At 50.1% G+C, this 115,343-nt stretch carries 104 protein-coding genes, 2 tRNA genes, 1 pseudogene and 1 riboswitch (2 of these 108 running past the window's edge); of the genes and pseudogenes, 52 read left to right on the top strand and 55 right to left on the bottom strand.

Annotation, left to right across the window (positions count from 1 at the left end; translation table 11 throughout):
• The 3 genes in view from ACZ50P_RS06500 to ACZ50P_RS06490 are tightly spaced (at most 32 nt apart) and all read right to left on the bottom strand, a layout consistent with a single transcriptional unit that may run on beyond the window.
• Window positions 1-65: the start of a PilZ domain-containing protein gene (locus tag ACZ50P_RS06500; protein WP_464117370.1), read on the bottom strand. The gene continues 313 nt to the left of window position 1, outside the view; 65 of the gene's 378 nt are visible here — the first part of the coding sequence; its start codon is at window positions 63-65; its stop codon lies beyond the left edge, outside the window.
• Window positions 66-97: 32 nt separating this feature from the next.
• Window positions 98-1,111: a DNA polymerase III subunit delta gene (gene holA, locus ACZ50P_RS06495; protein ID WP_464117372.1), complete on the bottom strand. Its 1,014-nt coding sequence runs from the start codon at window positions 1,109-1,111 to the stop codon at window positions 98-100.
• A gap of 27 nt (window positions 1,112-1,138) precedes the next feature.
• Entirely contained in the window at window positions 1,139-1,720 is a 582-nt protein-coding gene (locus ACZ50P_RS06490) for an LptE family protein (RefSeq protein WP_464117374.1), read from the bottom strand.
• 44 nt (window positions 1,721-1,764) lie between these two features.
• Here ACZ50P_RS06490 and ACZ50P_RS06485 point away from each other — a divergent pair, with 44 nt between their 5' ends.
• From ACZ50P_RS06485 to ACZ50P_RS06460, 6 genes are all read left to right on the top strand, one after another.
• The gene (locus tag ACZ50P_RS06485) at window positions 1,765-2,931 is read left to right on the top strand and encodes a pyridoxal-phosphate-dependent aminotransferase family protein (RefSeq protein WP_464134430.1); all 1,167 of its coding nucleotides are present in this window, start codon (window positions 1,765-1,767) and stop codon (window positions 2,929-2,931) included.
• Window positions 2,928-3,914: a D-2-hydroxyacid dehydrogenase gene (locus tag ACZ50P_RS06480; protein WP_464134429.1), complete on the top strand. Its 987-nt coding sequence runs from the start codon at window positions 2,928-2,930 to the stop codon at window positions 3,912-3,914. The genes ACZ50P_RS06485 and ACZ50P_RS06480 overlap by 4 nt, the downstream gene beginning before the upstream one ends.
• A 61-nt stretch (window positions 3,915-3,975) precedes the next feature.
• Window positions 3,976-5,274: an adenylosuccinate synthase gene (locus ACZ50P_RS06475; RefSeq protein WP_464134426.1), complete on the top strand. Its 1,299-nt coding sequence runs from the start codon at window positions 3,976-3,978 to the stop codon at window positions 5,272-5,274.
• 153 nt (window positions 5,275-5,427) lie between these two features.
• Window positions 5,428-5,503, top strand: a tRNA-Lys gene (locus ACZ50P_RS06470).
• 27 nt (window positions 5,504-5,530) lie between these two features.
• Window positions 5,531-5,606: transfer RNA gene (locus ACZ50P_RS06465), tRNA-Glu, on the top strand.
• Between the two features lie 475 nt (window positions 5,607-6,081).
• Window positions 6,082-7,272, top strand: coding sequence for a sensor histidine kinase (locus tag ACZ50P_RS06460; protein WP_464134424.1), 1,191 nt, complete (start codon window positions 6,082-6,084; stop codon window positions 7,270-7,272).
• Window positions 7,273-7,287: 15 nt separating this feature from the next.
• Here ACZ50P_RS06460 and ACZ50P_RS06455 read toward each other — a convergent pair whose 3' ends face one another.
• Both ACZ50P_RS06455 and ftsH read right to left on the bottom strand, forming a co-directional pair.
• Window positions 7,288-7,851: a hypothetical protein gene (locus ACZ50P_RS06455; RefSeq protein WP_464117511.1), complete on the bottom strand. Its 564-nt coding sequence runs from the start codon at window positions 7,849-7,851 to the stop codon at window positions 7,288-7,290.
• Window positions 7,848-9,692 (bottom strand): ATP-dependent zinc metalloprotease FtsH, encoded by a 1,845-nt coding sequence (gene ftsH, locus ACZ50P_RS06450; protein WP_464134422.1) that lies wholly within the window; start codon window positions 9,690-9,692, stop codon window positions 7,848-7,850. The genes ACZ50P_RS06455 and ftsH overlap by 4 nt, the downstream gene beginning before the upstream one ends.
• 289 nt (window positions 9,693-9,981) lie before the next feature.
• Here ftsH and ACZ50P_RS06445 point away from each other — a divergent pair, with 289 nt between their 5' ends.
• Complete coding sequence (locus tag ACZ50P_RS06445) at window positions 9,982-17,652, top strand: Calx-beta domain-containing protein (RefSeq protein WP_464134420.1); 7,671 nt, start codon at window positions 9,982-9,984, stop codon at window positions 17,650-17,652.
• Between the two features lie 302 nt (window positions 17,653-17,954).
• On the top strand, window positions 17,955-20,885 hold the full coding sequence (locus ACZ50P_RS06440) for an NHL repeat-containing protein (protein ID WP_464134418.1): 2,931 nt from the start codon (window positions 17,955-17,957) through the stop codon (window positions 20,883-20,885).
• Window positions 20,886-20,893: 8 nt separating this feature from the next.
• On the opposite strand, the gene ACZ50P_RS06435 is transcribed toward ACZ50P_RS06440, so the two are convergent.
• Together ACZ50P_RS06435 and ACZ50P_RS06430 are read right to left on the bottom strand one after the other, a co-directional pair.
• The gene (locus ACZ50P_RS06435) at window positions 20,894-21,562 is read right to left on the bottom strand and encodes a hypothetical protein (protein ID WP_464134417.1); all 669 of its coding nucleotides are present in this window, start codon (window positions 21,560-21,562) and stop codon (window positions 20,894-20,896) included.
• 152 nt (window positions 21,563-21,714) lie between these two features.
• On the bottom strand, window positions 21,715-22,167 hold the full coding sequence (locus ACZ50P_RS06430; protein WP_464134415.1) for a MarR family winged helix-turn-helix transcriptional regulator: 453 nt from the start codon (window positions 22,165-22,167) through the stop codon (window positions 21,715-21,717).
• A 61-nt stretch (window positions 22,168-22,228) separates the two neighbouring features.
• On the opposite strand from ACZ50P_RS06430, the gene ACZ50P_RS06425 reads away from it, so the two are divergent.
• From ACZ50P_RS06425 to ACZ50P_RS06395, 7 genes are all read left to right on the top strand, one after another.
• Complete coding sequence (locus ACZ50P_RS06425; protein ID WP_464134413.1) at window positions 22,229-23,092, top strand: alpha/beta fold hydrolase; 864 nt, start codon at window positions 22,229-22,231, stop codon at window positions 23,090-23,092.
• A gap of 170 nt (window positions 23,093-23,262) precedes the next feature.
• On the top strand, window positions 23,263-26,421 hold the full coding sequence (locus ACZ50P_RS06420) for a S8 family serine peptidase (RefSeq protein ID WP_464134411.1): 3,159 nt from the start codon (window positions 23,263-23,265) through the stop codon (window positions 26,419-26,421).
• Window positions 26,422-26,568: 147 nt separating this feature from the next.
• Window positions 26,569-26,883, top strand: coding sequence for a hypothetical protein (locus ACZ50P_RS06415; RefSeq protein ID WP_464134408.1), 315 nt, complete (start codon window positions 26,569-26,571; stop codon window positions 26,881-26,883).
• Window positions 26,884-27,221: 338 nt separating this feature from the next.
• Window positions 27,222-28,031, top strand: a complete 810-nt coding sequence (locus ACZ50P_RS06410; protein ID WP_464134407.1) for a hypothetical protein — start codon at window positions 27,222-27,224, stop codon at window positions 28,029-28,031.
• 141 nt (window positions 28,032-28,172) lie between these two features.
• On the top strand, window positions 28,173-28,379 hold the full coding sequence (locus ACZ50P_RS06405) for a hypothetical protein (RefSeq protein WP_464134406.1): 207 nt from the start codon (window positions 28,173-28,175) through the stop codon (window positions 28,377-28,379).
• Window positions 28,372-28,548: a DUF1328 domain-containing protein gene (locus tag ACZ50P_RS06400; RefSeq protein ID WP_262552510.1), complete on the top strand. Its 177-nt coding sequence runs from the start codon at window positions 28,372-28,374 to the stop codon at window positions 28,546-28,548. The genes ACZ50P_RS06405 and ACZ50P_RS06400 overlap by 8 nt, the downstream gene beginning before the upstream one ends.
• Window positions 28,549-28,576: 28 nt before the next feature.
• Window positions 28,577-29,029 carry an OsmC family protein gene (locus ACZ50P_RS06395; protein ID WP_464134403.1) on the top strand — a complete coding sequence of 151 codons (453 nt, stop codon included), beginning with the start codon at window positions 28,577-28,579 and terminating at the stop codon, window positions 29,027-29,029.
• Window positions 29,030-29,050: 21 nt separating this feature from the next.
• On the opposite strand, the gene ACZ50P_RS06390 is transcribed toward ACZ50P_RS06395, so the two are convergent.
• Entirely contained in the window at window positions 29,051-30,619 is a 1,569-nt protein-coding gene (locus tag ACZ50P_RS06390; protein ID WP_464134400.1) for an FAD-dependent oxidoreductase, read from the bottom strand.
• 259 nt (window positions 30,620-30,878) lie between these two features.
• On the opposite strand from ACZ50P_RS06390, the gene ACZ50P_RS06385 reads away from it, so the two are divergent.
• The 7 genes from ACZ50P_RS06385 to ACZ50P_RS06355 all read left to right on the top strand — a co-directional run bounded on the left by ACZ50P_RS06385 (window position 30,879) and on the right by ACZ50P_RS06355 (window position 36,159).
• Entirely contained in the window at window positions 30,879-31,988 is a 1,110-nt protein-coding gene (locus ACZ50P_RS06385) for a GGDEF domain-containing protein (protein WP_464134397.1), read from the top strand.
• A gap of 220 nt (window positions 31,989-32,208) precedes the next feature.
• Window positions 32,209-33,075 (top strand): S8 family peptidase, encoded by an 867-nt coding sequence (locus ACZ50P_RS06380; RefSeq protein ID WP_464134396.1) that lies wholly within the window; start codon window positions 32,209-32,211, stop codon window positions 33,073-33,075.
• A gap of 50 nt (window positions 33,076-33,125) precedes the next feature.
• The gene (locus tag ACZ50P_RS06375) at window positions 33,126-33,647 is read left to right on the top strand and encodes a thermonuclease family protein (protein ID WP_464117526.1); all 522 of its coding nucleotides are present in this window, start codon (window positions 33,126-33,128) and stop codon (window positions 33,645-33,647) included.
• Between the two features lie 68 nt (window positions 33,648-33,715).
• Window positions 33,716-34,048, top strand: a complete 333-nt coding sequence (locus tag ACZ50P_RS06370) for a VOC family protein (RefSeq protein WP_464117527.1) — start codon at window positions 33,716-33,718, stop codon at window positions 34,046-34,048.
• 104 nt (window positions 34,049-34,152) lie between these two features.
• Window positions 34,153-34,650: a hypothetical protein gene (locus ACZ50P_RS06365; protein WP_464134395.1), complete on the top strand. Its 498-nt coding sequence runs from the start codon at window positions 34,153-34,155 to the stop codon at window positions 34,648-34,650.
• Window positions 34,651-34,675: 25 nt separating this feature from the next.
• Window positions 34,676-35,506, top strand: coding sequence for a C1 family peptidase (locus tag ACZ50P_RS06360; RefSeq protein ID WP_464134392.1), 831 nt, complete (start codon window positions 34,676-34,678; stop codon window positions 35,504-35,506).
• Between the two features lie 14 nt (window positions 35,507-35,520).
• The gene (locus ACZ50P_RS06355) at window positions 35,521-36,159 is read left to right on the top strand and encodes an HD domain-containing protein (RefSeq protein ID WP_464134391.1); all 639 of its coding nucleotides are present in this window, start codon (window positions 35,521-35,523) and stop codon (window positions 36,157-36,159) included.
• Window positions 36,160-36,163: 4 nt separating this feature from the next.
• Here ACZ50P_RS06355 and ACZ50P_RS06350 read toward each other — a convergent pair whose 3' ends face one another.
• The 7 genes from ACZ50P_RS06350 to ACZ50P_RS06320 form a co-directional block, all read right to left on the bottom strand.
• Window positions 36,164-36,655: a MarR family winged helix-turn-helix transcriptional regulator gene (locus ACZ50P_RS06350; RefSeq protein ID WP_464134389.1), complete on the bottom strand. Its 492-nt coding sequence runs from the start codon at window positions 36,653-36,655 to the stop codon at window positions 36,164-36,166.
• An 86-nt stretch (window positions 36,656-36,741) separates the two neighbouring features.
• The gene (locus ACZ50P_RS06345) at window positions 36,742-37,419 is read right to left on the bottom strand and encodes an RluA family pseudouridine synthase (protein ID WP_464134387.1); all 678 of its coding nucleotides are present in this window, start codon (window positions 37,417-37,419) and stop codon (window positions 36,742-36,744) included.
• Window positions 37,416-38,006 (bottom strand): RlmE family RNA methyltransferase, encoded by a 591-nt coding sequence (locus ACZ50P_RS06340; protein ID WP_464117533.1) that lies wholly within the window; start codon window positions 38,004-38,006, stop codon window positions 37,416-37,418. Before ACZ50P_RS06340 ends, ACZ50P_RS06345 begins: the two co-directional genes overlap by 4 nt.
• Before the next feature lie 80 nt (window positions 38,007-38,086).
• On the bottom strand, window positions 38,087-39,343 hold the full coding sequence (locus ACZ50P_RS06335) for an MFS transporter (RefSeq protein WP_464134385.1): 1,257 nt from the start codon (window positions 39,341-39,343) through the stop codon (window positions 38,087-38,089).
• The gene (locus ACZ50P_RS06330; protein WP_464134382.1) at window positions 39,312-40,154 is read right to left on the bottom strand and encodes an ABC transporter permease; all 843 of its coding nucleotides are present in this window, start codon (window positions 40,152-40,154) and stop codon (window positions 39,312-39,314) included. The genes ACZ50P_RS06335 and ACZ50P_RS06330 overlap by 32 nt, the downstream gene beginning before the upstream one ends.
• Window positions 40,144-40,974: an ABC transporter permease gene (locus ACZ50P_RS06325; protein WP_464134381.1), complete on the bottom strand. Its 831-nt coding sequence runs from the start codon at window positions 40,972-40,974 to the stop codon at window positions 40,144-40,146. The genes ACZ50P_RS06330 and ACZ50P_RS06325 overlap by 11 nt, the downstream gene beginning before the upstream one ends.
• Window positions 40,971-41,849, bottom strand: coding sequence for an ABC transporter ATP-binding protein (locus ACZ50P_RS06320; protein ID WP_464134379.1), 879 nt, complete (start codon window positions 41,847-41,849; stop codon window positions 40,971-40,973). Before ACZ50P_RS06320 ends, ACZ50P_RS06325 begins: the two co-directional genes overlap by 4 nt.
• Window positions 41,850-41,878: 29 nt before the next feature.
• On the opposite strand from ACZ50P_RS06320, the gene ACZ50P_RS06315 reads away from it, so the two are divergent.
• The gene (locus ACZ50P_RS06315; RefSeq protein ID WP_464134377.1) at window positions 41,879-42,925 is read left to right on the top strand and encodes a polyamine ABC transporter substrate-binding protein; all 1,047 of its coding nucleotides are present in this window, start codon (window positions 41,879-41,881) and stop codon (window positions 42,923-42,925) included.
• Here the strand turns inward: ACZ50P_RS06315 and ACZ50P_RS06310 are convergent, their stop codons facing one another.
• The 3 genes from ACZ50P_RS06310 to ACZ50P_RS06300 all read right to left on the bottom strand — a co-directional run bounded on the left by ACZ50P_RS06310 (window position 42,926) and on the right by ACZ50P_RS06300 (window position 45,759).
• The gene (locus ACZ50P_RS06310) at window positions 42,926-43,204 is read right to left on the bottom strand and encodes a hypothetical protein (protein WP_464117539.1); all 279 of its coding nucleotides are present in this window, start codon (window positions 43,202-43,204) and stop codon (window positions 42,926-42,928) included.
• A gap of 120 nt (window positions 43,205-43,324) precedes the next feature.
• The gene (locus ACZ50P_RS06305) at window positions 43,325-44,128 is read right to left on the bottom strand and encodes an alpha/beta hydrolase (protein ID WP_464134375.1); all 804 of its coding nucleotides are present in this window, start codon (window positions 44,126-44,128) and stop codon (window positions 43,325-43,327) included.
• Window positions 44,128-45,759 (bottom strand): ABC-F family ATP-binding cassette domain-containing protein, encoded by a 1,632-nt coding sequence (locus ACZ50P_RS06300; RefSeq protein WP_464134372.1) that lies wholly within the window; start codon window positions 45,757-45,759, stop codon window positions 44,128-44,130. Before ACZ50P_RS06300 ends, ACZ50P_RS06305 begins: the two co-directional genes overlap by 1 nt.
• A gap of 212 nt (window positions 45,760-45,971) precedes the next feature.
• On the opposite strand from ACZ50P_RS06300, the gene ACZ50P_RS06295 reads away from it, so the two are divergent.
• From ACZ50P_RS06295 to ACZ50P_RS06285, 3 genes are all read left to right on the top strand, one after another.
• The gene (locus ACZ50P_RS06295) at window positions 45,972-46,784 is read left to right on the top strand and encodes a hypothetical protein (protein WP_464117542.1); all 813 of its coding nucleotides are present in this window, start codon (window positions 45,972-45,974) and stop codon (window positions 46,782-46,784) included.
• Between the two features lie 166 nt (window positions 46,785-46,950).
• Window positions 46,951-48,738 (top strand): DEAD/DEAH box helicase, encoded by a 1,788-nt coding sequence (locus tag ACZ50P_RS06290; RefSeq protein WP_464134370.1) that lies wholly within the window; start codon window positions 46,951-46,953, stop codon window positions 48,736-48,738.
• A 142-nt stretch (window positions 48,739-48,880) separates the two neighbouring features.
• Complete coding sequence (locus tag ACZ50P_RS06285; RefSeq protein WP_464117544.1) at window positions 48,881-49,621, top strand: hypothetical protein; 741 nt, start codon at window positions 48,881-48,883, stop codon at window positions 49,619-49,621.
• Between the two features lie 51 nt (window positions 49,622-49,672).
• Here the strand turns inward: ACZ50P_RS06285 and ACZ50P_RS06280 are convergent, their stop codons facing one another.
• Window positions 49,673-50,317, bottom strand: a complete 645-nt coding sequence (locus tag ACZ50P_RS06280; protein ID WP_464117545.1) for a cytochrome b/b6 domain-containing protein — start codon at window positions 50,315-50,317, stop codon at window positions 49,673-49,675.
• Between the two features lie 17 nt (window positions 50,318-50,334).
• On the bottom strand, window positions 50,335-50,700 hold the full coding sequence (locus ACZ50P_RS06275; RefSeq protein ID WP_464117546.1) for an STAS domain-containing protein: 366 nt from the start codon (window positions 50,698-50,700) through the stop codon (window positions 50,335-50,337).
• A gap of 254 nt (window positions 50,701-50,954) precedes the next feature.
• Here ACZ50P_RS06275 and ACZ50P_RS06270 point away from each other — a divergent pair, with 254 nt between their 5' ends.
• Window positions 50,955-52,295, top strand: a complete 1,341-nt coding sequence (locus ACZ50P_RS06270) for a TolC family protein (RefSeq protein WP_464134368.1) — start codon at window positions 50,955-50,957, stop codon at window positions 52,293-52,295.
• A gap of 50 nt (window positions 52,296-52,345) precedes the next feature.
• Here ACZ50P_RS06270 and ACZ50P_RS06265 read toward each other — a convergent pair whose 3' ends face one another.
• Complete coding sequence (locus ACZ50P_RS06265; RefSeq protein ID WP_464134366.1) at window positions 52,346-52,711, bottom strand: VOC family protein; 366 nt, start codon at window positions 52,709-52,711, stop codon at window positions 52,346-52,348.
• A 542-nt stretch (window positions 52,712-53,253) separates the two neighbouring features.
• Between ACZ50P_RS06265 and ACZ50P_RS06260 the strand changes: the two genes are divergently transcribed.
• Window positions 53,254-54,006: a murein L,D-transpeptidase catalytic domain family protein gene (locus ACZ50P_RS06260; protein ID WP_464134364.1), complete on the top strand. Its 753-nt coding sequence runs from the start codon at window positions 53,254-53,256 to the stop codon at window positions 54,004-54,006.
• Between the two features lie 180 nt (window positions 54,007-54,186).
• Window positions 54,187-54,735, top strand: coding sequence for a hypothetical protein (locus tag ACZ50P_RS06255; protein WP_464117551.1), 549 nt, complete (start codon window positions 54,187-54,189; stop codon window positions 54,733-54,735).
• Here the strand turns inward: ACZ50P_RS06255 and ACZ50P_RS06250 are convergent.
• The 3 genes from ACZ50P_RS06250 to ACZ50P_RS06240 all read right to left on the bottom strand — a co-directional run bounded on the left by ACZ50P_RS06250 (window position 54,729) and on the right by ACZ50P_RS06240 (window position 57,032).
• Window positions 54,729-55,289 (bottom strand): hypothetical protein, encoded by a 561-nt coding sequence (locus ACZ50P_RS06250; RefSeq protein WP_464117552.1) that lies wholly within the window; start codon window positions 55,287-55,289, stop codon window positions 54,729-54,731. The genes ACZ50P_RS06255 and ACZ50P_RS06250 overlap by 7 nt on opposite strands.
• 259 nt (window positions 55,290-55,548) lie before the next feature.
• Window positions 55,549-55,893, bottom strand: coding sequence for an RNA recognition motif domain-containing protein (locus tag ACZ50P_RS06245; RefSeq protein ID WP_262552546.1), 345 nt, complete (start codon window positions 55,891-55,893; stop codon window positions 55,549-55,551).
• Window positions 55,894-56,192: 299 nt separating this feature from the next.
• Complete coding sequence (locus tag ACZ50P_RS06240; protein WP_464134361.1) at window positions 56,193-57,032, bottom strand: CvfB family protein; 840 nt, start codon at window positions 57,030-57,032, stop codon at window positions 56,193-56,195.
• Window positions 57,033-57,153: 121 nt separating this feature from the next.
• Here ACZ50P_RS06240 and dbpA point away from each other — a divergent pair, with 121 nt between their 5' ends.
• Window positions 57,154-58,542 carry an ATP-dependent RNA helicase DbpA gene (gene dbpA, locus ACZ50P_RS06235; RefSeq protein ID WP_464134360.1) on the top strand — a complete coding sequence of 463 codons (1,389 nt, stop codon included), beginning with the start codon at window positions 57,154-57,156 and terminating at the stop codon, window positions 58,540-58,542.
• Here the strand turns inward: dbpA and ACZ50P_RS06230 are convergent, their stop codons facing one another.
• Window positions 58,543-59,601 (bottom strand): class I SAM-dependent methyltransferase, encoded by a 1,059-nt coding sequence (locus tag ACZ50P_RS06230; RefSeq protein ID WP_464134357.1) that lies wholly within the window; start codon window positions 59,599-59,601, stop codon window positions 58,543-58,545.
• 123 nt (window positions 59,602-59,724) lie between these two features.
• A riboswitch (TPP riboswitch) is annotated at window positions 59,725-59,824 on the top strand.
• Between the two features lie 39 nt (window positions 59,825-59,863).
• Here ACZ50P_RS06230 and ACZ50P_RS06225 point away from each other — a divergent pair.
• Window positions 59,864-61,942: a TonB-dependent siderophore receptor gene (locus tag ACZ50P_RS06225; RefSeq protein ID WP_464134355.1), complete on the top strand. Its 2,079-nt coding sequence runs from the start codon at window positions 59,864-59,866 to the stop codon at window positions 61,940-61,942.
• On the opposite strand, the gene ACZ50P_RS06220 is transcribed toward ACZ50P_RS06225, so the two are convergent.
• The 3 genes from ACZ50P_RS06220 to ACZ50P_RS06210 all read right to left on the bottom strand — a co-directional run bounded on the left by ACZ50P_RS06220 (window position 61,939) and on the right by ACZ50P_RS06210 (window position 64,916).
• Window positions 61,939-62,784 (bottom strand): S1 family peptidase, encoded by an 846-nt coding sequence (locus tag ACZ50P_RS06220; RefSeq protein ID WP_464134353.1) that lies wholly within the window; start codon window positions 62,782-62,784, stop codon window positions 61,939-61,941. The genes ACZ50P_RS06225 and ACZ50P_RS06220 overlap by 4 nt on opposite strands.
• A gap of 116 nt (window positions 62,785-62,900) precedes the next feature.
• The gene (locus ACZ50P_RS06215) at window positions 62,901-64,181 is read right to left on the bottom strand and encodes a trans-sulfuration enzyme family protein (protein ID WP_464134350.1); all 1,281 of its coding nucleotides are present in this window, start codon (window positions 64,179-64,181) and stop codon (window positions 62,901-62,903) included.
• A gap of 57 nt (window positions 64,182-64,238) precedes the next feature.
• Entirely contained in the window at window positions 64,239-64,916 is a 678-nt protein-coding gene (locus ACZ50P_RS06210; RefSeq protein ID WP_464134349.1) for a glycerophosphodiester phosphodiesterase, read from the bottom strand.
• Window positions 64,917-64,996: 80 nt separating this feature from the next.
• Here ACZ50P_RS06210 and ACZ50P_RS06205 point away from each other — a divergent pair, with 80 nt between their 5' ends.
• The 3 genes from ACZ50P_RS06205 (at window position 64,997) to ACZ50P_RS06195 (ending at window position 68,801) form a co-directional block, all read left to right on the top strand.
• Window positions 64,997-65,713, top strand: a complete 717-nt coding sequence (locus ACZ50P_RS06205; protein WP_464134346.1) for a pseudouridine synthase — start codon at window positions 64,997-64,999, stop codon at window positions 65,711-65,713.
• A 33-nt stretch (window positions 65,714-65,746) separates the two neighbouring features.
• Entirely contained in the window at window positions 65,747-67,873 is a 2,127-nt protein-coding gene (locus ACZ50P_RS06200) for a response regulator (protein ID WP_464134343.1), read from the top strand.
• Window positions 67,874-67,946: 73 nt separating this feature from the next.
• On the top strand, window positions 67,947-68,801 hold the full coding sequence (locus ACZ50P_RS06195; RefSeq protein ID WP_464134341.1) for a hypothetical protein: 855 nt from the start codon (window positions 67,947-67,949) through the stop codon (window positions 68,799-68,801).
• A gap of 38 nt (window positions 68,802-68,839) precedes the next feature.
• On the opposite strand, the gene ACZ50P_RS06190 is transcribed toward ACZ50P_RS06195, so the two are convergent.
• The 10 genes from ACZ50P_RS06190 to ACZ50P_RS06145 form a co-directional block, all read right to left on the bottom strand.
• Window positions 68,840-70,045, bottom strand: coding sequence for a DUF7453 family protein (locus ACZ50P_RS06190; protein ID WP_464134339.1), 1,206 nt, complete (start codon window positions 70,043-70,045; stop codon window positions 68,840-68,842).
• Window positions 70,046-70,206: 161 nt separating this feature from the next.
• A complete protein-coding gene (locus tag ACZ50P_RS06185) occupies window positions 70,207-71,022 on the bottom strand; it encodes a hypothetical protein (protein WP_464134336.1) in 816 nt (271 codons plus the stop codon).
• Between the two features lie 143 nt (window positions 71,023-71,165).
• Window positions 71,166-71,837 (bottom strand): Fic family protein, encoded by a 672-nt coding sequence (locus ACZ50P_RS06180; RefSeq protein ID WP_464117567.1) that lies wholly within the window; start codon window positions 71,835-71,837, stop codon window positions 71,166-71,168.
• A gap of 2 nt (window positions 71,838-71,839) precedes the next feature.
• Window positions 71,840-72,427, bottom strand: coding sequence for a hypothetical protein (locus ACZ50P_RS06175; RefSeq protein ID WP_464117569.1), 588 nt, complete (start codon window positions 72,425-72,427; stop codon window positions 71,840-71,842).
• Window positions 72,428-72,608: 181 nt separating this feature from the next.
• Window positions 72,609-73,886, bottom strand: a complete 1,278-nt coding sequence (locus ACZ50P_RS06170; RefSeq protein ID WP_464134333.1) for a M24 family metallopeptidase — start codon at window positions 73,884-73,886, stop codon at window positions 72,609-72,611.
• A 72-nt stretch (window positions 73,887-73,958) separates the two neighbouring features.
• Window positions 73,959-75,572, bottom strand: a complete 1,614-nt coding sequence (locus tag ACZ50P_RS06165; protein WP_464134330.1) for a hypothetical protein — start codon at window positions 75,570-75,572, stop codon at window positions 73,959-73,961.
• Window positions 75,573-75,699: 127 nt separating this feature from the next.
• Window positions 75,700-76,551, bottom strand: a complete 852-nt coding sequence (locus ACZ50P_RS06160; RefSeq protein WP_464134328.1) for a CE1 family esterase — start codon at window positions 76,549-76,551, stop codon at window positions 75,700-75,702.
• A complete protein-coding gene (locus ACZ50P_RS06155; RefSeq protein ID WP_464117575.1) occupies window positions 76,551-77,138 on the bottom strand; it encodes a hypothetical protein in 588 nt (195 codons plus the stop codon). The genes ACZ50P_RS06160 and ACZ50P_RS06155 overlap by 1 nt, the downstream gene beginning before the upstream one ends.
• Before the next feature lie 159 nt (window positions 77,139-77,297).
• Window positions 77,298-77,918, bottom strand: a complete 621-nt coding sequence (locus ACZ50P_RS06150) for a hypothetical protein (protein WP_464134325.1) — start codon at window positions 77,916-77,918, stop codon at window positions 77,298-77,300.
• Window positions 77,919-77,994: 76 nt separating this feature from the next.
• Window positions 77,995-78,294 (bottom strand): hypothetical protein, encoded by a 300-nt coding sequence (locus ACZ50P_RS06145; RefSeq protein WP_464134323.1) that lies wholly within the window; start codon window positions 78,292-78,294, stop codon window positions 77,995-77,997.
• Between the two features lie 123 nt (window positions 78,295-78,417).
• Between ACZ50P_RS06145 and ACZ50P_RS06140 the strand changes: the two genes are divergently transcribed.
• The 3 genes from ACZ50P_RS06140 (at window position 78,418) to ACZ50P_RS06130 (ending at window position 80,610) form a co-directional block, all read left to right on the top strand.
• On the top strand, window positions 78,418-78,912 hold the full coding sequence (locus tag ACZ50P_RS06140) for a hypothetical protein (protein ID WP_464134321.1): 495 nt from the start codon (window positions 78,418-78,420) through the stop codon (window positions 78,910-78,912).
• 87 nt (window positions 78,913-78,999) lie between these two features.
• Window positions 79,000-80,298 (top strand): hypothetical protein, encoded by a 1,299-nt coding sequence (locus ACZ50P_RS06135; RefSeq protein WP_464134318.1) that lies wholly within the window; start codon window positions 79,000-79,002, stop codon window positions 80,296-80,298.
• A gap of 81 nt (window positions 80,299-80,379) precedes the next feature.
• Complete coding sequence (locus tag ACZ50P_RS06130) at window positions 80,380-80,610, top strand: ferredoxin (RefSeq protein WP_464134317.1); 231 nt, start codon at window positions 80,380-80,382, stop codon at window positions 80,608-80,610.
• Between the two features lie 70 nt (window positions 80,611-80,680).
• Here the strand turns inward: ACZ50P_RS06130 and ACZ50P_RS06125 are convergent, their stop codons facing one another.
• Together ACZ50P_RS06125 and ACZ50P_RS06120 are read right to left on the bottom strand one after the other, a co-directional pair.
• Window positions 80,681-81,904: a hypothetical protein gene (locus ACZ50P_RS06125; RefSeq protein ID WP_464134314.1), complete on the bottom strand. Its 1,224-nt coding sequence runs from the start codon at window positions 81,902-81,904 to the stop codon at window positions 80,681-80,683.
• Between the two features lie 153 nt (window positions 81,905-82,057).
• The gene (locus tag ACZ50P_RS06120) at window positions 82,058-83,704 is read right to left on the bottom strand and encodes a sigma-54-dependent Fis family transcriptional regulator (protein ID WP_464134312.1); all 1,647 of its coding nucleotides are present in this window, start codon (window positions 83,702-83,704) and stop codon (window positions 82,058-82,060) included.
• Window positions 83,705-83,763: 59 nt separating this feature from the next.
• Between ACZ50P_RS06120 and ACZ50P_RS06115 the strand changes: the two genes are divergently transcribed.
• Together ACZ50P_RS06115 and ACZ50P_RS06110 are read left to right on the top strand one after the other, a co-directional pair.
• Complete coding sequence (locus ACZ50P_RS06115; protein WP_464134310.1) at window positions 83,764-83,946, top strand: hypothetical protein; 183 nt, start codon at window positions 83,764-83,766, stop codon at window positions 83,944-83,946.
• 83 nt (window positions 83,947-84,029) lie between these two features.
• Complete coding sequence (locus ACZ50P_RS06110) at window positions 84,030-85,109, top strand: serine hydrolase domain-containing protein (protein ID WP_464134307.1); 1,080 nt, start codon at window positions 84,030-84,032, stop codon at window positions 85,107-85,109.
• Window positions 85,110-85,113: 4 nt separating this feature from the next.
• On the opposite strand, the gene ACZ50P_RS06105 is transcribed toward ACZ50P_RS06110, so the two are convergent.
• On the bottom strand, window positions 85,114-85,650 hold the full coding sequence (locus ACZ50P_RS06105) for an SRPBCC family protein (RefSeq protein ID WP_464134305.1): 537 nt from the start codon (window positions 85,648-85,650) through the stop codon (window positions 85,114-85,116).
• Window positions 85,651-85,896: 246 nt separating this feature from the next.
• On the opposite strand from ACZ50P_RS06105, the gene ACZ50P_RS06100 reads away from it, so the two are divergent.
• Window positions 85,897-87,636, top strand: a complete 1,740-nt coding sequence (locus ACZ50P_RS06100) for a tetratricopeptide repeat protein (RefSeq protein ID WP_464134303.1) — start codon at window positions 85,897-85,899, stop codon at window positions 87,634-87,636.
• Between the two features lie 56 nt (window positions 87,637-87,692).
• Here the strand turns inward: ACZ50P_RS06100 and ACZ50P_RS06095 are convergent, their stop codons facing one another.
• On the bottom strand, window positions 87,693-87,950 hold the full coding sequence (locus tag ACZ50P_RS06095; protein ID WP_464134300.1) for a hypothetical protein: 258 nt from the start codon (window positions 87,948-87,950) through the stop codon (window positions 87,693-87,695).
• Window positions 87,951-88,092: 142 nt separating this feature from the next.
• Entirely contained in the window at window positions 88,093-88,620 is a 528-nt protein-coding gene (msrB, locus tag ACZ50P_RS06090; RefSeq protein ID WP_464134298.1) for a peptide-methionine (R)-S-oxide reductase MsrB, read from the bottom strand.
• Window positions 88,621-88,828: 208 nt separating this feature from the next.
• On the opposite strand from msrB, the gene ACZ50P_RS06085 reads away from it, so the two are divergent.
• Genes ACZ50P_RS06085 through ACZ50P_RS06075 form a run of 3 tightly spaced genes read left to right on the top strand, consistent with a single transcriptional unit; the run spans window position 88,829 to window position 97,187 of the window.
• A complete protein-coding gene (locus ACZ50P_RS06085) occupies window positions 88,829-89,098 on the top strand; it encodes a hypothetical protein (RefSeq protein ID WP_464134295.1) in 270 nt (89 codons plus the stop codon).
• Window positions 89,091-93,044 (top strand): tail fiber domain-containing protein, encoded by a 3,954-nt coding sequence (locus ACZ50P_RS06080; protein ID WP_464134294.1) that lies wholly within the window; start codon window positions 89,091-89,093, stop codon window positions 93,042-93,044. Before ACZ50P_RS06085 ends, ACZ50P_RS06080 begins: the two co-directional genes overlap by 8 nt.
• A 15-nt stretch (window positions 93,045-93,059) precedes the next feature.
• Entirely contained in the window at window positions 93,060-97,187 is a 4,128-nt protein-coding gene (locus ACZ50P_RS06075) for an LVIVD repeat-containing protein (RefSeq protein WP_464134293.1), read from the top strand.
• Here the strand turns inward: ACZ50P_RS06075 and ACZ50P_RS06070 are convergent.
• The 4 genes from ACZ50P_RS06070 to ACZ50P_RS06055 all read right to left on the bottom strand — a co-directional run bounded on the left by ACZ50P_RS06070 (window position 97,177) and on the right by ACZ50P_RS06055 (window position 99,653).
• Window positions 97,177-97,668 carry a hypothetical protein gene (locus ACZ50P_RS06070; RefSeq protein ID WP_464134290.1) on the bottom strand — a complete coding sequence of 164 codons (492 nt, stop codon included), beginning with the start codon at window positions 97,666-97,668 and terminating at the stop codon, window positions 97,177-97,179. The two genes, ACZ50P_RS06075 and ACZ50P_RS06070, sit on opposite strands and share 11 nt — an antisense overlap.
• A gap of 128 nt (window positions 97,669-97,796) precedes the next feature.
• Window positions 97,797-98,219 (bottom strand): DUF4288 domain-containing protein, encoded by a 423-nt coding sequence (locus ACZ50P_RS06065; RefSeq protein ID WP_464134288.1) that lies wholly within the window; start codon window positions 98,217-98,219, stop codon window positions 97,797-97,799.
• 103 nt (window positions 98,220-98,322) lie between these two features.
• On the bottom strand, window positions 98,323-98,793 hold the full coding sequence (locus tag ACZ50P_RS06060) for a c-type cytochrome (protein WP_464134285.1): 471 nt from the start codon (window positions 98,791-98,793) through the stop codon (window positions 98,323-98,325).
• A gap of 14 nt (window positions 98,794-98,807) precedes the next feature.
• On the bottom strand, window positions 98,808-99,653 hold the full coding sequence (locus tag ACZ50P_RS06055; protein ID WP_464134283.1) for an SDR family oxidoreductase: 846 nt from the start codon (window positions 99,651-99,653) through the stop codon (window positions 98,808-98,810).
• 101 nt (window positions 99,654-99,754) lie between these two features.
• On the opposite strand from ACZ50P_RS06055, the gene ACZ50P_RS06050 reads away from it, so the two are divergent.
• The 3 genes from ACZ50P_RS06050 (at window position 99,755) to ACZ50P_RS06040 (ending at window position 102,472) form a co-directional block, all read left to right on the top strand.
• Entirely contained in the window at window positions 99,755-100,210 is a 456-nt protein-coding gene (locus ACZ50P_RS06050; protein WP_464134280.1) for a pyridoxamine 5'-phosphate oxidase family protein, read from the top strand.
• On the top strand, window positions 100,210-101,547 hold the full coding sequence (locus ACZ50P_RS06045; RefSeq protein WP_464134278.1) for a GAF domain-containing protein: 1,338 nt from the start codon (window positions 100,210-100,212) through the stop codon (window positions 101,545-101,547). The genes ACZ50P_RS06050 and ACZ50P_RS06045 overlap by 1 nt, the downstream gene beginning before the upstream one ends.
• A gap of 184 nt (window positions 101,548-101,731) precedes the next feature.
• Window positions 101,732-102,472, top strand: a complete 741-nt coding sequence (locus ACZ50P_RS06040; RefSeq protein ID WP_464134275.1) for a c-type cytochrome domain-containing protein — start codon at window positions 101,732-101,734, stop codon at window positions 102,470-102,472.
• 5 nt (window positions 102,473-102,477) lie between these two features.
• On the opposite strand, the gene ACZ50P_RS06035 is transcribed toward ACZ50P_RS06040, so the two are convergent.
• The 4 genes and pseudogenes from ACZ50P_RS06035 to ACZ50P_RS06020 form a co-directional block, all read right to left on the bottom strand.
• Window positions 102,478-103,092, bottom strand: coding sequence for a hypothetical protein (locus ACZ50P_RS06035; protein ID WP_464134274.1), 615 nt, complete (start codon window positions 103,090-103,092; stop codon window positions 102,478-102,480).
• 432 nt (window positions 103,093-103,524) lie between these two features.
• On the bottom strand, window positions 103,525-103,881 hold the full coding sequence (locus ACZ50P_RS06030; protein WP_464117588.1) for a hypothetical protein: 357 nt from the start codon (window positions 103,879-103,881) through the stop codon (window positions 103,525-103,527).
• A 271-nt stretch (window positions 103,882-104,152) separates the two neighbouring features.
• Window positions 104,153-106,606 (bottom strand): annotated as a pseudogene (gene ppsA, locus ACZ50P_RS06025) (phosphoenolpyruvate synthase).
• Window positions 106,607-106,619: 13 nt separating this feature from the next.
• The gene (locus ACZ50P_RS06020) at window positions 106,620-107,483 is read right to left on the bottom strand and encodes a CBS domain-containing protein (protein WP_464134271.1); all 864 of its coding nucleotides are present in this window, start codon (window positions 107,481-107,483) and stop codon (window positions 106,620-106,622) included.
• A gap of 236 nt (window positions 107,484-107,719) precedes the next feature.
• Between ACZ50P_RS06020 and ACZ50P_RS06015 the strand changes: the two genes are divergently transcribed.
• Complete coding sequence (locus ACZ50P_RS06015; RefSeq protein ID WP_464134268.1) at window positions 107,720-108,685, top strand: hypothetical protein; 966 nt, start codon at window positions 107,720-107,722, stop codon at window positions 108,683-108,685.
• A 173-nt stretch (window positions 108,686-108,858) separates the two neighbouring features.
• Window positions 108,859-109,422: a flavodoxin domain-containing protein gene (locus tag ACZ50P_RS06010; RefSeq protein ID WP_464134265.1), complete on the top strand. Its 564-nt coding sequence runs from the start codon at window positions 108,859-108,861 to the stop codon at window positions 109,420-109,422.
• Between the two features lie 26 nt (window positions 109,423-109,448).
• On the opposite strand, the gene ACZ50P_RS06005 is transcribed toward ACZ50P_RS06010, so the two are convergent.
• The gene (locus ACZ50P_RS06005) at window positions 109,449-110,165 is read right to left on the bottom strand and encodes a hypothetical protein (protein WP_464117592.1); all 717 of its coding nucleotides are present in this window, start codon (window positions 110,163-110,165) and stop codon (window positions 109,449-109,451) included.
• A 187-nt stretch (window positions 110,166-110,352) separates the two neighbouring features.
• On the opposite strand from ACZ50P_RS06005, the gene ACZ50P_RS06000 reads away from it, so the two are divergent.
• From ACZ50P_RS06000 to ACZ50P_RS05990, 3 genes are all read left to right on the top strand, one after another.
• Window positions 110,353-110,712: a DUF1428 domain-containing protein gene (locus tag ACZ50P_RS06000; protein WP_464134264.1), complete on the top strand. Its 360-nt coding sequence runs from the start codon at window positions 110,353-110,355 to the stop codon at window positions 110,710-110,712.
• Window positions 110,713-110,982: 270 nt separating this feature from the next.
• Window positions 110,983-111,126 carry a hypothetical protein gene (locus ACZ50P_RS05995; protein ID WP_464117594.1) on the top strand — a complete coding sequence of 48 codons (144 nt, stop codon included), beginning with the start codon at window positions 110,983-110,985 and terminating at the stop codon, window positions 111,124-111,126.
• Window positions 111,127-111,138: 12 nt separating this feature from the next.
• Entirely contained in the window at window positions 111,139-112,173 is a 1,035-nt protein-coding gene (locus tag ACZ50P_RS05990; protein WP_464134262.1) for a hypothetical protein, read from the top strand.
• Window positions 112,174-112,275: 102 nt separating this feature from the next.
• On the opposite strand, the gene ACZ50P_RS05985 is transcribed toward ACZ50P_RS05990, so the two are convergent.
• The gene (locus ACZ50P_RS05985; protein WP_464134260.1) at window positions 112,276-112,776 is read right to left on the bottom strand and encodes a Mut7-C RNAse domain-containing protein; all 501 of its coding nucleotides are present in this window, start codon (window positions 112,774-112,776) and stop codon (window positions 112,276-112,278) included.
• 119 nt (window positions 112,777-112,895) lie between these two features.
• On the bottom strand, window positions 112,896-113,786 hold the full coding sequence (locus tag ACZ50P_RS05980) for a DUF6635 family protein (protein WP_464134258.1): 891 nt from the start codon (window positions 113,784-113,786) through the stop codon (window positions 112,896-112,898).
• A 326-nt stretch (window positions 113,787-114,112) separates the two neighbouring features.
• On the opposite strand from ACZ50P_RS05980, the gene ACZ50P_RS05975 reads away from it, so the two are divergent.
• On the top strand, window positions 114,113-114,583 hold the full coding sequence (locus ACZ50P_RS05975; protein WP_464134255.1) for a hypothetical protein: 471 nt from the start codon (window positions 114,113-114,115) through the stop codon (window positions 114,581-114,583).
• Between the two features lie 64 nt (window positions 114,584-114,647).
• Here the strand turns inward: ACZ50P_RS05975 and ACZ50P_RS05970 are convergent, their stop codons facing one another.
• Window positions 114,648-115,343, bottom strand: partial view of a hypothetical protein gene (locus tag ACZ50P_RS05970; RefSeq protein ID WP_464134254.1) — the final stretch only. 879 nt of this gene lie beyond the right edge of the window; only the last 696 of its 1,575 coding nucleotides appear in the window; the start codon falls outside the window, past its right edge; it ends in the stop codon at window positions 114,648-114,650.

The raw sequence follows: 115,343 nt of genomic DNA, 5'->3' as shown, positions 1-115,343 counted from the left end.
CGCGGATACTGGCGACGGAAATAGCCTTTATCTTCAAATGGAGAATTCGTGACAGCCTTGTTCATCAAGGCACTTATCGGTCTTTTTGGGGGACTTCTTAAATCGCAGCGTATTGGTTGCCACAGGTCTTCAGCACCAGGTTTTCCAACCAGATGTGACTGGACAATGGTGAGGACTTCAAAGCCTTGTCCGTATCAGCCAAAACCACCAGGGTTTGTTCTAGCTTCTTGGCAGTCCAAAGTCGGGCCTGATCCAGATAGCTTTCCAAGAAATAAGGTGGCACCTGGGCATAGTGAGCCAGCTTCGCCCCGTGCAGACCTTCTTCCATGCCTCTTTTCAGAGTCAGCAAAATACGCACGTGACGGGCCACCAAAGACACGATCCCGATCTCGTTCTGCCCCTGATCCAGCAAATGAACCAAAAGCTCCAACGCCTTCACACGGTCGTTTTCGCCAATGGCTTTGGTGAAATCAAAAACGTTTTCTTCCTTGGACCGGGACACGGCCTGGGCCACATCTGCCATCTCGATACGGCGTTCACCGACGTATTCACCGAGCTTTTTCAGCTCGCCTTCAATTTCGGTCAGATGATGCCCCACGAGCTTATGCAAAAGTAAAATAGCATCATTGCTGATCGTCAGTCCCAGGGACTGAGCGATGTAGTTGATCCAGGATGGAATCTGATTTTCGTAAGGTTTTTTGAACTCTACACAGTCAGCTTTATCCAAAAGCAGGCGGATCTGTTTTTTACGCTTATCCACGCGCGAAGCCAGAATCACAAAGACGGTGCTATCCACCGGGGATTCAAAGAGCGGCTCCAGCTCGGCCCATTCTTTGTCGGTCAGTTCTTGCGCTTCTTTTAAGATCACCAGACGGCGCGCTGCCATCATCGGCAGAGTTTCAACAGCATCCCGCACCGCCACCACGTCGGCATCACTGGCATAGAAAAGGCTGTAATTGAAATCCACAGCGCCTTCGGTAAGAACGGCGTACTTGAAGCGTTCAACGGATTGATTCAACAGATAAGGTTCTTCACCGAAAAGAAAATACAAGGGCGCAGTCTGACCTTTTTCAAGATCACGATAGAATTTCTGCGCATCGATGAGTGCCACTGTTGTCCCTTTTTAAGCTATACCGATTTAAAAATTCTCGGTGATACGATCATGGGCTTCAGCCATGATGTCGAATGCCATGAGGTCAATGTTTTGCCTCCGCGCAGAAAGATTGTAAAGAGGATTCACAGAGTTAACACCGGCCAGCGTTACTTGCGGAGCTGCGTATGTTCTTTCTCCGCTAAAGGACCCACTCCACAATTCTGTGCCATCTGCCTGACGCACAACTTTAACAGTCACCGTCAACAAAATGCGGTATTCTGAGGCAATAACAGTTCCATTAGGAAGATAAGGCGCCGAAGAGTCCCCGGCCACACGTTTGGCCCCCGGCAGATACTGGACAGTGTCGATTTGGCCAATCACCGCCACTTCGGAAAGAGAATTGTCCACAATTCGGGCAATGCGGGAACGCTGAAACTCTTGAATCAGGGAATTGGTGAAGGCCACTTCGATCCCCGTCTCTTGTGTTTTGTTCTTAAAAATCGGCACCGAAATCTGCTTGTAACCCCCCGGAATACTGCGTGTGCCAGAGCCCAAACGATAGGCACATCCTGAGAGAAACAGCGACAAGATCAGAGTGATGCGAAAAGCTTTAAATATTGCGTCCACGGGCCCAGTTGAGTATAAAATTAGCAAGGAATCAAGGAAGAAAAATGACAACTTCTCATGACGATTACAGTTTGTTAGCTCCGGGGCCTGTGAATATTCATCCTGAGGTGCGCAAAGCTCTGGCACTTCCCATGATCCACCACCGCACGCCGGAATTCGATAAGATCCTGAAAAAAGTTTTAGCAGACATCAAGGTTGTTTTTCAGACGGATCAAGATGTCTTTCTTCTGACCTCCACTGGCTCTGGCGGGATGGAGGCTTTATTGGTAAACACACTTTCGCCGGGTGACAAGGTCATCGCCGTCGTTTCAGGCAAATTCGGCGAGCGCTGGGCCGATATGGCTCAATACTTCGGTGCCAACGTCATCATTCACAACGTCGCGTGGGGCGAGGCCGTCAAAGTTTCGGACATCGAAGATCTATTAAAACAAAATCCCGACACTCGCGCTGTTCTTTGCCAGGCCTGCGAAACCAGCACCGGTGTTGCCCATCCGATTGAGGCCCTTGCGGCACTGACAAAAAACTACCCCGACACATTGCTTTTGGTCGATGCGATCACTGCCTTGGGGGCGTACCCCCTTCCGATGGATGCCTGGGGTATCGACGGCCTTGTCGCGGGCTCACAAAAAGCGTTTATGCTGCCCACGGGAATGGCGTTTGTGTCCTTCTCGAAAAAAGCCTGGAAGTTTATCCCCGACGCCAAATGTTCAAGATATTACTTCGATATCCGTAAAGAGAAAAAAGCCAACTCCAACGGAGAAACCTTCTTTTCCTCCAACGTGGCGATCATCCGCGCGCTGGACGTGGTGCTGTCCTTGATTACTAAACAAGGGTTGGAAAAACTTTTCCACGACATTCATCGCAGAGCTGAATTCACCCGTCACTTCACGCAGAAGCTGGGTTTCACTTTGTACGCCCATTCCCCGAGCGATTCTGTTACGGCTTTGACGGTGCCACCGCAAATGGACGGACAGAAAATCCGCCTGCACCTGGAAGAAATCCACAACATCACCGTCATGGGTGGCCAGGATCAGGCCAAAGGAAAAATCATTCGCGTCGGCCACATGGGCTACATCCAGGACTTCGAGATGGTGCGCCTGATTGAATGTCTGGGGCATACATTGCGCCACTTTGATCCCGACTTTATGTCACTGGAGCATATCTCCAACATCGCGACAGAAGCTAAGAACTGGCTGGAGCAAAATCCATGAAGAAAAAGATTCTGATCACGGACCGATTTGCACACGACAGTTACTTGTACTTGCAGCAGCACAGTCACTTTGAAGTGGTCCGCAGCGACAACCCTCAACATCTTCCACTGGAGCATTTGGTCAGCGCTCATGCCCTGATCATCCGCAGTCGCACGAAAATCAATGAAGAACTGCTGCAAAAAGCACGGCAGTTGCAATTGATCGTCACTTGCACCAGTGGCTTTGATCACATTGATTTGGATGCGACCCAAAAGTGGGGCGTCACTGTGATGCACACCCCAACCGCAAATATTGAATCCGCGGCCCAGTTGACGTGGGGGCTGGTTCTCAGTTGTGTGAACAACATTGCTCAGGCCAGTAAGATGGTCAAAGCCGGCGACTGGAACCGCGATCTGATCACAGGTATGGAACTGACCGGACGCACTTATGGCATCGTCGGATTGGGCCGCATTGGCTCCCGCGTGGCGGAGCTGGCACAGGCCTTCGGCATGAATGTGGTGGCTTACGATCCGTACCAAGAAGACGAAGTCTTTGAACGCCTGCATATTCCGCGCTTAAGCTATGAAGAGGTTCTAAAGACTGCCGATGTTCTGAGCTTCCATGTGCCAAAAACTCTGGAAACAGAGCATATGCTCAACCGCTCGCAGTTTGAATACATCCACCGCGGTATTGTTCTGATCAACACCTCGCGCGGTTCTGTGATCAATGAAAACGACCTGTGCGAGGCCTTGGAAAAAGGCTGGCTGCGCTCTGTGGGCCTGGATGTGTTTGAAAAAGAACCCCTGCATAGAAACTCAAATTTGTTGAAATACCCGAATGTGGTTTTGACTCCGCACATTGGAGCCAATACTGAAGACGCGTTCTTTAAAGCGTCCCAGATCGCAGCTAATAAGCTTATGGCGTTTTTTGTGGACGGCTCGACCTCTGACACCCTCCCGCCAAGAGCACCATGGTATGGAGCGGCTCCGTTTAAAGGCGAATAAACTTGCCTGAATCCCCCTGTTTGAGAGACATTTTTAGGGTCTGTTTTAAGGGGTACGTTATATGTCAGGCGTTGTAGTTGTCGGAGCTCAGTGGGGCGATGAAGGTAAAGGTAAACTGATCGATGTGTTCGCAGAAAAGGCGGACATGGTTGTGCGCTATCAAGGTGGCGCCAACGCTGGTCACACACTGGTGGTCAACGGTCAAAAGACTGTTCTGCATCTGGTTCCCAGCGGAATCCTGCGCCCGGAAACAACATGCGTGATCGCTTCCGGCGTGGTGATTGACGTCTTCTCAATCCGCGATGAAATCAGAAAACTGAAAGACACAGGCTTTCTGCAAAATCCAAAACAACTTTTAATCTCTGATACGGCGACATTGATTTTGCCTTATCATAAGGCGCTGGATGCCGCTCGCGAAGCGGCCTTGAGCGATGGCAAGATCGGCACTACAGGCAAAGGCATCGGCCCTGCCTACGAAGACCGCGCTTCTCGTCGTGCGATTTTGTTCGGCGATCTTTTCGACAAAGAAACTTTGAAAAAGAAACTGGAACTGGCCCTGACGGAAAAGAACTTCATGCTGGAGAACTACTATAAGAGCTCCACCTTCAAGTCTGAAGAACTGATGAAGGATCTCTTGGCTGTGGCTGAAGAACTGGCTCCGTACCGCACGAAAGACACTTCTTTGTTCATCAGCAAAAACCTGAAGGCCGGCAAACGCGTTTTGTTTGAAGGCGCACAAGGCACGATGCTGGATATTCTGCATGGAACTTATCCGTTTGTGACAAGCTCCTCCACTCTGGCGTCAAATGCGTGTGCTAGTGCGGGCATTGGACCTGCCAGCGTACAAAAAGTGATTGGCGTCTTTAAGGCCTACACCACTCGCGTGGGCAGCGGTCCGTTCCCGACAGAGCTGAATGATGACATCGGCAAGAAACTGCAAATGGATGGGCACGAGTTCGGCTCCACCACAGGACGCGCGCGTCGTTGCGGCTGGTTGGATCTGGTGGCGTTGAAATATGCGATTCGTGTGAATGGCATTACGAATCTTGCGATGATGAAGTTGGATGTCCTGACAGGCCATGATCGTATTGGTGTCTGCACAGCGTACAAATTAAATGGCGAAGTGATCACAGACCTTCCAACCTCCCCTTACGAGCTGGAAAAAGTGGAGCCCGTGATCGAATGGATCCCGGGTTGGACACAAGATTTGTCGAAAGTAAAAACACTCTCGGATCTTCCACGCCCGACAACGAACTACATTGACTACTTGGGCTCTCAATTGGGCACTCCGATTGACGTCATTTCTGTCGGACCGGGCCGAGAACAGACACTGTGGGTCAAGCCTTTGTTCAACAATTAAGCATATTTAGCAGTTTTTACGGGGCCTTTGCTTAGAGCTTGAGCAAAGGCCTTTTTTTTATCAAAAAATCGCAAAAATTTTTAAAAAACTGCAAGAAAGTGTATTGACTTTAAACCCCTCTTACTACAAATTAGCACTTCCTCAACGGACAGTGGTTCGCTAGCTCAGCTGGTAGAGCACTTCACTTTTAATGAAGGGGTCGATGGTTCGAATCCATCGCGAGCCACCATTTTTTAGTTCGTTGAAATCTCTAAACGTTCCCATCGTCTAGGGGCCTAGGACACCTCCCTTTCACGGAGGATACAGGGGTTCAAATCCCCTTGGGAACGCCAATTTTTGAAAATAACAAAGCCCGATCGCAAGATCGGGCTTTTTTATTTTCAACATCTGACTTTCCAACAGGATTCGAATTTAGAGCGCCGGCGCAAACAATATCTGCGAAGCTTGTCTATTACAAAGCCGCCGGCACAGGGGTTGTTTCGGGCTCCTGCCCTCATCCCCTTCGGGGCTTACGCGCAAAAATAGCATCCTGCTATTTTTGTCCTCGCCCTCGCAGGACGCGAGCGCGAGGGTGCGCGAAAGCGCAGGGCAAAGCCCCGAGGAGCGTGATGCGACGAGCCCCAATCGTCGCAAAACCAAGAGCCAACAAGCGAGCTTCAAGCAAAGCGAGAAGCAAGCCAAACAATGCCATTTGCCACCCTAGTCCATTTATTTTATCGGTTCCAAACAACTTTGTTTAAAAAAACACTCCCCCCGTCTGATAATAAAGGCGATCCACACCACCATACTAGCGCCTGGGGGTTGCCAATGGAGAAGAGTCTCTTTCCAAAAGAACACAGTGAAGAGCACCACACATCCAACATCTATAAAGCTGCCGCCCAACAGATAAAAAGAGACAAGAGCAAGCTAAAGGCAGCGTGGGAAATGAAAGTACGCAATAAAATTCCCGCCGCTGAAGGCCAGACATCCCCGGCTCTGCTCAACTCGATGGAAGTCTTTTTAGACGAGCTTTGTGATTCTCTTGAAAAATCCACTCTGAACTCCAACTTCCGCTTGGGGGAACAGGGAATGTCGCGACTGCATGGGGAACAGAGGGCTCACCTTACAGGTTACTTTCTTCCACAACTTTTTCAGGAATTTAGCATTCTCAGAGCTGTGATCATGGAAGACCTCCATAAAACGGGTTTACTCAGTTACGAAGTGGATGCGATTATCAACGAGGCCGTGGATGCAGCCATCTCATTGGCCGCCACAGAATTTGCGGATGTTCATCAAACACGCCTTAAGCGGGCCCTGGAAAAAGCAGAAGCCAGCAATCTGGATCTGGAACATTTTGCAGCCATTGCCGCGCATGATCTGAAGTCTCCTCTGGCCACCATATCCGGTTACTTGGATCTGCTTACGGACGAAACAAAAGACGTTCTCGGGGAAGAACCATTAAAGTACATCAACGTCATGCAGAAAGCTTCCGAGCGCATGCGCCGGCTTATCGACAGACTGCTGGACTATGCCCGGCTTACAAAACCCGAGAAACCTTTCCAGCCCGTTGATCTTAACGAGATCCTGAATCATGTCCTGCAGAATCTGCATGAATCCATCAAAAAAACTCACGCCAAAATTCTTATGCCCGTGCTGCCAACAGTAAACGGCGATGCGCACCTGCTGACTCAGCTCTTTCAAAATCTCATCGCCAACAGCATCAAATTCCACGGAGCCTCGCCTCCCCATATTCAAATAGAATTTAAACGGCAAGATCACACTTACTTGTTCAGTCTTCAAGACAGGGGGATCGGCTTCAACCCTAAGGATAAAGAAAACATCTTCACTCTGCATAAGAAGCTGCAGGATGCCTCAGATACTCCCGGAGCGGGGATCGGTCTTGCCACTTGTCGTAAGGTGATTGAACTGCACGGTGGGCAGATTTGGGCAGAGTCCCAGCCTGGCAAAGGCTCCACCTTCCACTTCACTTTGCCTCAACCCGAAATAGAACAGAAATAAACCGGAATCAGAAAACTAGGAATATTTTTTTCCCATCGTCACCTCCATCTCAGCACTGGCCAGCCGTCGATAGATACGTATGCGGTCGTAAATAGGATACCAGTCAAAAAGAATGAGGTCGATGGGCCTCCAAAGAGACACCCACCCGAATATCACAAATCCCTCACGAACCGCACCACTGACAGGCCCTGGCTTCATCGTGGAAATGGCATGAGCGATTGTCAGGCAGGCCGCGACAAGAACCAATCCGATTCCCAAAAATATCTGCGCCGTTCGATATGTTTTGGAAAGCTGCCCCCGCTTGAGCTGAATCTGATAGTGGAAGTAATCGTGAATAGATTCTTTGATGTCATCATGAGAAACAACATCTGTAGCCGACTCGATGTGGATGTGAATCTGAAGAGGTCGGTTTGGGGATATTTCGTCAAGATAGGATTCCAGATACTTTGCGAACTCCTCGTCCAGATCCCGCTGTCGAAACGGCGCCGGATCGCGATAGTCAAAAAGCTGCTGCAGATCCTTAACACGGACCTCAATGATTTGCACACCGTTAACGATCTTGTATCTGTCTTCCTTCACAACCTCAACTCCGGCCCCGCTTGTTCAGAAATCGGAACAAGTTCCTGCATCAAAACTTTGATCTCATCCTGCTCCAGCGTTTCCTTTTCTAGCAACAAAGCTGCGCCTTTTTCAAGAAGGGATTTGTTGGCACGCAGAGCCTTTCGTGTCAGCTCCGTGCATGAAAAGACAATCCTCCGAATATCAGCATCGATTTCGGTGGCACTTTTTTCGCTGTAAAGACGATTGCGATAGTTCATGCCTGGAGTTTCTAAGAAAGTATTAGCCGGCTGTTCAAAGACGATATTCCCCAGATGGCGGCTCATTCCGTAACGGGTCACCACCGCTTCGGCAATATTGGTCACCTTGACCAGATCATCAGCAGCCCCGGTGGAGATCTCGCCAAAGATCACCTCTTCGGCTATGCGTCCTCCCAATAAGACACAGATTTTATGCAAGAGTTCGGCTTCGGTCATGAGATAGCGATCTTCGATAGGTCTTTGCATGGTGTACCCCAGTGCTCCCAACCCTCGAGGGATAATGGAGACCTTCTGCACTTTATCCACACCTGGAAACAAACTTGCCATCACGGCATGACCCATTTCATGGTGTGCCACAATTCTCTTTTCGTGTTCACTCAGAACACGGCTTTTTTTCTCAAGTCCACCTATAATGCGTTCGATACCTGCAACAAAATCCTCTTCGTTGACCGTTTCGGCATTTCTTCGCGTGGCCACCACCGCGGCTTCGTTCACAAGATTGGCAATATCAGCTCCGGTAAATCCCGAAGTCAGCGCCGCCAAATGTTCAATATTAAGTTGTGGTTCCGCCTTAATCTTTTTCAGATGCACACTGAGAATCTGCTCACGCCCCTGTTTGTCCGGCCGGTCCACCAGAATCTGACGGTCAAAGCGCCCCGCCCTGAGCAGGGCGGGATCCAAAACTTCGGGGCGATTGGTCGCAGCCAGAATCACCACGCCCGAGCGGGCATCGAAACCATCCATCTCTGCCAAAAGTTGATTGAGCGTCTGCTCCTTTTCATCGTGTCCCCCAATGCTTCCGCCAACAGCCCGGACCTTTCCCAAGGCATCGAGTTCATCTATAAAAATGATGGAAGGGGCATTCTTTCGGGCCTGTTCAAAGAGATCACGCACCCGGGCGGCTCCCACTCCGACAAACATCTCTACAAACTCAGAACCCGTGATGGACAGGAATGGCACCTGGGCTTCCCCTGCGACGGCACGAGCCAACAGGGTCTTGCCTGTTCCCGGAGGGCCCACAAGCAAGATGCCTTTGGGCATTCGCGCCCCCAAACGACCGTATTCAGAGGGGCTCTTTAAGAACTGCACAACTTCATAGAGTTCATCCTTGGCCTCATCAACCCCGGCCACATCATCGAAGGATATCTTTACATCTGTTTCAGCGTAAAGCCGTGCCCGGCTTTTTCCCACCGACATCAAACCTCCAAGTCCCCCTTTTTCCGCCATTCTTCGCGTCAAAAAGATGAAGAGACCGATGAAGATCAACGCAGGAATTGTCCATGAAAGAAGATCACGAAAGAAGGTGTTCTCAACCACCTGACGGTATTGAACTCCGGTGCCTTTGAGATTCTCAACCATCTCCGGTGCAACGCGATTGGTGACAAATCCTTTAAAGCCCTCACGAGGTTCTTTAAACTCGCCACGAACAGTGGTTTCCGAAATGACAAGATTGGCAACCTTTTGCTGCTGAAGCAGTTCTTCAAACTCACTATAGGCTATATTCTGAACCCTCAGAGGGTCCCTCCACATATCCTGAAGCCAGACAAAGGCCAGGAACGCCAGGAAAAACCAAAAGAAGTTTCTGCTCGGGTCTTTGAACACGATACGCCTCCTTGGATTCTATTCTGAAAAAGGATCCTCGGATTTTCCAACATATGTGCAGCAGTTTGTCAGCCGACCCAATAAAAAGGCGAAGCAAACGTCGGATGCCATGTCGATGTGAAACGAAAGCCCCTGGACCACTGATAACGCTCTTATTTTATTGAGTTATTTTCTGTTAATTTTCCTCAACATTTCCCTCAAAAATGCCGAAAAGAACCTCTAGATGTCTAACGCCGGAACGTACTTAAAAAACATCTTGCTCATTTTGATACTATCCCTTGCAGGCTGCATGGATGCCTCGCTGACTCCGGTCCTTAGCGAAAATCAGATCTTAAGAAAGATCACTGTCGAATCCGGCACCGTGGTGACTTTGGAAGAAGGTGTCGGGCATCAGATCAGTCTGGCGATTGAAACCCCGACTGTTCCCGGCGTCACTTTAAAACCAGAAAACCTGCAGTGGACCCTGAACGACATTGATGGTGATTTTGAGTCCTCAAACGGCACCCTGATCATCCAACCCGGAGCAAATTCAATCAGCTTCATCATCAAAGCACTGCGCGATGGCGAAATTGAAAATGATGAATCCTTCCAGTTGGTCTTTTCGGGGGACCGCTTTTCGAATCTTGAAGGCAACTCCATTTCTTTCGTAGTCAAAGACAAAACCACAAAAGCCAAGGTCACTGCCACATTGGCAAGTCTGGATTTTGGACCTCAACTTAAAGACACGACTGTTGAGCGCTCTTTAAGTTTTTCAAACTCTGGGGATGCTGCAGCTCAAAATCTGAACTTAACGGCTTTGAACACTCCATTTGCCTTTAAAGGGGGAAGCTTTCCTGGGGCTGGTGGAACTTGCAGTGCGATCTTGAACGGTCACAGCTCCTGCACCGTGGTCATCACCTACAATCCAACGGAAGTGAACACTCACTCTCAAAACCTTTCCTGGAGCTATGCCAATCCAGTCCTGCCCGACAGTGGGGCAATAACCGTTTCAGGCCTGGGGGTTGAAGTGGCCGCGGTTCTGGGAGGCAGACCCGGCAATCCAAGCAACGTCGATGCATTGAACATCACGGTGTCAGGAACCAATGTCACCCATTACAAATACAAACTTGGTTCTCAGGCCAGTACCGATTGTTCACTGACTTCGGGCTATTCCGCCGAAAAGCCCGTCAGCACCGGGATCACCGACAGTCTTTTGACTCTTGCAAATCAGAACCTGAAAATCTGTGTGATCGGCAAGGACTCCAATAACTTCTGGCAACCCCTGAATGTGGCCACTAGCTATGTATGGACCTTTGACACGATTCGCCCCGGCGTGGTCATAAGCCAGAAGGCTGGTCAGACGGATCCGACCAAAAACCTCCCCATCAGATTCTCTTTGGTTTTCAGTGAACCGATTGCTGAAAACTCTTTGACGGACGCAGATGTCAGCTTCACAGGATCTGCTTCTGTCAGCAGCTATACTTTGAGCAAAATTGACAGTACTCATTATGACCTGACCGTGTCCGGTGTGGATAACAATGGACTCATCCAACCTGTGATCAATGCGGATAAGTTTTCTGATTTGGCCGGAAATCCGAACACCCTTTCCTCCAGCAGCGACAATCAGGTGACATATGATACCAGTGCTCCAGACCTTCCGACTTCTTTAGGTTGGCTGCAGTCCTCCCCGACCAAGAGCAATCCTGTCACAGCGCAATGGTCCGTTTCTCCCTCATCGGATGTCGCTGATCAAAAAATTCAGTTCTTCAAAGACGCCAACTGTCTTGTGCTGGAAGGCTCTGCAATATCTCTTTCCCCTTCTGCCACCACCCGCAACTTCAGTGGCAGTGATGGAGAAACCTATACTTACAGTATTACGCTTGTAGATACTTCCGGAAACGTGTCCGTCTCTGCGTGTTCAAGTGCATTGCTGATGGATCGCACTTCACCCACGATCCTATCGTCCAATCCAGCCACCAGCACCGTTTCAAGTCTGCCAAACTCTGTCACAGTGACCTTCAACGAAGCAATGTTGTCGAGTTCCATCGAAAATCTTGGCAACTGGGGCATTGCATGTTCTGGCGGCGGAGTTGTTTCCATTGCCGGTGTTTCAGCCTCCAGCACGACTTCGGCTGTAGTGAATTTGACTGTCGCCAATCCTCCCGCCAATGGTGAAGTCTGCACGCTGACGGCCAAAGCCACTTTGACAGATCTAGCAGGGAACAATCTTTCTGCCGCTGGCACTTCGGCTTATACTTTGGACTTACCAGGCACTGTTCTTACAGTCACATCCAGCTTAGCCAATGGCGCCTACAAAGCAGGTCAGGTGGTGCCGGTTTCAGTGCAGTTCACTGAGGCTGTCACCATTTCGGGTGGAGCCCCCCAGCTTCTGATGGAAACGGGCTCAACGGATCGTATCGCCACCTATATCGGCGGCAGTGGGACAAACACTTTGTTATTCCAGTATACGGTGCAAGCCGGAGATAACTCGTCGGATCTGGATTATGAATCCGCCAATGCGTTGACCCTGAACGGCAGCACCCTGAAAGACAGCTTCGGAAATGACATGATTTTGACTCTGCCAGCGCCTGGATCTGCGGGCTCTTTGGCGGCAAATAAGGATATCGAGATTGACACACAAGCTCCTGAAGCCTTTGTCATTGCCGGAATCACGGGCGGAACTGATTCCACCCAGGATGAGTGGCTGACCAATGGATCCACGGCCACAGCTCACTGGGCGGCGGCGACTGGCAGCACGCAGTATCTGGTTGAGATCCGCAGCAGCGATGCTTCAGCTTCCGTGTGTGCGCAACAAACTGTGACCACCACTTCGCACACCTTTACGGGTTGCACACTGACGAATGGCACACAATACACCATCCGCATCTCTGCTCGCGATGCGGTTGGCAACTCCACCGCTGCCACGAACAATGACTTTATCTTTAACGTCAATACGTCAGCAGTGATCGCGACTATCACCGGCCAGCCGTCTGGCAAGTCCAATCAAACAAGCTTGAATATTGACGTGGCTGGAGCCGACGTTCAGTCCTATCGCTATAAAATCGGCGCAGCAGCATCGACAAACTGTGCGCTGGCAACGGGATATTCTGCCGACACCCCGTCTTCCACAAATATTACTGACTCTGTCAGTGCTTTGGGGGACACAGATATCAAGGTCTGCGTGATCGGTAAAAATTCGGCCAGCGTTGAGCAGGCTTTAACTTCCGCGACCAGTGTCATCTGGACTCAGGATCTGACGGCACCAACATTGACGATCAATCAAAAAGCGGGACAGGCGGACCCAACAAACGCCCTGCCTGTGGAATTTACGATCGTCGCCAGCGAAGCCATTACAAATTTTGTGGCAGCAGATATCACTCAGTCCGGAACTGCGACGGGAATCACCTGGAATCTTTCCACCTCGGATAATATCACCTGGTCTTTGAAGGCTACGGCCATCACCGGGGCCGGAACTCTGATTCCGTCCATTGCTGCAAATAAACTCACCGACGTTGCCGGCAACAATAACACTGCCAGCACCAGCTCCGACAATCAGGTCGTCTATGAAACAACCAAACCTTCTTTGACCATCAATCAGAAGGCTGGTCAAACCGATCCGACCAACACACTTCCTATTGAATTTACCGTGGTCTTCACCGAGGCCATTAATCCTGCCACTTTTATCGCGGCCGATATCACCCAGGGCGGAACCGCCTCGGGAATTACCTGGGACCTGACAACTTCCGATAACATCACCTGGTCTTTGAAAGCCACCGTGATCACCACCCCCGGAACCTTGGTCCCTTCCGTGACCGCTGGCAAAATCAGTGATCCGGCCGGCAATACCAACAATGCCTCGACAGCCACGGATGCCTCGGTGACTTACGACATCACGGCCCCCGTCAATGCGAGTTCCTTGGCATGGCAGCAAAGCAGCCCCACAAATACCACCGCTCTTGTGGCTCAGTGGACCAAATCCACCAGCCCGGATCTGGCATCGCAAAAGGTGCGCTTCTATACAGGAGCAAGCTGCAACACTTATACGGGCACCGAAAACACGGCCACCAGTGCTGCGACGACTTCCAACTTCACCGGAGTCAATGGCACAACTTACACTTATCAGGTTATTTCAACGGACAATGCCGGGAACTCGATCACGTCAGCGTGCTCCAGCGCGGTGATTATTGACACCACGGCTCCGACCATCACCAACGTCACTTCCAATAAAACCAACGGTGCCTACACTGTGGGTGATGTCATTGACGTGCGGGTGACCTTCAGTGAAAACGTCACTGTCACGGGGACACCGCTTATTGCCTTAAATACAACACCGGCACGCTCAGCGTCTTACGCTTCTGGAAGTGGCACGAACACCTTGCTCTTCAACTATACAGTGCAAGCCACCGACACTGCGGCTGATCTGAACTACGCTGCGACCACGTCCTTAACTGTGAGCTCTGCCAGTATAAAAGATGCCGCAAATAACAATGCGACCTTAACCCTGCCTTCCGTCGGTGGCGCCGGATCTTTGGGAACCAACAAGGATCTCGTGATTGATACCACGGCTCCAAGTATCACTTCTTTTACGGTAACAAACTCGACTCCGACCAACAGTACGACCTTTAATATCACCTCGGCTGTCAGTGGCAGTCCGACATCGTACTGTATTATGGAAAACAACACCGCCGTGGCATCCTGTACGTGGACCGTGGGTGCTTCGCTGCCCGCCACATTTACGGTTAGCACAGTGAATGAAGCCAAGACACTTTATGCCTGGATCAAAGATGCAGCGGGAAATATCAGTGCGATGGCAAGTTCGGCATCCATCACCTTCGATAACACACCACCAACAGCAACACTTTCGGGTCAGCCGACAGGATCCAGTGCGAAGTATGCACTGAACATTGATGTCAATGGCAGCGGTGTGGTGGCCTATAAATACAAAATCGGTCTGGCGGCTTCTGTTGATTGTGCAGTGGCCACCGGATACTCCGGGTCTGAAGTGACCCATACAACCAACATCACGGATAACATCTCAGCCTTGGCCAATGGCAGTGTTAAACTTTGCGTCGTCGGCAAAGACGCCGCAGGCAACTGGCAAACTTATGCGACGGCCACGACGGCGACCTGGACGAAAAATTCTCCGGCGATTCAGTTCGCAGTGACCACTTCTTCTATTTCAGAGTACAACGATCCGACCCACACTGTGGCCGTCAGTATTCCGGCGGCTGTGGATATCGCCGTCAGCGTCAGTTATACCTACTCTAATGGCTCCGCACCCACAGCGACCATGGGGAATGACTACACTGCAGTTAATGGCACAGCGACCATCGCTGCGGGCAGCACTTCCGTGAACATCTCAATCCCGATACTGGATAACAGCACCGAAGAATACGATGAAACATTCAAGATCACCCTCGGCAGTCCGGTGGGCGGTTCGTTGGGTACAAACACCGTTCATACGGTCACGATCACTGATGACGAGGCTCCACCACTGGTCACCATCCAGGACGTGTATGTCGTGGAAGGTTCTTCCACGAGCTTGATCGCCACGTTGTCCCACCCTACCGACAAAGGCTCTGTGTCCATCAACTGGGCACGCGACACCTGCGCAGGCGTGGACTGTGCGGTGGCGGGAACTGATTATACGATGGCCGTCACTTCAGGCACGGCGTCTGTACCCTCCGGCGCTACCACAATCTCTTTTGGCAATCTGAGCAGTATCAATAATTCTGTCGACGAACTGTTTAAGCGTGTGCCGATCAAGATCACGGGCATCACCGGCGGCACATCTTACATTTCCAATGCCGATATTATTATCAATGACAATGACAGCCCTGCGGGTAAAGATGCCGTCGAAATCGCCGTTGCTGATAATCACACTTGTTCACGCACCAGTGATGGCAAAGTCTATTGCTGGGGTAACAACAATTCAGGCCAGCAAGGCACCGGGAACTATCTTTACTCTTCAACGCCTACTCTGGCGTCCCTGGCGGCACCCGCCGTTAAAATTGCCTCTCGCTATGCAGTCACTTGTGCCATTCTCAACACGGGCTCCTTGTACTGCTGGGGCATCGGCAGCCATGGGACCTTCCCTGGGGCCGGTCTTCTCGGAACAGGCTCTCTGTCCTCCCGTCTGACTCCGACACAGGTTGTGGGAATGACCAGTGGCGTGACCAGCGTCGGTGTTGGCTACATAAACTCCTGCGCCCTGAAAGATGGCGGTGTCTATTGTTGGGGGACCAAAGACTATGGAGTGCTTGGCGATCCGGCAACGGCCACTTCGACACACACGCCAATCAGCATCCCCGCCGTATCCAGTGGCGTGAATAAACTGGCCATGGGTTGGACCCATGCCTGTGCTTTGAAGACCGGAACGTTATACTGCTGGGGTAACAACACCAATGGTGAGCTGGGCCAGGGGCATTTCAACCCCGTGACCTCAGTGGTGGCCGTCAGCGGAATCGGAACCGTGACAGATGCTTGGGCCGGATACTATGGAACTTGCGCCAAGAATTCGTCCAATCAGGTTTACTGTTGGGGTAACAATAATGACAACCAGATATTGACTGCCTCCACTGCGGACGTTCACACACCGACCTTAATGCCAGAGTATGCAGGCCTCACCGACATGTTTATCGGTATCCAGTCCTGTGTCATCCTCAATGGACAAATGTCCTGCCGCGGGAAGAACTATTTCGGTGAAGGCGGGATTAACCAGCCGACGGGCACTTCGACGGTCCCACTGACTCCAGTGGTGGGTGGTGGCGACAACGTGACTGCAGTGGATGGATCTCCGGGTGCTCACACCTGCTTTATTCGTCTGGGCCAAGTGTATTGCACAGGCTATTCCGGTTTTGGCCAGCTGGGAGACGCACAGACTTTATTAACCACAGGCTTCGTTCTAAGCCCCGACTTTGCAGGCGCTTCATCGATCTCAATCTATGATGAGCACGTCTGTGGAATCTACAGTGGCGGTGTGAAGTGCATGGGTGACAACATTTACAACAAAGCTGGAAATCTGCTAACAGATCGAATGTACCTTGCCCCCACGGCTGTAAAGAACGTTGAAACCAGTGTTACCAAAGTTGAAACCGGGCCCAGCGGCAGTTGCGCCCTGCAGGCCGGAGCCATCAAATGCTGGGGCCGTGGCTATCTCCGCGGCAGTGGTGCAACTTCAGGAAATCCTAACACACCCACGGGCCTGAGCTCTGGTGTGACTGATTTCGCCATCGCCTCAGGGCAAGACCAGGCGTGCGCCATCAAGGCCGGAAAACTTTACTGCTGGGGTAACGTGGCTTCTAATGAAATGTTTGATATGACTCTGGGGCTGTATACAAATCCGGTCGAAATCACTTCTGCCGGAAGCGACAATGTCAGAGTCCATATAGGTCGCTATCATGGATGCCTGCTGAAGACAGATAAAACTATCTGGTGCACAGGTTACAATGTGCAAGGACAACTGGGTCTGGGGGATACGGTGTCTCGAACCGGGATCACTCAAGTCCCGGGTGTTTCAAATGTGGATGAACTGAGCCTTTCCAGCTATGGAACATGTGTTCGCATCGGGAGCAGCCTGATTAAGTGCTGGGGTCAGTATCCAGGACATGGCAGCAGTTCCCACGCCATCACCAGCATGGTGGATCACACGGGATATACCAACATCACCAAAATTTTCGGTGGTTACTTTAATCACTGCTTTATTTCCAATGGAGATGCCTACTGCTGGGGCTACAACCGTTTTGACCAGCATGGTAACAATGATTATCTGACAAATGACTATCACTATTCTCCAACAGCCCTGAACACTTTGAATGCTTTTGGAACGGTTACTGATCTTGACGCCCGCAACGCCTATGGTATCTGCGGCAAAGTGGGCACGAACTGGTACTGTTCCGGTATGGACAGCAGCGGACAGCTGGGAACCAACAAAAAGCCCTTCCGCTTGGCGCCGATTTCCGTTGCGCCATTCCCGAATTAAAATCGTGAAGACAACACCTCGTCCTCTTATTTTCTCAATATGTGACATGCTTATCTCAAGTGAGGCGAATACTTTCCGATAAGTCTTTTATGCCAGGACGTCACTTGATTCTTACGGTTTGTATAACCACCACCGCTCTATTCATCTCAGGTTGTACAATGGATGGATTTGTTCCAGAGTTACCGGCGTCCACAGATACCCTCCCCGTTGAAGCTCAACTCAAAACCATAACCGGCAACGAATTTCCCCGAGGACATGTCGATGGCATCATATCTGAAGCACGTCTGTGGGGGCCTATCTCCATGACGAAGCTGAATGGTGACTACTACTTCACGGATTTTTATACGGTCCGAAAAATCTCTATGTCCACTCCGTCCAATCCTACAGTTGAAACTATCGCAGGCACGCCGGGTGTTCCGGGCAAGCAGGACGGCGTCGGAATTGAAGCAAGATTTAATACAATGACGGGAATAGCAACAGACGGAACTTACCTCTATGTCTCCGATGCAAGCAATCACGCTATTCGCAGAATTCACCCCTTAACCAAACAAGTCGAAGTCTTTGCCGGAATTTTAGGTACACCAGGAGACGTTGATGGCACAGGTACCGCTGCCCGACTGAGCAGTCCACGCGGTATCATTTATCTCAACAACGAACTCTACTTCGTCGATGCCGCAGGTTTGGTGAAAAAAGCAACTCTGGATGGGACTGTTTCTGTTGTGGCAGGAACCCGTGGAGCCTTAGGACATGTCAATAGCACACTTCTAACTTCACGCTTTTCGAATATGTATTCTCTGACCACCGATGGAACAAATCTTTATGCTGTGGAAGCAGGCAATCGAACCGTGCGTAAAATCGATCTTGCCGGGAATGCCGTCACAACGCTGGCAGGAAACTATAGTAACATCAATCTTCCCGGCAACAATGATGGTGACAGCGGAAACAACTCCCTGGAAAGTCCGATGGGTATCGAGTGGGTTAACGGCAATCTTTGGATCGCGGAACAAAACTCACATGTGGTTCGCAAGTTGGACTTAACGAATCCCGCCAATCCTGTGTTGAGTACAATTTTAGGCAAGACAATGGAGGGGCAGCTTCAAGACGGAATCGGGACCAACGCCCGTCTACTGACTCCCCGGTCTCTATTTTATGACATCAGCAGCAATGTCGTCTTCGTGATGTCCCGACATGGCTCGACAATATCACGAGTCAACCCCTCAAGTTTGCAAGTCCAGCATTGGATTAAGCCCCCGGCCCCGACCGTAACAGCACTTAGTGGCAATGGCGGGTCCATTGTTTACCCCCGTGGCCTGATCAAAGACGGGAATAAAATCGTCTTCACAACCCGCACACATGAAATTCGAATTCTGGATCTGGATACGAATTCTGTCAGCACTTTAGCCGGCGCACGCAACGTCTATGGTTCCTCTGATGGACAAGGGACTGCAGGTAAGTTCAGTATGCCCTCGGGGATCATCAAGTACGGCGATGGATATATCGTTGCCGACTTCTTCAATTTCAGCTTGCGCTATGTAAAACCCGACGGCACGGTTGCAACTCTGGTCGGATTATCCGGCACCAGTGGAACCGCCGATCAGGCAGCCTTGGGAAATACGGCCCGATTCACAAATCCAAGAGAACTGGTACTTTCGGGCTCTGTCCTTTACGTCACTGATTCCAATCGCATTCGTCAGGTGACTTTGCCATCAACCGACAAAATTCTTGTCGACTCGCCCGAGGTCAAAACACTTGTCGGTGGCAGCGTCGCAGGCACTGTATGCCCGGGTCACAGCCTAAATAGCCCTTCAGGTGTGGTTCTACGCACAGAAAACTCAGAACCCGTTATGTATATTTCTGAGAATACGGGCCACCGCATTCGTCGTCTGAACTTGGTCTCCTGTGCTCTAACAAATGTCGCAGGTTCTGGAACAGCAGGGAACACCAACGGCACTGGCACGGCTCCAAATGCTTTCAACAGTCCTGGCCAGATGGTGGAGTTCGATGGTGGCTTGTACGTCGCAAGTTCAAATTCACACACTATCAAGCGAGTTGACCTGACAACCTTTGAAATCACATCCGTCTTTGGTGGCTCCACGGATGCAAATCAAGATGGATATGGCACCTATGCACGAATCGAAGGCCCCTACTATATGACCCTGGATGGTACTTATCTGTATGTGACCCAGCCAAACTATCATCACATCCGTCGAATCAACCTGCAGACACGCCTGGTGGAAAGAATCAGTCAGAATCTGGTCTGGGGCGGCATGGAGTATGGAGTGCCCCAGTCTTCCATCGATGGAACTCTGAACTATCACGTTCCCTACTTCTTCAACACGGTTAAAATTGCTAACAACTACTATTCTTCGGATATCATCAACAATGTCATATGGAAGACTCGCCCCGATGGCCAGAGAGAGGTTTTTGCCGGGAAAATCGGTGTGCCTGGCAGCACCGACGGATACCGATTGGACATCCTTTTGACCAATCCACAGGGGCTGGAGTTCGATCAGAATTACTTGTACATCGCTGAACTTTCAGCCCACACAATTCGCCGGATCAGTTTAACGACAGGACTGTCCTCCACCATCATTGGCACTGCAGGACAGGCGGGCGTCACCAACGGCATCGGTACCGCTGCACGACTGACCAGACCTTCGAGCTTAAGAATTCACAATGGCTATCTCTATATTTCCTCACACGACAGTGGCTTGATCTACCGGAGTGATTTGCAAACGCTCAACACTGAACTGTTCGCCGGGACTCCCGGGGTCAGGGGCGGCGCTAACGGTCCGCGCTTAAGCTCCACCTTCAGCATTGCTTACGGCATGATCGCTTCAGGGAATACACTTTATGTTGGAGATGGAGGCAACTACACTATACGCGCCATCGATTTGAGTGAAAGTGACTCTGGTGTCACAACCTATTTGGGGGTCTCAGGAACCTCAGGCAACAAAATGGGAGATGGTTCTTCAGCCACTTTCACCTACCCGATCAGCATGGTTATGGATGGTCTGAACATGATTCTGGTGGATCGTCAGAATCACCTGCTTAAGACATTCAATCCTGTCTTAAACTGGGTTTCTTCTTTTGTGGGAAGTTCTGACAAAGTCGGCTTGATAGATGGCACGCTGGATCGGGCGCGCCTGACCCATCCTTGCTCCATTAGCAAGAGCGATACAGAACTTGTGATCTCGGATGGGCAGTGTTGGAATCTACGTATATATAAATAAAAAAATCACTAATTCACAGTCCCGGGAATACCATCAAACATCAGCCCCAGAGTGAAGTAGCCACCAGAAAGATCCAGGGTGTCAATCGCACCGGGGTTCCCCGAGCGCTTAAAGCCGTCGATCTTGTTGTATTCATAACCAGCCTCCAAGACCAGATAGAACTTCTTATAACCAAAAGCCAGTGAGGCTCCCGCAGCCGCATAAGGAGAAGCATACCACTCATCCCCGACACTCTTTTTAAGCTCCCCATTCAGACTGGCCGTTTTTATTTTAAACGAGGTGTTGGTGCCACCGACTCCACCAAAAATATCCACCCGCATGAAGTCCGATCTTTTCAGAGGAACCCGGGCGATCAACAAAAAAGCATCCTGGTCCAAGCGGGCCTGATAATCATCTGCCTCAACCACAAGATCTTCTCCACTTGAGGCCATCTTCTTGGCATAACGGGCTCCAACGTCCAGGTATTTCATCAGAGGATAAGTGATCTCCACTCCCAATTGACTGACGCCTTCCATTTTCTTTAGACCTTGGGCTTCGATAGTTTCATTGGCATTGTCTGGCTTTACCGTGGTCATTCCCATAAAAAGCCTGGCCTGTACGGGAATCTCTTTTGCGGAAACCTCTTGAGTTTGAAGCACAAAAATAGACAAAACCGTAAACAGCAGACCATATTTCATTGAATAACCCTCCGCCCCTGATGATACCTGTGATTTGACAGCCCGCAAGTCTGGTTTGGCAAGTGGCTGATATCATAGAACTTACTCACATTATTGAGTTCAATCCAACAGCCTAAGGAACTGGTTAAATAAGTCGGCAGCAAAGATCCAGATCAATCGGAACTTTCTTTTTTTGGTTCAAGTAACGCCGCCCGTATCTTGGCGGTGCCTTGAATCAAAAGATCCCGCTCTTTTTTGTTTAATAACGAACAGAATTTCAGATCGGCCTTGCTCACCAATCCCGCAAGGTGCTGATGAATCCTTCGCGCCGTCGGGGTCATTTCAATCAATTTTGTCCGCCCATCTGTTTTATGTGGCACCCGACGCACCAGTTTTCTTTTTTCCCAATCGTCCAACAGGCGTGACACCGTGGTCTTATCCTTTCCCAGATAAAATGCCAGATCCCTTTGAGTCAGCGCCTGATCCAACAACGGACGCAGGTTCATCCATTCTTCAAAAGTGATCGCTGAATGGTTTTGCTCAAACGACATCAGAAGATACCTTTTCATAGCCACCAGTGTGTCAGCCAGGCTTATACCCAGCAGTTCTGAATCATTTTTGGACATTTTACCCTCGGACCTTCATATAGTTGCAATATACAACTAGTTGGTTGTATATTGCAACTATATGAAGAAAGATTCCACAGACCTCTCAGGGCAAATAGATAAAGATGATTTCAATCTGCGCTTTGTGGTGCAAGGTCAGGGCTTAAACACCCTTGTGCTGGGTTCGTCTGTATTTTATCCCCGCACGTTTTCACAAAGCTTACGCCAACATCTTCGCCTGGGGTTTGTTGATTATCGCGGATTCGCGGCAACAGCCAAACCCTTCAACCGCACTGACTATGAACTGGGGAAAATCTGCCAAGATACTGAAGATCTGCGCCAGGCCTGCGGTTTTACCCAATCCGTCGTTGTCGGACACTCTGCCCACGGCTATCTTGCCCTGGAATATGCCCGACGTTACCCTGAATCCGTGAGCCAGGTGGTCATGATCTGCACCGGCCCCAGTCACGGAGCCCCGATGAGTGAGACCTTTCGCCGGTGGGAAGAAACCATTGCTCCCGAACGCAAAGCCCAATTCGCTTTGGATCAAACTCAATATTCTTTGTCTGGCGCAGAATCAGGACGAAGATTCATCACCTATTGCCAGGCTCTTAATGCCAAAAGCTGGTTTGCCCCTCACTTCGACGCGTCCCCTTTGTGGCAGGATGTGAAGGCGAATGACGATGCGATGGACTATCTCTACGGCGAAGTTTTTCGTGATTACGACACCCGACAAGCCCTGCAGGAAATTTCAGCACCGATCCTTTTGATCTGCGGACTTCATGACTATGGCGTTGCGCCGTTTTGGACCTGGAATGAGCTGCGCAACACTTCCCCCAATTTCACGGTAAAAGTCTTTGAGAAATCCGGCCACTACCCTCAACTTGAAGAATCCCAGGTTTTCGACCTCCTGCTTAGGGATTGGCTGAGTTCAAACACCCCATAAAACGCACTGTATTGAAGGGCATTTCCCTTGCGCTAAGCCCCCTAAAGCACTACAAAATCTGCCTATTCCGGTGGCAAAATTTCCGGCACGGTTCTTGGAACATTGCCTGACTGGAAATGATTTAACCCGATTTCGGTGTCGCTTTGGCACTTAAACGAAAGAGGCAGATAATGAGAACGTTAAAAACCACGACACAGCTAAGATATTTTTCATCCCTGCTGATTTCAGCTTTGCTCTTCACAGCGTGCAGTCCCTCTGCCCAAGCACCCCAAGGCGAGATTTTCAATTCCGACTTCCTGCAAGGCCTTTACAGCACCCGCCCGACGGTTGAAGAGCCTTATATCTTTATCATCAAACTATCCAACCCGGCTCTGTTGGAAACGGCACAAAGAAAAGACGGCAAAGTTGTTATCGACAAAAGACTTTTAAAGGCTATCGAAGCCGAACAGACTGCAACCATCGCTGAACTGCAAAAAATCTCTCCGGAAATCCGCGTTCTGATCCGTTACAAGCGTGTCCTGAACGGTATGGCCATCTGGGCTCCGGCAGAGGTGTTTGAAAAAATCAAAGCGCTTCCGAACGTCACCATGACTGAACAGTCCGGTTCGTTCTCTCGTCCTCAAGAAGATGAAGAGATCAATGAAAAGGGCCTTGTCGGCAACAACACTTCCGTCAAATTCATCGGGAGCGAAGCCGCATACGCTCAAAACATCCGTGGTCAGGGCATGCGCGTTGGGGTGATCGACACTGGCGTGGACTATACTCATAAAATGTTTGGTGGCGAAGGTACCAAAGAGGCTTATCTGGCCGTGGACCCTTCCAAGCCTCACGCCTCCTTCCCAAATAGAAAAGTTGTCGGCGGCATTGACCTTGTGGGTTCTGCTTACAACTCCGGGTCCCCGGACTTTATGAAACGCATCCCGGCTCCTGATGCCAATCCTCTGGATGAAGCCACCCACGGAACTCACGTCGCTGGTACTGTGGCCGGCCTGGGTGATGGCGTGAACACTTATGATGGTGTGGCCCCGGATGCGGATATTTACGCCATCAAAGTCTTCGGTGCCAAAGGCTCCACCAGTGATGAAGTCGTTATCGCAGCATTGGAATACTCAGCCGATCCCCAGGGTGATTTGAGTTTTACCAACCAGCTTGACGTGGTGAACCTGTCTCTGGGAAGCGGTTACGGCAACCCTCATATCATGTACGGTCATGCCATCAAGAATCTGGTGCGCGGTGGAACCGTCGTGGTTGCTTCAGGAGGAAACTCCGGCGACCAGTCCTATATCGTCGGAGCTCCGGGTGTGTCTGAGGATGCGATCTCTGTGGCGTCCAGCATTGATAATATGAATCAAAACGTTCTGTTCCCGGCGGTGGAATTTACGGCGGGTTCTGAAACCATCCTTGGGGAAGCCATTGAAGGGGCTGTCTCTAAGCCGTTGGAAGAAGTGGACTCTGCCAAAGCCGAAGTGATCTTCGTCGGTGTGGCCGATAAAGACTTCGATGCGGAAACGGCGGAAAAAATCAAAGGCAAGATTGCTCTGATTGATCGTGGTGTGGTGGCTTTTGCGGATAAGATTAAACGCGGTCAACAGGCCGGCGCCTTGGCGGTGATAGTGGCAAATAATGCACCAGGTGATGCCATCGTCATGGGTGGAGAAGGCCGTTTCGATATCCCGGCGGTGATGATCACTTTGGATGTTGCCAACCAAATCAAAGCGGCTCTTAAAACAGGTCCGGTGGTGGCTGATCTTAAAACCACAACCAAGGTGGAAAAGGCCTGGTTGGTGGACACGATCTCCCCGTTTTCTTCCCGTGGTCCTCGCTCTGAAGATGGTTTGATCAAGCCTGAAATTGCGGCTCCTGGAACAAACATTATTTCTGCTGCCCGTGGTGCGGGGGACAAAGGTGTGACAATGTCCGGGACCTCTATGGCCGGTCCTCACATTGCCGGGGTGATGGCGCTTCTTAAACAAAAGCACTCCACTCTGAACCCTTACGAGTTGAAGTCTGTTCTTTTAGCCCACGGTAAAGTGATCCACGATGCTGACAAGAAAACTTATTCTGTCAGCCGTCAAGGAGCAGGCCGCGTGCAGGTGGCTGAATCCCTGAATGCCAAAATCGTGACGATTCCAGCGACTCTGTCCTTCGGTTTGACCGACATTGAACAGCAAAAAACACTGGCTCAGGAAATCACGCTCAAAAATATCAGCTCCGAATCCATCACTGTGACTCCGCAATGGAAGGGTCACAAGGCTCTGCAAGTCAGTGCGCCTTCTGTGACCTTGGCTGCGGGCGAAAGCAAAAAGATCCTGGTGAAAGCAAAAATCACAGGTTCTTTGATGACCTCCGCCAATGACGAACTCGATGGCTTCCTGAAGCTCGTATCAGATAAAGAGGTGGTGGTGCAACTGCCCGCCCTGGCCGTTGCTCGTCAAATCTCAAAAATCGAGGCGACATCCTTGGTGGTTCGCTCTACGTCCGCCGGTGACAGCGCTGGCAGCCTGGCCGAACTTCAACTGAAGAACTCCAGTGCCAACACAGGCGAAGCTTATTTGTTTAATCTGATCGGTGGTGACAGCCGCAAGAAAGAAAAGAAACCGGATCTAGCCCACAACCGTAACTGCGACATGCAGTCAGCCGGCTACCGTGTCATCGAAAAAGATGGCAGTCGCGTTCTGCAAGTCGCCATCAAGCTTTATGAAGGCATGACGACTTGGCACCGTTGTGAAGTGAATGTGCAAATCGACGCTGATGGCGATGGCAAGGCTGATCAGGAACTTTCCGGTATACCGGCATCCGATCTTCCGGGGTTGACGGAAGAGTCCTTTGTCAGTTTGTTGTTGGACGGTAATCAAGCCCGAGAAATACGTAAAGAGTATGAACAACAATACGCAGCAGACCCTGAGAAAGCCAAAGAAGACTACACTGGTGCGGTCCTGGATTTGCGCCCGATGGGAGTCTTTGACAACTCCACTCTGGCTATCATCGAAGCAGATGTGACCCTGCTGTCCTATGCGCCAACAGGAGAGCTCAACATTAAGATTTCCACCACCCATCAGGACAACGGTGCGGTGGAATATGACGACTATTTAGGGGCACACGAAAATAAATGGGAGAAAATCTCTGCCAATCCAATGGCGCAGGCCTACACCAATTTACCGGAAACTGTGGAACTGGGTGGCAACTCATCCACGGAAGTTTCTTTGGTCAAAGGCTATGGTGCGGGGGACCTGATCCTTTATGCCCCTCAAAACAAATCTGTGCGCGATATTCTGATTGAAGATGCACAGTCACAGGTAATTCCTGCCGTTTATAAGTCCGAAGAATAGAAATTCACGTTATATAAGGCGCACTGCTGAAACTCTTGGCAGTGCGCTCTGAGCCTTACCATCCCCCAACACGACTTTGACGATTTCCTGACAACATAAAGGAACGAACTTAGTTATATTGCGCGAGCAATCTAACAAGGAGAATCCATGAAAGCACTTATGATGGCGCTGATCGCGTCTTTTGCAATGGCCCAGACGGCTCAGGCTCAAAACTGCGTTTCCGCAGATGGTTTGATCATTCCTAACGGTGTCAGCGTCAAGTTGTACTACAGCGCCACCCCAACAAAAACTCTGGGTCCTGCCTACACTTGTGACTCTGTTTCCCGCGTAAGAACTTGCGTTGACGGTGTTCTGTCAGCCAAGGAAATCCAGTGCAGCCAGTACGATTCCGGTGGTTGCGTGGACTGGTGGATGGACCGCCTGCCTGACACGGACTTCGCAACAGCTCAGTGCCAGAACTAAAAAAACAAAAAGCGCAGATTTTTCGTCTGCGCTTTTTTTGTTCCCGCATCTTATTAGGCACCCTCTTTTCTTCTGGGTCCGCCATCAGCCATTCCTGACAAACTCGCTTGCACCATAGTCGAGCCCTCTGAGGCACCCCAGCCCTCTTTTCTTTGGCTTTAGTCCTAATTTTTATGTTGCATCCTGAAATTCAACACCCGCCTTAAGGCTTCAAGTAATGTAAAAGTACATCTTGATCTTACAACGGCGAAATAATTTTGAACGAGACAAAGTTTAGCCGGCACCGTTCTCCCGTTTCTTCTGAAGGGGCCTGAATCACAAATCCATGTGGAGGTCCATTGACGAACTCAAAACATCTCACCAAGACAGTGTCTGTTGTTGCCATCACGATTGCTTTCTTACTGGCAGCGGCCTGCTCCCCAACAACTTCTTCCATCCAAGATCTGGCAAGCACCATCGATGATGGAAACAGCAGCGCCGAGACTCCTCCAAAGACGGAGGCACCGGAATCCACGGATCCAAAAAATCCCACAGAGCCCTCTGTCCCTGTCATCCCTGAAAGTCCAGGAACCTATAAGATCGAAGCTTTGTCCTGGGAAACCTCGACCAAGCCCGAACGTCGTCAATGGAGTGAATACTTGCACAAGATCATCCTGGAGGACTGGAATACTTTGCTCGGTGGCGCTGATGATATGGATCGGTTCTGCCCTCGTTATGACAGACTGGACAACAACCAGCGAGCCAATGTCTGGGCCGCCTTATTTTCTGCCATGGCCAAGTACGAAAGCGCCTATGATCCAACCTCCCGAATGCACGAGACCACCATGGGTACGGACCCGGTGACCGGCAACCCGGTTTACTCCGAGGGGCTATTACAGCTGTCCTATCAGGATATTCGATGGGCGCGCTGGTGTGAATTTGACTGGAACAAAGACAAGCACCTTTCTTCAAAGGATCCAAAGAAAACCATCTTGGATCCTTATAAAAACCTTTACTGTGGCGTCGGTATCATGGCCCGCCAGATCAAGAACAAAGGTGCTATCACTGTCGGTTCTGGGGCCTATTGGGCTGTGATCAAAAGCGGTGGCAGATATCAAAAAATCACACCGATTTCTGACATGGTAAAAAAGCTGTCCTTCTGCAAATAATTTCCCTCGTGACGAGATGGCCTCTGTTTTCCCTCGGAGGCTGTCTCGCCACACATTTGTTTTCTAAAACAATTCACTTCAAAATCTTGGCATGATCCCCTGACACGCAGATTCTTTAAGCATCAAAGCGCAGGAGGAGCTATGTCGGAACAAAAACACGACTTGGAAGAACCCGGAAAAACCTTCTACTTCGAGTGGGAACTCGACGAGATGCAAAGAGCGTCCCGTCGCCACCAAAGGGAAACAGTTCCCTATCCCTCGCAGATGAACAGCTCCCGGGACAACTTCGAGGACACTCTGTTCCACGTGCCTCCTCCAGCCACAACAGAAAGGAACTCCCATGCTTAGAGCCGCCATCATATTTTTTGTCATCGCGATCGTCGCCTATCTTTTAGGTGCAGGGGGAATTGCAGGACTGTCCGTTGAAATCGGTCGTCTGTTGCTGTTTGTGTTCCTGGCCCTGGCGATCATCAGTTTTATTATCAATCTGCTGAGTGGAAAAAAAGGACCGCGGTAAAAGACGGCCTTTTTCCTTGGAGGTATCCATGCAACGTAAAGCTTCGGCCCGCTGGCAGGGCAATCTTCAATATGGCAGGGGCGTTCTCAATTCTGAAAGCGGTGCCCTGAAAGACGTTCCTTACTCTTTTACGACCCGCTTTGAAAACACACCCGGCACCAATCCCGAAGAGTTGATTGCGGCCGCTCATTCCGGCTGCTTTGCCATGGCTCTGGCCGGAGCCCTGGCAAAAAAAGGATTTAATGCCGATACTTTGGATGTGTCTGCCACCGTCTCTTTGGAAAAAAATGGCGATGCGTTCAGCATCACCAGTTCTAGACTGAAACTGCGGGCGCAGGTCCCGGGGCTGGATCGAAAACTTTTTGAATCCATTGCCCAGGATGCAAAAGTCAACTGCCCGGTCTCAAAAGTTTTGAAAGCCGATATCACCCTGGATATCGACTTTCATGAAACCATGTCCCCGTCCCAGCACACACACTGATTCAGACTTCATCATACCCCGCTAGGATGGCGGGGCATGGTGATTCTGTGAACGCAAGACCTCGTGAAGTTTTGAATCGTTAAAGTGACCGAAAGCATCTTCGATCATCAGGCTTTCTAAATCCCTTCCAACCGTCAGCACGGCCGCCACCCTTTGATCTTCGTAATAGGCCACCGCAAAATCACGGCTGGCCAAATCACCCATCACATCCATGCGATCAAAGCGGTCCGAATAACCCACGTACCCCAAACTTAAATCATAGTGCTGAGTCCAAAAAAATGGCACTTCCTGGAACTTCACCCAGTCTCCCATCATATTCAAAGCCGCCGTCTGCCCTTGGCGCTCAGCCACCTCCCAGTGCTCCACCCGGATCGCACGATCACTGTGTGGATCGGGCCATCGAGCAATATCACCGGCGGCAAAAATGCCCGGGACACTGGTCTCCAGATACTCATTCACCAGAACACCGTTTTCCACCCAACACCCTGCCTGTTCCGCCAGGGCCGTACTGGGCCGAATGCCCGTTCCAACAATCACGAAGTCACAATCAATACTTTCACCACTGTCCAGCAAGACACTGCGATCGCGGATCTCTTTTACACCATGCCCTAAATGAAATTGAACCCCATGCTCTTCATGTAGCTTTTTTAAAACACTGCCAACATGAACACCGACCACGCGCAAAAGTGGCATTTCCTCCGGCGCCACCACATGAACTTCCATGTTGCGCTGACGAAGGGCCGCTGCCGCTTCCAAACCAATAAATCCCGCCCCGATGATAACAACCTTCTGGGCCCAGGTGGTTCGGCCAATAATCCGACGACAATCCTGCAACGTTCTTAAATAATGCACATGCGGTTTTTCGATTCCAGGGATTTTAGGTTTGATCGGTTCTCCCCCCGTCGCCAAAAGAAGTCGATCATAACGCAAGGTTTTTCCGTTAGACAAAAAGACGCTGCGACGATGCGAGTCCAACTTTTCTACCCTGGTAGCCAGTTCAAAGTTAATTTTGTTCTGCTGATAAAATTCTTCAGCTTCCAATGACACCCAGTCTTCGGGGATATTCCCCGCCAAATAGTCTTTGGACAAATTGGGGCGATCGTAAGGCAGATACTTATCTTCGCTGATGACAGCTATATGGCCGATGAATCCATGTTTGCGCAACATGATCGCAGCGGCCGTGCCCGCCGCACCTGCGCCTACAATAACGTATCTTTGCGACTCGCTCCATTCGCGAGGTCGCACTGCCGAAGCTTTTTTTCCTGTGACATAAACCCGTCCTTCACGTTGTTCCACTGTCCAGGCGGCAATGGGATTTAAAGCCGGAGCCTTCAAGGCATCCCCCGTGCGCAAATCAAAACAGGCGTGATGCCAAGGACAATGAATTGTCTCTCCGACAACGAGTCCCTCATGCAAAGGGCCGCCATAATGAGAACACGTTGCACCGACGGCAAAGAACTCGCCGTCATGTTGCACCAGCAAAACCGCCTCCCGGCCGACGTGTCCTAACATCTTCTGTCCGTCAGAAAACTGACTGACCTCAACACCTTTGGAAAAATCAGGTCCACTTAACTCTGCAGATCGTCCCATGATAGACTCCTTTTTTTCAGGGCCTTATCATAGAAAGCTTTACGGCCAGAAAGAATGTCCGGAGGCCTGCGAGTGCTAAAATGCATCTCGCAAGAGAAAAAAAATAGAATCTCAAGATGAGTCAACCTGTCTGCCGTGCAAGGTTTCCCTTTATTTGTTTCGAATTGAGACTGGCCCCGCAGAATCAGTCCGAAGTCCCCTTAAGACCCGCCGGTTCTGCTCCGATAAAAGAGTGTTGTATCCTTCCCAGGAGGCTTACTTGAAACAGTGGGTAAAAAAGCTCGTTGAGCAATTTGACATGGACTGGGGTTCTGCAAACGGCGCTGAAAAGGGCAAAGGCGTCCCGAGCCTGTCTGAAGAGAGGGCCACGCTGCTCTTTATTCTGGATGTTTTCAACAAACATCTTTTTGAAATTCAAAACCACTCGGTGCGCAAGGTGCGTAACAAGCTCGATGGCTTTGCGAAAGAACTGGTGAATCCAAACGGTCAGGACACAGAACGCGTGCTGTTTGAAATCCGCCAGTTTATCTCCAGTTATCGTATTGACGAATACAGCTACGTGCAGAACACCTTTGATGACTTCAAACGCATCATCTGGGATTTCGCTGATCACCTCAGTGAAGAAATCCAGGAACAGAATGCCGCCTCGGGCGACGTCAATCAAAGCCTGGAACAACTGCGCGAAGCTGTGGAATCCAACTCGATTGAAGAGCTGCGCATGAAGTCCCGGGAGTTTATCAACTTCTATCTGAAACACCAAAGTGCGCACAATGATCGCCGCTCCAAACGCATGGAGACCATCAAAAAAAGCCTGACCACAGTGAAAAAACAGCTGATGGAGGCCAACACCACCATGCGCAAAGATCATCTGACCGGGGCTCACAACCGCCGCAGTTACGATGAACAGATTCGCCGCTATCTGCAGTTGCATGAAATCGACAAAGATCCGATGACATTGATTATCATGGATATCGACTTCTTCAAAAAGATCAACGACACCTACGGTCATGATATCGGTGATTTCGTCCTGAAAGAGTGCGTGCGCCTGATTCAGGAAAGTTTCTCGCGCGAAGAGGACTTTATTGCCCGTTTGGGCGGGGAAGAGTTCGCGGTAATCCTGCCAGGATGCAATGCCGAAGCGGCCACACGCATGGCGGAAGAGGCCATGAACCGCATCCGCAAAGAGGTGTTCGTTCATGAAAACTATGAGATCCGCTTCACCATTTCCATGGGGATTGCGGAGGTTCAGCCCGGTGAAAAAGCGGATTCCTTGTATAAAAGAGCCGACGAGGCCCTCTACGAGTCCAAACAAACCGGCCGGAACAAGTACACCGTCGCCAAAGAGTCTCAGATCAAACGTGTCGCTTAATGGCTGTCTAACCTTCAGACAGCTGTCGATTCACTGGTAGTGACCAGAAAAGCCTGAACAAACGTTCGGGCTTTTTTAATGTTCAGAAATTTCTAAACACTCGCAGCCCTTTTCCTGCTCAGAAGAAAATCATCCATGCCTGATGCTGGCCCTTCCCTTGCTTTAGTGCTTCGGCATGAAGGCAATCGTATTTTTTGTAACTACATTTTTGGGGATGTCGATGAACTCTTTCTCTCAAGAAAGTCTGGATCGCGATATTGTCGTGGCAATCATTGATACGGGTGTGGATGTAAATCACCCACTGATCAAAAACAACCTGTGGACCAATCCTCGGGAAAAGACCAATAATAAAGACAACGATGGCAACGGATTTGCCGGGGATCTCCATGGATGGAACTTTGTTTCCAACAATCATGACCTGTCTGATCACCATGGCCATGGCACCCACGTCGCAGGGATCATTCAGCAGCAAGCGCGATCCTCCCGCGTGAAGTTTATGATTCTGAAGTACTACGACCCGTCAGTTCCGGCAAACGACAACCTTTTGAACACTGTAAAGGCCATTCGTTATGCCACCCGCATGAAAGCGGACATTATCAACTATTCCGGCGGTGGCGATGAAAGAAGCCCCATGGAAGAGGCTGCGATTCGTGAAGCCCAGGATCAGGGCATTCTGTTCGTCGCCGCCGCCGGCAACGAAGGGCGCAACACCGACGTGGTCGGTTATTATCCCGCAGGTTACAACCTGAAAAACATCATCTCGGTCGCCGCTTTGGATTCCCAAAGACGCCTTCTGGCCAGCAGCAACTTCGGCACCCGCTCAGTGGATATCGCTGCTCCGGGAAAGAACATCTTCTCGGCCCTGCCTGAGGGCAAGTACGGCTACATGAGCGGAACGTCCCAAGCCACGGCCTGGGTCAGCGGACTGGCCGCCGCCTTGATGCTACGCCATCCTTGGCAGGCGCTGACTCCTCAGGAAATCAAACGGGTTTTAGTCAGCAGTGGAATCAAAGACCGTCTGCTAAGTAAGAAGGTCCGTTCCCAGACTCGTATTTCCAGTCTGCAGGCAGGTCTGAATCTGGAATAGAACCGAGGGGCGCCTTGCCCTTCGGGAAAAGATCACTTAGACTTTAAAGTATGAATTTTCAGCTTCGCCCGTTTCTTCTTTCTGTTTTTGTGATCTCCACGCTGACGGCCTGTTCCCAAAGTCTGCAGGCCTCTGACAAAACACTTTCTTCTTCGTCTCCCCGCTCCTGCCAGCACGACGACAGAACCTTCCGCTGCGTGGAAGTACTTAAGAATTATGATGGCGACACGTTGACCGTGAATATTCCCGATGTTCCGGCTTTGATCGGCAAAAAAATCAGCGTGCGGGTTCTGGGAATCGACACGCCCGAAGTTCGCACAAAAAACAAATGTGAAAAAGAGGCCGGGCGTATTGCGCGCAATCTGGTTGCCAGCACCTTGAAGAACGCCAAAAACGTCGAACTTCACAATGTCCAGCGCGACAAATACTTCCGCATTCTGGCTGATGTGGTGGTCGACGGACGTTCCCTGTCCGACATTCTGATAAAGAACAATCTGGCCTATGCTTATGATGGCGGGACCAAAAGACATCCTGACTGGTGCAAGGCCTTGCGCCAACCCGCTAACAACTAGACCGTGCATCTTCACAGAACCGGCATGAAGGCATTGCCTGTGCCTGGCTCTGCCGAAAAGATAGAACTATGGAAATCAAAGACTTCGGGGCTGCTTTTTCAAAAGCACAAAATCCCCAACAGCTTTACTCTTGGTATGAAAAGACTTTGGGGGTTCTGCCCCGCACAGACACCCATGGCTTCAGCCCTTCCGATCAGCCCACGGCTATTCAATTTCGCGTGGAGAACCTGAAAGCCCTGCTGCACGATTTAGCCCGACAAGGAGCCCAAATTGAGTCCCCTGTCGTTGAGACCGATTTTGGCTCTTTTGCCTGGGTCCACGATCCCGAAGGAAATCGCATTGAACTTTGGGAGCCAGCCCCTTACCAAAACACACTGATCAACCTTCCAGAACCGGACTAGTCCCACACCGTGAACATTTGGCATGTATAATATTTTGACAGTTTAAAAACCGCTGCTCTTCAGATATCTTCGCCAAGGTTTGAATTTAACCTCAGGAGATTCCCATGTCGAAAGCGGCCATTCTGTCCTTGTCTTTGTTGCTCTCTGCCACGGCCTTTGCCAAATCCGTTCCTTCTCAGTCCTTGCAAGTCACTCCATCCAGTATTGATCAGGTGGTGCGTCTGGTGGACAAAAAAGATGCGGGCTCTTCTGCCAAAAAAGTATCGGTCATTGTCGAAGACCACGGCCTCAGCACCGACGTATCCCCCCGCTACACGGTGTATCTGGGATACTCCAGCCTTGCGGAAATGGGAAATATCTCTGCCGACTTTAAAATCGACGACCAGGTTTTTGAATTCAAGTCCGCAACTCGCAAAGCTGCGGGTATCTATGAAGTCAAAGTTGTCGGCTTCACGGCTGACGGGACCTTGACTGACATCACCCACACCATCGACACAAATCAGATGTTTATTGATGAACGCAAGGTGCGTGAAGCCTGTGGCGGTGACTTCTGCGATCAGACATTGAAAACATCTGTGGAAGTCAAAAGCTCTGCAAAATAAGCTGTCCGGTTTTGGGGGATTTAAGATGAAGAAAATAGCTCATCGCGTGATTTTAACTGTGGGCCTGCTCAGCAGCCTTCTGCTAGAGCCGGCGTTGGCCAAACAAGTGGACCTGCGCCACTTGCAGACGTCCGTCAAAAATCAGAAAAACCGCGACACTTGCGCCTACTTTGCCGTCTCGGCCCTGGTGGAATCCACAATCAAGAACCAATTTGGACAAGATTTCGATATTTCAGAAGAATACGAAATCTATCGCCACAAGGTTCTTTCCCCCTGGCGCCCCGAAGTTGAATTTGGCAACACCTATCAGCTTTTGCTGAATTTCACCAATGGAATGACCTTCTACCAGGAACACCAACTGCCCTATCAGGCCAGCAGTCCCGATTTCACCAAGGGTCTCAGTCCAGAACAGCACGCCTTCTATAATCTGGGGCAACAGAAGGTCCCACGCGTGGACTATCGAAGCCTGCGCACCAAGATCCTGACACAAATGTGGGTGCGTCGTCCGTGGTCCACTCTTTTCATGCAGGAGCTGGATCAAAATCGTCCGGTGGTTGTGACTTTAAAGGTCGCGCTTCCTTACATCAACGATTCTAAAGGTACATTCACCTATTCTCCCGAAATTGATGAGCAGTGCAATTCCGGAAAGATCGGCTGCGGCGGCCATGCAGTTTTGATCGTGGGATATGATGATGTACAAAAAGTCTTTATGTTTAAAAACTCCTGGGGCGAAGAATGGGGTCAGGGCGGTTATGGTTTTGTCACCTTTGATCACGTGGATGGATATTCAGATCAGCCTTTGACGGCGTTTTTTGACAAACTGACCGGTCCTATGGTGAGGGTCATTGAACCCTAAGATAGGCTCTTTTCATGGTGTTTGACGAAAAAAAGTGGTTTCATCTTTTTAGCAACAAAGCACGTGTGCTTTATCCCAGCACGGATCCGGCACACGACTATCTTCATATTCTGCGTGTGGTAAACACCGCCAAACACCTGACAGAAGCCGAAGGAGCCAACTGGGAAGTTGTTCTTCCCGCTGCCTTCTTTCACGATTACATCAACGTTCCTAAAAACGATCCTCGCCGTCCTTATGCTTCACAACTTTCTGCTGAGGCCACGCTAGAGTATCTGAAGTCGGTAGACTATCCGGAAGAACATTTCGAAGACATTCGCCACGCTATTGAAGCACACAGCTTCAGTGCGGGTATTAAGCCCACCACTCTGGAAGCCAAGATCGTTCAAGATGCCGATCGCCTGGACAGCCTTGGCGCCATCGGCATCGCACGTTGCTTTGCAACGTCCACTCAGATGAGCCGGCCGTTTTATGCGGAAGAAGACCCTTGGGCAAAGAACCGTGCTTTGGATGATAAAAGTTATGGCATTGACCATTTCTTTCAAAAGCTTTTTAAATTGGTGGATCACCTGAATACGACCGCGGCAAAAAAAGAAGGCGAGCATCGCATCGCCTTCATCAAAACTTATCTGGAACAAATCAAAAGAGAAATTTAATCAATCAGCGGCTGCTCTCACCGAACATCGGTGCGATTTCACTTTCAATAATTCCCGCGCTGGATACGAACTCTTTCATAATCTGCGCCAGAGCCTCTGTTTTTTCGGGACTCATTTTTTGAAGAGCATCAATCATATCTTCTTGAACCGTGCGAGGAATCTCACCAAGCTTCTCCTGACCAGACGGAGTCAAAGAGACAACCACTTTGCGGGAATCTTCCGGAGACACCGTGCGCGACACAAGTCCCTGCTCTTCCAGCTTCTTGACCACAACTGACACAGAACTTTGATGTGTCGTGGTCCTCAGAGCCAGGTCGTTAATCGACAAACCCGGCTCTTGCTTTAGCTTTTTCATCACAAAAATCTGTGCGGCGCTCAAACCCAGCTCTTTTTCAAACTGACTGGAGGAAACACGCAGGGCTTTGAAGATATGGCGGATATAGTCCATGACTTCACCCACCTCAGAACGATACTCAGAAACCGAATCGATACTCATGTAATTATTAAGAACTATTCAATGACTTCGTGCAAACTCTTTTTACATGAGCTGCCATACATGACGTTTCGCAAAGGCTTCAAAAATCAGAGAGCTTCGATCTCAAGAATCTCTGGCAAGCCTAGAGCACGGGCTCCATTGGCGCGCGAAAAATCAATTTTATAAGAGCGCAGAGCAATGCGGTTTTTTTCAAGTTCCACATTGGATCCGTAGAGCTTGTCACCCACAATCGGAAAACCATGACGGCTTAAATCAAATCGCAACTGATGCGAACGTCCTGTGACTGGATTCAAGTCCCAGAGCTGCTGCGATTCACGCTGCCCCAGATAGTGCGCCACCGTCAGACAATCTTTGCCCTGAGGGCTTTCATACGCACGACGCTTTCCACGCAGCATACGACAGCGCCACTCAAAAGTGTTCCCCACTTCAAGATTCAGGGTCACTCGCGGATTCACAACATTGGCAGGAATATGAGAATAATTTTGCCCCGTCGTGAGCGCGCGATACGTCTTTGTGACTTCTTTATGCTCAAACCAAGCATTGCCCTTGCGGTGCGCTTCCGGATTTTTGGCATAGACAATCAGACCGGAAACCTCAAAGTCCAGTCGATTCACCGGATAAATCTGCACCCCCAAAGACTTTTGCAAAGCCGTCCCCAGACACAACCGTTCATCATCTTCTTCAAAACGACTGGGGGTGGAGAGAACCCCGTGAGGTTTGTCACAGATAACAAAGTGAGAATTCTCAAAGACGATGCGGATCATCGTTTGCTAAGGCCTACTAAAAAGATTTCTTTGGAAATCTTGCGTGTGGAGTCCGGCTTCACGGCTTCCACTTTCGCAAATGTCTTTTTCATTTCATCACGCAGTTTGCCGAAGTCATCGCTATGAAATAGTTTGCAGACAAAGTGACCGTCTTTTTTCAAAAAGCGACGAGCTACATCCAGCGCCAGCTCGCACAGCTCCATGGAGCGCGCTTGATCGGTCATACGAATGCCCGTGGTTTTAGGTGCCATATCTGACATCACAATATCAAATGGCGGTTCAAAACCATGTTCCTTGAAAATTTCTTCAAGATTCAAATCGCGCAAATCCGCCTGAATGAAAACAGCATTTTTCAACTTCACTGTGACCGGGCTTAAATCAACCCCCAGCACTCGCCCCTTCTCGCCGGAAACCTTGGAGGCATACTGCGACCAAGACCCCGGAGAAGCTCCCAAATCCAAAACCACCTGACCGGGCTTGAACATTTTGAATTTCTTGTCGATCTCTTCTAGCTTGAAGACGGAACGAGCCGCAAAGTTTTCCTGTTTGGCTTTTTTGAAGTAGTGATCGCGAGGATTATAAGTCATATCGTAGGGTTATGTCGCTATCCCCGCGCAAAGTCCACAAATATCAGAAGTCTCGGTAAAAAGGTGATCTTGGCCGTATCCTAGGGGCGCTCAGGCTCTTGCACCATCGCAAGCAGTCCACCACCCACAACAAAAAGAACCAACAGCCCCACCATCCCCAGACGTGAGCTGCCCGTTAATAAAGCGCCCCCTGCAACCACCAACGGCCCCAGGATCGAGGCGAAACGACCCACCAGATTGAACAAACCAAAGTATTCACCACTGGCCTGCTTCGGGATCATACGGCCGAACATAGAGCGGCTGAGCGACTGCACCCCACCCTGAACCATCCCGATAACAAGGGCCAAAAGATAGAAGTGCCAGGCCGCTGACATCTGAGTCGCCGCAATGACCGTCACCCCATAGACACAAATACAGGCCAGAATCGGCTTTTTCGTCCCCCAGCGCCCCGTCATGGTTCCGAACAAATACGCGCACGGGAAGCCGATAAACTGAGTGATCAGAAGCGCCGCAATCAGATCCTTGGATTCAAAGCCGATGGAGATCCCATAGTCCACCGCCATCGTCATCACGGTGTAAACACCGTCGATATAAAGCCAATAGGCGGCCATGAACAAAAACAAATTCCGCTCATGCAGAAGGTCTTTTAAAGTCTTTTTCAGGGTTTGCAGGCTGCTTCGGGTGAGCTTCCACACATTATGGGAAGACTGGCCCCCTTGAGGCTCGGGGATGTTTTTAAAAAGCGGCAAGGAAAACGCAAGCCACCACACCGACACCATCATAAAGGACAACTTCGTCGCTGCTGTCGCATCAGGAATTCCAAAACTTTGCGGATGAAGAGCCATCAGCACATTTAGCAAAAGCAAAAGACCGCCCCCCAAGTATCCCAGGGAATATCCAAGGCTGGAGGCATAGTCCATATAGCGAGTCGGTGCCACATACGGCAGCAAAGAATCATAAAAGACGCTGCTGGCGTTAAACGCAAACAGTGCCAATGCATAGGCCCACAGAGCACTCACCCAATCCCCGCTGGGAATAAATCCCATCCACGCGCAGGAGACCACACCCATGACTGTAAAGAGCATGCAAAAAAGTTTTTTAAAGCCCTTCATGTCGGCGATAACCCCCAGTGTGGGGCTCATCAGGGCCACAGCCAGGCTGGACACGGAAATCGTCACCCCTAAACGGGCGGTGGTTACAATAGGATCCGCGCCAATACTCCAGTATTGTTTCAGGAAAACGGGGAAGAATGCCGCCATGACAGTCGTTGAATAGGCGCTGTTCGCCCAATCATAAAATGCCCAGCTAAGAATTTTCTTTCTTTGTGCTTTCTCCATGAGTCCTCCGGCCAGACTCAAAGAAAACACGGAACGCGGAAGAACGGAAGAAGAAAATCAGCGCCAGCAAAGTCATAACAAACATCAAGCTGGACAACGCATTCAGTTTCGGGCTGACACCCAACTTCATCGCTGTGTAAAGCTTCACCGGCAACGTATCCGTGCCCACACCATTGACGAAGTACGTGATCAGGAAATCATCAAAGGACAACAAGAAACTTAGAATGAAACCGCCGACGATCGACGGCATCAACAGAGGAAGGACCACGGTACGGTAAGTCTGCCAATCACTGGCTCCCAGATCCCGGGCGGCATCTTCATAGGATCGATCCATCGTGGCCAGTCTTGCCCCCACCGTCATCATCACATAGGAAACACTGAAGCTGACATGCGCAATCACCACCGTCAAAAGCCCCAGCTCGAACTTAAGAACAAAAAAAAGTGACAGCAGTGAAAGGGCAAAAACGATCTCCGGGAAAATCAATGATACCACCGAGAGCCCCTCTACAGCCCACTTCCCCACTCCTGCCGAACGATGCAGTCCTACGGCCGCCGCAGTACCAATTAAAGTTGAAAGCACACTGGCGGCAAAGCCGACCTTTAAGCTGCTGACCAGCGCATCCATCAGCGCCTGGTCGGACAGGACTTCCGCAAACCATCGCAATGTCCAGCTCCACGAGTCCGGCGTCTTTTCAATCAACGCACCGAAAATCATCACCACAATCGGCGTGTGAAGTAAAATCAGCATCAACCACAAAACCACGGTGGCCGCCTTGGGGGCGGCTGGGCGACGACGTTCTTCACTTGCCATGTCGTGACTCCCACAAACGGAACAACGCCGCCATTCCCAGAAGAAGCACCATCATCAAGACTGACAGGGCCGCACCAAAAGGCCAATCACGGGACTTTAAAAACTGCTCGGTGATGAGGTTTCCATAAAGCATGGTTTTGGCTCCACCCAAGAGATCGGGAATCACGTATTCCCCCAACGAGGGTATAAACACCAACAAAGAGCCCGCCCACAAAGCCATTTTCAGATTTGGCAGGATCACTGTAAATAGAATCCGCCAGATGCCTGCCCCCAAATCCTGCGCAGCTTCCACCAGTGAGAAATCAAATTTCTCAAAAGCTCCGTACACAGGCAGCACCATAAACGGCAAATACGTCGTCACCATCCCATAGAGCACCAGAGCTTTGTTCTGCGTCAGTGCATAGGGATCAAACGGCACCCCGGCCAGAGACAGCCCCGCCTGCAAAGGCCCCTCAACCCCGACAAACATTCGAATCGCATAGATACGAATCACCAGATTGGTTAAAAATGGCAGAACCATCGCCATCAAATACACCTGACGCATGCCTGGCGACGTTGTGGCCATCGCCCAGGAAATCAAAACGCCGACCACCAGACAGATGAACGTGGTTAAAAGGGCCAGCTGAAAGCTTTCAAGAAAAATCCCCAGATAAGTGGATGAAAACGCACGCGAGTAGTTCTGAAGCGTCCACGTCCAATCAAGCCCCCCGTAAGTTCCACGGGTGGCAAAACTGACAATCACGACGATAAGAACCGGAAGCAGAATAAAAACCGCAAACCACAATGCCGCAGGCAATAGAAAAAGATCGCGCAACTTCACTTGGCGCGCTCTCCGAAAACCATCGCTCGGCGCACATAGGCCTCAATGCTCATTCCCAGACGAATCTGATCCGGCGGCACATTGATCTTGCCTTTGATCAGGCTGCCGTCCCCCAAACGAATGGTGGCCAAGTCCTCGCTGACCTCGACCAACTCTCCACGCAACATACTGGTGGATTCAACAAATTGGGCGGCAAAGATGGTCTCCGGATTCTCGTAAATTTCACGGGGGGAGCTGATCTGCTCCAGGACACCCCGGCTCATGATGCCAATACGGTCCGAAAGCGCCAGGGCTTCCTCTTGATCGTGCGTCACACAAATAAAAGTCAGACCCAACTTTTGTTGCAAGGCCCGAAGCTCTTTTTGCATGTGCTCACGCATTTTGTGATCCAACGCCGAAAGGGGTTCATCCAAAAGCAACACACGTGGCTCATTCACCAGGGCGCGCGCAACCGCCACGCGCTGACTTTGCCCCCCCGACAGCGTGTCAGGTTTGCGATCGCGGAACTCGCCCATGTCCACCAGCGCCAGCACTTCGGCAACCTTGGCTTCAATAGCATCACGGGACAGCCCCCGCAAACGCAGACCATAGGCGATATTTTGCCCCACGCTCATGTGCGGGAACAAAGCATAGCGCTGAAAGACCATGTTGAAGGGGCGTTTTTGCGCCGGAAGCTGATCCACGCGCTGACCATCCAGAAGAATTTGCCCGCTGGTGGCCGACTCAAGACCGGCAATGATTCTTAGAAGCGTTGTCTTTCCACACCCGCTCGGGCCCAGCAAAGAAAAGAACTCACCCTCGCCGATGGAAAGATTAATTCCTTTCAACGCCGTTTGACTGGAAAAACTTTTGCCGATATTCAGAAGTTCCAACATGCCTCTAACAATATGAAGGAATTAAAAAAATGTCGAGAATATTGATGGCCGGACTGGCTCTTTGTGGGCTTCTTGCAGGATGTACAAAAAAAACGGCGGAAACAAGCCAAGCCAAAGAAGTAAATCTGTCTATCTGGGGCAACTATCTTTCCCCGGAACTTCAGGCTCAGTTTGAGAAAGAAACCGGAATCAAAATCAATATTTCCAACTATTCCTCGAATGAGGAGCTGCTGGCCAAAGTGCAAATGGGCTCTTCCGGCATTGATGTCGCTGTGCCTTCGGACTACATGGTGGAAGTCATGTCCAAAATGAATCTGCTTGAGCCTTTGAAGATGGACCAGGTTCCTAACAAAGATCTGATCAGTGAACAGTTCCTAAAACAGAACTTCGACCCGGAGAACAAGTTCTCCTTACCCTACATCTGGACGACGGCAGGAATCGCGGTCAACCGGGACCTTTACAAGGGCTCCGTCAAGAGCTGGAAGGATCTTCTGGACAACCCACAACTCAAAGGCAAATTCGCCCTTTTGGATGACGTGCGGGAAACTCTGGGGGCTGCTTTAAAAATGCATGGCTACAGCGTCAACACTACGAATCCTGAAGAAATCAACAAAGCCAAACAAAGTCTTCTGAAGGCTAAAAAGTCCCTGAAGATGTTTGCCTCTGACACGATCGACATTCTGAACAATAAAGAGGTGGCGGCGGCTCAGACCTATTCCTCTGATGCCCTTCAGGCTGCGGAAAAGTCTCCAGGAAAAATTGAGTATATTATTCCTGAAGAAGGTGGCACCCTGGCCATCGACAATCTGGTGATTATTAAAGGCGCCAAACACTCGGGGGCAGCCCACAAGCTGATCAACTTCCTGCTCAGCGAGCAAGCCGAAATCAACCGCGTAAAAACCATTCTGGGGGGACCTGTTTTGAAGAACACCCGCGTCGCTTTGCCTAAAGAACTACAAAACAACAAAGCTTTGTTCCCGGTAGAAGAAACCTTGAAAAAGCTGGAACGCATCCAGGATCAGGGCGACAACAACAAGCTCTATGAAGACGCTTGGACTGAAGTTAAAACTCACTAACTACTTTTGAGCGGATTCGCTGGCCAAAGAATCCGCTCTTTCCTGCTGCAGCTCGGCCTCCCGCTCCTGGGCCCGCGAATCCTCCGTACGCAGCTCGGAGTACAGACAGGTCACACCAATCACCGTCAACAACAGCCCGCCCCCAATATACAAGATGATACTGCGTCGATCCTGATTGAAAAGGAAGTAACAAAGGCCCACCAGGATAAGTATCGGCCCCAGGACAGCGAGCGAGGCAAACACCTGCCTCAGGGCAAAAGCCCCTAACTCTGAATTCATAACCACCACCTACGTTCAATTTTTTGGTTATTTCGTAGAACTTTTCGGCAGGACTACGGGGAAGCTTTATGAATTTTGCTAAAAATTCTTAGCCGAACGGCAGGATTTAATGCAGATGAATCATTCTGGCATAAACGGAAGAATCTGATCCGGTTTCGAGACAAGTGTCAGGTGATTCAGTCCCTCAATGAGATGAACCTTCACCCCGACCGAACTGAAAAGCTCCTGCTGACGAGAGGCAGAGGCCACCTCATCCTGCCGGCCGATAATCACCGTCACTGGTGACGCCTGACGTTTTAATTCCTCCAGGATCTGTGCTGGTGGCGAAACGGCTTTTAAGTAAGCCGCGCTGTAAGAAAGTTTTTCAGCGCCAGTTCTGAAGATCTCCTCCATCTGGACCGTGAAGCCTCCGTCGGAATTCCACTGCAGCCAGGACTCCGCACCTTCATTAAAGGCCTTAAGCTCCAACGGCAGATAAGGTGCCAAAGCGACAAAGCCCGCAAACTGTTTGCGCAGGTCCGACACCGCCACTCGCAAAGCAAATCCACCGCCTAAAGAATGCCCCATCAGAAACACCCGAGCCGCCGGCCGGGTCATTTTGATATGTATGAGCAATTCTTCCAGATCGATTTCCAACTGATGCGGAGAGAGACTGTCACCGCTGCCCAGGCTGGCGCCATGGCCACGAAAATCAGGTGTGATCACCGTGCCCAACCCCGCCTCTGCCAGCGCGGAAGCCAGCACACACATGTACCTGCTGTCGCCGCCCACGCCGTGATAAAGAATGATTAGGTTTTCCGACCAGGCGGAATAAGTGCGATAAGAAAGAACGTCCCCTGCGCGGGTCTTAAACTTTTCCACCGAGGACAACTTCCCCAGTGGAATTTTAAACTGCCGCAGATCCAGGGTCTTTTTGCCGTTCATTAAGCGCGAAGCTCTTGCTGTTTTTTGTGATGATAGTACTCGTAATCGCCTTCGTAGATACGCAGTTGATTTTTATCAACCTCGAACACGCGAGTTGTTACGGCACGCAGGAAGTGACGATCGTGGCTTACGATCATGACTGTTCCCGGGAACTCCTTGATGGCTTCCAGCAACAATTCACGGGATTTGATATCCAGGTGATTCGTCGGCTCATCCAAAATAAGGAAGTTCACCGGCTGCGCCAGGATGCAGGCCAAAACCACGCGGGACTTCTCTCCCCCGGACAGGACAGAGATCTTCTTTTCCGCCTCCTCGCCCGAAAATTTGAATGCCCCCAACAAACTGCGCACTGTTCCCAGTCCCGCATTCGGCATGCGCGAGTGAACTTCATCAATGATCGTCATCTTCGGATCCAAAACATCCAATGAGTTCTGCGAGAAGTAACCCACGTTAATGGAGGCCCCCAGGGCCACCTTTCCATCTGTGGGCTCTGCATGACCGGCCACGATCTTTAACAGCGTGGACTTACCAGCTCCGTTAACCCCGACCACGGCGATGCGGTCCATGCGTTTAACCAAGGCGTTGGCTCCGGAAAAAACCAGTTTTTCCTTGCCATCATCGCGCTTCCAGATTTTGGAAAGCCCCTCAAACTTCACAACCTCATCACCACCTCGCGGCGGCACAGGCCACTCAAACTTGATTTCAGCTTCTTCGTCAGGAATTTCGATGCGATCAATTTTTTCAAGCTTCTTCACACGGGACTGCACTTGCGCTGCGTGAGAGGCACGGGCCGCAAAGCGCGCAATAAATTCCTCTTCTTTGGCCAGCATGTCCTCTTGACGTTTGGCAGCCGCGATCAACTGCTCTTTGCGGATGTCGCGTTCTCTTTCATAGAAGTCGTAGTTGCCGCCGTAAACTGTGATGGTCTTATTGGCGATTTCGACAATTTTTCCAACCAGGCGATTCATGAAATCACGATCGTGGCTTGTCATCAGGATCGCGCCCTTGAAGTTCACCAGCCATTCTTCCAGCCAGATGATGGACTCCACGTCCAAGTGATTCGTCGGCTCGTCCATCAGCAGAACTTCCGGGTTCAGCGCCAGGATTTTTGCCAGGGCAATACGCATTTTCCAACCACCCGAGAAGCTCTCGGTCGGACGATGATAGTCATCCGGCCCGATTCCAAGACCGGTCAGGATCTCCGCAGCACGGGACTCCAGATCGTAACCGCCCAAACGCTCGAACTCCGCCTGCATCTCGCCGTACACTTCCAGAATCTTCATCATCTCATCCGGATCCAGATCCGGGTCTGCCAGCTTGGCTTCGCATTCCTGCATGCGGGTTTGCATGTCGCCGATGTTGCCCACCGCCGACTTCACTTCTTCAATGGCTGACTTCCCTTTCATCTCTTCGATGTTCTGGGAGAAATAACCAATCACCGTGCGATCAGACTTGGAGATTGTCCCGCCGTCGATGCCCTCTTCGCCCATGATGATGCGGAAGATGGTGGTTTTACCGGCGCCGTTGGGGCCGACCAGACCGATTTTCTCTCCGGCATTGATCTGGAAAGATCCGTTGCGATAGAGGACTTTGTTACCTTGCTGCTTGGTGATATTGGATAAATGAATCATAGGTCCTTCGTATAACTTTTTTTACTTCTTAAGGCTGCAAAAATTTTGAGAAAATATGCCTGCCTTTTAAGCACACCCCAGAGTGTACACAAAAAAGATCAAATTCGCGATTTTTCTCTCTAAAAAGTCTAAAGGATATCAAGCACTTCGACAAACATAGAGTCCCCTCACATGGTCCTGCCCTTGCTCTGTAAGCCCAGCGGGGGTTCCACATGATCGCAACAAAGAATCACAATGCAGTTAAAAACAATACATTCGCAGCCATGCTGATTTCACTCGTTGTTCTGTTCACAGGTTGTTCAAAATCCAGCCAATTTCCCAGTACCACACTGGATGATAACAACAGCAGCGGGGCTGTTGATCCAGGGACTGACAATGGCAACACAGACACCGGCGGCGGCACAACGCCGGAGCCAACGCCCACTCCGACTCCTGAGCCGGAACCGGGATATAAAATGCAGGCCCTGGCCTGGGAAAGCAGCAAGTATCCTGAAAGAACCAAATGGTCGGAATATCTCCAACAGCTCATCTTAAACGACTGGAACAGCCTTTTGCCGGGCGCCGACGACATCGAGTCTTTCTGCCCGCGCTATCATTCACTCGACAACAACCAGCGCGCCAACGCCTGGGCCCAACTCTTCGTGGCCATAGCAAAATATGAGAGCGCTTACAGTCCCGTCTCCCGCATGCAGGAAACGACCATGGGCAGCGACCCGGTGACAGGGAAGGCCGTCTATTCCGAGGGCTTGCTCCAGTTGTCCTATCAGGACGTGCAATGGGCGCCTTTCTGCAAATTTGACTGGCAAAAGGATAAGAACCTCAGCCCAGCGGACCCCAGAAAAACCATTCTGGATCCCTACATCAACCTGCACTGCGGGGTCGGGATCATGGCTAAACAAATCAAGAGCAAAGGCCGGATTGTGGTTAGCTCCGGGGTCTATTGGGCGGTGATCAAATCCGGCGGAAAGTACCAACAAATCAATAACATCGCCGCTATTGTGAAGTCCCTTCCTTTATGCAAATAGTTCATTATTCTGGGAAAAATTAAAAATTTATAAAGCTTTTCGCGCCAAGATCGACTATCTTGGCGCATCTTTAGAAGTGGGCTTGGATCTACCGCAATCGGTGCGGTAACAATGCACATACGGTGTTTTATATTTGAGACCACTTCCATTACCTGAAAGGTCTCTAATGACTCCACTGACAACCGTAGATAATTTTGAAAACTTTGGACTGAGTGCACCCGTGATGGCTGCGATGGCAGACATGGGCTTCACCACTCCAACTCCGATCCAGCGTCAGGCTTTGCCGATTCTGCTGGCCGGTGCCAATGACTTCATCGGTCTGGCATCCACAGGCACAGGTAAAACTGCAGCCTTCGGTATTCCGCTGATCGAAAACATCGACAGCACCACCAAAGACACTCAAGCGTTGGTCCTGAGCCCGACGCGCGAACTGGCTTTGCAAGTGGCAGAACAGCTGACTTTGCTGGGCAAGAAAAAAGGCGTTCGCGTTGTCACCATTTATGGTGGCGCTTCTTACCGCACGCAGATCGATGGCATCAAACGCGGTGCTCACATCGTTGTCGCGACACCAGGCCGTCTGGTGGACTTCCTTGAACAAAAAATGATCAAGCTTCAAAGCGTGAAAACCGTTGTTCTGGACGAAGCCGATGAAATGCTTTCCATGGGCTTCAAAGAGGCTTTGGAAACCATCCTGAGCGCGACACAACCGGATGATTCTGATTCTGTTCGTGCGGCTTGCCGCACTTGGTTGTTCTCTGCCACGATGTCCTCTGAAGTTCGTCGTTTGACTTCCACTTACCTTGAAAATCCAGAAACTGTATCCGTCAACAAAGTGGGCGGCACGGCTGACACCATCGAGCAGGTTTATTACACAGTTAAAAATTCCTATAAGACTGAAGTGATTGCACGTCTGTTGCAAACCGCTCCTGAATTCTACGGCATCATCTTCTGCCAGACGAAAATGGAAGTGGCGGAACTTGCTGACATTCTGACTCAGCGTGGATTCCCGGCGGATTCCCTGCATGGTGACAAATCCCAGGCGGAACGTGAAGCGACATTGAAGAAGTTCAAACAGCGTCATGTTAAAGTCATCGTGGCGACGGACGTAGCTGCTCGTGGCTTGGATATCAAAGACCTGACTCACGTGATCAATCACTCTTTGCCTTGGGATTCTGAGTCTTATGTTCACCGTATCGGCCGTACCGGTCGTAACGGTCAAAAAGGAACTGCAATCACTCTGGTGAACCCGGAGCAACTGACTCTTCTTCGCCGTGTGATGCAAAACACGAAAGCCGTTCTGACCAAAGGTGTTGTGCCTTCTGCGGATGAAGTGGCCGGCCTGAAGATCAAAGACGTGATGGACAAAGTCAGCACCATGGATCCGGAATCAGTGCCATTGCAATTGGCGATGGACCTGATCCAGGATCTGATCCACGCGGAAGACATCGACCTGAAAGCGCTTTCCAAAGAAGAGCTTCTGGCACGCTTTATTGCCGCTTACTTCCCGAACGTGTTTGTGAAGAAAGATCTGATGCTGGACTACATGGGTGATCGTATCCCTCGCGAGCTTTTGCCGCGTGATCCAAAAGACAACCGTTTCTCTCGCGGCCGTGACAACGATGGTGACCGTGATGATTTCCGTGCTCGCCGCCCATTCGGCGGTGGTCGCCGTGACACCGGTGCTTCTCGTGGCTTCCGCTCCAATTCCGGTGGCGGCGCCAGCGCCAGCTTCCGTGGTGGTGCTGCTGCAGCCCGCACAGAGGCAGCCCCAGCAGAACGCAGTGAGCGCCCGGCTGCACGTTCAGAGCGCTCTGAACGCAGTGAGCGTTCTGAACGCCCTCTCCGCGCAGAACGCAGCGAGCGCAGTGAACGTGGTGGTGGCTTCTCTTCCGAGCGTCGCGATCACAGTGGCATCAAACGCCATCGCGCTCCCAAGCGCCAGTACCGCGATTAACATGCTGCTCGTCTCAATATGAGACAGCGCAGTTTCGGCATTACATTGTATTGAAAATGAACATGAGGAGGCTCCGAGAGCCTCCTCATTTCGTTTTGAGACTTCGGCATCATGCTTGCTTTGCAGTAATGTCGGAGAACTTATGAAAAGATTGATATCAATACTCGCATTCTTGCTGACAGCGCAGGCATCAGCGAAAGTATCGACCAGCGGCGGCAGCCTTTATCAACGCGATGGCGCCTCGGCTCCGTGCACGTCAGCAGCCTGCATGGGGGCTTCTTCAGAAACCGTGGATCAACTTCGACAATTAAGAAGTTCCGTTGGTGGAGACCAGTCTTATCTTGATCTTTTCCGTTACAATCAAAGTCGGAATTTGGGGCAGGAATGTTCTAAATTCGTCAACGAAACCGGGCTGGGGAAATGGGGCAAATCCATCTCCAAGAATCTCAATACCAATGACTTTGCTTATCTGTTTGAAGGCACCGAAGACTTGCGTCGAATCTGCCCCTCGTATTCTTCACTGGACAGCTCCGAGAAAAAAATCATCTGGATCGCCATCATCAATGTCATGACTATTGGTGAATCCACTTGTGGCACGGATCCCCGCATGAACAGAGCTCAAGGCCCCAATGGCCGACTGGCGGGGGTGATTCAGCTCCACGCCGGCAAAGAACACAATTATTCTTCGGGCTGCAACAAGGGTGATTCTAAAACACCTGAGACCACGTTGAACTGCACCCTGCACATGATGGATGATCAACTTCGCCGTGATGGCAGATTGTTTAGCCGCAAGTCCTACTGGGATGTTCTGCGTCCTCAGGGACGTGGACAGAAATATCTTGAGATCCAAAAAGTCGTTCGCGGACTTTCCATCTGCAAGTAATAAAAAAAGCGTCGATATTTGTACCTGACGCTTTTTGTTCTTGGCTAAAAACTATTCTTTCTTGCCACCGTGGATCATGTCTGAAACCAAGCCGCGATCACCGCGAAGCTCCGCAACGATCACCCCGACAAGATGCCCGGCCACGAACACGACAAAGAACCACATCGACAGTTCGTGAATTTCTTTGATGGAATTGACAACTGATTTATCCAACCCCAGGGCTTCCTTGAAGTACATCACCAGTCCGGAAAAGACCATAAAGGCTGTCATCAGATAGAACACAGCATACCCCGTGCGAACCAGGGCGTAGTGAACGGCCTTGCCTTTGTCCGAAGCCGGCACCTTGGAAAGATTCCATGTGGCCTTTGCCGCCTGCGCCGCCGGACAGGTTTTCACTGAGAAAATGCCGACCAGAATACGAAGAACCAACAAAGCCGCCAGGGAAAACCCCAGTACATAGTGCCAGTCCCACATCGGAGTGCGAATGCTGACAGCGATATCTTTGGCCAATTCCGGAGTGATGGCTCCTCCGGCCTGTTGGATCTTTTCTTCAATCAGGGCCGCATTGGTGCGCCAGCTTAAGAAAGTCTTTCGCAGCAACACAGTCCCCAAAAGTCCGAAGATGGCCAAAGCATTCAACCAGTGCCAAACACGCAAGCCCGCAGGCTGATATTTTTTAAAGCTATATGATTTCATACGGCCACGATAGCATGTCAGGCGGCGCGACTGAAGGACAAAAGTGCTGATTTCAGATCGTCAGCGATCTCTAACCCCCGGACGACTCCCATGCGCACCAAGCGTTCTCTCAGTCCCAGCGGCAAGGCGCACAAACGGACCTCCGCCTGCTTTAAGCGAATATCCCTTTGCAGCTGCGCCAGCCATGGGATCGCGTCAGAACTGATGGCTCCCACATCCTGAAAATACAGCACCACGCAACGCACTTCTGATTTTGCCAGAAGTTCTTGTCGGCAGGCTTCCAAAGCCGACAAAACCGGTGTGTTGATCTCTCCTGAAAACGAGACCACCAGCATGTTATTGCGCTGATTAAAGCTATATTGAAACGACTTCTGCTCTTCCAACGTACAACTCCTAGAAATCGAATTCCGATTGGCCTCTATTCTAACAACAGCCTTCCGGGGATCAAACTTTTAGGTGATGGCCTGCTCAACTTGAGGCAAGCCACACCCAAAGGACCCGAATGGCTTTCTGAAAAGCGTTTTAATTCGATTCCAAACGAGTTTTCACTCTATTTTGGGGTCCGTATAACACTCCGTTTGACAAGGTCGCGCCCCCCCAATAAATCTTTCTGTGCTCGATTTTTTGGGAGGGTTTCATGAAATTTCTAACGCCGCTATTGCTCGCCTTCTTTGTGTCCGTTTCCGGCGCCTTTGCAGCGCCCAAATCCGCGCAAGGACCAGTGGTTATCAACCCGGAGTCGTTGCGTCGCATGTACCTTGAGCGCAATGTCGGAATTGCGATTTCTTTGAACGAAGTCTACCAGGCCAAAGAAAAAGTGAACGTGGCCCGTGGCAATCTTCTGCCTTCTGTCAATTTGGGTGCCGTGATTTCCAGCGGACCGAGCTTTGCTTTGACCTCTGTTTCCTTCCTTCTTCCTTTCCTGATGCCAAGTAACTGGCTGGACCTGAAAGAAAGTGCCCACCTGCTACGCGCCCAAGGAAACTCTTACTACATCGCTCAGTTGAACGGATATTCTTCAGCGTATTCGATCTATATGACTATTCTGGGTGATATGGAGCTTCGCGATGCCTTGCAGGTTCAGTACGAAAACATGAAGGGCATCGAGGAACAGCTGCGCCTTCCGGCCGAACTGGGCATCATCCGCAAAGAAGACTACCTGCAAGCTCAAGCGCAAACTCAGATGGCCTTGGTTCAGGTTTCTCAGGTGGACGAGCTCATCCGTCGCGAAAAAGCCGCCGTGCGCGAACTTTTGGGCCTGCCATTGACGGCAGAAATCGTGTTTCAACCTGCATCTGTCCCAGCTTCCCCGGTTGAAAACTGGTCGCCACAAAATCTGTTGAATCAGATCTTTGAAAAATCGCCGGAAAACAAACAAATGAACTCCATGATTTTAGCGGCGCAAGTGTCAAAGTGGAGCAAAGCGTTCAGCTTCCTGGGCAGCAGCTCTTTGGGTGCAACCCGATCCAACGGTTCTTTCGGAGATCTTCAACAAACAGGCTCTGTGAACTTCGGCTTTGCTTACTTCCCGTCTTTGAAGATCAGCAACCTGAACATCGAACAGCTGCGTTTGCGTAAAAAAGAACTGCAGTTCGAACAGGCGAACCTGGTGGAAGTGACTTTGGGGGCTTTGATTGAATCTCAAAGACAATACGATGCGGCCGTTCAAGCCCATGCCAATATGGTGAAAGTCTATGAAGCGGAAGTACTGCGCTTTAATGTGGGTATGACAGACCTGATGCACGTCTTGGATGCTGCCAACAAACTGACAAACTCTATCATGACGAAAGTCAAAGCACAGACGGCGCTGAACACTTTGCGTGTCAGCCTTCACCGTCTGATGATTTCTGATCAGTTTGCCAAAGTGGACAGCTGCGAAATCGAGCGCCGCAGCTCTGGCGGCATCAAGGGCCGTTTGGGCCGTATCTTCAATCCGGACAAGGACCAGGTGACCTTGGATCAGGTCTGCGGTAACTAAGTCTGTGACCTAGCGAACGCCCCCACGGGGGCGTTCTTGACTTTCAAGACCTATTTCGCGGAATGCAAAGCCACGCGATTACCCTCGCAGTCCTCAAAGGTGGCAATAAAGCCCCACTCCCCGATGCTTTTCTTGGGGGATAAAGTCTTACCACCTTTGGATTCAATTTTTTTAAGAGTGTCCTCGATGCTGGGAACGCTCAGATAGACCAAACTGCCACTGTGTGAAGGCTTGTAGCCATCGCCTTGAACCAGGGCTCCCGTCGACCCTTCGGCTTTTTCTGTCCAAGGGAAAGAAGCCATTTTGGTTGACCCCATCTCCATGGTTTTCATGGTGACATCAAAAGACTGTTCGTAAAACTTCATCGCGCGGGTGATGTCAGTTACCGGAATTTCAAACCAGCCACAGATATTCATAAGAACTCCCTTCGTTGGAGTCCCCAGTATAGAAAGCAATTTCCACGGTGCCTGCAAAAAATAATGCCCATGTGTAAAACACATGGGCACAGAGGATTGGGAGGAAACGAAATGTTCTTGTTTGAATTCAATCAGAGTCACTGAAAAGCAATCTCTATTGTCATCATCTAAGTAACATGCAACTCGTTAGATCTCCTTCTTTTAGCGAGGGATCAAACATTTGATCCGTTCACGTTCCTCTTTGTCCCTGCGAGATTCTGTTATTGCTAACATCATTCATCGCAAGTTCATGATTTCATCTTACTCCAGTTGCGCGGAATAAAAACACCTAACTTGCAACCTTGCCACCTCTTAAGCTGGTGCAGGACTTTGTCGTCGAACCTGAGTTTGTTCACTGAACTTTGGACAGGGATATTCTGAGTGTATTCGGATTATCCACGGAAATAGGTCTTAAAAATTATTCGCCAGTAACAATTTTCCCGTCATTTAACATATGTCAGCTAGCATCCTTTCAAGAACTGAACACTCATCATGGAGGATGAATGAATCTGATCACCAAATTTTCGATTATTGGCGCGACTTTTCTCACCTTAGCAGCCTGCTCAGGCCAGGACTACACAGAGGCTGCAAGACTTCCCGACGACACAGATACGGAGCAAGCCCTTTCAAACACTGAAAGTGCCGATTCGGTCGCGGATCTTCAGGCACCTGAAACTGAAGACTCATCCCTTGTGGATCTGAAGGCGTCCAGCACCGAGAGTATTCTGCAAAAATATGATCACCTTGATCCTCAGCGCCTGATCAACACCAAGGCGCTGGCCGAAGCTGTGGTGTACTTTGAAAACAACAAGTCCCGCTTCAAAAATCAAAAATATATTTCCCTGATTGATTTCGGAAAGCGCTCCACACAAGCCCGCTTCTTCCTCGTGAATCTGTCGTCTGGTGACGTCATGGCAATTCATACGGCGCACGGCAAAGGTTCCGACTCAAATCATGATGGCTATGCCGAAAAATTCAGTAACAAGTCCGGCTCCAACGCAAGCTCTTTGGGGTACTACCGGGCCGCAGAAACATATTATGGCAAACACGGCTTGTCGCTAAAGCTGGATGGACTTTCCAGCACGAACTCAAATGCCCGGTCCCGTGCCGTTGTGATTCATGGTGCAAGCTATGTGCGTGAATCCAGCGTGATCCAGGGACGCAGCTGGGGTTGTCCTGCGGTGGCAAACAATCTGCGCGACAAAGTGATCGGAATGTTGAAGGGCGGAAGCCTTATCTATGCCTTTGCAAAATAGTTGACTGCTCACTGCCCTGATTTGAGAAGGGGCTTTGAACAAAGCCCCAGGCAATCCCCTTTTGCACAGCGCCTGGGGCCTTTCCTGTAAAAGAGTTCTACACTTTGTCTGAAACAGAGCTCTTTTTTATTTGCCTGAATTGACCTACCCTATTTGAAGATCAATTTTGAGGTGACGACCATGAAGTGGACTTTCGCAGCTTTGGTATGCCTTCTCGCAGGATGCAGCAGCTCTCCAAAAAAAGAAGCTTCCCCAAGCATTCCCACGGCCGTGACAGAAGACGCCGATTCTTCAAAAAGAATCGACTACGTCGCCCTTCAGACTTTTCTGGGGCTGGACCGCGGCTCTGAAGAACTGGGCTACAGCGAAAGAACCTTTAACACCTGTGACACTGGCTATGGGTATTCCCGCAACCAGGACTGCCACAAAGAGGTCTTTGTGGTTCTTCACTTCCGACTTCTTTGTCGGGACTCTGAAGGAACTGTATCAACAATTCTGACCGAGGCCGATGTCAATCCCATTGCTGGAAGAACAGTTAAGTGGAATTTGAAGGGAATGAGTGGAACCGTTGTGACCGATGGACTGGGGTATGGTCAGATCCGCACCGTATCGCGCATTTCTCAACGTCGCGAACGCTTGCGCTTATCGGTGGGACCTGAGTTTTTGTATATGAGAGCCAATGAAATCACCAAGGTCATCACACCGCGACCGTGGTGCGACGCCTACTGACAGCTGACTTCTTCAATTGCCAATGTCAGATTCTTGGCAAACGCGCGGGCCTTGCCTTCACCCATAATGGTTGCCGAAAGGTTTCCCCGCAGGATTTCTGAACCACCACAGGCCGTTTCCACAATCACATCCTGCTGTCCCAGATATTGCGTCAACTTTTCCGCGGTTTCGGTGGACTGCACCTCAAGACTTTGTTTTGCCCCTTGTGCTCCGGCCTTAAAGATCTCAAGCTCGGCGCGCACCCTTGTATTCACAGGATAAGCACGCAAATTTAAAAGCTGACGGGAGTCTTTCACGATAATCTTCTTCCCGCGTTCGGCCTGCAAAGTCAGTGCAAACGTACAACTGCCACGAGCAATCCGGCTGTTTTCTTCTTTCTTCACATAAAGACCCGACGGAATAACGACCCGCCCTTCACCTGCGGCCTGAAGATCATAGCGCCCGGGAGTCAACTCACACGCATTCCCCGCAGTTTCAACAAAACCAATTTGTGCGGCTTTGGCTTGATAGGAAATCAATAGGAAAAAGGCTGCCAGAAGTGTGCGTCGAATCATAATTCCCCCTTTAGAAATCTCTGGGGCCTCATTGCCACCAGAAGATCCTGTAAGAAAAAACTATTTCAAAGAAGATGCCAATACATTTTGACTCTACCTAAACGCGGACGAATAAGAACGAAGTTGCCACTCAACAGGAGCAATGGATCAGAACATTTCAAAGGGTTGAGAGTTTCACGGGGGCGGAAGATATTTGGAAATAAAAAAAGGGCAGGTTTTATCAACCTGCCCTTTTGGAATTTAAGATGAAAATCTCAAATTAACCGCGGTTACCACCGCGACCGCCGCCGAAGCCACCACGGCCACCGCCGCCGCCGCCACGACCGCCACCGAAGCCACCACGGTTCTCACGAGGAGCCATTGGTTTAGCTTCAGATACGTTCATCGCACGACCCATCAACTCAACGCCGTTCAATTTAGCGATTGCAGTTGCTGCTTCGTCATCAGTAGACATCTCAACGAATGCGAAACCTTTAGAACGACCAGTTTCACGATCGATCACGATGCGTGCAGATTCAACGTTACCGAATTCAGCGAAAGTATCAGCCAAAGACTGATCATCCAAAGAATAAGAAAGATTTCCAACGTAGATTTTTTTACCCATATAAACCTCCTAAGATTTGCTTTTGGGAAGCTCTTAAGAGGTCCTGGGCCCTATGCCCGAAAACTCTCCAGAGACTAAATTCTTCTAGTTAGATTTTCTAGCGAACTTCCGGGCAAAAGTGAAACAATTAAAATGGGTTTTGTGCAAATGAGCAGATTTTGGAGAAATTCCCTTCAGACCGAGATTTCCGGCTGAAGCCCCAAAAATCCAATAAATATTCATAAAATCAAATACTTATATAACAAAACCCACAAAATGACCAAACTTCAGGGAATCTGGGGTGGACTCCCCCGACAGGTCTAGGATGGCCCCACCAGGCGCAAACCATCATCTGAAATGGTCACCAGGCGCTGTTTGTAAAGCCCGCCCAAGGCCATTTTGTACTTCTTTTTGCTGACACCGAAGAGATCATAGATCACTTCAGCATCGGTCTTATCATTGATCGGCAGGAAACCGCCGCGCTCTTTCAGAACCTGCAGAATCTTTTCTGCGATCCCTGCGGCGGCCTTGTACCCGGTTTGCTGCTGCAAGGTCAGATCGATCTTTCCATCGTCGCGCACATTTTTGATATACCCTTGCAGTTTCTGGCCATAATCCAAACGTTGGAAAACTTCGTTCCCAAACAACAGCCCCCAATGGCGGTTGTTAATAATCGCTTTATATCCCAGATCACTTTTTGCTGCGATAAACAGGTCCACGGCCTGACCGGGCTCATAAGTACCGGGCTCTTTGTCTATGAATCGCTCCAAACGCATGGAGGCGGAAATACGATCGCTCTTATCCAGATACAGGTACACGACGGCATACTGCCCGACTTTCAAGTCCCGTGTCTGCTCGCTGAAAGGCAGAAGCAGATCTTTCGGAAGCCCCCAATCCAGGAAAGCGCCCACACGCTCCATGGATTTGACACGTAAGTTGGCAAACGTACCGACCATGGCAAAAGGCATTTCAGTCGTTGCCATCAGACGGTCTTCAGAATCGTAGCAGATGAAAACTTCCAGCTCATCACCCAGCTCACATTTTTCCGGCATGTATCGACGAGGCAAAAGAATTTCGCCGTCGCTGTCTCCGTCAAGGAAGACTCCGAATTCTGCGCGTTTAATGACTTTGAGCTTATTGATCTGACCGATTTGCACCATAGTGACGCCAGTGATGCCATAAAAGCCCCCTTTCGGGAATCTATTTCTTACCGACTCATTTTATTGGCCCCTCATTGCAATTTCTGCTAAGGAATAACTTCAATTTTTCATCGAGGTTCCTGTGTCAGAAAATCACTTTTCATCCCTGCCGCTTTCTTCAGAACTGCTGACAGTTCTTCAGGAACTGGGTTTTGAAGCGATGACACCCATTCAGCAACAAAGCATGCCTTTGTTGCTGGCAGGTAAGGACATGATCGGTCAGGCCAAAACCGGCAGCGGCAAGACCGCCGCCTTCGCCCTGCCGATCTTAAACAAAATAAAAATTGAAGAAGCTTATTTGCAAGCCCTGATCCTGTGCCCGACCCGGGAACTGGCAACCCAGGTCGTGGGAGAGATTCGCAAACTGGGCCGCCGTCTGCCAGGCCTGAAGGTTCTTTCTTTGACTGGGGGGCAGTCCGGTCGCGAACAGGTGCAGTCCCTGGAAAACGGCGTGCAGATTGCCGTAGGGACCCCGGGTCGCGTGGCGGACTTTGTGGCTCGCAGTCGAGTGGACCTTTCCGGCGTCAAAACTGTGGTTCTGGATGAAGCTGACAAAATGCTGGATATGGGTTTTGCAGATGAAATCAAAACCGTCATGCGCGACCTGCCGGGCTCACGTCAGACTGTGTTTTTCTCTGCCACTTTCCCGGAATCCATTGAGCATCTGAGCCGTAAATACCAGCGCCATGCCACACAGGTGATCATCGAAGAAGAAGACGACACCAACGCCATTGAACAAATCGTCTATGACAGTGAGGACGATGATAAAACCAACACCCTGATGCGCGTCCTGCAACAGCATCCCTCAGATTCGACCATCATCTTCTGCAACACCAAGCTTGCCGTGGATAGCATCGCCGAACTTCTTACCAGTCAGGGCGTGCCTGCCGGGGCATTGCACGGGGATATGGAACAGCGGGAACGCGACCGCGTGATGGCTTTGTTCCGCAACAAATCCCATCGTATCCTGGTGGCCACCGATGTGGCCGCTCGCGGCTTGGATATCGACCATCTGGAGCTGGTGATTAACTTTGATCTGCCACTGAGCCCTGAAACCTATGTTCACCGCATTGGGCGTACAGGACGCGCTGGTAAAACCGGGATCGCCGTCACCCTGGCGCATCCCAAGGACACTTTGAAACTGACCGCCTTCAGTGATTTGACCGGGGTGAAGTTTCAGCGTCCGTCATTGGGATTCAAGAATCAATATGGTCTGAATAAAAATCTGCGGGAAGCTCCGATGAAGACCATTTCCATTTCTGGTGGTCGCAAGGACAAACTTCGTCCGGGGGATGTTCTGGGGGCTTTGACCGGTGACGCGGGACTGGCCGGTACGGATGTGGGCAAGATTGAAATTCAGGATCGCATTTCCTATGTGGCAGTTTCCAGCAAGATCGCCGACACGGCTTTACAAAAGCTGCGTGAAGGTCGCATCAAGGGACAAAAATTTCAAGTCAAGTTCGTTAAATAGCTACTGACTGGCGAAGATGGCCAGGTTCCCCTGATCAAACTCTCGCCCCTCGGGCCAGCCCTCTTGGGTTGCAACCTCTTGCAGCCATAAGCGGGCGTTGCCTTTGGTGACCACCACAATACGGCGATGCCGGGACACTTCCACCAATTGATTTAAGACATGCAGATAAGTCTCTTTGCTGAAGGGATCATAAAGGTAATAGACCTCGGCCTCGGGAATTTTAAAGTTTTTTTCCGCCAGATCCTGCGTGTAAAAGTGGACATTTTTTTCCAACCCAAACCTGACCGTTGAAACGTTGGAAATGTCCACGCGGTGTTTGACGTATTCATAGCCGATAAAATCAATATCCGGGCGCAGGAATCCAATCACCAGTCCCACCCGTCCGTATCCTGACCCCAGATCAATGAAGCGGCACCCCTCACTGGGATTGATTTCCCGTAACGCTGTCAGCAGTGTCGAATAGGAGGATTGCACGCCAAGCCCTGCACCCTCATACAATCTTTCATTGATTTTCAAATCTGTCTTCATGCCGATGTCGGCAGAATAGTCCAAACCGAAAATCTGATCCAGCCCATCAAAGGTGCGGTACAGGGAAAACGCAAGTGAACGAGCTCGAGTGTTACCCCCCTGAACCAAAACGTGTTCATGCTGAAACACCTGCACCATCAATTGCAAAGCCTTCCGCATAAAGCGTCGTTGCTGGTCCATGGGCATCTGCTGAATGTGCAAGATAAAGAGTTTTTCCTGCTTTTCAGCGCGTTTTACCAGCGTCTTAAGTTGTTGAGCATTCAGTCGGATCAGAGGTTCCTGAAGATATTGAAGCGAAAGAAGATTTGAAGAAAAGATGTTTTGAAGAAAGTTCTGATATTGTTCGGAGAAATTCGTCTGCTTGGCCAAGAGCCACTGTTCATCCTGCATAAACCTGATGGCTGATTCCAAAAAAGTCAGGTCCACATAAAAGGCCGCTTTTTCTTCAGAGGTCAGATCCCTCCAGGAAAGTTCTTCCCCTTGCGGGGGGATCTTTAAAAACGAAAACAGCAACTCTTGATTCGGCGTCATACATCAAGCTTAGCATGAGTTCCTGCAAAGGACTGAATTTCTCAAAAAATAACGCCAAGTTTTACCAAAACCTCTGAAATCAGAAAAGATTTGACTCCAATCGGACCATGGCCCATAACGCTCCCGAAACGCTAGGGGTGTTGGGACGAAAAGTCCCGGCTGAGATTAACCCTTTGAACCTGATAGAGATAATGCTCGCGCAGGGAAGCTGATAACAGGACACACCGTCTTGTCCTCGCCTTCCCTGCCCAAGGGAATGGATATGAAAAAATCGTTTTTACTATTAGTGGCTCTCTTGTATCCCATCAACTCGGGGGCTGATGAAATTGACACTGTGACCGTGAAAGACCAGACAGGACAAGTCTCGCTGGAGGCCGGTTCCTTTGATGTGCCGGCTTCCGAACTTCCCCTGTCCACCCGATTGATTTCTGCCCAAGCTCTGAAGGATCAAGGTGTTCGTCGCCTTTCGGATGTCACCTTGATGGATGCTTCTGTCACCGACAGTTACAATGCTTCGGGATACTGGGACTTTCTTTCCATTCGTGGTTTTACTTTGGACAACCGATATAATTTCCTGCGCGAAGGCCTGCCCATCAATGCTCAGACCTCCATTCCGCTGGACAACAAGGAACGTCTCGAGGTGTTGAAAGGACTAAGTGGCATTCAGGCCGGATCAGCGTCGCCGGGAGGCATGGTCAACTTCGTGGTCAAACGCCCCACAGAAAAAACATTCTTAAGACTTAATACCGAAATCAGTCAGGAGGGAAACTGGCTGGTGGGGGCTGATACGGGCGGCCGAGTTTCCAAAGCGGAACAATTTGGGTATCGCCTGAATGTGGCGCACGAAAGTTTGCGCCCTCCGATTGAAAACTCCGCAGGCCACAGATCGGTTCTCAGTCTTGCCAATGACTGGCGGGCCTCGGCCCACTCTCTTTTGGAATCCGACATCGAGTGGTCACGCCGATCCCAGCCCACACAGGCCGCCTTCAGTCTTTTGGGTGATACGTTGCCATCGATCACAAATCCCCGCCTGAACATGAACAATCAATCCTGGTCGGAACCGGTGATGTTTGAGGCTTTGACTGCGACCTTGCGCTGGACTCAAAAGCTACATAGCCAGCTGACGTGGACAACCATTGCGGGTATCCAAAATCTGACCACCGACGACCATCTGGCATATCCTTACGGCTGTTCTGCAGAGAATAATTACGATCGCTATTGTTCAGACGGCACCTTTGACATGTATGACTTCCGCAGTGATAACGAACGCCGTAACACTCAGGCCGTTAAGACCGCCTTGCAATTGCAGGCGCAGACAGGCGATGTTTCCCACCATCTGAACGTCGGTTATGTCGGCACCAAAATGCAAGAGGACTATGAACGACAGGCCTATAACTTTGTCGGCACTGGCAATGTTGATGGCAGCGTGCAATTGCCCGGCGATGGCACTTTGAATGACGAAAACACCAACCGCGAATCCTCCGTTTCCGAATTCTTCGTTTACGATGCGGCTTCTTTCGGGGCTTGGAAAGGATGGCTGGGGGCGCGCATGATCGACGTCCAACGCAGCAGTATCCGCACTGACGGCTCACGCGCCACTAATTTCCGTGAGGGCTTTGTTCTGCCGTGGGCGGCCTTGTCCTATCAAATCTCTGCAGAGCTTCTCACCTATGTCAGCTATGGTGAAGGTGTGGAAACCTATGTCACCCCGAACCGCAGCGGTTATAATAATCCGGGACAGTTTGTACCCGATGTGATCAGCAAACAGTATGAATGGGGTCTGCGCCACAACGCCGACACCTTCCACTGGGGACTGGCAGCATTCTATATTGATCGTCCGGTGGTGGAGGATCAGCGCCCGGCTTTCCAAATTGACGGCAAGGCCCTGCATCAGGGGCTTGAACTGGAGTTGCAAAAAAAGTGGCAGCAGACTGAACTTGAAATGTCGGGAATGTGGCTGAAGGCTTCTCGCAAAGACAGTGTGTTGAATCCTGCCATCAACGACAAACGCCCGGTGAATCTTCCTGAACTCACCTTGCGCCTTCGCGGGGTCTATTATCTTTCTTCCGTGCCGGGTTTAAGTTTGGATGCACGAGCGTCTTATGAAAGTGACCGCGCGGTGACAGCGGACAACTCACTTATGTTGCAGGCCTGGACCCGCTGGGATGTGGGAAGCACCTATCGCTGGGGGGCCGTTGAAAAGGCCACCCAACTTCGTCTGGCCGTGGAAAATGTGATGGATCAAAGGTACTGGAAGGAATCCCCTACACAGTACGGACATATCTATCTCTACCCGGGCATGGAACGACTGGTGACATTGTCGTTGCAGACGAATCTTTAGTTGGCGGCAGGAACGGCCACAAACTGCGGAGCTTCGGCCTGCATCAACCGGGCCTGCTCCAGTATCATTTGCTTGTGATAAGAGGCGCTAGTGTATTCACCAAAACTGCGGCAGTTCAGGGCCCCACCGTGGGCGCCGCGGGTCACAGCCACCAAAACAAGTCCTTGAGGCGTTTCCAAAAAGGCGGGACCGCCAGAATCCCCACGGCATGCCCCTTGTCCGTCACGGTGATCTGCAACCAGAATTGAATCTTCCACGTTCACCAAAGTCACACGGGCTTTGTTTAAACCCTCTGCCTGCTGAACTTCGCCAATTTCATTGATAATGCCATATCCCGCCAACAAAATTTCTGTCGGCGCCGGAAGCTCAATTCCCTGATCCAGAATTGCCACGGGTTGGGCTCCGGCAGGTATTTCTTCGGCCAATTTAATCAGACCGATATCATTCAGGGTTGTGACATAGCGACCCCAACCATCTTTGACACGAGTGTATTGTTTGTGGAAGATCGCTTGGGCCACCGCGACCATGCCGGGATCTTCCATCGTCGTTGGCAGTTTCGCACCAAAGTACACGACCAAAGGCAACTGATCAAAATTCACCAGACAATGAGCCGCCGTTATAACCAGATTGTGTGAAATCAAAACGCCTGAACAGACGGACACAGGGGCCCCAGAGACATTGGCCACCAAAGAAACCGTGGAACTGATGAGCGCATCATTGGCCAAAACTTCTTCCCCGCCCACAATGGCCTGGGAGGAGATCGGCGGCAAGGACTCGTTCTGCGAAGAGCATGCCGCCAGCAAGAAGCACAGCAATGTCAGCATGATTTTGCCGGATCTCACAAGATGGTTCCTCCCAAGGAAATGACTTCGGGAAGAATACCGCAAGATCCGTCAGCCCCCTACGGATAGTTTGCTGTCAAAAAAATGGACGGTAGAAAATTCAAAGCGCGCCGGCTTCAGATCTTCTTTAGCGCCTCTGACAAATCCCCGATAATGTCCATCACGTTTTCAAGACCGATACTCAGACGGATTGCACGCGGATCAATGCCACTGTGATCACGCTTGTCATCGGGTATCGCCGAATGGGTCATAAAGCCGGGAACCTCGATCAGGGTTTTTGTCAGCCCCAGGCTGACCGCCAAAGTGATGGCGTAAGAGTTTGCCGCAATATCATCGACAAATTTCTGACACTTTTTCATGTCGCCTTTAAGTTTGAAGGAAATCATCGTACCCGGAGCAAACTTGCCTTCCGGAGATTTCAAATATTTTTTTGCCAGCTTGTGCTGCCCGTGGCTTTTAAGCCCCGGATAAGTGACGCTTTCCACTTTCGCATGGCTTTCCAGGAATTTTGCCACCGCCAACGCCGAGGCCTGCTGCTGTTCAAAGCGAATGGCTTGGGTGGAAATTCCGTAAACCAGAATATGCCACGCCGAGTACGGATGAATGATCGCGCCGAAATCCTTGCGTGCCACACGCAACAGACTTTCATGGGACCTTGGAGCAATCACCGCGCCCCCCATTTCCGTACCGAAACCTGAAATATTCTTGGTCAGACTTTGAATGACAAAATCCACGCCCCATTCGATCGGGCGAAGGGCCCATGGTGTTGCAAAGGTGTTGTCCACCACGGTGTAGATGCGTTCTTCCTTCGAACGCTTTTTGTTGGCGGTTCTGACCAGGGCCGTGATCTTTTCAAGATCGGCAATTTCCAGAATCGGATTGGAAACAGTTTCAAAATACACCACACGGGTGCTTGGATCGGCCAATTCGGCTTCCAGATCTTTGAAGTCGTTCACATCCATCAGGGTGTGACGAATTCCAAAGCGTGGCAGCCAGTTCGTCAGAAGACTGTAAGTACATCCGTATAAAGTTTTATGAGCGACAACTTTTTGACCGTTGCTTAGCAGTGACATCAGCGTAGAGGCAATGGCCCCCATCCCGCTGCCAAAGGTCACGGCACATTCGCCTTTTTCCAATAGCGCCAATTGGTCTTCCAGCATTTTCGTTGTGGGCTCTTCCAGGCGGTCATAGATCCAGATGGGCTTTTCCTTGCCAGAGGGTGCCCCGAAAGTGCTAAAGCCCTCAGCTCCCCTTTGCAGGGATTCCAGACGAAATGTCGTAGAAGCGGTCATCGGCGGAATGAGATGGTGAGAAAACTCCCAGGATTTGGACAGGAATTCGCCGTGAATAGCTTGCGTGCGTGGTGACTTGGTCTTGGCGACTTTCTTCTTCGTCATAAAAAACTCCATTTTTATGACTGCAACTAGAGCACATGTTCTAATTAGAAGGAAGCTCTAATTCCAGTGAACCGCCGTAAATGGAACATCTGTCCCCAGATAGTCCACACCTATTTCCTTCATCTTACCAAAGACTTCGGCGTCATTTGCGTTCCAAGCTGTCACCGTCAGTCCCGCTGCATGGCATTCTTTGACAAGCTGCGAATCAATCCAGTTTACACTTAAAGACAGACCGTCTGCCCGGGCTGATTTTGCAAGCTCCACCGGGTTGGTCGGCAGTCCAAACAACAAACCTGCGGTCCGGATCTGCGAGTTTTTATTTTTGAAATCCAAAAGCCAGCGATGGTTAAAAGATATCACAGTGATATTTTCAACTTTTCCGAACTGACTTAAAAGATCTCCGAGCTTGGCAAAGTCCCCGGCAGACTTCAGCTCAATTTGCAGCTCAACGACACTGGAGGCAAATAACTTCAAGACCTCTTCCAGTCGCGGTAAAGGGTCACCTTCTTTGGTGCGCACCCGGGATAATTCCTCCCAGGTTTTACCACCCACTTTGCCTTCAGAGGTGGTGGTGCGATTTAAGGTGTCATCATGATGGACCACCCACGCCCCGTCCAAGGTTTCATGAACATCAAATTCGACGGCCTGAACCCCGGACTGCAAAGCAAATTCAAAAGAGCGCATTGTGTTTTCCGGCGCACGATCCCGTGCCCCGCGGTGACCCATTATTTTCATGGTCCTATTGAAACAAAGGTGTCCGTTTTAGGCCACATTTTTCTCGCTTTCACAGTGCAAAACGCCTAATCTACGCGCTTATGGAACTCCCCTTCCGCCTGCTTTATCAGGATGAACATTTTTTTGCGATCGACAAACCCGCCGGATTTTTTGTGCACCCTCCGGAGCTGTCGCCCTATCCTGTGCCTAAAGAAAAGATCTGCCTTTATCACCTGCGTCGGGTGATGAAGAAAGATGTCATTCCCGTGCACCGTTTGGATGCGCCGACCAGTGGTGTTTTGCTTTTTGCGATGTCCCGCGATAAGGCACGCAAGCTCAATCATCTTTTTGCAGAACGCCAGATGCATAAAACCTATCAGGCGGTTGTTCGAGGTTATGTTCCAAGCGAAGGCCTGATCGATCTGCCTTTGGAAGCCGATGAAGGACGTCTTACTGTTGAAGCACAAACACAGTACAAAACCCTGGCCCAGATTGAACTGCCCTTTGCCGTTGGCAAAAAGTATCCGACCTCACGCTATTCACTGGTGCAGGTGCATCCGATCACGGGACGCTGGCACCAAATTCGTCGCCATTTTGACCGCATCGCTCATCCCCTTTTAGGTGACATTGAACATGGCGATTCCCACCACAATCGCTTCTTCCGGGACACCCTTCAAATCCAGGGCTTGTGTCTTAAAGCCACGGCTATCGAACTTCAGCATCCCTGGAGCGGAGAAACGCTCTCCATCCAAGCACCACTTTGTGAAAAATGGGGGCGCATCCACAGGCTCTTCGAACATGGATTGGATGCAATTTGAATTCGTAGGACTCGAACTGTAGTATCGCTGCCAATGGCAACAGCGGATCTTAAGACTTCTTCATCAAACAAAACGAATCAGGAATCTTTGGATCTTGCCATCCGTAAAATTGATCTGATTTATCAGCAGAATGTCACAGGCATTGCCGCGATCATCGCCAACGCCTCGGTTTATGTCTACATCGCTTGGGACAATGTCACACACGCTTATCTTGTCTCCTGGGCTGTGATTCTGCTTTCAACGGCCTTCATCCGCCTGGGCTTTTTGCACCGCTGGAATAGAATCAAAAGTTCGCTGACACACATTTACCAGACCCGCTTTTGGCTTTATGCCATGTATGTGCTGCTGGGAATTTCCGGACTTTGCTGGGGCACGATCGGCTGGCTGGCCCCTTATGGCGACACCGCCCAGCAGATCCTCACGGCCCTTCTTGTGTGTTCCATGTCTGCCGGTGCGATGATCACGTATGTTTCTTCACGCATTGCCATGGCCTGCGTGGTGGTTCCCGCGATGGGATTGTGGGGGCTGAGCTACTTGTTCTCGGATGTTCCCTATCATATACCCGTCGGAGGTTTGATTACGGTCTATTGCTTTTTGATGGTCATTATTGGAAAAAACCTGCACAGGGCCCTGATCCAGCTGCTGACGTTGGATTCCAAACTGCAAAAAAATGAAGAACACCTGCGCATGTCGATGTCCTCTTCGGATGCCTTAAGTTGGGACTGGGACATTCCCAACGACGCCATTCACTGCGAGGGAAACCTGGCCCTTTTCCCGGAAGGGGCGGCTCAGCTAAAAAACATTTTGCAAGAGTCCCTGCGCACAACCACGGATCTGGATTCAGAAGCTGTGATCAAGGATGCGAAAAATCAGAATCGGCACATTGCCCTGCGCGGAAAATTTTATCGCAGTTCTGAAGCCCATCCTTACCGGGCCACGGGAATTGCCTGGGATATCACAACCAAACGCAATGAAGAAAATCTGCGCCGCGAACGTGACTTACACGAAGCCGCTAACAATGCCAAATCCATCTTGCTGGCCAATGCCAGTCATGAAATTCGCACCCCCCTGGCCGCTATTGTGGGCTTTGCCGAAACCCTGCTTCGCAACCCAAGCCTGAATGAACAAGGTCGGCGTGATGCCCAGTCTATTTACCGGCAGGGCAATTTTATGGCCTCTTTGGTGAATGATCTTCTGGATCTGTCAAAAATTGAAACCAACCGTCTGTACATCCAAAAAGCACCCATGAATCCCATGCACGAACTGGAAGATTCCATTTCAGTTATTCGCTCTGCTCTAGAGGAGGAGAAGTATCATCTGCAAATTGCCTATGATACTCAGATTCCGGAAACCATCCTTTCGGATTCCGTGCGCTTTCGCCAGGTCCTGATCAACTTGCTTTCCAACGCGGTGAAGTTCACCCGTGAGGGCACCATCACCGTGCATGTGGCTTTTTCTACCAATATTGATATGGAAGGAACCCTGACCATCACCGTGTCTGACACGGGCATGGGAATGGATGAGGCCACGCAGAAAAATCTGTTCCAACCCTTCGTGCGCGGCGAAAGCGCGGATGTCCAACGCCTGCAAGGCTCCGGATTGGGGCTGGCGTTGTCAGAGCGTCTTGCCCGGATGATGGGCGGAGAATTGCGCCTGTTGCGATCCGCGCCCGGCCAGGGAAGCACTTTTGAATTCTCATTGAAACTGGGAAAGATTCAGGATCTGAAACTGATATCCCCGGCGCAGACAAAAATGCAGACACAAGGGCGCATAAAGCTTGCCAAAGACAACGGCCTTCTTAAAGACCGTCATGTTCTGGTGGTGGATGATTCTGAAGATCTGCGCGCCTTGATGACCCGCTACCTGAAAAGACAAGACGCTGTCGTAGAAACCGCCGAAAATGGACAAGAGGCCGTCACCAAAGCCCTAGCCCATCCCTATGACGTCATCCTGATGGATATCAAAATGCCCGTCATGGACGGCTATAAAGCGACATCACAACTTCGAGAGCGCGGCTATCGACGGCCTATCGTGGCCCTGACCGCCCAAGCCAGCGTGGAAGGACAAAGTCGCTGTCTGGCAAATGGCTTTGACGGCTATCTTAGCAAACCCGTCGACATGAATCTACTCAGTGAGATTCTGACTCGGGTTCGCACCTAGCGAAAACCGTCAAAAATTTCGACAAAAAAACGGACTCCCACTTCTGGAAAAACTTCGTGCTAAACTAAGATCCATGATCAAAGAACTTTGGCAGAACTTTCCCAGACTGATGGAAGAAAAGATCAACGCCCTTCTGGACGAGGCGGAACCCAGTCCAGCCAAAGCGTTTCAGTTGTACAAAACCTGCCAGCAGGAAAACCTGTGGTCGGAAAGCTTCGAAAAATTCTCTGTGCATCTGGAACATTTCTTTTCCCTGCCCAAACATGAGCGCCGCAAAAGCGAACTGGATCGCGTTCTAGAGCGCCCCATGCACAGTTCCCTCTTTGCCGCTTTCCATTTGAACTTCCGCACTGCCAGTGTCAGCCCAGGCGCACTGACGGGACTTGCCAACTGGGCACACAACCTGATGCGTGTGGGGTACAAAACCAACAGCGCGGTGATCTCAACTGATGTGCTGACAAAGACCCTGCACTACATCACTCATCCGCCGTTTTTTGAAAAAGCCGAAAACATTGAATTTGAGGACTTCTGTGCCGCATGGAAGAAGACTGTCTTTGCCCTTTTTGGCAAAAAATACGATGCCGAACTGGACAAAATCGTCAGCGAATTGCGCTGGCTGAACACTCAATTAAAAACAGAAGAAAAAGCCCTGCAGAAAAGCGGCTTTGTTCCCACCATCTATTTAACCCAGACGGAAATCGACTGGACGGAGGCGGTGCTGCGTGCTGCTTCGGATAACACAGACATCCCCAAATACCCTCTGTCCAAGGGCCCCCAGAAACAACGCCTGGCCGATCTGGTTCGCACCATCAGTCTTTACAAGATCGTACAAACCACGAAACTGCCAGAGTTTATAGAGCATCGGGATAAAATCCGGGCCACAATTATCGATCGCTGTGAAAAACTGCTTCGCGAGTGCGCCCGCTAAAAAAACAAAGGGCCTAAGAAGCCCCTTTTGTGTTTTACCTATTTCGGAGAAAGCTTGTAAATTGCATCCCCGATGATTTTATCGTCTGGCGAAGCCAGAATGCAGGCAAAGGCCAGCTCACCCTTTTCATTGAAATCAATATCACCGGCAAAGCCCGGGAAATCCTTTTTCAAAAGAACATACCCAAAGCCCTTGTCCGTCATAATGCTGTCACCCTCGCCCAGCAAACGCTTCACGGAAAACTCGTTGGCCACATAAAGCCCACGCAGTCCTTTTGTATTCTTGGCTCTGAAAGCCACTGTGCCCGATGAATTCAAGCGCGGCGTGAAAAGCTCCAGTTCAGAAATACCATCCAACCCCTCTGTGACCAAAGACTGCAGTTCACCGTCTTTGTATAGAACCAGTGACTTGCGTTTGTCTGGAAGATGGCCGATGAAAACCACCATACCGTTTTGTGATAAAGCCACTGTGTTTCCAAAACCGACGAAGTTGGAGTTAGGGTCTCCTTTGCGATCCTGGGCGATGATGGTTTTCTCGTAGTCCCCGTTTCCTTTGGCCTGGATCAACAAAATCTGATCCGACTGGGCATCGCTGATCTCGCCGTGTTCCCCCAGACGGACCTTAAAGGCCCATTGCTTCTTTTCATTAACAGCAGGGCGGAACAAATATGCCGCCGGAGTGTCAAAGCGTCTTTCCCCTTCACGTGCGATGGTGACATAAGAGTCTTTGTATTCAACAAAACTGCGATCATAGTCTTTGGCAAAATTGCGGAAGATCACCGTGCCATCGTTCAAGGTCTGCGCATAACCCGCGTAGGCGATCTGATTTTCTGGGCCGGAGACTTTCAGTTCCGTATTTTTACTGTGACTGTCGTAGGCCAATACACCCTGACTCTCAAAGTCGTTGAAGGGGCTGAAGGTCACCTGGCCGCGATCGTTGACGGTCGGATCGGTGACGTAATGATCGTCCGGGGCTACATAGATCACTTCCCCGGGAGCATTGTGGGCCTTGAACCAAATTGCCTGGTTGGGTTTGCCATCCACGGCCATCAACTTAATTGCCACATCACCGTGATTGTTGATTGCAGGCGAAGTGTTGCTGAGGTAAGTCAAAGGCGGAAGATTGTAAGTGTCCAGCAAATGAACCCGCACCAAAAGTTCCGGTTCCGCATACTCAGGCAAAGCTCCGGCAAAAACCGGCGATGCCAAGGCTGCCAACAAAAATGAAAAGGCGATCTTCTTCATAGTGTCCCCTTGTGATCCAAAAAGCATATGCAAGAACCCAGGATCTGTCCTGATTTCTTTTGCTATTTCACGGCGCGTCCAAAGATTTACACAGAAGGGACAAAGGCAAAAAAAAGGGCCGCCTGAGCGACCCTTTGATAATGGACTGAAAGAAGAAGGAACTAGTTGGAGCTGACGCGAGCCAAAGCTTTCTTTTGCTTTTCCTTGGCCTCGCTGAGGCGCTGACGTTTCTTTTCCAACGCTTCTTCCATCTGCTTTTTCTTTTCGATCAAAAGGTCCGCTTTGCGATTGTTCTTTTCTGCTTGCGCTAAAGCGGTCTTGGTCATGTCATCCAAACGACGGGCCTCTTTACGGGCCGAGTTTTCGAACTTATCAAGACTGGCCTGGGCGGACTTCAAAGAACGGGCACTGGATTTTTCAGCGGCCACAGCTTCTCTGTATTTCTGCTGAAGGTCTTTCAACTCTTCCTGCAATCTTGCAAGATCTGCATTGGTTTCTTTTAAGGACTGCAGAGTTTTGCGGCGCTGCTCAAGTGAGTTTTCGAAACTGTTGCGGGTGCTGTCCAGTTTCGCCGCCACGGCCTCTGCTTTGGTGCGAACACGTGCCTCTTCTTGCTCGTTTTTTCTGATTTCCTTGTTCAAGGTCTCGATCTTGCCGGTCAGAACCGCTGTTTCCTTGGAGTTTTGCGCCTGCTGTTTTTGCAAACGCTGGATTTCGCGACTGGTACGCGCCGCTGTTTCTTTGTTCTTGCGGGTTGTGGCTTTTAAATCTTTATGAGCTGTTTCCAGTTCTTCTTTGCTTTGATTGAACCCACCCTTGGCTTCATCCAGGTTGGCTTCAATGCTTTCAACTTCCGCCTGAGAATCATAAAGGGCGTCCAAGTCCGAATTCGCATGCGCTGTCATCGGCGCCATGGCCCCGGCGAAAGAAAGAAGTACGAAGTATGAAATAAGTTTGTCTGTCCACTTTTTATACATATTCTTGTCCCTTGTTGATTGTAACAAGAGCCTAAGTCCACGAAACATGCCCAGGCTCAAATGCAAACAAACGGGAGTTCAGCCGTTTCAGGCGCTCTTATCCATGAAATAAAAACAGGGCCTGGCCCTAATTTGTGGTTTTGCTAAGAAAGGACGGCCTGATAGCTTCTTTGCAGGTTCTTCAGAAGCTTGATAATGGCAGCCCCCGGGGTTGCAGAAGCCCGTTGATTTTCAAAAACACCCACCAAAGCATCCAACTTGGATTCAAAGCTCATCGGCAGGTATCCGCCCAGCCCCAGAATCCAGTCCGCTATCATCACGGCTGTGCGCCCGTTGGCATCCTCAAATGGATGCAAACTGATCAACCAGTACTGAGCCAGAGCGGCCTTACGGAAAGGGTCTAGATCGGCCTTCAGAATCTCTGACTCCAGGCGCAGAAACCCCTCTTTGAGCTCTCCCACAGGACAAGCCTGCTGAGTGCCCACAAACACGGGCCGGTCGCGAAGGCTGCCTGCAGGACGTTTTAAAAGTATCGCATTGATATCCAAAATAGACTGAAGGTTCGGGGCTTCATCAGCGCGGATCCTCGCGGCGACATATTCGTTGGCTTGTTGCCACGACTCGACTTCGCCGCGCTTTAAAGCACTGGAACCCCGCAAACGCAAGGGAGCAAGTCTTGCCAGCCCCGCCCCCAAGTCCTCTAAGGAAAGGGACTCGCAGCGATGGCGCAATTGATTCACCTGCTCAATCAGGTCGCGAATCTGCTCTTCTTCGGCAGAGTTCACAGACCTGATCAGAAGATCCGTGAATTTCATGACTATTCAGCGATCACCGGATGCATGGGGACTGAGTACACTCGTGTCACCCATTCTGAATAGTTGTCAGCCTGAACAAAGACCTCAAAACGCTGATCTGCTGCAAAAACCAACTGCATGCTGACGTTTTTACCTGAGAATGAAACAGCAAAACTGCTGCCTTCACACTGAGTCATCGTCGAGTTGCAACCATAGATCTGATAGTCATTCGTTTGCCCTTTGTGAGTTCTATCCAAGAGAACCTCGCCATCATCACCCGTCAACGGCTCATAACGATAGTACTTCTTGCCATCACGTTCACTGACAGGTTCGTCGCTCTTAAAATACAGATAGCCGGTCATTTCACCGCGAAGCTGGTTGTTGTATTCAGGAGTAAGGGTCTGCTGAGTCAGGCTTAGATAGATATGCCCGTGAATCACCTGCCCGTTTTCATCTGTAAAGCGTGCGGCCACCGAGGACTTCACAACAAACGATTCAGCAAAGTCTTTCTCGACATTGATCGAACGGGCCAAAGACGGCTGAGGAAAAGACACGATGCCGGCCATTCCTGCAGATAGGGTCAGGACACTAGCCAAGAGTTCCTTTTTCATAATATCTCCTTAAGGTCTTTTTGATGCCCCCCTTATACCCTATTTCGGTTCAATGCCTAAGTACCCTATAAATAATATAGGAGTCCCCCGGCCGAGCCACAGCCTCTGCAGCTTGGGCTGAAATAAAAAAGCCTTCCAGGAAAATCCATGGAAGGCTTTTTTGAGTTTTCATCGGGATCTTTTACTTTGGCACACAGTCAGTCAGGCTTTCTGCGTCCCCCCCAGTGATTAAAATATCATCTTCAAGGCGCACTCCACCGAAAGTCTTCCATTTTTCAGCTTCAGGCCAATTGATATGGTCTTTGTAATTTTCCCGGATCGCCTGATCTTCGATAAAGGCACGGGCGAAATAGCAGCCTGGTTCTACTGTAATAAGGTAATCTTTTTCCAGCGCCAAATCCACTCGCAGGCGGGAGCCGTAGTATCGTTTTGGATTCGTATTTTCAGGATTTCCTGTATCACGAACCTTTAAGCCGACCAAATGACCGACCCCATGCGGATAAAATACAGAGATCGCTCCGGATTCCAAAACGGCGTCCACTGAACTCTTCCACAAGCCCCACTGCTTCAATCCCTCAGCAATCACGCGCGCTGACCTCATATGAACATCGCGCCACTGAGTTCCCACTCGGCACATCTTGACTGATTCTTTGTAAGCCTGATGGACTAAATCATAGATTTCTTGTTGCTGAGACGTGAACTGACCGTCCACAGCGAACACACGGGTGATATCAACGCAATAGTCTTCCACATCGGCTCCCGCATCCACCAGGACCAGCTCCCCGGCGACCACTTTTTTTGCGGTGGGTACAGCATGCAGAATTGCGGCGTTTTCACCACTGCCCACGATCGAGCCGTAAGGCATCTTTTCCGCCCCGGCCAGCAAAACCGCATTTTCATAGTGAAGTTGCAATTCGCGCTCGGTGATGCCCGGGCGCAGCGACTTCTTCAACGCGGTATAACCCGCGTTGGCCATGTCCGCTATTTGACGGATCAGACGAACCTCTTCTGCTCCCTTGCGACGGCGCACCTGATCCATTCGAATGGAAAGTTCACGGATGATTTCATCCGACGCCAAGCCTTGAGCCGGTTGCCCCAGGTGAAGAATACGTTTGTAAGTACCACCAGAAATTTTCTTTTTCAGATCTTCCAGGGAATGCTGACACTCAAAATTACCTTCAGCCCCTTCCCACACGATATCCACCGGGCTTAAAGGCCTTTGATATTCGATCCAACCTTCTCCTAAAGAATAAGCCATCACGCCTTCAGGGCGGCGGTGACCGCTCAACCAGAAGTAAGACGGATGAGGCAAAAAATCATAAGTCTGATCCAAACCACCCGGCTTTTGCACAGCCACGCCACTATGAACCAGAACTAAATCTGAAGATCCCAGAAGATCTTTCCATGCACTAGCAACTTTTGTTTGGCGGCCCTTATAGACTTCCTCAGCGAACAGCATAATCACCTCATTACCCTGCTCCAAAGTCTATTCTCAATTTTAAAACCGTCAACCCCCACGCGCCGGGCCGAGTTAAAAGACGATCACAGTCAGCTTGTCGCCTTTGGAAAGCTTCAGGCTGATTTTGATTTTCCCTTCAGCGACGTCATACTGATCCGGCTTCACCTTTTCAACTGTCGCGCTGTCTTTACGCTGTAACAGGACATCGCGCACCTTCATACCTTCGGGAATCTCCAAGGGGAAATCCTGACTGACATAAGACACAGATGCAGCGATTTTATCAAAGGCCTTCTTGTAACCATCATCATCCTGGCACAGGGAATAAGTCTGAACCACGCCGGGACTGGAGCTTTGCAGTCGTTCGAAGGTTTCGGCATAAGACTGCCCGGTTTTCAGTTCACAGCTTTGACCTCGGATGTTGCCCACAACGGCCATAAAATAATTGCCATGCAAAGCGGTCTTAGAAATGTCGTTCAGGAAATTGACGGCCAGATCCGGGCTTCCTTCCAGGAAATAGCCAGAACGAAGAATCCCGCGACGCACTCCTGTTGGCCCGACCATCTGACACGTCTGATGGGGCAGAACACCAGTGTAGGTTGCGGCAAGATAACCCATCACGTTTGCATGTCCACGATAGGCCTGCGTGCAATAGTCCGTAAGACCTTCAGCTTCGTCCACATAATAGGTTGAAGTGGTTTCGGAATACTTACATTCGGTCAGTTCAACTTCATTAAAGTGGAAGCTCACACCGTTATACATGACGGTTCTTCCAACCAAAGAACTCACACTGTCTTTGACACGCTTCAGATCTTCGCTTTGACAGTTCTGCCCAGCCAAGCCCGCCGGATTCTGGCCTTTCAGCAAAGAAAAGATATTTGTAAATGTTCTTGTTTCGACATTGGAGCTGACGCCATCACGATAGCCCACCCCTGTAAATTTGAAGGGAATACTGGTCTTTTTGTATTGCACCGCCATGGTCCGGTCATAGTTATAAACCTGATCCGCCATACAATGACGGGTCTGATAGTTGTCTTCATCCGTCAGCACAAAGAAAACCACTTTTTCATTCGCGGCAGATTTCTGATACTTGCTGGAGGCCCACTGGATAACGGAACAAAGAGCGGATTCATTATCGCTGCCGCTTGTTCCCATCCCCAACACAGATTTTTTTATACTGTCCACACGGGCCTGGCGAATGGAGGCTGAATCCCGAGGATCCAAGACGATGGGCTGCGGACTGGCACCGTAGACCGTCTTCGCAATCGCCATTGTGTCGTTATCCGCCAGTTCTGAAACATCTTTTACGTATACTTCTGAACCCGTTTTAAGACTGCCATAATAAATAGTCGATCCGCTGTTCAAATAGCTCGAAGTTGACAATAGCTGCACTGTCACTTTTTTTGAGGACAGAGAACCTAAAAGTCCGTCGATCCGAGCCACAAGCTCTTCCTGGGACTGCTTCATTGTTTGAGAGTTATCAACCACCAGCACCAATTGAGTGGAGGGATATTCGATGGATTCTTCGGACTGGAATTCTGCCACTTTCGCATTTTCCGGAAGTTCACCGTCAATTCTGTAAGCCGTTTCTGAATCCATATCAAAGCGCATGCCTTGTGGAGCGCAGTTCTGAAAAGAAACCACCAATAGACCAGCCCCGGCCAAAACCGCCAACCCATTCTTTTTCACACATCCCCCCGGATATCTGATTTTTATTCTACTTATTGTGGATTGAAGCGACAGAGCTTGTCTCAAAAAAAGACAAGGGTCCTAATATAAAGCGTCTCGCACATCTGTTCGAACGCCCCGTAATAGATCAATTTGATAAACGGCTGATGACATCCAGAAACAGGATGGTTGCATCAAAGGTCTTTTCCGATCCGAAAGTGAATTCATCCGAACCACCACTCCAGGCATGGCCCATGCCCGGAACCTTGATATAAGAAATACGCGCCCCGGAGGGTGAACTCCAACGGATGAAGTCACCCGAATTTGCCGTCTGATAAAAAGAGGAATTCACACGACCGTCATCACTCTGATCCAGAAAATACAGTCCCTGCCGTAGGGACTTCTGGGCATGAGACTCTGTGGAAACATGATCTTTTTCCCCGCGAACGATCAGAATTTCCTTAAGTCTTTTACGCGATACCTGTCGGCTGCATTGAATGGCCTTCAGCCCCAGATCATCATAAGAATGCTTTTTCCGGCTGATAAGTTTGTAGGGAGCTCCCGAGTGAATCAAGGCAACTTTAAAAACATCCGGATAACAGTACGCAAAGTGCGCCGCCAGAACACCTCCCGCAGAGAAGCCACCGACATAAACCCGCTCTGGGTCTACCAGCCCCTCACCAATCAGGCCTTCAATGTGCGCCATGATTTCTTTTAGTTTGCCGGCATTTCTTTTTTGATTGGCGGGCAAAAACCAGTTCCAACACGTCAGAGGATTCTTAAGAACTGATTGCTCCGGTGTATAAATGAGCGCATCCAGACCCATCCACTGCTGCTTTTCAGCCAGCCCCGTGAGCCCCATAAACTCTTGCGCAGACTGGGTGCACCCGTGCAGCCACAATATCAAGGGGCGCGGCGTCCCGGACACCGGCGGCTGGCCAAAGGCCGGAATAAACCAGCCTATCAATACAACTAAAACAACGCGCCCTAAAGAAGACATTATTCGTTACGTCGGATATCAATGGTTGGAGTGTTCGGTTTACCGTAGCTGTAAATTGGGGAAATCAAACCAGGGTATTTCTGCAACAACGCATTGGGCTCCAACACGCTTACGACCATCAGGATATTTGCGACGGACGGGTTTTGTTGCAGGTTGGAGTTCACGACAGCAGAAATAAAGGTCTGAATGATCGCTCGTCTTTGCGCATCAGCCAAAACCTGTTTTTCATAGTAGTGATTGTTGATCATCATCTGACTGACGAGCTGCAGATGATTGTGCAAAAGAACGTCTGAAAACTCCACGGCATTCACGCGACGAAGCAGGTACTGAATATGTGCATCGGTCACCTGCTCTAACTGAAGTTGCAACAGACGCTGATTGATTTTCTTGGTTAGAAGCGCCAGGGACTGATCGTTGTTCGCCAGCATCTCCATAATGATCGCGGCCTGGCGGACACTGAAGCTGGGATAAACGATCTGACCAGCGGTGGCCTCACCCATTTCCGCATCAGTCATCTTCACAAGTTTCGCGGAGGCAGTAAAAGAAATCCCAAGACTGCACACGACGGCAAAGATCATCTTTTTCATAAAAAACTCCTTATCGATTGAGATAAGGAGTTCTAATAAAAAATTCCTCGCGTTACAAGACGGTGCTCTGCAAACCGATAAAATGTCCATCACTGTCCAAAGACTTTGCTGTTTCAGAAAATCACAGAAACACCGCCGCCCGCCAGATTGGCCGGGGTGCTACAATTGCGCTTTGGCAATAACCTCGACAGAGCACTGGTAGCGATAGTGAGATGCTGGTTCTGCTGCCGCATGAGCATTGCATTCGTGCCTCAACTCTTTCGGGCCCATGATAAAGTATCTGCGACGCTGATAAGACCTGTGACTGGTGACTGTCCCGCGCGAAGTGATTTGGCAAGAAACTCCGTACTTCTCTGAGCAATCAGATAAAGCATCACGCTCAGCCTCCCGAACCGCTGAATCCCGGCAGATGGCTTCTGTGGTTTTACTTTCATTAAAATCACCGTATCCTGAAACTGAAGAGATGTAAGTCGGATACTGCACAATTCGTTGAGACACGACAGCACACTGGTAGAACTCACGTGCCTCACTGTTACATCGACTTAGAACCGCAGAACTGATGCGACTGGCGCGGAACCGTGCCTGTTCCACACAGTCCCGTTCATCCACCCCCACGGCAGTCACTTTTTCGGACGCTTCCGCCTGTCCCGCGCGGATACGGCGGCGTTCAATTTCCTCAAGTTTCTGTTTTTCGGATTGCGAAGGTTCTGACGCCTTGGCCAGAACAGAGTGACAACATAACGACAATAAGATCAAACCTGAAAGCAATTGAATTTTCATATTTCCCCCCGGTATCACCCCTTAGCAAGGCTGATACCAAACGAAGTGGGGGCATTATGTTACCTGATATATTTTTCTAATTTTTTTCGCAGGTGACCTTTTGCTCATCACAGAACGACAGCAGAGTTCGTGAACGGCACTTTCCCAGTGCGTCTTTACGAGCTTCCTCTTCTGTTTTCCCCAGGCCAAAGAAGCGGCTTCCCTGGGATTGAACCTTACAAGTATAGGTTGCCACCAGCTCAGGACGGCCACTGGACATATCCAGGGCCAAAGTGTCCTTGTTGGGATTCTGATCGTTGGGGTTGATCACCTTCAGGCCACAGCCTGAAAAACTCAGCCACGTCAGGGGGATAACAATCCAAGCGACTTTCCGCATAAGATCCTTCTTTCCTCAAATTTAGAACACTTTCAACCACCTCTCATGGTATCGTTTTCGAATCCAACCACAAGAAGATTTCATTCTTCGCGCATTATGAGGCATCAAAGCCGGAGGTTTCATTTGAGATTTCAGATCTTTCTTCTTTTGACTGTCGCGGCGGCGATTCTTGGCTGTGCCACCCGCCCGGACGCCCCTGCTGGCTGTTTAACCAAGGCCCACTTTCCCGCGAAGGCCTACGAAGCCTGGCGCCAGGCCCCGACCCATCTGACCAGCTCTGAAACTATAGCAAACGCCCCCTTGTTGCAAATCGGTGTTCGCACGACGGTGCAACTGAAGAAGACTGAAAATGAAAATCGAGGCTTTGTGCAATTTCAAACTCAAAGCGCTGCAGACTACTTTATAGTATCGGACTTCTATCCCCGCTTGAACGTTCTGGACGTCAGCAGTGGCAACACCTCGCTGAGTGCAGAGGCCTGGGGCCCTGTTCGCGAATGCGACACCATGAAAAAGTCTTTGCGCTTTAAACTCAACGGCATCAACAAATATGGTCTGGAAATCATCAGTCGAGACAGTACAGTCGTTAGCATCCTGGTCCTGCCCGCGACTGCCAATTGAAAGCTGGACTCCCGATTCTTAACAAAAATGTGAAGAACGTGTGAAGGGTTCTTCAGAACATGGTTTCATAGAAGCCGGAGTGAAACCATGAAGCAATCCATTTTCTTCTGCGTGATCATGCTACTCTCGGGACTCTGCAACGCCGCTGTATGGACAGAGGTCAATCAGTGGTCTGAAGACTGGGAAAATCGTTATTCGGCCTGGGTTAAGAACGAATGGAACAAAAACTTCTTTTCCCGGACTCAGCTTCCCAACGGCCAGTCGAATCCCTACTATGGTCTTCGCGTAGATTGTGCTGATGCGGTCTATTCCATGCGCATTATTTTCGCCTACGAACACCGTCTTCCTTTCGCCATGAAAGATCCCACTTATTCTGCTACCAGAATTTCAAACAAAATGAGCCGTTGGGACCGCCAGAGAGAAATCGACCGAGTCCGCAATTTCTTACTCTACATCTATGAAATGGGCAGCACACGCTCGTTGCCGTCAGACACCTATCCTGTTGCCATCAATCGCAGAACCATTCGCTCTGGCGGCGTACTAACAACCACTTCCATCAATCATCACTCTTGGACAATCAAAGAGATTCTGCCCATCGGAGTTCCCTATCTGGTCTACAATTCGGTTGTCGGGTCTCATTCCGGGTTTGGGATGCAGGAAAGAAAGTCCTGGCCCAATCCAAACTGGGTGTTTGAAGGCGACTATAGCCCATCCAGCGGGGCCGGTTTCCGCTATTGGCGCCCCCTGACCAGTCTGGGGAAGCCCGTCTGGGAGGTTCCCGGATACAGTACCGAACAATTCCAAATCCCCTTACAAAGATGGATCAAGACTCTACAAACCCGGCTGGCATTGCGTGATGAAAAAGACGATCAAATGATCGCCCGACTTATCGACAACGTGTGTGTCGGCTTTAAAGATCGGGTTTCCTATGTGAACGATGCCCTTTCCTATAAACGACAGTATCCAGGCTGCATGTCGTATGAGGCATTTGATATCTATTCTTCCCCAAGCCGCGATCAAAGAATCTTTGATGACTTGCTGCTGCTGCGAAGATCATTCAAAGAGATCCTTCAGCGCAACAATGGTCGCGACCTTAGCGCTGAACAAAAAGATCAGCTCCGTAAAATCTATCCTTATATTAACCAAAGTGCCGCCGGCGAGACCCGAAACATGCCCGCACAAAGTATCACAGAAGACTCGACCTGCGTGGTCACTTACTATGCAAACCGCAGCATGGACATGGCGGAATTCAAACGGCGTCTGTTTTCAGGATTGCTCTCTAACAACCCGAACGAGCCTGGTGAATATCGCTGGGGTCTTTTAAGGGGCCCCTCGGATCATGCCCGATCCTGCCGGTCCTGGGGCGGCTGGAGTCCGCAATTTTAAAACCGGATAACTTGATCCAGATCAACGCCCGGGCGCGACTCTTTACGTAAAGTGGGATCATCCACCCCGTGGGAGATCCCAATGGAAGAAGCCACCAGCCCCGCCCCCAAAATCTTTCCGAAATTCTTCGTCGGATCTGATTGCTTGAGCTGTGGTGCCTGCTGGAAAGAGGCCCCCGATAATTTTCGCAGTCACGATGTCCAAGCCCACGCCTATGTCCATCGCCAGCCTCAATCCGAAAAGGAATTCCAGCAGTGTAAGGCCGCCCAGGCCATTTGCCCGATCGGCATCATCGGTCAGACGGAAAGCTGAGTCCTACGCATGCCCGTTTAAATAAAAAAGGGCCCCGAGGGGGCCCTTTTCTTCTGATATGTCCTCGCTACTACTGCACATCATTAAAGTTGACCGACGTGAAGCCAAGTCCTGTTAACTGGGCAACCCAAGCCTGAGTCGCAGTGAATTGAGTGTCGGGGTGAAGGTTGAACTTGAAGCTTTGCTCCGGTGGCAATTCAATACCAGGATTGGCGCTGCAGTCAGCCTGATCCGAAGCGTGCGTGTAACAGCGGTTGTTCACAACCTCGGAATACTTGGTCGCATCCGCCAGATCCGCACTTGAGTTGGAATTCACCATAAAATAGCGCGCTTTCAAGCCATTGGCCAAACTGCCCTTGATCGTGGAAACACGGGCCGAATACCAGTTGTTGTCACCGGCATAGATTTCTCCGGCGATGGCTTCGATCTTGGATACCGAGGTGATTTCACCGTTTGTCATACCCACTTGAGCCAGCAGGCGATCATGGCGTGACCAACCGCAACTGCTGTATTCAGAGCACAAGAATCGATCCGCTCGGCTTTCGTACTTCAATTCACCGGTCAAAAGATCAAAACTGGCTGCATAAGTCCCGGACTTATTCGGACTGACCGCCGTCTGATCATCATGGGTCAGAAATTCCATCTTCGTTCCACTGAGCTTCGCGGCGATTCGATAAGTTCCCATGTCAGGAATGGTCATGGAAACTCCGGAATCATAGTAGGTGTTGAAGAACGCCGGCTTCGACGCGCGCACAGTCACTGTCATCGCCTGCACCTGCATGTCGGCAAGCTGCTGCGCCGTGAAGCACGATGTGTCTGGCGTTATGTAAATCTGACGCTCTTGATTATCAAAGACGATCCCTGCTTTTTCCAGCATGCAGGAAATGGCTTTGATCTGCTGGAACGATCCGGGAATGGAGTCTGGCGAACCACCATTCTGCGCAAGTTTGCAATAGAACAGTCGCGCTGGGTAGTCCGGCCCCTGACTGTCCATAATGCCACCTTGACCATCCAAGGGCATCGCATGCTCGTTGCAAAGCTCATTGACGTTGCTTTGCGCCTGAACCTTACCCTGCACACCCTGGGCCTGACTGTTGCTGACAAGGCCATTACCGACCTCGACAATCACCCCCTGAACAGCGCCCATCACTGTGGAAGGCTTATCAGAAGACACCACAGTGGTGGAAGGAGTTTCAACAATTTCCTCATCCAGCTTGCCTTGACACGCCACCAGACTTGCAACGTGAAGTACGACCGCCACTGACAGGACTTTTCTGATTTCTCTATTAAACACGACTCTCTCCTTGTTAAAAGTTCTGCGCAAGTTCATCTGCGCGACTTTCTATAAGGCAAAGAGCCGGCCAATCGCTAAGTCCACAATTTCACTGCAATCTTAAAAGAAGACGCCAACCCAAGTTGCCAAGTTGGCGCCAACTGCCGGTGGGAATCAGGCAGTTTTTTTGATCAGTATCTTTCTGAGACCTTCCCGTGAAACTCCCAAACGACGTGCCGCTTCGGATTTATTCCCCATCGAACCCTGGATGACTCGTGCAACAAACTCGGATTCAAAGGCCTCGCGTGCCTCACGCAGGCTAAGGTTTTCATACTTTTTCAAAGAGTCCTCGCCCGGGGAAGATCCCACGACACTCAACTGCGGGCGCACTTTGAACTGAAAATCATCCGGCTGCAGAACGGCTCGGTCTCCCGCTGAAAGACAGGCGCTTTCGATTTTATTTTCAAGCTCCCGGATATTGCCAGGCCAGTGGTATTCAATCAGCCGCTCTAAAGCTTCGGGACTGACTTTTTTCAGTTTCCACCCGCGCTTGTTATGCAATTGCTCAAGGATCGCCTGAGCCAATTCCGGAATATCCCCTTTTCGTTCCCGCAGGGCGGGGATCTGAAGGTTGACCACATTGATGCGATAATAAAGATCCTCGCGGAACTTTTCTTCGTGAATCTGGGTGTCGATGTTTTTGTTGGTAGCACAGATCAGACGGAAATCCACAGATTTCGGCGCTTCAGTTGACCCCAGTCGCTGAACTTTTCTTTCCTGCAAAACACGAAGCAGCTTGGCCTGCATTTCGATAGGCATTTCACCTATCTCATCCAGGAACAAGGTTCCCCGGTGTGCCAACTCGATCTGTCCCTGCCGGGGCAGCGTTCCCGTGGCAGCACCCTTTGTCACACCAAACAGTTCCGCTTCAAAAAGCGATTCGGGAATAGCCGCGCAGTTGATCGCAATAAAAGGTCCGTCGCGGCGATGGGAATGATGATGGGCCAGCCTGGCAATCACTTCCTTTCCCACCCCACTTTCACCCGTGATCAGAATATTTGAATCCGACTTGCCAAAGTCACCGATATGATCATAGATCTTTTGCAGTTCCGGCGCCTTCGAACTCAGACTGACAGCGGAGATGCTTTTGCGCCAGATATTCTTGCGGTGTTCGATGGCGGCTTCTGAATCTTCATTTTTTTGATGGATTTCATAGCTTTCAAAGGCCATGGCCGCCAGCATGGACAATGCTTCCAAGGCACGCTGATCCACTTCATCAAAATCACCGGAAGTCTTGTTCAGCACCTCAATGACACCGATGACTTTCCCCTCTTTCCAGTGTAACGGGACGGCCAGAACCTTCTCTGTGCGGTACCCGGTCTTGCTGTCAACACCCAGATAGAAATCCTCATCCTCCGCCACTGAATTGCAGATATGACTTTTGCGATTTCGAAATACTTTCCCGGCAATCCCCTGATCCGTGTTGATGACGATGTTTTGGTTGCGAATGCCGGTGGCAATATAACTGTTAAGATATTTAAAGTGCTGTTCAATATTAAACTGGGAATCAAAGAAGATAGTGCCTCGATCCGCTCCGGTGGCCCGGATGCACAAATCAAGAATTCGCGAGATCAGACTTTCCCCCGCCTGCTGGTCAAAGATTATTTGCGCCGAGTCGCCAATAAATTTCAGTAGTTCATCAGATTTTGACATGATCTTTATATCGGCAGGTCCCGCCAACAAAAGTAGGCTGCCAACCCGGCTTTCCACACTTCGGCCCACGTTTGTGGGCGGTTCATTCTGAGACCGACCCAATTTCAAGGGGTTAGCTCCTGGCCTGGCTTTCGCTTTAAAGAGTTCTGAAAGGATTCAGGTGAAATATGAACACACAAAACATTTCCCAACAACTCGACCGAATGGACCGTGAGCTGAGATTTCTATGGCAAGAGGCGCATGAGGAATCCATACAAAGCATTAGAGAGCGAAAACTGAAACAATACTGGGAGCTTTTTAAGGCCTATAAAAAACAAAAGCAGTTCCTTATGGCTTTGGATTCGAAATAGGACTGGCCCCTTTAAGAAATTAACTGTCACTGGGTTGCAGAGCATTTATACTGACTTATATCTTCTAAAAAGTCAGGTGCGTTGTGAGATATAGATGGTTGCTGGTACTTACATGTGTTGTTGCATTGATATCGTGCAAATCAAATTCGGGCGACACAACACCGCCCGAAGAAACCGCCTGTTCCACCACCGACCTTGAATCTGAAATGGCGGCGATATTAAGCACCGGCGCCTCGTCGGAAGTTCCCTTTACTTACTCCATTGAACGTTCAGATGGACGGAAGTTTACTTACAGCTATGGCGCCTCCAGCCTGACAACCTCCTACGAATCTGCTTCCACGTCCAAACTGGTCACCTCCGTCATTCTGCTGCGGCTGGTGGATAAGGGGATCTTATCTTTGACGGATAAGCCTCAGAAATACATCCCGTCCTGGCCTGTAAACTCAACAGATGCGATCTACAATATGACGCTGGCGCATCTTCTTAGCTTTCGCTCGGGGATGACCGACGAACTACTTTGTCTGCATAGTGCCTCCGGAAATTTTGAAAACTGCACCAAAAACATGGCCTCCGCCAACGCAACAAACACCTACATTCCGGGAACGGTGTTTTACTATTCCGGTGCGCACATGCAGGTGGCAGGACTCATGGCGCAGCATGCAACAGGCAGTTCCTGGCAGGACATTTTTGCACAGTTTAAAAGTGACACGGGGCTATTCACTTCTGCGGCCTATGACCTTCCCTCTAGCAGCAATCCCCGCTTGGCGGGCGGAATGCACTGGCAGGCCAGCGAATATCTTGATTTTCTGCGGGCCCTGAAAGCAGGGACACTGCTGAGTTCATCCTCCATGACAGAACTTTTAAAAGATCAGACCTCCTCCAGTCAGATGCTCTACTCCCCCCCTAAAACGGATCTTAATGAAGAGTGGCACTATGGTCTGGGCCTATGGCATGAATGTCAAAGCACCACCTACAATTGCAACAGCAGCAACGGCCGGGTCTCAAGCCCCGGCGCTTTTGGTGCTTACCCCTTCTGGGATCGTCGCAAAAACTATTTTGGAATTGTCGCCCGCCAAGGGAGCGCCGGTACTTATCCCAAAGGGATCAATATTGAGCGCAGTGTTCGCAGCAAAGCCGATGCCTGGGCGGCCTGCACATTTTAAACTCCTAATGTCTGGGACTGCCAAGATACTTCTGCAGCTTATCAAAAGACTCCGCCCAACCCTGAATACAGTCGCCATGATATTCATTTGGAATTCCCTGCTGAAACAGTTTCAACTGACTGGTTTGACTGTCAAGGGATTCAAACTCCAGTGTGATGTAAGCCATCTCTGGCCAAACCCCAGGCATATTGGCTTCCTTGGCTGAAATCGCATCCCCCTTCCTGTCGGCAAACTGATCGGTCATGACAATGCGCTCGTTTTGAATGATCTCTTCAAAGTGGCCGGTCATACCACCAGAACTAGATTCATAACCTTTCATATTGATGAGGTACCTGCCACCTTCGCGAAAATCAATCTCCACCTGATCCGCATACATTCCTTGGGGCCACCACCACTGCTTTAAACTTTCAGAAGTTGTGAATGCCTCAAAGAGCTGCTCGACAGGCACCGGGAACTTTCGCTCCAATTCCAACAACCTCGCATCAGGACTGGAGTGTTTGTGTACTGATGACGATGTGGGCTTTTCTTGCGCGGTCCTCATAGATACTCCTTTGGTGATCTGGTTCTTCAGCTTCTCGCAGTTTTGAGAAGTTGGCTAAACAAAGAACTCCTGCTTGTTGTTTGACTCAAGTCCTGACCAAGCTGTTGTGGATTAATGAAGGATCCGATTATTCAGATTTCCTCACGCCCTAGAACCCCCTCTTAGACTAGGTTTGCGGCGATTCCTGTCTGATAAAAAGCAAAATGTTATAAAGTTTTTTACACTGCAACCTGACAAGGAGAACTGATGCTTCCATCCTTCAAGACCCCTGCGAGTATAGCCCTATTACTGACTCTCACTGCGTGCAGCAGCTTACCCAAGAAAGAATCCTCAATCCCCGACAGCAGAGCAGAAAACTCAACCATCAACACACGTTCGCAGGCGGACTACAATTTTATCTTAGCAGAAGTTTCTAGCCACGAAGGAAAACCCGAGCGCTCCATCGAGCTCTTTGAAAAAGTGCTGGCGATGGATCCCGTTTCCCCAACAGTGCACATGCGGCTGTCGGCAGAATACCTCAAAGCCGACAAGATGGATAAAGCCATCTTCCACGCGCAACAAGCTGTGCTGCAAGACCCGAAGAATATTGAAGCTCACCTCTTTCTCGGGGGCCTCTATTCAGCCGAGAAGCTTTACGACAAAGCGATTTCACAATACACCCTGGTCCTGCGCCTGCAGCCTGAAAATGAGGAGGCACCCGTCTATATTGGCTCGCTTTACGCCGACAAAAAGGACTATAAAAAGGCTGAGCAGTTTTTCAAATCTCTGTTGAATAATCCCAACTATGAAACCCCGCACGTGGCTTACTACTATCTGGGCCTTATTCGTCAGGATCAAGACGGAGTCAAACATCAGGTGGCCGCCGAAAAGGCATTTAAAAAGTCCCTGGCACTTAAGCCGGATTATGAGGATGGCGTTGTCTCGCTGGCAAACTTTTACTTAAAAAACAACGACCGCACCAAGGCTCTGGCTTTGTGTCTTGAGTTCCAAAAACAAAACCGCTTCAATCGAAGTGTCGCCGATATCATCGCGCAAATACACATTGAAAGCGGAGAAGCTGACAAAGCCTATGAGCAACTGGAAGTCATTGCCGGGAACTCGGAGGACTCTTTGGAGAATCAGATGAAAATGGCCCTTCTTCTGATTGAACAAAAGCGCTTTCACCTGGCCGCTGCCAAGTTGAAGGACATTGTAACGAAGTCTCCGTCTGCGGATTCAGCCCGCTTTTATCTTGCCGCGGTCTACGAAGAAACCGGTGCGGTGGACAGTGCTATTCACGAATACATGTTAGTGCCTCCATCCAGTGCCCACTTCAGTGAAGCCGTAGTGCATGCGGCCCATCTGCTCAAAGGCCTCGGAAAAATCAATCAGGCCCTGGATGTCACTGAAAAGGGCTTAAAAACGAAGGCCGATCAGCCTCAGGTTTACACCATGTATGCCTCTCTGCTGGATGCCAAGTCTGACTATCTGGGGGCCGCACGAATTCTGGAAGAAGGATTAAACAAGTTTTCAAAGAATGTCGCCCTGCTCTTTCAACATGCGTTGATGTTGGATCGACTGGGCCAAAAAGACAGTATGATCGCACAAATGAAGAAAGTGCTGGAGCTTGAACCCAATCACGTTCAAAGCATGAGTTATCTGGCCTTCACTTTGGCAGAAATGAATCTACACCTTCCCGAGGCGGAAAAGCTGGCTCGTCGTGCTTTAGAGCTGGAGCCCACAGACGGTTATGTTCTGGATACGCTGGGATGGGTTCTGTTCAAGCAAAAAAGATTCGCCGAATCCATCCAGGTGCTGAAGAAAGCCTATGGTTATCAGTCTTCAGCCAGCATTATTGCCGAACATCTGGCTGACGCCTACGTGATGGAATCCATGACCGAAGAAGCTAAAGCCATGTACAACAAAGCTGCCGGCCTGACCACTGATGAGGCCCGGACCCGCCAGATACGGAATAAGCTTCTGAAACTGAGCGCCAACAAAGGTTAGATTGCAATTTGAAATGTCACAAAGGGGGCTCCAAGCCCCCGCCGACAAAGTCATCCTTACGGCTTTCTTGGGCGCACCGTCTGCCAGGAACAGTTCGTCACTTGGCAGGCATCTTCGCTCAAACCGAAGTTGCAACGATACAAGGCATTTTCCGAAGCTTCCTGCTCACTCATCCCTGCACCACTGAATTTCAGCACGGTTCCGTCTTCAGCGACTCTTTGAGCCGTGCAAGCATGCCACTCATAGGGCAAAGCGCCGGCCCAGGTCTGGGATCCACCAAGTAACAATCCTAAAGTCAGGGCAATTTTTTTCACTTCAGTCTCCTTCTGTTCAAAACGAACGTTCGAAAACAGAAATATTTAGTTTTGCTCCTTTGATCCATTAAAAAGAAAGAAGGGTCAAAATATGACCCTGTGAATGCCAGATTATTACTTGGAATGATGCAGAGTCGCCTGCTTACTTTTTCTTTCCTTTTTCTTTCTTAGGGAAAAGCGACAGGTAGCGACCGTACCCCTTGGCTTCCAGTTCCTCCACCGGAATGAACTTCAAAGCAGCCGAGTTTATACAAAAACGTTTGCCACCTTTGTCTTTGGGGCCATCATCGAACACATGCCCCAAATGGGAATCGGCCTTCTTCGAGCGCAGCTCCGTCCGTTCCACAGACAGTTCGCGATCAGGCCGAGTCACAATGGCGCTGTCATCGATGGGTTTGGTAAAGCTGGGCCACCCCGTGCCGGAATCATATTTGTCCGTGGAGCTGAAGAGTGGTTCTCCGCTGACGATATCAACGTAGATGCCCTCTTTTTTATTGTCCCAATAAGCATTGTCGAAGGGTCTTTCCGTCGCAGCCTGCTGCGTGCACTGATACTGCATGGGGGTCAGCATCTTCTTTAACTCAGCGTCGGAAGGTTTGACATATTCTTTTTCCTGCGCAGAAAGTGTTCCGACGCACACCAGACTCAAAATAAAAATCAAAAGCTTCATAAAGACCCCACCTCTTACCTTATCAGTGTAGGCATCCCCGCCCGCAAAACCAAGGTAAAGGTGCACGCCGACCATCCACTTTTATTGCTGCATTGTCATCCAACAGATCCCTTTCACAAAATTAATCCGAATTTACACCGTGGCTTTAGGTAAGGACTCAAATTCTCCATTTGGGTGACTATTGGCACCTCTACGAGCAACCGAAAACATGAACATGGAACGGTTCTCGCTTTTTCATCTTAATTTGACACTCTTGGCAGCCGCTAGTGGCTTGCTGATGGCCTGTTCTCTGGATGCCAACATACAGGACCTCGCAGCCAACAAGACACTGCCTGCAGAGATCCGCCTTAACAAAGATTTTCAACAATCTGAAGTTTCAAGGTCAGGACACTACGAAGTGCATGGTCAAGTCGGTGAAGTGGCCGAGAAAAAAGTCAGCGGACAATATGTAATTGAAGGGGTGATAGTATATGAATAAAACGACCTCATTCCTTGTCTCAGCTCTCACTGTCATGGCTGGCGTTTCTGCCCAGGCAAACAATGGCAACAGGGGCATCACCTTTCAAGGGGTCATCAAAGACACGCTCAACCCCACCAGTCCGAATTTTCCATCGTCTCTATCTAATGTGATTGTGCAGATCCTGGGTGTTCGCAGCGATGGGAACTCTTGCGTTCTTTGGCAGGAGATGCACACCGGCGTTCAGATTGAAAAAGGATATCTATATCTGGTGGTGGGAAAAGGAACGAAGTCACCCATGCCCTCGCTGACTTTCGATGAGGTCTTTGATGACAAGCCAAAGACAGGACTCACCTGCTCAAATGGCTTTACCGACTACGCTCCGAGCTCCACAGATTCCAGAAAACTACGTATCGTCGTCAACAGTCTGGGAATCACTGCCGACTTCAACATGCGTGCGGCCCCTTATGCGATTCGCGCTGAAAAGTCCGGCGACGCTGATAAACTGGGCGGGAAAGCTGCTGATCAGTTCCTGACTGTGAACACCCCGACCGGGCTGACTCAAGGAGCGGCAGAGGCGTGGTTTTCAAGCACGGTCATGGCCGAACTTCTTGCCGGAACTTACGCGGCCTCTACTTCAACAACAGCAACCAATGTCACGGGCACAGTCGCCATTGCCAATGGGGGAACCGGTGCCACTTCCGCTGCTGCCGCAAGAACTAATTTAGGTCTTGGTCCTTTGGCCACAATGTCACCCACGGGAACAGCGGATGCCAGTTCCTATCTTCGTGGTGATGGAAGCTGGGCTTCCCTTCCCTCGGCTCCCACTCTGGCCGGAGATGTCAGCGGAGCCCCCGGCAGCAACACAGTCAATAAGATCAAAGGGACCGACGTGAATGTCACCGCGCCGGCAACTGGTCAGTTCTTTCGTTTCGACGGAGGAGCCTGGATCAACGGCGCTCTGACGGCGACTGATGTCCCTTCTCTGGATTGGTCGAAGATCGCTTCTGGAAAACCCACAACTCTGAGCGGTTACGGCATTACAGATGCCGTCAGTAAAAGTGGTGATACCATGGCAGGTCCTCTGAATATGGACAGCCAGAATCTGACCAACACAGGATATATTCTGATGAGTCCGCAGCGCGCGCTGGGTCTTGGTGTGTATACAACCATTCAAGAGGCCGCTCTGGTCGCAAGTCTGACGGCGGCCCACGAAGGTTACACCTGGTTCAACTCAAATGAAAACACGATCAAGTTCTGGAACGGATCGACGGCGCAGGCTTTGGGACTGGCTGGTGCTGGCATCACTTCCATCGCAGGACAAACCGGAGGCTCGCAGTCTCTCGCTGTGGGAAGCGCCGGAACTGAACCCGGCTGGAGCTCTTCTGCCAACACGCACACTCTGAATATCCCCATGGCTTCCACAGCTTCTGTCTCTGCTGGTTTGATCAGTCGCTCTGATTACGATACGTTTAGCGCCAAACAACCTGCTGGAAACTATGTCACGGCCCTCACTGGGGATGTCACAGCCTCCGGGCCTGGCTCTGCGGCCGCCAGCATTGCTGCCGGAGCTGTAAACTCGACAAAAATTCTGGATGGATCTGTGGTAAAAGCGGACCTGGACTTCAGCGGCGTCAACACAGCAACGACCCAGATCGCTTTAGTCGATGTCACTGGTAAGTTTACTGAACTGGGATGCTCCACCAATGGACATCTTTTGACGTGGACTGCTGCGGGCTTTGCCTGTCAGGCCCCCACGCCTCTACTGCCTTCACTTGCCACGGCGAACATCTGGGTCGGCAACGGCTCCAGTGTTGCCACCGCAGTCAGCATGAGTGGTGATGCAACCTTGAATTCTTCCGGCGCACTGACTCTGGCAAACTCTGGAGTCGCCGCAGGAACTTATTCCAAGGTCACTGTCGATACCAAGGGACGTGTCACCTCCGCTGCCAATATTGCTTCAGCGGACGTGACCACAGCATTGGGGTTCACTCCGGTCAACAAAACCGGCGATGTGATGAGTGGTTCCCTGGGACTGGGTAATTATACCAACACCACCGAAGCCACACTTATCGCCGGATGGGGTGTTTCAGATAAAGGAAAAACCTGGTTCAACACTTCCACCAATCAAGTCAAATACTGGGACGGTTCTGCCGCTCAGGCTTTGGGAATCTCGGGCGCGGGCTTGACCTCACTGAATGGACAGACCGGATCGGCTCAAACCTTCGCAACACCAGGAACGGCGGGCACCGTGCCGGCCTGGTCTTCGTCTGCAAATTCTCATACCTTGAACATCCCTCTGGCCTCTGCCACCGGGGTTCAAGCCGGTCTGATCAGCAAAGTCGAGTTTGATATCTTCAATGCAAAACAACCCGCTGGCAGCTATATGACTGCGTTGACTGGAGATGTGACCGCGACCGGTCCGGGTTCTTCTGCTGCAACGATTGCCGCCAATGCAGTGACCACAGGAAAAATCGCAGACGGCACCATTTTGGGAACGGATCTAAATTATACTGGCGTGAATACGGCCACAACAGGTTTGGTAATGAAAGATGCCACCGGGAAGTTCTTCAACTTCGCCTGCTCTACCGCTGGAAATGTGCCCACGTGGACAGTGGCGGGATTCGCCTGCCAAGCTCCTGCCGGAGGAACCGTTACGGGGGTCACCGCCGCAGCTCCACTAGCTAGTTCGGGCGGATCTTCTCCGGAAATCTCGATTGCCAACGGATCGACCTCTGGGCAAACCCTGCGCTGGAATGGTCTGGCATGGCTGGCGGCAAAACTTTCCAACGCCGATATCACAGGTCTGGGAAGTCTGGCCACTAAAAACTCCGTGGACTTAAGCTCGGCAGATGCCACCGGTACACTGGCGGCGGCACGCATGCCCGCCTTGACTGGCGATGTGACATTAACAGCTGGAACAACCTCAACTGCTATTGCTGCCAATGCAGTGACTACAACGAAGATCAGTAACCTTGCCGTCACCGATGCAAAAATCAATGATCTTGCGGTGAACAAAATCACCAGTGGTGCTGGCAAGTACTTCACCTATGCACCGAACAACGTGGCCTGCACCAACGGTCAAGTTCTAACGAAAACCGTTAATGGTTGGGAGTGTGGATCCGCCGGAAGCTCGGGTACCGTCACTTCCGTGGCCACTGGCACGGGACTCACCGGTGGTCCCATCACCTCCAGTGGAACAATCTCTTTAGCGAACACCTCTGTGACTCTGGGCTCTTATGGAAGTGCCACGCAGGTTGCAACTTTCACGGTGGATGCCCAAGGACGCCTGACGGCCGCCGCCAACACCACCGTGACGCCGGCCTGGTCCTCGATCACTTCAAAGCCGACAACACTTTCGGGATACGGCATCACAGATGCGGTTCTTTTGGGGGGACAGGCTGGCGCCATCAGCCTGGGAAGCACGAATGCTAATGATCTTTCCTTTAAGACCAACAACACCGCACGCATGACCATTAACAGTTCAGGAAATGTCGGAATTGGAACCGTCTCCCCGGCCAGTGCACTTCACGTCGTGGGTGATATCCAGTTCACTGGAACTCTGACAGATATTTCTGACCGTCGATTAAAAAAGAATATTCAGCCCATCCACTCAACTCTGGAAATGATTCGAAAAATTCCAGTTTATTCTTACATCATGAAAGACGATCCTAACGGGCGCACCGAGTACGGTGTCATGGCTCAGGACATGATGGTTCTTTTGCCAAATCTGGTAAAGCGGGTTGATCTTAATGGAAACTATTATGGTGTGAACTATATCGGCTTGATTCCATGGACTATTGGAGCCCTTCAGCAGGTCGATAAAAATACTCGACGTGATATCGCCTCGGTTCAGGAAGAGAACAAAGAACTCAAAGCCGCCGTAAAGGAACTTGAAGACAAAAACAAAGAACTGGAAAATCGCCTCTCCGCGATTGAAGCGCAATTCAGGAAACTGCAGAAATAACAGGAAGATTCTCTCATGAAAGCTCACGTCGCCTCCTTCCAACAGTTTCTCCGACCTCTGATCACCGGCCTGTTTGCAGCGGCTGCGGTGCTTTTATCAACTCCTGCAGCACTCGCTGACTGCACCTCGCCAGCTGCTGTGGCTGGGGCCATGGATTACTTTACGGCCACGGCAGAAGTTAAATATTGCAACGGCACAAACTGGGTGTCGACAAAGTATGGCGGGATTAAAGGCGTGGCGGCGCTGTTGGATACGGATTCCTCCCGTTTGAATGCCAGCAAAATCGCAGTCTTCGGAAATTACGCTTACTTTGGTGGGTCTTCACAAAGCGGAAATGTCTACATTGCCGTTTATAACATTTCCGATCTTGCCAATCCGACTTTTGCGGGCAGTTACGAAGGCCCGGCAGGAGCAGTTGAATCCCTCACCACCGATGGAAGCTATCTCTACGCAACAAATGCCTCGACCCTTCGAGTGCTTTCGATCTCAAATCCGGTGGCTCCGACCCTTGTAGGCAGTCTCAACAACACATACCTAAGCACCAGCCAACTCGTTGTCAGCGGAAACTATGTCTATGCCATCAGTAGCAGACTGGCGATTGTGGATGTCTCAACCAAAGCCACACCCGTGCTTACATCCTCGCTTTCCCATGCCAGTTTTAACTATTCATCTGGACTGGCTGTTTCCGGAAACTATGCCTATGTCATTGGAAATTCCACACGAAACCTGATCATCGTTGATATTACCAACAAAAGCGCCCCGTCCGTTACTGGATCTGTGAATTGCTCGTCCTGCTCCAGCCCCAAAAGCATCGCCCTTTATGGAAACTATGCCTACATTGGAAATACGGGTGGCTCGTCCTCAGAGCCCTCTGTCATCAACATCACCAACAAGGCAGCTCCGGCCCAGGTTGGAACCATTTCCAATGTTTACTGGATCAACGACATAGTCGTAAAGGGCAACTATGCTTATGCGGCCTCAGACGCAGGTGATTTCTATTCACTGGATCTGACAAATCCGACTAACCCCACCGTGCTACAAAAAATCATTGTGACCAGTTACATGAAAGGTCTAAGCAAGATTTCGTATGATGGAAACAAACTTGTCGGGGTTGCCAGCTCCTCTGGATTTATCGCAACCCTGGATCTGAACCCCGTCGGCATGCCAAAACCTCCTGAATCATTCAAGGTCTTCTCGGGCGATTCAACTTATTCGCAAGAGCTCCACATGGCCGGAAACACCGTGGTGACCATGGATTCCACCGGAGGGCTGTGGACCTATAACGTCAGCGATCCGGCTGCCATGTCTTTCTATGGCAGAGCCAAAGTTCCCGTCAGCAGCAACTTGTTTTTCACCGCCGCCTATTTTGATGGAAGCTATTTCTATATTGCCGGCCCCAATCAATCCAGCATCTTTATCTATGATCTTATCACTCCTTCGGCACCAACCCTGGTGGCCGCTTACTATCACTCAAGCCTGTCTCAGGTCATGGCACTGACCAGAGCCGGGAATTACATTTATGCCGCCAGTTCTTCGGGCCTTGTGGTCTTAAATGCCACAACGATCACGGCGCCGACTTATGTCACAACCGTCAGCCCTACTTTTTCCTGGCCGAAAGAGGTTCTGGCTTCCGGCAGCTATCTGTATGTAATCGAAAGCGGTTATCTGAAAATTTTCGATATTTCAAGCCCTGCGGCCCCGACCCTGGTGGGCACCTTAAATGACATTTCCAACTTGTCCTCGGCCAGAGATATTGCCGTATCCGGAAACTATGCTTATATCATCACGGGAAGTGCCCTAGTAGTTGTTGATATCACAACAAAGTCAGCCCCCGCCTATGTGGCAAAAACCACCTCGGTCAACTACGCCGACAAGGTCGCTATCTCGGGGAACTATGCCTACACCACGGGACAACAGACTAACATTGTGGATATTTCAAATCCAAACGCTCCCGTGCTGAAAAGTTCTATTTATTGTGGCAACTGCGCCGGCATCGCCGTTTCGGGTTCTACCGCCTTTGTGACCGACAATGGCATTCCTGGGATTCGCTCTTACAACATCAGCAATCCCTTGGCGATTGCCCAACTTAGCACGGTCGCAACACCGGCAGACTATGAATCGATTCAGCGAATTGCCATCAAAGGCAATTACGCTCTTACCGGCAGCTCTAGAACGACCTCGATCACGGTCACTGAGACGACCAACGCCACCAATCCCACCATTGTCGCCACCTTAAAAGACAGTAAACTTGCGGCTCTGGGAGACCTCGTTATATCCGGAAATTACGCCTATACCGCCGCCAGCGGACACTTCACAGTCATCGACGTCACGAATCCGGCAACCCCATCAATAACTGGTTTCCTTTCCCATGCCACGAATCTGGCTTCCGGTCGAAGAGTCGCCGTTGCCGGGAACTATGCCTACTATCTTTCCAGCAACCGGTTGTCGGTCATCGATATCACGACCAAGTCGGCTCCCGTGATTGCGGGAATGCTCACGCACGCCAATCTTTCTGATTGCCGGGGACTGGCTTTGACGGGAACCTACGCCGTGACCCTTTGCGCCTCCACGAAACTTCTGGTCATCATCGACATATCCAATCCCGCGGCCCCCATCATTGCCGGAACAACCTCGGCGGGATCTTACACCGACGCCAACACCGTCGTGATCAGCGGAAACCATGCTTTCATCAATGACAGCAAGGTCAAAGTCTTCGACATCACCAATAAAACCGCGCCGCTGCTCAAGATCTCGTTTGACGGCATTGCCGGATGCTCTGGGTGTGTTCCGGCAGAAATGCATATTATTGGGTCAAACTTATACACGGTCGAATCCAAAATCACAGTCTGGGACATCAGCAATCCTCTGGCACCGGAACAGCTGGGATCCCCAATAAACACCTCCACAAATAGCTATCTTTCGCGAGTCAGCTTTTCAGCCAATCGACTGATTGCCTCGGACTCGAATGATACTTTTTATTTGTTTGAAATCATATCCCTGCCAGCTCCACAAAAACCTGTGTCGGTCGTATCGCTGGCGCCTCGACTTCGCGGTGCCTCAGCAGTAAAAACCGTCGGCTCAACCGCGTTCGTACTGGCTTCGGGACAATTGACCGTCGTGGATATTTCAAATCCGGAAAGCCCGGCCATCACGTCCTCGTGGTCACATCCGCGCCTGTTTGGCGCCACTCGTCTGGAGATTTCCGGGAACCACGCTTATATCGGGGAAGTCCCGTCTTATGGAATCAGCATCCTGGACATCAGCAATCCGTCCAGCCCGCAGTTCCTGGTTAAGAAATTTTCCAGCTTCTCGAACTTCTGGGGAGTTTCCAATCTGGCGGTCCAAGGCGGTCACTTGTTTGTCGTTGGCAACTCCAAACTGTCGGCAGTTTCGCTTTCGGATCTAAATAATATAGACATCGTTGGTTCCGTTTCCGGCGCCGTTCAGGGACTTTCCATTTCTGGCAACTACGCTTATTCGTGCAATGGCTCTGCGCTGTCGATCATTGATATTTCAAATCCTGTCGGCCTTTCGCTGACGTCCTTCAGCGATCCTTCCCTGAATACCTGCAAGGATGTCGAGGTTGTCGGCAACAGAGCCTATGTGATCACCACGACCAACAAGTCGCTGGTGATTCTGGATATTTCAACTCCGACCTCGCCGTCCGTGCTGGGGTCCATCACACACGCCACAAGACTTGCGGATTTGACCAGCCTCGAAGTGTCGGGAAATTATGCTTATGCTGTTTCGGGCACCGGAGATCTTACCTTGATTGACATTTCAGTGCCGGCCAGTCCGGCGATCAACGATTACTATGACACTTCCGGGTACACCACTCAGGGGTTGTTTATTCCACCGTATCTTTATTCACCAGAGCAATCAGGCCACGCGTTCGAAGTTGTCAAAGCGCTTCCCTTAGTTACGCAAGGAGCTTGTACTGTGGCCGGAGTCATTGATTACATCGCACCAAACAATGTTTATGCCTACTGCAACGGGTCTGTACTGATACCCATGGGCCCATCCCCTGGCGCCGGTGGTGCCGGATGTGCGACCCCGACGGCTTTAGCGGGAGCATTTAACTACAACAGCACGTCCAATAAAATGACTTACTGTGATGGGAGCACTTGGATCTCTATGGAGTAGGCGCAGAAGAAAGGATCCAGTGATGTTCATTCTTTGCCATGCGCAGTTCCCCAACCACAATCTGGCGGGGAATGGACTTGTCCACTTGATTTTGGATCACTTCGGCAATTTCATCCGCACCCAGGATCTTTTTTTCGTTGTGAGATTTCAAGAATCGATCGGCCAGATCTCGGGCTCCGGCCTCCGAAAGTACACTCAGACGGAAGCGGACCATTTTTTCTGTTTCATTGACGGGGACTTCTTCAAGCACCTCTGCTTTGGCCGATGCCAATATGGCCAAAAGGACGGTTTGCCTGTGCTCGGGGATGAAGTTCAATTGAGGCCCCAAAGCCTGCTCCAAAGTTCTTTTTTGCATGGAAACCGCCGAAGCCCGAACAACTTCCAGAAACTCTTCACGTTCCTTCCACTTGCGGTATCCGAAGACAGCCAAACCTGCTGACACAACCAGAACAACAACGATCCAATTTCTTTTGTGTTTCATATCACTATCTCAACAGAACTGCTGAAAGATGAAAAGAACAAACAGATTACAAAAAAAGGCCGGGGTTCCCCGGCCTTTTTATCTTCAACTTCCACGACGTTAGTTGTGGAGTCCGTCCCTGCGGGACATTAGAGGTAGGAACCCAATTCCTTGCTCATGAATCTTTTGCGCATTTTAATGGTGCTTTGTGTTTCCAGGCGTCCCAGCTTGCGGGCAATCAGATCTGCCTTGGAAGCTTTTTTCGTCAACACTTCGGTGGAGGCAAAAAGCTCAACACCACTATCCAGAGTCTCATAGAGCTCGAACACATCGCAGGCATTCAGATACTCTGTGCGAACCATTTGGTTTTCGAAGTTCTGATATGTGTACTGGCTGTATTCTTTGGCATCTTTTTCTGCCGCTTTGACTGCCGCATTGGCGTTTGCTGCCTGGAACAAAACCACACGCTCTTCAAGCAATTCCGCAAAGGCCTGCTTGCCTTTAGCGCTGGACTTACCCACAGCACGAGTTACATAGAGCGTTTTAACAGCAAACCATTTTTTATTTTTCATTGTCTTTTCCTATGAGTAGTTAAGCCGTGGTCGAAATTCGATCACGGCTCGACTATACTGACTCAGACCGCACCTCGTCAACAAACAAGGCCGGCCTTTGCTCCTAGGGTGTTCTGACTGTCGTATCCATAAAAGGACCTCGCGGCTTTTCACCAGGCGCCTGCCCCAGAGGAATTTGGTTGTCACTCGGCCCCAGCGACACAATATATCTGTAGAGCGCAATCAAATCCGACTCGGTCATCGCATTCAATGAGTACCACGGCATGGGAGGTCTTGTTTTCATGGCCTTGGCATACTTCACAAACTCTTGCTCTTTCATCCCCTGAACACGAGAACGGATATTGCTGGCATAAGTCACTCCCCACGGCCCCTTCCAGCCAGTGCGATCCCCCACCAGCCAAGCAGCCTCTGGGACTTTACCCCCTTGCATCCCATAGTTGGGAGTATGGCAGTCGTTACATCCCGTAACCATGACAAGATATCTTCCTCTTTCGATTTCTGCTGATTTCACCCCACTGCCGGCCCACAGAGGGTTTACCAAAAACAAACTCACTATAAGAATGACAATTTTCATATGACTTCCTTTCCTTATTTTTTCCAAAGCTGCACGGTTTCTTTCACAAAAGTTTCAAACTGCTTGGGGGGATGTCCCAAAATCTTTTCCTGCTGAATATAATCCAAAGCAGAAGCCCGTAATCCCTGTGCCTGGAAGAATTCATACATCTGCAACCAGTCCATCAAAAGCCACTCTGGCAAAAACTGCTTGTTAAAATCAAACCAGCGTTTTAGATCATCCCCGCCATACAAAATATCCTTCTTCAGATGGCGAGCGTAAGTGTCGCAAACATCCTGAACGGTCAGAGCCTCTGGCCCCACCAAAGGGAATATCTGCCCTACCAGATCCTCGCGCTTAACGGCGTTTGCCAAAGCTGTGGCAATATCATCAGCGTCCACCCGACTTAGACCAACATGGCCGTAAGGTTGCGGATAGATGCCATGATCCAGAAGGCTTTCTTTGAACCAGTAGTCATTCTGATAGAAGTTATTGGGTGCAATCGTGGTCCAGGGTAACCCCGACCTTACCAGCTCTTTCTGAATCTCGATTTTCGAAGCAAAGTGAGGAATGTGTGGCGCCCTGTCGACTTGATGGATTGACATAAAAACAATGTGTCGGACCCCCACCTTTCGCGCACAACGGACGACCCGCAGACTGTCCTCAGTTTCCGAGGTGCTGGCTGGTGTGATTAATACGAGTTTGTCCATCCCCACCAGGGCCTTTTCCAACGAGGGCTCACTGCTAAGGTCGAAATGAACTTGTCCGGCCATGGATGGTTTACGTGTGGCCTGATAGACTTCAACGTCAGACTGTGTCCGCAACTTTTCAACGACTCTGGAACCGACTGTTCCCGTGCTAGATGTTACTAAAACTTTCATGGAAAGCCTCCTGATACGACAGTACGGGAGTTCGCCGATCCAGTTTCCTAAATTTTTACTAAGTACTTCTGAAATAAATCCTAATTTGCTATAACCATCTTATGTTAAATCAAACATGGGCTGAGTTTTTAGAAAGCGGCGTCGCAATGACCCTGTGTTGTTGCACTGCGGACCTTTTTCCAAAGGGAGCCCGATGTGTCGGTGCCGTTGTTGGTATCGATCGAAAGACAGTGACTTTTTATATTCAAAAGGACTCGGCCCATCGAGTTCTTCCCCTTATTCAAGAAACAAAAAAGATTGCGGTCGTGGCATCTTTGCCATCGACTTACAAAACCCTGCAGATTAAAGGAAACTACCTCTCCCACCGTGACGCCGATTCTCGCGATCGTATTATCCTGGAACGCTATCGCGAACTATTTATGGAGCAAACAGATCTTGCCGGAGTGCCTAACGATGCCATGCGCCGCATGGTCAGTTTTCCCGCCATAGCAATGGATCTCGAAATCACTCATCTGTTTTTAAGCACTCCGGGGCAACACGCTGGAGCTCCTCTGTAATGGCTCTTTCATCTTATAAAAATGCTTTTTTAGGAATCATCCCCTCAACCATCATGACGGTTTCTAAGGAGGGTATCCCTAACATAGCGTACTTAAGCCAGGTGCATTTACTAAATGATAAGCAAATTGCCCTGACGGCTCAGTTCTTTAACAAGACCAAAAGCAACCTAGTCGAGAATCCTCACTGCGCCATCCGAGTCTATGATCCCGATTCGTTTCTGGCCTATGAAATTCAGTCTAAGTACAGTCATACAGAAACCTCGGGCCCGGTGTTTGATCAAATGTCCAAGCGCCTGGCGGCCATTGCCGACCACTCCGGAAAATCCCATCTGTTCCATTTGCAGGCCATTGAGGTGCTCGACGTGATCAGTTATGAAGTCGTGCAGTGCGAATCTGTCTCCATGAGCGAACGACCGCTTGGGGTCGGCACCCGTACCGCCCAGATGAGCTTTGAGTCCCTTCAAAAAGTTTGCGAAAGAGTCAGCGAAGCGCAGAATCTGGAGGAGCTTTTCGACTCCATTCTGCAAGCCATGGATCTGGATTTTGGACTTCGTCATTCCATGATTCTGGTTCCACAAAGTGATTCCCGCCTTCTGACGATCGCCACAAGAGGCTACGATGAGTCCGGTGTCGGATCAGAAGTCCGCTTCGGCGAGGGCGTCATCGGGCGCGCGGCAGAACTGAAGGTGCCCTTTGTGCACGCCTCCCTGACACGCGAACTGCTTTATGTCAGATCCTCGGACAACGAAAGTCCCCTTTTAAATGTCATCCCTTTGCCGGGACTGAAGAATTCCCAGTGCCAGATGGCGGTGCCGATTGTTTTCCGAGGCGAACTTCTGGGCGTTTTGTTTGCGGAAAGCGAAAGGATTTTTGAGGTCCGCGACAGTGATGAGAGCATCCTTAAAACATTAAGTCATGTCCTGGCGCTAGCTATGAACAGCTTGCAAATAAGTCACGACTTCGACATCGCCAAGCCGTCCAGAGAAGCCAAACCTCCGCGTGTGCGAACGTCGGAGGAGAAATTAATTTTCAACTACTTCCACAAAGAGGACTGCATTCTTCTCAATGGCGAGTACCTGATTCGCAATGTGCCCGCCCGGATTCTTTGGAAGATTCTGAATATTTACAAAACACAGGGGAAAACTGAATTTACAAATCGCGAACTGCGACTGGATCCGTGGCTGCAGCTTCCGGAAGTCAAAGACAACCTGGAAACCCGCCTGATCCTGCTGCGCAAGCGTCTGGAAAAAAAGTGCTCAGAGGTCTCCATCGTCTCGTCTGGCCGGGGACGCTTCTGTCTTGCCGTCTCCGGGGATATCATATTAAAAGAAACTTAGTTTTTAGCTGACCAATCCCGAGACCTGCTTCAAAAGCTTGAAGACAAATTACTCAGCAATTGCAAACATCCTCGACAACATGGCTTTCTTGATCATTTTATGAAACTGGCGACCGAGCCAATTCTTTCTAGACTGGCGTGGCTCTTGCTCTTTTGTAGAATGTTGTCCAACCAAGGAAACTCCCATGTACAAAAAGCTTACTGCCTTCACATTCATTCTTTCAATGCTCGGCTGCAGCTATCCGATGAGTCTGGTCGGATTAGACCCTGACACTGCAGATTCCAACACGCCACAATGGGACACCGCCAGCGCGGACCCCAGCTTACAGGAGGCGGCGTTAAAGATTATCTCCACCAACTGCTCTTCCTGCCACGACAATGGTGCCAATGCTGGGGGAGTTTCCGACATCACCGACGTTAATCATCTTGTGTCTGCCCGTTTGCTGGTTCCACAAAGTCCCGATAAATCAAGACTCTTTACCGTCATCCAGTCCCAAGCCATGCCACCGGATCAGGCTTTGTCGGCCAATGACATAGAGACTCTGCGCCAGTGGATTCTGGCAAACAAAGCACAGACTCCAGTCGTGACTCCACCACCAGTCACCCCACCGGAAGTGACACCTCCGACAACAACGCCACCGACACCACCGGTGGCTGGACCGGAGCCCACGTTTAAATATATTTCGACTGAAATTCTTGGACCCAAGTGCGCGGGTTGCCACCGCCAAGGAAATGCCAAGGGAGGATATGCTTTTGACACCTACACCTCTGTTAAAAAGGCCGTGTCGCTGACTAAACCCACCAACAGCCCCGTGTATCGCGAGGCTCGTGATGGGTCGATGCCGCCTCGTCCGCGGCCTCAGTTGAGCTCCGCTGAATTGAATCTGCTTCTTGATTGGATCGAGGCTGGGGCATTGAAAAATTAAAAGTCTCAAGGTGATACTTTTTTGACGGTGCTGCTGACTCCACTGTGATTCTTAAGTTCCGCATTGATCAGAACCAGGGAGCTTTGCACCAGTACCGCATCCTGGACTGAGCCACCCACAACAAATATGCGGCTTTGGGTGGATCGAATTTTTCTGATCTTTGAGAACCCACAAAGTACAAGGTCACTGTGAACCAATTGAGAATCATCGATCGCTGCGACCTCGTCCGCAGCCCGCAGAACCACGCGGCTGTGGACCAGAGAAAGTGAAGACACTTTTCCGACAATGGAGTCTAATTTTTCCTGCACCAAATGCATCGTCTGACTTTCACTGTATCCAGAAGCTCGTTCGCTGTCCTGGCAAAGCGCCACAATCTCGGCGATCTCACCTCCGCTCATTGCCGGAGGCTCTTTGTCTGGAGCCCCTGTCCCTGCTCCTGGCTGAGCATTATCAGAGTCTACCACCAGCTGTTCGGAAGGCATCACCACCTCGGAGGGAAGATCCAGAGACTCCCCCTGGAATTCAACTGCATTATGTCCGATTTTGGCGCAGTTCTGGAAAGAAACCACCATCAAACCACTTGCCAATATAAGCATCCAGCGACCTTTTAAAAGCTGCATTCGCCCTCCCCGCAATCAAACATAGCTTTACATACACTATGCAATATCGGTGCATCCCTTCTTTGAGTGAAGTCTAAAACAAGTTGGCCGTCATGTGTTTAACTTGGCTAAATCGCCCAGAAGTTCATCGTACTAAAATTGTATAACTATGATGCCTATATATCAGCGCTGTAATGTCTGCTCACTTCGTTGCATGAAAAACGGTGTTTTTGTTTCAATAGAACACTGTGGCTCGGAACCAAGACAATGATTCCACAGAGTTGCGGTGACGCTTTGAATCTCTGACATCCTTGTATGTCAAAGAAGCAGACACCCGATATAATTTAAATCTGAGACTGATGGATCGAAACAAGATTTCTTGTGAAATAAAAGCGAATGCCCTCAAAAACTTGGCAGTTCTTGAGGGCTAAAAGGTCATTAACGAATCTATAACTAGCGTACGTTCACACAGTTGATAGCAATCTTCTCATTGCCTCTGACTGGAATGTGGTAATCGATTGTCCCGCTATAAATATCACTGGGTTTGTCAAGGTTACTGATTCTGATTTCAATGTTCCATGGATTATAGAAGAATACTGTCTCTTCACCCTCTTGAACGATGCTTGAAACTTTACCTCTCAAAATTACTTTGTCGGGATTGTTGTTTGCATTATCATTCATCACTAACATGACCGAGTTGTTTTCTTTGATCAGTTTAAATGCCTGCATCGGTGTTTTACAGCTGAGTGTACTGGCAAAAGAGGTCGTAACAGATAATAGCGTTGCCAGTGTTACGATATAGAATTTCATAGCCTTGCTTTCCTTTTTTTTAGGTTTACTTTTGACTCTGCATGCCCGAGTTGACTGTCCTCCAGCATCACAGAACCCTGTTTTCACACATTTCTAATGTCAATCTCGTCTGCCATTCTCGTACCAGTCCAAATTTCCATTTATTTTGAGCTGACGAAGGTCGTTTGTTTAAATAGTGGTCAGAACTAAGACCACTTGAGATGAGATATCGATAAGTTATCGCGTTTTTATCGAGATACAGCCTAAAGTGACAAATTTTGAAAGGAAGTGCTCAAATATTACCAAAAAGATCGCTTTTCCCTTCAGAAACTGGTGAGCCGACAGGGCGTGACTCTTCTATTTGGGAAATGGAACTCAAGGTTTTTAAAATCGCATCCGGACTTAAAGATATACTGTCGATCCCCTGCTCGACCAAGAAAGCCGCAAACTCTGGATAGTCACTTGGGGCCTGCCCACAAATTCCAATCTTGCGGCCCTTGGCCCGAGCCACACGGATCACATGCTAAATCATTTTTTTGACAGCAGGATTTCTTTCATCAAACGCAGATGCCACAAGCTCTGATTCCCGATCGACCCCCAAAATAAGCTGAGTCAGATCATTCGATCCGATGGAAAAACCATCAAAGATCTGCGCAAACTCTTCTGCCAACAGAACATTACTGGGGATCTCACACATCACATAAATCTCAAGCCCCTGATCCCCTTGGTGCAGCCCATTCAACTCAAGCTCAGCAATCACCTTTTTAGCTTCTTCCACTGTTCGACAAAAAGGGATCATCACCTTCACGTTACGTAGGCCCATGGTTTCGCGCACCAACCTTATTGCCGCACATTCCAGTGCAAAGCCCTTTCTGTACCTGGGGTCATAATAGCGGGAGGCTCCACGAAAACCGAGCATGGGATTTTCTTCCTTGGGTTCAAAAAAAGACCCACCCAGAAGGTTTGCATACTCATTGGTCTTAAAATCACTGAATCGAACAATGACGTCTTTGGGATAAAACGCCGCCGCGATCATCCCCACCCCTTCGGCAAGCTTGTCGACGAAAAAGTCAGATTTACTTCGGTAGCCGGCGGTCAGCCTGTGAATTTCAGACCGCAAGCTGTGATCCTGCAGTCGTTCATACTCGAGCAGTGCCAGGGGGTGAACGCGGATCTGGCTGCCAATAATAAACTCCAGCCGCGCCAAACCGACTCCGTCGTTGGGTAGCATCGACAGGCGAAGGGCTTCGTCGGGATTGGAAACATTCATCATGATCTTGGTCTGAGTTGCAGGAAGAACCTGCAGGTTTATCTGTTCAACTGAATACGGCAGGTGTCCTTCATAGACGTGTCCCTCCTCTCCCTCGGCACAGCTTACGGTCAGCTTCTGGCCGGTGGATATTTTAGAAGTCCCATCCAACGTTCCAATGACTGCGGGGACTCTCAGTTCACGACTGACGATGGCGGCATGGCAGGTCCTTCCCCCCCGATTCGTGACAATGGCCGAAACCTTTTTCATCGCAGGCTCCCAATCGGGATCAGTTCGATCAGTTACCAGAATATCACCGGGCTGAACATCCCGCAGGTGAGAGATGTCTGCAATAATCCGGGCGACCCCATGAGCGATCTTAGATCCGACACTTCGGCCTTTCACCAAAGGACTGCCGGGCCGGTCCAAGTGATAAATATCCAAAGTCTGCTGTTCTTTTTGGGAATGTACGGTTTCCGGGCGAGCCTGAACCACATACAGATCCCCTGTCAATCCGTCCTTGGCCCACTCGATGTCCATCGGCGTGTATCGCCCATATTTTTCCGAATAAAGTCTTTCAATTTTGCAGGCCCATTCGGCAAGAGTTAGTACATCAGCGTCGGACAATGAATAACGGATACGGTCCGTCTCCGCCACAGACAACTTTCTGACGCCACCCCCGCTACTTTCATAGATGATCTTGGTTTCTTTGCTCCCCAGAGTTCGTCGCAAAATAGGCCGATAGCCCTGCTGCAAAGTTGGCTTGAAAACCACGAACTCATCCGGATTGACAGCTCCCTGAACAACACTTTCCCCCAGACCCCAGGAAGAGTTGATCATCACAACATCCTTAAACCCCGTTTCCGTGTCGATGGAAAAGATCACGCCGGCAGCCCCAAGGTCCGACCGAACCATCAGCTGAACTCCTATGGAAAGAGCCACTTGAAAGTGATCGAACCCCTTTTCCGTGCGATATGAGATCGCCCGGTCTGTGAACAACGACGCGTAAGATTTTCTACAGGCCTGCAGAACAGATTCCTCCCCTTGTACATTCAAAAATGTTTCCTGCTGGCCAGCAAAACTGGATTCGGGAAGATCTTCCGAGGTAGCGCTGCTTCGAACTGCCACGGCCCGAGGTCGTTGCAGGTTCTCCAACAGAAGTTTGTAATGCTGACGAATCACTTCAGCCAAATCCTGGGGAATTTCAGCCTGCAAGATCGCACTTCTGATCAGAGCGCCTTTCGTCTGAAGACTTGCGATATCGCTAACATCAAGGTCCTTCAGAAGATCATGAATTTTTCGATCCAGACCGTTGGATCTGATGAAATGTCGATAAGCCTCGGCAGTGATAGCAAAGCCCGTCGGAACACGAATGCCCTCCCCGGAAAGTTTGCGAATCATCTCACCGAGGGAGGCATTCTTGCCTCCGACAAGGGGGACATCGCCAATACCGAGATCTTGAAACGAAACAATGTAGACACTGTCCTTTGCAATCATATCCGGCACCAGTCTACCGACTGACAAATTTAACAAAGTCGGTGTCAGTGATAATTCCCACCAAATGACTTCCTTCAACTACAGGCAGACAACTGATCTTATTATCCAGCAGTATCGTTCCCGCCTCTTGCAAGGTCATTTCGGGTGTTGCTGTTTCAGGTGTTTTGGTCATGATGCTAGAAACTCGCTGATGACTCCAGGACTTCTTCACGTCTTCCTCGGTGATCCAGGAACGATCCGTCAAAAAAACACACAGCAAATCGCGGTCTGAAATGACCCCTTGAATATCACCCCGCTTGTCCACGACGGGCAGATGTCTGATATTGTTTTCAAACATCAATTGACTGGCGACATCGAGGCCCTCTTCAGGCCGAATCGCCTCAGGACTGTCCTGCATGACTTCGGCAACCAAAACAGCATTGAAAGATTTAACAGTACTTGAGGTCGCGGCTCTGGCTGTTTGCATCCGCCCTTGCGTAACCCGCTTCATATCCTCCATATCCTTTTGACAGGTCAGACAGTAACGAGCCTCAGGGATGGCCTCAAGGCGGGAAGCAGGAATTTTCTCTCCACAACTCTGGCAGATTCCAAAGGCGCCCCGCTCAAGCCTCTCCAGGGCATTCTCAATTTCCTGAATGCCTTTAAGGTTCTTCTCAAGCAGAGAGTCCAAGGTTTCCGCCTCTTGCTCGGGCCCTGCCAGGTCCGCCGGGTGGATGCTTATTTTGGAGATGTCGCCCGCCTCTGCCAAAGACAAATCCTTTAGTGTGTGTTTTTTCAGAAAGTCCCCGGCCTGAAGAAAGCTGTCCCTTCGCTGCTTTAAACGGTTTTGCCAGTACAAAGTCTCATCGTTTGATAGCTCATGATTTTCAATTGCCATAAGTGACTGCCCCATCCTTTGAAAAGATTGTGGCAGCATTTGCCTAGAAATTCGCCAAGTCCTTTGACAAGAGAACTTCGATAAAGTCTGATCTTCTGCAAAAATCCCCGACAGCCCCACAAAGTCCAAAGTCTTATAATGAGACAACAGCTCATCCCAGTAGTTCAATTGTCTTTGCGAACGCAAAAAAAAGATGCGGCATTCAGGCCACCTTAAAAGGTGCCGAAACCTAGACTATGAAAAATCGCCAGTGGAAACTACTTCAGCAGTCCGATGGAAACACCCTGATCATGGTTCTGATGGGGCTCGGGCTGACGACCCTGATCGCTTTGAGTTTGGCTGATGTTTTCGCAGGCGCCTTTAAGACAAACAGATCCATAACCCAAGCAGTCGAAGCCGAGCAGATTACAAACTTAATTCAGTTGTCGATGTCAAAGAAGGAGGCCTGTGAACAAGCCTTGCTGCTGGATGCCGCTGGAAATCCGCTCCCCTCCCGCACGGTCACTGAGATCAAAGGTTCCTTCTCGTTGACGGATCTAAGAATTCCTCAGGCTAGTGGAGGAAGCGTATCTTTAGTTAAATCCCTGACGGACGCCGACTGTCAGCTGCCTCAGAATGCGGGGGCCTGCAACGGAACCGTCGTTTCTTCAATCGAAGTTCGACCTAAGAAAGATGCTGCAGGCAATGATATCTCTTCTATATCAAATGACTATCTGATTGGAGAAATTGCGGTTACATATCGCAAGACCGGAGCCGTCACCGGAGCCTCAACCCTTACTCGTGTCATTCCAATCGGCTTCAACGTGGACCCCGCCACACAAAAAATCATTTCTTGCCAGGCCGGCGGCGGATCTACAACTGTGCAAGTTCCGGGGACCAATCAGCCAACCAACTCCAATCCCAAACGTAGATGTGCAGCTGCCATCTACGCCGATCGCCCTTGGGCGAAAGAAAGAATATATTGTAAAACGCGCTGGGGTGGCGTCGCGGTGCTTTCTTGGGCTGGTGATAATTTAAAGGGACTGTCTAATTCGATTGCTTATTCTTCTCCGCATGGGGATAAGCCTATGACTATCATTTACGATTCCTCAAGCGGGGCTTTTCGGGATGCTCAGTGGGCTGATGATGGGGACGCCGAATCCTGCGTGGGAAAAAACTTAAAACAAGTCGCGGTGGATGCAGAAAATCAGTGTGTGGATTAAATGAGCCCCACAGAACGAGTCCAAGATCCACATTTATGCGTGTCGGCCCGTATTTCATCCGACAATCCTGTTAAAATACGCAAACCCCTTTCTGGTCGCCAGGGGCTGGGTTGAATATTCTAAAAAGGAAGACCTGGAGCCGCTGATTTCACCCAATTTGGAAGGGGGATTTTATGGCACACATACTCATCGTTTACGAGTCGAAATACGGTCAAACAGAAAAAATCTCTCGCTTCATTGCGGATAAAATAAAATCTCGTGGACACAGCGTGGACCTTCTGGAGGCTCATGCCAAAAGCACAGACCTGTCGCCCTATCAAACCGTCATTGTTGGGGGCCCCGTCTATGCCAATGGCTATCCTCGGGCTTTAAGCAAATGGGTAAAACATCATTCAGATGCTTTAAACATCAAACCAACGGCGTTCTTTTCAGTTTGTTTGGGAGTTATGCAGAAGGACCAGGAAGTCCAAAGAAGTGAAGCCAAAATCGTGCAAGGCTTCTTCCGCAAGACAAATTGGCTGCCAAAAAAGTGGGTGATCTTTGCCGGAGCTCTGAATTATTCGCGCTACGGATGGTTCACAAAAAGAATCATGCACAACATCGCGAAGCGAGCGGGCGCTGACACGGATTGGACCCGGGACTATGAATACACTGATTGGAAGGAAGTATCCCAATTTGCCGACGATGTTCTCGCGGTACAAAATGAGGAACCCGTGAATATGAACCTCGTCTTTTAGGACAGGAAGTTCCATGTCTGGAGCCTCTAGTACCTAAAGTAGTCTTCAATCAGAGGATACTTTTTATGATTCAATCGTTTTTCCTTTTTGAAAGCAGACTCAACCTTAGGCAAAATCATCTGATACTTTTTATTTAGACGAAAGTATAAAGGGTTCGCCACGGAAATACCCTTGTTAAACTTCAAACTTGAGTAACGACTGTCCTTTTTCAGACTATCAAAAACGCGTCCCTCTAAAATAGCATAGTCCGCTCGTTTCGAGATGACCATGTCCAGAGCTCGCTCCATCGATGGTACTCCCACCAACTGTAATTCCAGCTCTTTAATAAACTTCTCAACCCCACCTACATTTAAAGGTATCACACCTTTCATATTGCGGATCTTTTGTCTATCAATCTCTTTTCCGTCTAAATGTACAACACCATAGAGAGAAATAAGTATGGGCTCTGATGTCTCAATGAGATTCTCATACTCCCCTTGGACAAGATGACTGCGAACCAGTTCTCCATCCAGAAGGCCTTGATTTGCCATCAGAGCTCCTCGAGCCAAAGGCAATGACACGTATTCCACTTGTATATTCAATTGTTTTAACGCCTCTTGAGCATAATTCATTGTCTCAATATACGGGGGCGAATTATGAAGTTCGTCATGCGTGGCAATTTTTAACGTAAGCCCAGAGACAACGACGCCCTGATTTAAATCGAAGGCAAAAATAAGATAAAAAAGACCTTTTTTGTTTATCATGGAGCACCACAGTCATAGTACTCCCCGCTCATCCGATTACCAATAAAAAGTACGTTATGCTGTGACCACGCCTGTTGTTGTCAAAGGACACCTTGCAAGCCTGCAGCCCTCGTTAGCAGAAAAATGTTGTGGGCCTTTGAAAGAAAAATGATAATACTTTCGTAACGAACCAAAAAAGGAGCTCCAGATGCCCCGCTATGTCGATGGATTTGTCATTCCCATACCCAAAAAAAGTGTCCCGGCCTACAAGAAAATCGCCACGAAAGCCGGAAAAATCTGGTTGGAATATGGCGCTCTTCAATATGTGGAGTGCATCGGCGATGACCTGGTTAAAAATTTTGGCCTTCCCTTTCCAAAGCTTGCGAAACTTAAACCCGGTGAAACTGTGGTGTTTTCGTGGATTGTATATAAATCCAAAGCCCATCGCGATCAGGTGAACAAGAAAGTCATGGCTGATCCCCGTCTTGCCAAGATGGGACCTGAAATGATGCCGTTTGACGTCAAGAAAATGTCCTATGGCGGATTTAGAACAATTGTGAACCTTTAGGAGACCTACGACTCTTCTGGGTTCATCTTTTCAGGAACGCGCCTATGGGGCCTGCACTTCGGTGTTCTTGAAAGAACTTTTCTGCAAAAGCAGGAAACTCTTTTGTCTCAAAATAATCTCTTTTAAATGTCGATACTTTCTTTTCTGCAATAAATCTAAACGCGAATCGTTGAATCAAATCACATTCAGAACAATTCACCACTTTTGTCTTTAGCCCGAATGGGCGAGTTCCGACTAGTTATGGGTCCTTACAACAATTCAGGAGGAAGAATGAGTTATCTACGATTGGCACTGGCAGCAATGTTATTTAGCGGGTTGGTCAGTTGCGCGGAGAAAATCGACGAACCCGTCAAAGTGGTTGGCAGTCCTCTGCCTGTGGTCGATGTTAAATGCGGCGAAAGCTCCTGCCTTTAGGATGAGGTGTCTATGAGAAAGTTAGCTTTTCTAAGTCTGGCAGCCTTGTCTTTGCCAATAACTTTATCGATGAAGTCAGATTTTTCCGGGTACTCTGTCGCCGGCCGTTTGCGTGCAACTGAAAACAGCGTATTACAGGTGCAAAAGGCTATGGCTGCAACCGTGCTGGATCCAAGTACTATGAATCTGGGAACTGTTGGTGGTCGTGCTGATTTCATCCGCTTCCTATATTTTATGGTGGTGGGCCCGACGGCGGATTACTCCATTCCGAATGGGCCGGGACCTGAAGGGCTCGTTGGAGTGATCAAACAGCTCATGGGATCTCAGGGAATTGGCGGGGCCCTTTATCAGATGGGGTACACTGATTGCGCTTCTATTCCGAGCAGTGGCTCCACCTCAGCCACAGAGGGGGCCGAGACCTTCACCATTAGCTTCGGCACTCCTGGCAAATCCATTCCGGCCCACCATGGTTCACATGGGGGTGGAAGCTACAGCAAGTCCGTGAGTATCGCCGTGAATTCCGTGCCGATGCTAAAAACAGAGTTCAACTGCGAAAGCGCGGGGTTCAGTTCCGGCTACGTGCGCTTGACGGCGGCGGAGGAAGATGGAGCCCGCGACATGGAACTCTATTTCCTGCGGGATACAACGGCGCAAGATGGGTTCCTTGATTTTTATATGAGTTATACAGGCAGCACTTACACTGAAAAAGCGGCGGTCCAGTTCAAGACCCAGGATGAGACCAACTATGATCTCTTCCTGTTCAGAAACCAGGATAACAGTGCCGGCAATGATGAAGGCTCCGCCTTCGGTTTGCAGGGAAATGCCTCTACAGGGCTGGTCAAGGTCCACTATATCTTTGATCAGGGTGACGCCACTCTGGACAACACTACGGCTATTGCCTCTGGTAGCAGTGAGTGTATCAGTCTTGCCACCAACAACACGAGTGCTGGGTGTGGTAACATCGCTGCGCCAAACAACGTGACCCTAGGAGCATCGTTTACCTGGACAATTGACTCTTTGGCAGATCTGACGCTGAGTTCATTCTAGTCAAGAAAATATTATTTATAACCAAACCCGCGACCTTCAATTGGTCGCGGGTCTTATGGACGATTGACGATTACAAACCGACTGAACTCAACAGCGAACAAACTACCGATCCTGTGAATTTTTTGCGGAAAGCTCCGCTTGGATGGCATCCACCTTGGCTCTCATACTGTCGTAATGAGACCCTTCCCAATAAATTTTTTGACATATGGGGCAGAGATAGAACTTTTCAAAAATCCTTAGAGTCTTGTCGTCGACTCTCCCCTGAAGTTGTGCTTTGGCAACCTCTTCAATCAAAGAGTTGCACAGAAAGCATCGTGTGAAGGGATCTATGACTTCCCGAAGTGAGAGAGCGTTGAGAACTTCAGCAAGTTGGTCTTGTGGGCGGGAACTCTGCACAAGGTAGCACGGCACAGAGGTGCATCTTTCGAAGAGACCTTTATCTTTTGTCAAGATTGTCCTCTGTGTTACGCGAGCCAAGGCGATGAGGTCCTCATCGGTGCTGCCTGGAGCTGTCATCGAGTCAAGCCCCATCATTCTTAAGCGCCGAACCAAGCCTAAAAGATTTTCATCGATCAGAAAGCGTTTTTTGAAATCTTCATTCATCCCTTTATATTAGCTAGGACCGTGGCATTTTAAAGTCTTAGCTGTTCCAAAACATGGTATTCGCAAGTGGGATTTGCGGCAAAATTTGCAGCGTGAGGCGCATGGTCGTTTAGCTAGAATTAACTCGCCTGCTTCATGGCAGCCGGCTGTCGAAGATGACTCTTTAGATCTTTCTTTAAAGAAAGAAAAAGCTTTTCTTCCAGATTATCAACAAGCGTATGAAGCTTCTTTTCATGCAATCCAAACCGCTTACGAGCGGGATCGATCATGACACTGACGAACAAACTGCACACCGTCAACAACGCCCCGACCGCAAAAGTTGCCAGCACGATCTGTGTGTTGGTTGGTGCCGGAGGAAACACTCCGTAAAAGACTGAACCCACCTTTTCACCCAGGAAAAAATTCGAAGACGCTTGTTCCCGCGCCATCTTACGGGCAAATCGACTGCCCAACCCCATAATCCCCAGGGACTTGTCCCCAAAATAGATCCACCCTACAGCCACTGTCAAAAGAGAGCTGCAGATATCACTGATCATGGCCTGACTGGAAGTGTACTTTTCTACCTCTTTAAGCACTTCAGTTCGGATCCTACGCTGATCCAACTGCACCGATCCTGAGGCCACCATCGGCCCTAACAGCGGATCCTTATGAATATAGTCCATCAGAATACCTTCACCAATCAGCTCCGTGGCGATCAGCTTTTCGATGTCTTTTTGATAGCCCGTTTTAAAACTGGCAGGAAGGATATCCATAATCGGATTCAATGCCGGCCAACCCAGTTTGTCTGAGGTTTCAACGGTCTTCTTTATCAACAAATAAGGAATCGACCACAGGGCATTGACCGGACTCAGAACAAGATCCAGAGGCAAGTGCCTTTTCTGTATCTGCAACGTTTCAGAAACAGTGAAGTGTTTTTCAATAAAAGGGGAAATGTTCTGCTTTCGGTCTGCGGTGAATTTTTCAATACAGTCATCAATAGCACACAGAACTGGTGCCGCTCTTTGATCCATGAGAAATCTCCTGCAACCATTTTGACAAAATTTTCTATGAAGCGGGATTAAATCTCTCAGTGACGGGCACACATTCATGCGATTCTCGCTTTAAAACATTCGGCCTCAGCGGCAAAGATCAAAATTATGTCGAGCTTTAAGGCAGGTCCTCCTCAAGACCCAGCACATAGAATCGGACCAAAAGTCAGATCACGTGTAAGGCCCTACATGGGCCCTTGTCGAATTCTTGGACAGGGAGTGCCTCCTATTCTCACAGCTAAAGCCTCCCCAACTCGGCACAAGGTTCGCTGTTAAGGTCTGCGAACTTTATTACAAGGAGTAAATCCATGAAGAAACTGATCGTTCTGGCACTTATTTTTTCCGCGACCTCGTCTTGGGCGGCGGCCACTGATTGCAGTCAACTGCCCGCTGCAGGAGCTATCAACAAAGAGATCCAACTGGCTGATGGTTCTGTCGCTGTTTTCCAGGCCACGCTGGAGATCCGCTCAACCCCGGCCTACGGTGATGAATCCAAAATCGTGACGGCTCATACTTTTCGTCAACCTCAAATCATTGTGAACGGTAAAAGTCTTGTCATGACCAAAAATGCCTCAACCGCGATTGCCCAGCTGTTAGGTTACGAAGGCCAGGAACTGGGTGTGCTGAAACAAAACAGACGCCTCTTTGGTGAAAAGGCCCTGCTGGATGTCCAGAATGGGTCCTTCGTTCTTCGCCCCGCAGAATCTGGAGAAGTTTATCAGGACCGCGAGGGTTACGTTATCTTCTTCCACCCTCAGTGCGCTGACTGGAGATATTAAAATTTGGACGGGCCCACAGATGTCTGCGGGGCCCCTGTCTCTCGCATTCTCCCGCGGTCGGCTGCTACCTGGACACGCTGCAGTCTTTCATGGGAGGAGCGCCCAATATCTGCGTTAGATCCTGGCCTTGTTTGTATCTGATCTTCAGGATGTAGATGGAACTAAAAGCCGCATTGAACATTTCCTGGGCCCTTCCCACACTATCCTGCACCGACAGGATCGCCCGGTCCGAAAGCACATGATTTGCAGAAAACTCATTCACGGACTGATACCTTCTTACACGCCCCACTTCCGACTCCAGAAAATTGTTCGAGATCGTCAGTTCTTCATTTTTTCCATAGTTTGCGCTTTGAAACTCGCCATTTTGATCCAGGCGCAACAATTCGATATTTTCGATGTCCTTTGAGTACATCAAATCAACATCCAGCCCCACACGAATGTCGCTGAGAATTTGCATTGCTGAGTTCTTCACCGGCAGATACCCACACTGCGTCTGCAAAGAAGCCGCACTGACAGCACGTGATGGGACATGAACAGAAAACGGTGCCAAGACAGGAAGACTGTCACAATGGTAGCGTTCAAGACACTCTTCGGCCCGGAATCGGACCTCATGGATCTTCGCTTCAAGATTCGCCGCCTTCGGTGCAAAGTACGCGGCATAAAGAGCTGGGCTGACCCGGGTTTGCAGACTTCTTATTTCTGTCAGCAGTTCATCGTGCTCAAGAATCCAGTCCGCCATGAGCTTAAGTTGCTGCCACTT

Source organism: Bdellovibrio sp. CKG001, assembly GCF_055397465.1.
This window is presented reverse-complemented; position numbering and strand designations above follow the sequence as displayed.

Coding starts and splice junctions, on each gene's coding strand:
- ACZ50P_RS06100 (WP_464134303.1), top strand. CDS start 85,897: ATGCTTCCATCCTTCAAGACCCCTGCGAGTATAGCCCTATTACTGACT.
- ACZ50P_RS06420 (WP_464134411.1), top strand. CDS start 23,263: ATGAGAACGTTAAAAACCACGACACAGCTAAGATATTTTTCATCCCTG.
- ACZ50P_RS06380 (WP_464134396.1), top strand. CDS start 32,209: ATGAACTCTTTCTCTCAAGAAAGTCTGGATCGCGATATTGTCGTGGCA.
- ACZ50P_RS06440 (WP_464134418.1), top strand. CDS start 17,955: ATGACGAAGCTGAATGGTGACTACTACTTCACGGATTTTTATACGGTC.
- ACZ50P_RS06475 (WP_464134426.1), top strand. CDS start 3,976: ATGTCAGGCGTTGTAGTTGTCGGAGCTCAGTGGGGCGATGAAGGTAAA.
- ACZ50P_RS06010 (WP_464134265.1), top strand. CDS start 108,859: ATGGCACACATACTCATCGTTTACGAGTCGAAATACGGTCAAACAGAA.
- ACZ50P_RS05975 (WP_464134255.1), top strand. CDS start 114,113: ATGAAGAAACTGATCGTTCTGGCACTTATTTTTTCCGCGACCTCGTCT.
- ACZ50P_RS05985 (WP_464134260.1), bottom strand. CDS start 112,776: ATGAATGAAGATTTCAAAAAACGCTTTCTGATCGATGAAAATCTTTTA.
- ACZ50P_RS06210 (WP_464134349.1), bottom strand. CDS start 64,916: ATGAAAATAATGGGTCACCGCGGGGCACGGGATCGTGCGCCGGAAAAC.
- ACZ50P_RS06345 (WP_464134387.1), bottom strand. CDS start 37,419: ATGATCCGCATCGTCTTTGAGAATTCTCACTTTGTTATCTGTGACAAA.
- ACZ50P_RS06040 (WP_464134275.1), top strand. CDS start 101,732: ATGTACAAAAAGCTTACTGCCTTCACATTCATTCTTTCAATGCTCGGC.
- ACZ50P_RS06240 (WP_464134361.1), bottom strand. CDS start 57,032: ATGGTGCAAATCGGTCAGATCAATAAGCTCAAAGTCATTAAACGCGCA.
- ACZ50P_RS06055 (WP_464134283.1), bottom strand. CDS start 99,653: ATGAAAGTTTTAGTAACATCTAGCACGGGAACAGTCGGTTCCAGAGTC.
- ACZ50P_RS05990 (WP_464134262.1), top strand. CDS start 111,139: ATGAGAAAGTTAGCTTTTCTAAGTCTGGCAGCCTTGTCTTTGCCAATA.
- ACZ50P_RS06460 (WP_464134424.1), top strand. CDS start 6,082: ATGGAGAAGAGTCTCTTTCCAAAAGAACACAGTGAAGAGCACCACACA.
- ACZ50P_RS06295 (WP_464117542.1), top strand. CDS start 45,972: ATGATCGCAACAAAGAATCACAATGCAGTTAAAAACAATACATTCGCA.
- ACZ50P_RS06130 (WP_464134317.1), top strand. CDS start 80,380: ATGGAAGAAGCCACCAGCCCCGCCCCCAAAATCTTTCCGAAATTCTTC.
- ACZ50P_RS06060 (WP_464134285.1), bottom strand. CDS start 98,793: ATGAAAATTGTCATTCTTATAGTGAGTTTGTTTTTGGTAAACCCTCTG.
- ACZ50P_RS06370 (WP_464117527.1), top strand. CDS start 33,716: ATGGAAATCAAAGACTTCGGGGCTGCTTTTTCAAAAGCACAAAATCCC.
- ACZ50P_RS06170 (WP_464134333.1), bottom strand. CDS start 73,886: ATGCTGTTCGCTGAGGAAGTCTATAAGGGCCGCCAAACAAAAGTTGCT.
- ACZ50P_RS06330 (WP_464134382.1), bottom strand. CDS start 40,154: ATGGCAAGTGAAGAACGTCGTCGCCCAGCCGCCCCCAAGGCGGCCACC.
- ACZ50P_RS06085 (WP_464134295.1), top strand. CDS start 88,829: ATGAACATGGAACGGTTCTCGCTTTTTCATCTTAATTTGACACTCTTG.
- ACZ50P_RS06430 (WP_464134415.1), bottom strand. CDS start 22,167: ATGTCCAAAAATGATTCAGAACTGCTGGGTATAAGCCTGGCTGACACA.
- ACZ50P_RS06415 (WP_464134408.1), top strand. CDS start 26,569: ATGAAAGCACTTATGATGGCGCTGATCGCGTCTTTTGCAATGGCCCAG.
- ACZ50P_RS06280 (WP_464117545.1), bottom strand. CDS start 50,317: ATGAAATCATATAGCTTTAAAAAATATCAGCCTGCGGGCTTGCGTGTT.
- ACZ50P_RS06335 (WP_464134385.1), bottom strand. CDS start 39,343: ATGGAGAAAGCACAAAGAAAGAAAATTCTTAGCTGGGCATTTTATGAT.
- ACZ50P_RS06400 (WP_262552510.1), top strand. CDS start 28,372: ATGCTTAGAGCCGCCATCATATTTTTTGTCATCGCGATCGTCGCCTAT.
- ACZ50P_RS06290 (WP_464134370.1), top strand. CDS start 46,951: ATGACTCCACTGACAACCGTAGATAATTTTGAAAACTTTGGACTGAGT.
- ACZ50P_RS06405 (WP_464134406.1), top strand. CDS start 28,173: ATGTCGGAACAAAAACACGACTTGGAAGAACCCGGAAAAACCTTCTAC.
- ACZ50P_RS05995 (WP_464117594.1), top strand. CDS start 110,983: ATGAGTTATCTACGATTGGCACTGGCAGCAATGTTATTTAGCGGGTTG.
- ACZ50P_RS06390 (WP_464134400.1), bottom strand. CDS start 30,619: ATGGGACGATCTGCAGAGTTAAGTGGACCTGATTTTTCCAAAGGTGTT.
- ACZ50P_RS06105 (WP_464134305.1), bottom strand. CDS start 85,650: ATGAGGACCGCGCAAGAAAAGCCCACATCGTCATCAGTACACAAACAC.
- ACZ50P_RS06035 (WP_464134274.1), bottom strand. CDS start 103,092: ATGCAGCTTTTAAAAGGTCGCTGGATGCTTATATTGGCAAGTGGTTTG.
- ACZ50P_RS06300 (WP_464134372.1), bottom strand. CDS start 45,759: ATGATTCATTTATCCAATATCACCAAGCAGCAAGGTAACAAAGTCCTC.
- ACZ50P_RS06375 (WP_464117526.1), top strand. CDS start 33,126: ATGAATTTTCAGCTTCGCCCGTTTCTTCTTTCTGTTTTTGTGATCTCC.
- ACZ50P_RS06115 (WP_464134310.1), top strand. CDS start 83,764: ATGAACACACAAAACATTTCCCAACAACTCGACCGAATGGACCGTGAG.
- ACZ50P_RS06015 (WP_464134268.1), top strand. CDS start 107,720: ATGAAAAATCGCCAGTGGAAACTACTTCAGCAGTCCGATGGAAACACC.
- ACZ50P_RS06150 (WP_464134325.1), bottom strand. CDS start 77,918: ATGAAAATTCAATTGCTTTCAGGTTTGATCTTATTGTCGTTATGTTGT.
- ACZ50P_RS06050 (WP_464134280.1), top strand. CDS start 99,755: ATGTTAAATCAAACATGGGCTGAGTTTTTAGAAAGCGGCGTCGCAATG.
- ACZ50P_RS06485 (WP_464134430.1), top strand. CDS start 1,765: ATGACAACTTCTCATGACGATTACAGTTTGTTAGCTCCGGGGCCTGTG.
- ACZ50P_RS06435 (WP_464134417.1), bottom strand. CDS start 21,562: ATGAAATATGGTCTGCTGTTTACGGTTTTGTCTATTTTTGTGCTTCAA.
- ACZ50P_RS06080 (WP_464134294.1), top strand. CDS start 89,091: ATGAATAAAACGACCTCATTCCTTGTCTCAGCTCTCACTGTCATGGCT.
- ACZ50P_RS06045 (WP_464134278.1), top strand. CDS start 100,210: ATGGCTCTTTCATCTTATAAAAATGCTTTTTTAGGAATCATCCCCTCA.
- ACZ50P_RS06305 (WP_464134375.1), bottom strand. CDS start 44,128: ATGAACGGCAAAAAGACCCTGGATCTGCGGCAGTTTAAAATTCCACTG.
- ACZ50P_RS06005 (WP_464117592.1), bottom strand. CDS start 110,165: ATGATAAACAAAAAAGGTCTTTTTTATCTTATTTTTGCCTTCGATTTA.
- ACZ50P_RS06360 (WP_464134392.1), top strand. CDS start 34,676: ATGAAGAAAATAGCTCATCGCGTGATTTTAACTGTGGGCCTGCTCAGC.
- ACZ50P_RS06395 (WP_464134403.1), top strand. CDS start 28,577: ATGCAACGTAAAGCTTCGGCCCGCTGGCAGGGCAATCTTCAATATGGC.
- ACZ50P_RS06270 (WP_464134368.1), top strand. CDS start 50,955: ATGAAATTTCTAACGCCGCTATTGCTCGCCTTCTTTGTGTCCGTTTCC.
- ACZ50P_RS06030 (WP_464117588.1), bottom strand. CDS start 103,881: ATGAAATTCTATATCGTAACACTGGCAACGCTATTATCTGTTACGACC.
- ACZ50P_RS06160 (WP_464134328.1), bottom strand. CDS start 76,551: ATGTCTTCTTTAGGGCGCGTTGTTTTAGTTGTATTGATAGGCTGGTTT.
- ACZ50P_RS05980 (WP_464134258.1), bottom strand. CDS start 113,786: ATGGATCAAAGAGCGGCACCAGTTCTGTGTGCTATTGATGACTGTATT.
- ACZ50P_RS06225 (WP_464134355.1), top strand. CDS start 59,864: ATGAAAAAATCGTTTTTACTATTAGTGGCTCTCTTGTATCCCATCAAC.
- ACZ50P_RS06075 (WP_464134293.1), top strand. CDS start 93,060: ATGAAAGCTCACGTCGCCTCCTTCCAACAGTTTCTCCGACCTCTGATC.
- ACZ50P_RS06185 (WP_464134336.1), bottom strand. CDS start 71,022: ATGTATAAAAAGTGGACAGACAAACTTATTTCATACTTCGTACTTCTT.
- ACZ50P_RS06355 (WP_464134391.1), top strand. CDS start 35,521: ATGGTGTTTGACGAAAAAAAGTGGTTTCATCTTTTTAGCAACAAAGCA.
- ACZ50P_RS06180 (WP_464117567.1), bottom strand. CDS start 71,837: ATGAAATTCACGGATCTTCTGATCAGGTCTGTGAACTCTGCCGAAGAA.
- msrB (WP_464134298.1), bottom strand. CDS start 88,620: ATGAAGCTTTTGATTTTTATTTTGAGTCTGGTGTGCGTCGGAACACTT.
- ACZ50P_RS06155 (WP_464117575.1), bottom strand. CDS start 77,138: ATGAAAAAGATGATCTTTGCCGTCGTGTGCAGTCTTGGGATTTCTTTT.
- ACZ50P_RS06260 (WP_464134364.1), top strand. CDS start 53,254: ATGAATCTGATCACCAAATTTTCGATTATTGGCGCGACTTTTCTCACC.
- ACZ50P_RS06190 (WP_464134339.1), bottom strand. CDS start 70,045: ATGAAGAAGATCGCCTTTTCATTTTTGTTGGCAGCCTTGGCATCGCCG.
- ACZ50P_RS06230 (WP_464134357.1), bottom strand. CDS start 59,601: ATGACGCCGAATCAAGAGTTGCTGTTTTCGTTTTTAAAGATCCCCCCG.
- ACZ50P_RS06145 (WP_464134323.1), bottom strand. CDS start 78,294: ATGCGGAAAGTCGCTTGGATTGTTATCCCCCTGACGTGGCTGAGTTTT.
- ACZ50P_RS06310 (WP_464117539.1), bottom strand. CDS start 43,204: ATGAATTCAGAGTTAGGGGCTTTTGCCCTGAGGCAGGTGTTTGCCTCG.
- ACZ50P_RS06255 (WP_464117551.1), top strand. CDS start 54,187: ATGAAGTGGACTTTCGCAGCTTTGGTATGCCTTCTCGCAGGATGCAGC.
- ACZ50P_RS06365 (WP_464134395.1), top strand. CDS start 34,153: ATGTCGAAAGCGGCCATTCTGTCCTTGTCTTTGTTGCTCTCTGCCACG.
- ACZ50P_RS06320 (WP_464134379.1), bottom strand. CDS start 41,849: ATGTTGGAACTTCTGAATATCGGCAAAAGTTTTTCCAGTCAAACGGCG.
- ACZ50P_RS06340 (WP_464117533.1), bottom strand. CDS start 38,006: ATGACTTATAATCCTCGCGATCACTACTTCAAAAAAGCCAAACAGGAA.
- ACZ50P_RS06250 (WP_464117552.1), bottom strand. CDS start 55,289: ATGATTCGACGCACACTTCTGGCAGCCTTTTTCCTATTGATTTCCTAT.
- ACZ50P_RS06215 (WP_464134350.1), bottom strand. CDS start 64,181: ATGACGAAGAAGAAAGTCGCCAAGACCAAGTCACCACGCACGCAAGCT.
- ACZ50P_RS06000 (WP_464134264.1), top strand. CDS start 110,353: ATGCCCCGCTATGTCGATGGATTTGTCATTCCCATACCCAAAAAAAGT.
- ACZ50P_RS06265 (WP_464134366.1), bottom strand. CDS start 52,711: ATGAATATCTGTGGCTGGTTTGAAATTCCGGTAACTGACATCACCCGC.
- ACZ50P_RS06245 (WP_262552546.1), bottom strand. CDS start 55,893: ATGGGTAAAAAAATCTACGTTGGAAATCTTTCTTATTCTTTGGATGAT.
- ACZ50P_RS06195 (WP_464134341.1), top strand. CDS start 67,947: ATGATCAAAGAACTTTGGCAGAACTTTCCCAGACTGATGGAAGAAAAG.
- ACZ50P_RS06205 (WP_464134346.1), top strand. CDS start 64,997: ATGGAACTCCCCTTCCGCCTGCTTTATCAGGATGAACATTTTTTTGCG.
- ACZ50P_RS06315 (WP_464134377.1), top strand. CDS start 41,879: ATGTCGAGAATATTGATGGCCGGACTGGCTCTTTGTGGGCTTCTTGCA.
- ACZ50P_RS06445 (WP_464134420.1), top strand. CDS start 9,982: ATGGATGCCTCGCTGACTCCGGTCCTTAGCGAAAATCAGATCTTAAGA.
- ACZ50P_RS06175 (WP_464117569.1), bottom strand. CDS start 72,427: ATGAAAAAGGAACTCTTGGCTAGTGTCCTGACCCTATCTGCAGGAATG.
- ACZ50P_RS06425 (WP_464134413.1), top strand. CDS start 22,229: ATGAAGAAAGATTCCACAGACCTCTCAGGGCAAATAGATAAAGATGAT.
- ACZ50P_RS06200 (WP_464134343.1), top strand. CDS start 65,747: ATGGCAACAGCGGATCTTAAGACTTCTTCATCAAACAAAACGAATCAG.
- ACZ50P_RS06135 (WP_464134318.1), top strand. CDS start 79,000: ATGAAGCAATCCATTTTCTTCTGCGTGATCATGCTACTCTCGGGACTC.
- ACZ50P_RS06285 (WP_464117544.1), top strand. CDS start 48,881: ATGAAAAGATTGATATCAATACTCGCATTCTTGCTGACAGCGCAGGCA.
- ACZ50P_RS06480 (WP_464134429.1), top strand. CDS start 2,928: ATGAAGAAAAAGATTCTGATCACGGACCGATTTGCACACGACAGTTAC.
- ACZ50P_RS06350 (WP_464134389.1), bottom strand. CDS start 36,655: ATGAGTATCGATTCGGTTTCTGAGTATCGTTCTGAGGTGGGTGAAGTC.
- ACZ50P_RS06065 (WP_464134288.1), bottom strand. CDS start 98,219: ATGAAAAATAAAAAATGGTTTGCTGTTAAAACGCTCTATGTAACTCGT.
- ACZ50P_RS06020 (WP_464134271.1), bottom strand. CDS start 107,483: ATGGCAATTGAAAATCATGAGCTATCAAACGATGAGACTTTGTACTGG.
- ACZ50P_RS06070 (WP_464134290.1), bottom strand. CDS start 97,668: ATGAAACACAAAAGAAATTGGATCGTTGTTGTTCTGGTTGTGTCAGCA.